At 63.1% G+C, this 114341-nt stretch carries 99 protein-coding genes and 7 pseudogenes (2 of these 106 cut by a window edge); 39 read left to right on the top strand and 67 right to left on the bottom strand.

Going from position 1 to position 114341, the window contains the following annotated elements:
- From JTE92_RS01710 to JTE92_RS01695, 5 genes and pseudogenes are all read right to left on the bottom strand, one after another.
- Positions 1–96: the beginning of a TOBE domain-containing protein gene (locus JTE92_RS01710; protein WP_063239462.1), read on the bottom strand. It extends 333 nt beyond the left edge of the window; 96 of the gene's 429 nt are visible here — the first part of the coding sequence; the start codon lies at positions 94–96; its stop codon lies off the left edge, out of view.
- Positions 97–231: 135 nt separating this feature from the next.
- On the bottom strand, positions 232–522 hold the full coding sequence (locus JTE92_RS01705) for a hypothetical protein (RefSeq protein WP_063239461.1): 291 nt from the start codon (positions 520–522) through the stop codon (positions 232–234).
- A 100-nt stretch (positions 523–622) separates the two neighbouring features.
- A pseudogene (locus JTE92_RS30750) lies at positions 623–712 on the bottom strand (type B chloramphenicol O-acetyltransferase); the annotation flags it as partial.
- Positions 713–730: 18 nt separating this feature from the next.
- Positions 731–1378: a TetR/AcrR family transcriptional regulator gene (locus JTE92_RS01700; protein ID WP_084254641.1), complete on the bottom strand. Its 648-nt coding sequence runs from the start codon at positions 1376–1378 to the stop codon at positions 731–733.
- A 12-nt stretch (positions 1379–1390) separates the two neighbouring features.
- Positions 1391–2524 (bottom strand): CaiB/BaiF CoA transferase family protein, encoded by a 1134-nt coding sequence (locus JTE92_RS01695; RefSeq protein ID WP_063239459.1) that lies wholly within the window; start codon positions 2522–2524, stop codon positions 1391–1393.
- 113 nt (positions 2525–2637) lie between these two features.
- Between JTE92_RS01695 and JTE92_RS01690 the strand changes: the two genes are divergently transcribed.
- The 10 genes from JTE92_RS01690 (at position 2638) to JTE92_RS01645 (ending at position 13479) form a co-directional block, all read left to right on the top strand.
- Entirely contained in the window at positions 2638–3048 is a 411-nt protein-coding gene (locus JTE92_RS01690) for a Zn-ribbon domain-containing OB-fold protein (protein WP_147318589.1), read from the top strand.
- On the top strand, positions 3045–4190 hold the full coding sequence (locus JTE92_RS01685; RefSeq protein ID WP_063239457.1) for a thiolase family protein: 1146 nt from the start codon (positions 3045–3047) through the stop codon (positions 4188–4190). The genes JTE92_RS01690 and JTE92_RS01685 overlap by 4 nt, the downstream gene beginning before the upstream one ends.
- Before the next feature lie 29 nt (positions 4191–4219).
- Positions 4220–5365, top strand: coding sequence for an acyl-CoA dehydrogenase family protein (locus tag JTE92_RS01680; RefSeq protein ID WP_063239456.1), 1146 nt, complete (start codon positions 4220–4222; stop codon positions 5363–5365).
- 15 nt (positions 5366–5380) lie between these two features.
- Complete coding sequence (locus JTE92_RS01675; RefSeq protein WP_169834825.1) at positions 5381–6916, top strand: class I adenylate-forming enzyme family protein; 1536 nt, start codon at positions 5381–5383, stop codon at positions 6914–6916.
- Entirely contained in the window at positions 6913–7710 is a 798-nt protein-coding gene (locus JTE92_RS01670; protein ID WP_063239454.1) for an SDR family NAD(P)-dependent oxidoreductase, read from the top strand. Before JTE92_RS01675 ends, JTE92_RS01670 begins: the two co-directional genes overlap by 4 nt.
- A 10-nt stretch (positions 7711–7720) precedes the next feature.
- Positions 7721–8491: a crotonase/enoyl-CoA hydratase family protein gene (locus tag JTE92_RS01665; RefSeq protein ID WP_063239453.1), complete on the top strand. Its 771-nt coding sequence runs from the start codon at positions 7721–7723 to the stop codon at positions 8489–8491.
- 25 nt (positions 8492–8516) lie between these two features.
- Positions 8517–9485, top strand: a complete 969-nt coding sequence (locus tag JTE92_RS01660) for a Bug family tripartite tricarboxylate transporter substrate binding protein (RefSeq protein WP_063239452.1) — start codon at positions 8517–8519, stop codon at positions 9483–9485.
- A gap of 81 nt (positions 9486–9566) precedes the next feature.
- Positions 9567–10532 carry an NAD(P)H-dependent flavin oxidoreductase gene (locus JTE92_RS01655; RefSeq protein WP_371136894.1) on the top strand — a complete coding sequence of 322 codons (966 nt, stop codon included), beginning with the start codon at positions 9567–9569 and terminating at the stop codon, positions 10530–10532.
- A 309-nt stretch (positions 10533–10841) separates the two neighbouring features.
- On the top strand, positions 10842–12434 hold the full coding sequence (locus tag JTE92_RS01650) for an aspartate:alanine exchanger family transporter (protein WP_063239450.1): 1593 nt from the start codon (positions 10842–10844) through the stop codon (positions 12432–12434).
- Positions 12435–12486: 52 nt separating this feature from the next.
- On the top strand, positions 12487–13479 hold the full coding sequence (locus JTE92_RS01645; RefSeq protein ID WP_063239449.1) for a 2-hydroxyacid dehydrogenase: 993 nt from the start codon (positions 12487–12489) through the stop codon (positions 13477–13479).
- Between the two features lie 43 nt (positions 13480–13522).
- Here the strand turns inward: JTE92_RS01645 and JTE92_RS01640 are convergent, their stop codons facing one another.
- The 7 genes from JTE92_RS01640 to JTE92_RS01610 all read right to left on the bottom strand — a co-directional run bounded on the left by JTE92_RS01640 (position 13523) and on the right by JTE92_RS01610 (position 20036).
- Positions 13523–14020 carry a 4-hydroxylaminobenzoate lyase gene (locus tag JTE92_RS01640; protein ID WP_063239448.1) on the bottom strand — a complete coding sequence of 166 codons (498 nt, stop codon included), beginning with the start codon at positions 14018–14020 and terminating at the stop codon, positions 13523–13525.
- Positions 14021–14215: 195 nt separating this feature from the next.
- A complete protein-coding gene (locus JTE92_RS01635) occupies positions 14216–14944 on the bottom strand; it encodes a GntR family transcriptional regulator (protein ID WP_063239645.1) in 729 nt (242 codons plus the stop codon).
- 129 nt (positions 14945–15073) lie between these two features.
- Entirely contained in the window at positions 15074–16318 is a 1245-nt protein-coding gene (locus JTE92_RS01630; protein WP_063239447.1) for an NAD(P)/FAD-dependent oxidoreductase, read from the bottom strand.
- A 3-nt stretch (positions 16319–16321) separates the two neighbouring features.
- Complete coding sequence (locus JTE92_RS01625) at positions 16322–16645, bottom strand: 2Fe-2S iron-sulfur cluster-binding protein (RefSeq protein WP_063239446.1); 324 nt, start codon at positions 16643–16645, stop codon at positions 16322–16324.
- 21 nt (positions 16646–16666) lie between these two features.
- Positions 16667–18103 carry a glutamine synthetase family protein gene (locus JTE92_RS01620; RefSeq protein WP_063239445.1) on the bottom strand — a complete coding sequence of 479 codons (1437 nt, stop codon included), beginning with the start codon at positions 18101–18103 and terminating at the stop codon, positions 16667–16669.
- A gap of 96 nt (positions 18104–18199) precedes the next feature.
- Positions 18200–19516 (bottom strand): Rieske 2Fe-2S domain-containing protein, encoded by a 1317-nt coding sequence (locus tag JTE92_RS01615; protein ID WP_063239444.1) that lies wholly within the window; start codon positions 19514–19516, stop codon positions 18200–18202.
- A 373-nt stretch (positions 19517–19889) separates the two neighbouring features.
- Positions 19890–20036 carry a hypothetical protein gene (locus JTE92_RS01610; RefSeq protein WP_169834824.1) on the bottom strand — a complete coding sequence of 49 codons (147 nt, stop codon included), beginning with the start codon at positions 20034–20036 and terminating at the stop codon, positions 19890–19892.
- A 95-nt stretch (positions 20037–20131) separates the two neighbouring features.
- On the opposite strand from JTE92_RS01610, the gene JTE92_RS01605 reads away from it, so the two are divergent.
- Positions 20132–20926: an AraC family transcriptional regulator gene (locus tag JTE92_RS01605; protein WP_204620452.1), complete on the top strand. Its 795-nt coding sequence runs from the start codon at positions 20132–20134 to the stop codon at positions 20924–20926.
- 190 nt (positions 20927–21116) lie between these two features.
- On the opposite strand, the gene JTE92_RS01600 is transcribed toward JTE92_RS01605, so the two are convergent.
- Positions 21117–21596, bottom strand: a complete 480-nt coding sequence (locus JTE92_RS01600; protein WP_063239442.1) for an FMN-dependent NADH-azoreductase — start codon at positions 21594–21596, stop codon at positions 21117–21119.
- Between the two features lie 329 nt (positions 21597–21925).
- On the opposite strand from JTE92_RS01600, the gene JTE92_RS01595 reads away from it, so the two are divergent.
- Together JTE92_RS01595 and JTE92_RS01590 are read left to right on the top strand one after the other, a co-directional pair.
- Complete coding sequence (locus JTE92_RS01595; protein ID WP_063239441.1) at positions 21926–22711, top strand: gamma-glutamyl-gamma-aminobutyrate hydrolase family protein; 786 nt, start codon at positions 21926–21928, stop codon at positions 22709–22711.
- A 75-nt stretch (positions 22712–22786) separates the two neighbouring features.
- A pseudogene (locus tag JTE92_RS01590) lies at positions 22787–24158 on the top strand (MFS transporter).
- 137 nt (positions 24159–24295) lie between these two features.
- Here the strand turns inward: JTE92_RS01590 and JTE92_RS01585 are convergent.
- Positions 24296–24424 (bottom strand): annotated as a pseudogene (locus JTE92_RS01585) (HU family DNA-binding protein); the annotation flags it as partial.
- Positions 24425–24600: 176 nt separating this feature from the next.
- Here JTE92_RS01585 and JTE92_RS01580 point away from each other — a divergent pair.
- From JTE92_RS01580 to JTE92_RS01560, 5 genes are all read left to right on the top strand, one after another.
- Positions 24601–25512, top strand: coding sequence for a LysR family transcriptional regulator (locus tag JTE92_RS01580; protein WP_063239439.1), 912 nt, complete (start codon positions 24601–24603; stop codon positions 25510–25512).
- A 213-nt stretch (positions 25513–25725) separates the two neighbouring features.
- Positions 25726–26958: a CaiB/BaiF CoA transferase family protein gene (locus JTE92_RS01575; RefSeq protein ID WP_063239438.1), complete on the top strand. Its 1233-nt coding sequence runs from the start codon at positions 25726–25728 to the stop codon at positions 26956–26958.
- A 144-nt stretch (positions 26959–27102) separates the two neighbouring features.
- Entirely contained in the window at positions 27103–28080 is a 978-nt protein-coding gene (locus JTE92_RS01570; protein ID WP_063239437.1) for a Bug family tripartite tricarboxylate transporter substrate binding protein, read from the top strand.
- A gap of 308 nt (positions 28081–28388) precedes the next feature.
- On the top strand, positions 28389–32135 hold the full coding sequence (locus JTE92_RS01565; RefSeq protein WP_063239436.1) for a hydantoinase B/oxoprolinase family protein: 3747 nt from the start codon (positions 28389–28391) through the stop codon (positions 32133–32135).
- Between the two features lie 14 nt (positions 32136–32149).
- Complete coding sequence (locus JTE92_RS01560) at positions 32150–33127, top strand: Bug family tripartite tricarboxylate transporter substrate binding protein (protein WP_232353387.1); 978 nt, start codon at positions 32150–32152, stop codon at positions 33125–33127.
- Positions 33128–33188: 61 nt separating this feature from the next.
- On the opposite strand, the gene JTE92_RS01555 is transcribed toward JTE92_RS01560, so the two are convergent.
- From JTE92_RS01555 to JTE92_RS01540, 4 genes are all read right to left on the bottom strand, one after another.
- Positions 33189–33914, bottom strand: coding sequence for an aspartate/glutamate racemase family protein (locus JTE92_RS01555; RefSeq protein WP_084254637.1), 726 nt, complete (start codon positions 33912–33914; stop codon positions 33189–33191).
- 2 nt (positions 33915–33916) lie between these two features.
- On the bottom strand, positions 33917–34936 hold the full coding sequence (locus JTE92_RS01550; protein ID WP_063239434.1) for an ABC transporter substrate-binding protein: 1020 nt from the start codon (positions 34934–34936) through the stop codon (positions 33917–33919).
- 88 nt (positions 34937–35024) lie between these two features.
- On the bottom strand, positions 35025–36449 hold the full coding sequence (locus tag JTE92_RS01545) for an aldehyde dehydrogenase family protein (RefSeq protein WP_063239433.1): 1425 nt from the start codon (positions 36447–36449) through the stop codon (positions 35025–35027).
- A gap of 145 nt (positions 36450–36594) precedes the next feature.
- Positions 36595–37716, bottom strand: coding sequence for a helix-turn-helix transcriptional regulator (locus JTE92_RS01540; protein WP_232353388.1), 1122 nt, complete (start codon positions 37714–37716; stop codon positions 36595–36597).
- A gap of 283 nt (positions 37717–37999) precedes the next feature.
- On the opposite strand from JTE92_RS01540, the gene JTE92_RS01535 reads away from it, so the two are divergent.
- Entirely contained in the window at positions 38000–39337 is a 1338-nt protein-coding gene (locus tag JTE92_RS01535) for a UbiD family decarboxylase (protein ID WP_063239432.1), read from the top strand.
- A 1-nt stretch (position 39338) separates the two neighbouring features.
- Positions 39339–39971, top strand: a complete 633-nt coding sequence (locus JTE92_RS01530) for a UbiX family flavin prenyltransferase (protein ID WP_063239431.1) — start codon at positions 39339–39341, stop codon at positions 39969–39971.
- 157 nt (positions 39972–40128) lie between these two features.
- On the opposite strand, the gene JTE92_RS01525 is transcribed toward JTE92_RS01530, so the two are convergent.
- Genes JTE92_RS01525 through JTE92_RS01515 form a run of 3 tightly spaced genes read right to left on the bottom strand, consistent with a single transcriptional unit; the run spans position 40129 to position 42865 of the window.
- Positions 40129–41046: an ABC transporter permease gene (locus JTE92_RS01525; RefSeq protein ID WP_063239430.1), complete on the bottom strand. Its 918-nt coding sequence runs from the start codon at positions 41044–41046 to the stop codon at positions 40129–40131.
- Entirely contained in the window at positions 41043–41825 is a 783-nt protein-coding gene (locus JTE92_RS01520) for an ABC transporter ATP-binding protein (RefSeq protein ID WP_063239429.1), read from the bottom strand. The genes JTE92_RS01525 and JTE92_RS01520 overlap by 4 nt, the downstream gene beginning before the upstream one ends.
- 50 nt (positions 41826–41875) lie before the next feature.
- Positions 41876–42865: an ABC transporter substrate-binding protein gene (locus JTE92_RS01515; protein ID WP_232353389.1), complete on the bottom strand. Its 990-nt coding sequence runs from the start codon at positions 42863–42865 to the stop codon at positions 41876–41878.
- Positions 42866–43284: 419 nt separating this feature from the next.
- On the opposite strand from JTE92_RS01515, the gene JTE92_RS01510 reads away from it, so the two are divergent.
- The 3 genes from JTE92_RS01510 (at position 43285) to JTE92_RS01500 (ending at position 47525) form a co-directional block, all read left to right on the top strand.
- Positions 43285–44460: a porin gene (locus tag JTE92_RS01510; RefSeq protein WP_063239428.1), complete on the top strand. Its 1176-nt coding sequence runs from the start codon at positions 43285–43287 to the stop codon at positions 44458–44460.
- Positions 44461–44538: 78 nt separating this feature from the next.
- Positions 44539–46203 carry a thiamine pyrophosphate-dependent enzyme gene (locus JTE92_RS01505; protein WP_063239427.1) on the top strand — a complete coding sequence of 555 codons (1665 nt, stop codon included), beginning with the start codon at positions 44539–44541 and terminating at the stop codon, positions 46201–46203.
- Positions 46200–47525, top strand: a complete 1326-nt coding sequence (locus tag JTE92_RS01500; RefSeq protein WP_063239426.1) for a protoporphyrinogen/coproporphyrinogen oxidase — start codon at positions 46200–46202, stop codon at positions 47523–47525. Before JTE92_RS01505 ends, JTE92_RS01500 begins: the two co-directional genes overlap by 4 nt.
- A 70-nt stretch (positions 47526–47595) precedes the next feature.
- Here JTE92_RS01500 and JTE92_RS01495 read toward each other — a convergent pair whose 3' ends face one another.
- The 3 genes from JTE92_RS01495 to JTE92_RS01485 all read right to left on the bottom strand — a co-directional run bounded on the left by JTE92_RS01495 (position 47596) and on the right by JTE92_RS01485 (position 50687).
- The gene (locus tag JTE92_RS01495; protein ID WP_232353390.1) at positions 47596–48588 is read right to left on the bottom strand and encodes a tripartite tricarboxylate transporter substrate binding protein; all 993 of its coding nucleotides are present in this window, start codon (positions 48586–48588) and stop codon (positions 47596–47598) included.
- Between the two features lie 179 nt (positions 48589–48767).
- Positions 48768–50075 carry a C4-dicarboxylate transporter DctA gene (gene dctA / locus JTE92_RS01490; protein ID WP_063239425.1) on the bottom strand — a complete coding sequence of 436 codons (1308 nt, stop codon included), beginning with the start codon at positions 50073–50075 and terminating at the stop codon, positions 48768–48770.
- A gap of 63 nt (positions 50076–50138) precedes the next feature.
- Positions 50139–50687, bottom strand: a complete 549-nt coding sequence (locus JTE92_RS01485) for an ureidoglycolate lyase (protein WP_063239424.1) — start codon at positions 50685–50687, stop codon at positions 50139–50141.
- Between the two features lie 263 nt (positions 50688–50950).
- On the opposite strand from JTE92_RS01485, the gene JTE92_RS01480 reads away from it, so the two are divergent.
- On the top strand, positions 50951–51613 hold the full coding sequence (locus JTE92_RS01480; protein ID WP_063239423.1) for a FadR/GntR family transcriptional regulator: 663 nt from the start codon (positions 50951–50953) through the stop codon (positions 51611–51613).
- 55 nt (positions 51614–51668) lie between these two features.
- Here the strand turns inward: JTE92_RS01480 and allE are convergent, their stop codons facing one another.
- Together allE and JTE92_RS01470 are read right to left on the bottom strand one after the other, a co-directional pair.
- Entirely contained in the window at positions 51669–52442 is a 774-nt protein-coding gene (gene allE / locus JTE92_RS01475; protein ID WP_063239422.1) for a (S)-ureidoglycine aminohydrolase, read from the bottom strand.
- A gap of 53 nt (positions 52443–52495) precedes the next feature.
- A complete protein-coding gene (locus JTE92_RS01470; protein WP_169834823.1) occupies positions 52496–53557 on the bottom strand; it encodes a porin in 1062 nt (353 codons plus the stop codon).
- Between the two features lie 167 nt (positions 53558–53724).
- On the opposite strand from JTE92_RS01470, the gene JTE92_RS01465 reads away from it, so the two are divergent.
- Positions 53725–54708: a formamidase gene (locus JTE92_RS01465; RefSeq protein WP_063239420.1), complete on the top strand. Its 984-nt coding sequence runs from the start codon at positions 53725–53727 to the stop codon at positions 54706–54708.
- 55 nt (positions 54709–54763) lie between these two features.
- On the opposite strand, the gene alc is transcribed toward JTE92_RS01465, so the two are convergent.
- The 7 genes from alc to JTE92_RS01430 form a co-directional block, all read right to left on the bottom strand.
- Positions 54764–55789, bottom strand: coding sequence for an allantoicase (gene alc, locus JTE92_RS01460; RefSeq protein ID WP_116386957.1), 1026 nt, complete (start codon positions 55787–55789; stop codon positions 54764–54766).
- A 115-nt stretch (positions 55790–55904) separates the two neighbouring features.
- Positions 55905–56330, bottom strand: coding sequence for a DUF3830 family protein (locus JTE92_RS01455; protein WP_084254632.1), 426 nt, complete (start codon positions 56328–56330; stop codon positions 55905–55907).
- Positions 56331–56409: 79 nt separating this feature from the next.
- Positions 56410–57612, bottom strand: a complete 1203-nt coding sequence (locus JTE92_RS01450; RefSeq protein WP_063239418.1) for an MFS transporter — start codon at positions 57610–57612, stop codon at positions 56410–56412.
- Positions 57609–59663, bottom strand: a complete 2055-nt coding sequence (locus tag JTE92_RS01445) for a dipeptide ABC transporter ATP-binding protein (RefSeq protein WP_084254631.1) — start codon at positions 59661–59663, stop codon at positions 57609–57611. The genes JTE92_RS01450 and JTE92_RS01445 overlap by 4 nt, the downstream gene beginning before the upstream one ends.
- Before the next feature lie 5 nt (positions 59664–59668).
- Positions 59669–60571: an ABC transporter permease gene (locus JTE92_RS01440; protein ID WP_063239417.1), complete on the bottom strand. Its 903-nt coding sequence runs from the start codon at positions 60569–60571 to the stop codon at positions 59669–59671.
- Position 60572: 1 nt separating this feature from the next.
- The gene (locus JTE92_RS01435) at positions 60573–61460 is read right to left on the bottom strand and encodes an ABC transporter permease (RefSeq protein WP_232353506.1); all 888 of its coding nucleotides are present in this window, start codon (positions 61458–61460) and stop codon (positions 60573–60575) included.
- 51 nt (positions 61461–61511) lie between these two features.
- The gene (locus tag JTE92_RS01430) at positions 61512–63071 is read right to left on the bottom strand and encodes an ABC transporter substrate-binding protein (protein ID WP_063239640.1); all 1560 of its coding nucleotides are present in this window, start codon (positions 63069–63071) and stop codon (positions 61512–61514) included.
- 436 nt (positions 63072–63507) lie between these two features.
- Here JTE92_RS01430 and JTE92_RS01425 point away from each other — a divergent pair, with 436 nt between their 5' ends.
- Both JTE92_RS01425 and JTE92_RS01420 read left to right on the top strand, forming a co-directional pair.
- The gene (locus JTE92_RS01425; RefSeq protein WP_084254629.1) at positions 63508–64395 is read left to right on the top strand and encodes a LysR substrate-binding domain-containing protein; all 888 of its coding nucleotides are present in this window, start codon (positions 63508–63510) and stop codon (positions 64393–64395) included.
- Between the two features lie 131 nt (positions 64396–64526).
- Positions 64527–65489 (top strand): Bug family tripartite tricarboxylate transporter substrate binding protein, encoded by a 963-nt coding sequence (locus JTE92_RS01420; RefSeq protein ID WP_063239415.1) that lies wholly within the window; start codon positions 64527–64529, stop codon positions 65487–65489.
- 147 nt (positions 65490–65636) lie between these two features.
- On the opposite strand, the gene JTE92_RS01415 is transcribed toward JTE92_RS01420, so the two are convergent.
- Complete coding sequence (locus JTE92_RS01415) at positions 65637–67016, bottom strand: NAD-dependent succinate-semialdehyde dehydrogenase (RefSeq protein WP_063239414.1); 1380 nt, start codon at positions 67014–67016, stop codon at positions 65637–65639.
- Between the two features lie 246 nt (positions 67017–67262).
- Between JTE92_RS01415 and JTE92_RS01410 the strand changes: the two are divergent.
- Positions 67263–67785, top strand: a pseudogene (locus tag JTE92_RS01410) (helix-turn-helix transcriptional regulator).
- A gap of 11 nt (positions 67786–67796) precedes the next feature.
- Here JTE92_RS01410 and JTE92_RS01405 read toward each other — a convergent pair.
- From JTE92_RS01405 to JTE92_RS01375, 7 genes are all read right to left on the bottom strand, one after another.
- The gene (locus JTE92_RS01405) at positions 67797–68621 is read right to left on the bottom strand and encodes an enoyl-CoA hydratase-related protein (protein WP_063239412.1); all 825 of its coding nucleotides are present in this window, start codon (positions 68619–68621) and stop codon (positions 67797–67799) included.
- A gap of 38 nt (positions 68622–68659) precedes the next feature.
- Positions 68660–69436, bottom strand: a complete 777-nt coding sequence (locus tag JTE92_RS01400) for an enoyl-CoA hydratase-related protein (protein WP_063239411.1) — start codon at positions 69434–69436, stop codon at positions 68660–68662.
- On the bottom strand, positions 69433–70794 hold the full coding sequence (locus JTE92_RS01395) for a CaiB/BaiF CoA transferase family protein (protein ID WP_306431065.1): 1362 nt from the start codon (positions 70792–70794) through the stop codon (positions 69433–69435). The genes JTE92_RS01400 and JTE92_RS01395 overlap by 4 nt, the downstream gene beginning before the upstream one ends.
- A gap of 1401 nt (positions 70795–72195) precedes the next feature.
- On the bottom strand, positions 72196–73833 hold the full coding sequence (locus tag JTE92_RS01390; protein ID WP_063239639.1) for a 3-(methylthio)propionyl-CoA ligase: 1638 nt from the start codon (positions 73831–73833) through the stop codon (positions 72196–72198).
- 46 nt (positions 73834–73879) lie between these two features.
- Entirely contained in the window at positions 73880–74869 is a 990-nt protein-coding gene (locus tag JTE92_RS01385; RefSeq protein WP_063239409.1) for a Bug family tripartite tricarboxylate transporter substrate binding protein, read from the bottom strand.
- Between the two features lie 7 nt (positions 74870–74876).
- Complete coding sequence (locus JTE92_RS01380; protein WP_063239408.1) at positions 74877–75611, bottom strand: Sua5/YciO/YrdC/YwlC family protein; 735 nt, start codon at positions 75609–75611, stop codon at positions 74877–74879.
- Positions 75612–76248: 637 nt separating this feature from the next.
- Positions 76249–76989, bottom strand: coding sequence for a GntR family transcriptional regulator (locus JTE92_RS01375; RefSeq protein ID WP_232353391.1), 741 nt, complete (start codon positions 76987–76989; stop codon positions 76249–76251).
- Between the two features lie 198 nt (positions 76990–77187).
- Between JTE92_RS01375 and JTE92_RS01370 the strand changes: the two genes are divergently transcribed.
- From JTE92_RS01370 to JTE92_RS01355, 4 genes are read left to right on the top strand one after another with little or no spacing between them, the layout of a single operon-like run.
- Positions 77188–78102, top strand: a complete 915-nt coding sequence (locus JTE92_RS01370) for an isocitrate lyase/PEP mutase family protein (protein ID WP_063239407.1) — start codon at positions 77188–77190, stop codon at positions 78100–78102.
- Between the two features lies 1 nt (position 78103).
- Entirely contained in the window at positions 78104–79507 is a 1404-nt protein-coding gene (leuC, locus tag JTE92_RS01365; RefSeq protein ID WP_063239406.1) for a 3-isopropylmalate dehydratase large subunit, read from the top strand.
- Positions 79504–80130, top strand: coding sequence for a 3-isopropylmalate dehydratase small subunit (leuD, locus tag JTE92_RS01360; RefSeq protein WP_063239405.1), 627 nt, complete (start codon positions 79504–79506; stop codon positions 80128–80130). The genes leuC and leuD overlap by 4 nt, the downstream gene beginning before the upstream one ends.
- A gap of 59 nt (positions 80131–80189) precedes the next feature.
- Entirely contained in the window at positions 80190–81179 is a 990-nt protein-coding gene (locus JTE92_RS01355) for a Bug family tripartite tricarboxylate transporter substrate binding protein (protein WP_063239404.1), read from the top strand.
- Between the two features lie 132 nt (positions 81180–81311).
- Here the strand turns inward: JTE92_RS01355 and JTE92_RS01350 are convergent.
- Positions 81312–81938 (bottom strand): annotated as a pseudogene (locus JTE92_RS01350) (group II intron maturase-specific domain-containing protein); the annotation flags it as partial.
- Positions 81899–82117, bottom strand: coding sequence for a hypothetical protein (locus JTE92_RS01345; RefSeq protein WP_157096926.1), 219 nt, complete (start codon positions 82115–82117; stop codon positions 81899–81901). The pseudogene JTE92_RS01350 and the gene JTE92_RS01345, both read right to left, overlap by 40 nt.
- A 165-nt stretch (positions 82118–82282) precedes the next feature.
- On the opposite strand from JTE92_RS01345, the gene JTE92_RS01340 reads away from it, so the two are divergent.
- Positions 82283–82828 (top strand): hypothetical protein, encoded by a 546-nt coding sequence (locus tag JTE92_RS01340; RefSeq protein WP_232353392.1) that lies wholly within the window; start codon positions 82283–82285, stop codon positions 82826–82828.
- Positions 82829–82963: 135 nt separating this feature from the next.
- Here the strand turns inward: JTE92_RS01340 and JTE92_RS01335 are convergent, their stop codons facing one another.
- From JTE92_RS01335 to JTE92_RS01280, 12 genes are all read right to left on the bottom strand, one after another.
- Complete coding sequence (locus JTE92_RS01335) at positions 82964–84064, bottom strand: IS5 family transposase (protein ID WP_063242167.1); 1101 nt, start codon at positions 84062–84064, stop codon at positions 82964–82966.
- A 1447-nt stretch (positions 84065–85511) separates the two neighbouring features.
- Positions 85512–86495: an MBL fold metallo-hydrolase gene (locus JTE92_RS01330; RefSeq protein ID WP_239477791.1), complete on the bottom strand. Its 984-nt coding sequence runs from the start codon at positions 86493–86495 to the stop codon at positions 85512–85514.
- A 214-nt stretch (positions 86496–86709) separates the two neighbouring features.
- Positions 86710–87678, bottom strand: coding sequence for a Bug family tripartite tricarboxylate transporter substrate binding protein (locus tag JTE92_RS01325; RefSeq protein ID WP_063240978.1), 969 nt, complete (start codon positions 87676–87678; stop codon positions 86710–86712).
- A 200-nt stretch (positions 87679–87878) separates the two neighbouring features.
- The gene (locus JTE92_RS01320) at positions 87879–88694 is read right to left on the bottom strand and encodes a TetR/AcrR family transcriptional regulator (RefSeq protein ID WP_063240979.1); all 816 of its coding nucleotides are present in this window, start codon (positions 88692–88694) and stop codon (positions 87879–87881) included.
- Between the two features lie 82 nt (positions 88695–88776).
- The gene (locus tag JTE92_RS01315) at positions 88777–90039 is read right to left on the bottom strand and encodes an MFS transporter (RefSeq protein WP_063240980.1); all 1263 of its coding nucleotides are present in this window, start codon (positions 90037–90039) and stop codon (positions 88777–88779) included.
- A 65-nt stretch (positions 90040–90104) separates the two neighbouring features.
- Positions 90105–90860, bottom strand: coding sequence for a maleate cis-trans isomerase family protein (locus JTE92_RS01310; protein ID WP_063240981.1), 756 nt, complete (start codon positions 90858–90860; stop codon positions 90105–90107).
- Positions 90861–90883: 23 nt separating this feature from the next.
- Entirely contained in the window at positions 90884–91333 is a 450-nt protein-coding gene (locus JTE92_RS01305) for an acyl-CoA thioesterase (protein WP_063240982.1), read from the bottom strand.
- Positions 91330–91995: an FAD-dependent monooxygenase gene (locus tag JTE92_RS30305; RefSeq protein WP_232353393.1), complete on the bottom strand. Its 666-nt coding sequence runs from the start codon at positions 91993–91995 to the stop codon at positions 91330–91332. Before JTE92_RS30305 ends, JTE92_RS01305 begins: the two co-directional genes overlap by 4 nt.
- A gap of 489 nt (positions 91996–92484) precedes the next feature.
- Complete coding sequence (locus tag JTE92_RS01295) at positions 92485–93357, bottom strand: VOC family protein (protein ID WP_063240983.1); 873 nt, start codon at positions 93355–93357, stop codon at positions 92485–92487.
- A gap of 1 nt (position 93358) precedes the next feature.
- Positions 93359–95059 carry an AMP-binding protein gene (locus tag JTE92_RS01290; RefSeq protein WP_063240984.1) on the bottom strand — a complete coding sequence of 567 codons (1701 nt, stop codon included), beginning with the start codon at positions 95057–95059 and terminating at the stop codon, positions 93359–93361.
- 87 nt (positions 95060–95146) lie between these two features.
- Positions 95147–96334 (bottom strand): alpha/beta fold hydrolase, encoded by a 1188-nt coding sequence (locus tag JTE92_RS01285; protein WP_063240985.1) that lies wholly within the window; start codon positions 96332–96334, stop codon positions 95147–95149.
- Positions 96335–96577: 243 nt separating this feature from the next.
- A complete protein-coding gene (locus JTE92_RS01280) occupies positions 96578–97642 on the bottom strand; it encodes a porin (RefSeq protein WP_063240986.1) in 1065 nt (354 codons plus the stop codon).
- 198 nt (positions 97643–97840) lie between these two features.
- Between JTE92_RS01280 and JTE92_RS30745 the strand changes: the two are divergent.
- Positions 97841–97938, top strand: a pseudogene (locus JTE92_RS30745) (integrase); the annotation flags it as partial.
- Positions 97939–98180: 242 nt separating this feature from the next.
- A pseudogene (locus JTE92_RS30300) lies at positions 98181–98539 on the top strand (type II toxin-antitoxin system VapC family toxin).
- A 190-nt stretch (positions 98540–98729) separates the two neighbouring features.
- Here the strand turns inward: JTE92_RS30300 and JTE92_RS01275 are convergent.
- The 12 genes from JTE92_RS01275 to flgB all read right to left on the bottom strand — a co-directional run bounded on the left by JTE92_RS01275 (position 98730) and on the right by flgB (position 111647).
- The gene (locus JTE92_RS01275; protein WP_116386882.1) at positions 98730–99014 is read right to left on the bottom strand and encodes a helix-turn-helix domain-containing protein; all 285 of its coding nucleotides are present in this window, start codon (positions 99012–99014) and stop codon (positions 98730–98732) included.
- 1680 nt (positions 99015–100694) lie between these two features.
- Positions 100695–101921 carry a flagellar hook-associated protein FlgL gene (gene flgL / locus JTE92_RS01270; RefSeq protein WP_063240988.1) on the bottom strand — a complete coding sequence of 409 codons (1227 nt, stop codon included), beginning with the start codon at positions 101919–101921 and terminating at the stop codon, positions 100695–100697.
- A 41-nt stretch (positions 101922–101962) separates the two neighbouring features.
- On the bottom strand, positions 101963–103873 hold the full coding sequence (gene flgK, locus JTE92_RS01265) for a flagellar hook-associated protein FlgK (protein ID WP_063240989.1): 1911 nt from the start codon (positions 103871–103873) through the stop codon (positions 101963–101965).
- A gap of 317 nt (positions 103874–104190) precedes the next feature.
- Complete coding sequence (gene flgJ / locus JTE92_RS01260) at positions 104191–105228, bottom strand: flagellar assembly peptidoglycan hydrolase FlgJ (protein ID WP_063240990.1); 1038 nt, start codon at positions 105226–105228, stop codon at positions 104191–104193.
- 2 nt (positions 105229–105230) lie between these two features.
- Positions 105231–106400 (bottom strand): flagellar basal body P-ring protein FlgI, encoded by a 1170-nt coding sequence (locus JTE92_RS01255; protein WP_063240991.1) that lies wholly within the window; start codon positions 106398–106400, stop codon positions 105231–105233.
- Positions 106384–107082: a flagellar basal body L-ring protein FlgH gene (gene flgH, locus JTE92_RS01250; RefSeq protein WP_063240992.1), complete on the bottom strand. Its 699-nt coding sequence runs from the start codon at positions 107080–107082 to the stop codon at positions 106384–106386. Before flgH ends, JTE92_RS01255 begins: the two co-directional genes overlap by 17 nt.
- An 11-nt stretch (positions 107083–107093) precedes the next feature.
- Positions 107094–107879 (bottom strand): flagellar basal-body rod protein FlgG, encoded by a 786-nt coding sequence (gene flgG, locus JTE92_RS01245; protein ID WP_063240993.1) that lies wholly within the window; start codon positions 107877–107879, stop codon positions 107094–107096.
- Positions 107880–107973: 94 nt separating this feature from the next.
- Positions 107974–108717: a flagellar basal-body rod protein FlgF gene (gene flgF, locus JTE92_RS01240; protein ID WP_063240994.1), complete on the bottom strand. Its 744-nt coding sequence runs from the start codon at positions 108715–108717 to the stop codon at positions 107974–107976.
- Between the two features lie 26 nt (positions 108718–108743).
- Positions 108744–110006 (bottom strand): flagellar hook protein FlgE, encoded by a 1263-nt coding sequence (gene flgE, locus JTE92_RS01235; protein ID WP_063240995.1) that lies wholly within the window; start codon positions 110004–110006, stop codon positions 108744–108746.
- A gap of 68 nt (positions 110007–110074) precedes the next feature.
- Positions 110075–110740, bottom strand: a complete 666-nt coding sequence (gene flgD, locus JTE92_RS01230; protein WP_063240996.1) for a flagellar hook assembly protein FlgD — start codon at positions 110738–110740, stop codon at positions 110075–110077.
- A 57-nt stretch (positions 110741–110797) separates the two neighbouring features.
- Positions 110798–111205 carry a flagellar basal body rod protein FlgC gene (flgC, locus tag JTE92_RS01225; RefSeq protein ID WP_029048751.1) on the bottom strand — a complete coding sequence of 136 codons (408 nt, stop codon included), beginning with the start codon at positions 111203–111205 and terminating at the stop codon, positions 110798–110800.
- Positions 111206–111239: 34 nt separating this feature from the next.
- Positions 111240–111647 carry a flagellar basal body rod protein FlgB gene (gene flgB, locus JTE92_RS01220; protein WP_063241086.1) on the bottom strand — a complete coding sequence of 136 codons (408 nt, stop codon included), beginning with the start codon at positions 111645–111647 and terminating at the stop codon, positions 111240–111242.
- A 230-nt stretch (positions 111648–111877) separates the two neighbouring features.
- Between flgB and flgA the strand changes: the two genes are divergently transcribed.
- The 4 genes from flgA to JTE92_RS01200 form a co-directional block, all read left to right on the top strand.
- Complete coding sequence (flgA, locus tag JTE92_RS01215; RefSeq protein WP_063240997.1) at positions 111878–112672, top strand: flagellar basal body P-ring formation chaperone FlgA; 795 nt, start codon at positions 111878–111880, stop codon at positions 112670–112672.
- A 172-nt stretch (positions 112673–112844) separates the two neighbouring features.
- Positions 112845–113153, top strand: coding sequence for a flagellar biosynthesis anti-sigma factor FlgM (flgM, locus tag JTE92_RS01210; protein WP_063240998.1), 309 nt, complete (start codon positions 112845–112847; stop codon positions 113151–113153).
- A 7-nt stretch (positions 113154–113160) separates the two neighbouring features.
- Complete coding sequence (locus JTE92_RS01205; protein ID WP_063240999.1) at positions 113161–113622, top strand: flagella synthesis protein FlgN; 462 nt, start codon at positions 113161–113163, stop codon at positions 113620–113622.
- Positions 113623–113767: 145 nt separating this feature from the next.
- A protein-coding gene (locus tag JTE92_RS01200) for a type IV toxin-antitoxin system AbiEi family antitoxin domain-containing protein (protein WP_063241087.1) crosses the window boundary here: on the top strand, positions 113768–114341 show its 5' portion. The gene runs 44 nt beyond the window's last position; the window shows 574 of its 618 coding nt (coding positions 1–574); it begins with the start codon at positions 113768–113770; its stop codon lies off the right edge, out of view.

The following is a 114341-nucleotide window of genomic DNA, read 5'->3' as shown; positions in this document are numbered from 1 at the left end:
CCCGCCGGCCAGGCGCAGCGTGACTTCGTCGTTGACGGCGCCGTGCTTCGCCTCCGCGACTTCGCCCGAGAATTGATTGCGTGCGCTAGTAATCACTTCACTCTCCTTTCTGGTTATTCGTGACGATCAGGGTGTCTTTCACTGCAGTGCATCATGCCGCGCCCTGATCGAAGGCAGTAGTGTGATCCCCATTCAAGCGATTCGGAAGCTGATCCATCGCGACGGGCGTCATCAGTCAGGCTGCGGATTGGCCCCGATCCGCTCGAAGATCACGCCCTGCGGCGCATGGGTCTGCGGCAGCGGCGCCGTGGCGAGCGCGGCCGCCTCGGCCTCGTTGAGGCCGAGCGCGCGCAGCACAGCCAGGATGACCTGCTCCGGATAGTCTGCCGGCGCACCGGGACGCAGCATGGTGCCGATGCCGTAGACGAGCGCACCGAGCGCCAGGTCGCGCGCGACCTCGACGTGCGGCACGACGAAGCGGCCCTGTGCGATGCCGACCTCCAGGTCACGGGTCTCCGACAAGTCGCTCGCGTGAGCAAACCCCAATGGCAGCCAGCCCGCCGGCCGCCAGAGGCCGCCAATGTTGGATGAGCACGGCAAAGACACGGCCTCTCCAATTCTTGTCCGGCCAATCCCACCATTGCGTTTCCGGAAGCAAGGCGATTTCCTCGTCGGCGAATCGCTTCCTGATCGGCCTGGCGGGGTTGCCGCCGGAGCCGCCAGTTCACCATCAAGCGGAAACCACCATGCGGTCCACCATCGCCTCGCACAGGTGCATCAGCTTTTTCGTATCAAGGGTCTTGCTCCTGGCAGTGGCGTTGATGGAAAAGACCTGCGCGATGCCGCGCATGTTGGCGACAATGAAGGTGGCCAGGCTGTCCAGGTCGGACTCGATGAAGCGGGTGCCCCGGGACTGTTCTGCCTCCAGGCACTCGCGCACGAAAGCGATCGTGGCGTCGTTCATGCTCGCGACGTCCGCGGCGAACTCCTGATCCTGAAAGATGGCCTCCGACAACAGCGCCGAGAACACCTGGGTGTTGGAGTCCGGCTTGCTGAGGCTGCCGAAGTGCGCGCGTATGAAGCTGCGCAGGCGCTCGAGGCCGACCGTGTGCCCTTCCGCCTGGTGGAAGCGCTTGGCGAACTCGGTGCGCAGCTCGGTCAGCACGGCCAGTTGCAGGGCCTGCTTGTTGCCGTACAGGTGAACGACGAGACCCTTGCTGACGCCCGCGGACTCGGCCACCTCGGCAATCGTCATGCCGCCCACGCCCTTGGCGCGCATGACCGTCATGGCGGCTTTGATCAAGGCCAGCTCCGACGTGGCGCGCCGCTCCTCCTGGGTGCGTCGGGTTCGGGCGGGACGGGGTGTTGTTGCGGTCATGGTCAGGCGAATTCAAGTATTTTGTGAACGAAGCAAATTTTCCAGATTATCGGGCGTGAGAGCCAGGGTGCTCAGAATTTCACGCGTGTGGGTACCGACGGGCGCGATGTCCCGCATCGCCAGCGGCGTGGCCGAGAACCGCGGCGCGGGCGCGGCCTGCAGCACGCCGCCACGCTCGACATAGCTCTGGCGCGCGGCCATGTGCGGGTGGCGGGCGGCCTCGTGCGGCGCCAGCACGGGCGCCCAGCAGGCGTCGCTGCCGCCCAGGCGGGCTTCCCATTCGGCGCGGGTGCGCGAGCGCATCAGTGCGGCCATGGCTTGCCTGAGCTCGGGCCACAGGCCGGGGTCGTTCTGGCCGCGGACAAAGCGCGCGTCGCCGTCCAGCCCCAGGCGCGCGAGCAGTTCGGCATAGAACTTCGGCTCCAGCGGCGCAAAGTTGATCCAGCCGCCGTCCCGGCACTGGTAGCTTTGCGCCGCCCAGTGCGAACTGTCAAAAGCCTGCGTGCCGCGCTCGAAGTTGCCGCCGCGCCGCTGGATGGCACCCAGCATCAGGTTCAGCATGTGGGCCGCGCCATCGACGATGGCGGCATCGACGACCTGTCCTTGCCCCGTGCTGCGCGCATGCTGCAGGGCGGCCAGCAGCCCCACTGCCAGATACAGCGCGCCGCCGGCCACGTCGCCCAGTACGGTGGACGGCGCCACCGGCGGCTCACCGGCCGGCCCGGCAAACCACAGGGCGCCGCTGAGGGCGGTGTAGTTGCTGTCGTGGCCGGCGCGCGGCGCCCACGGGCCATGCTGGCCCCAGCCCGTCATGCGGCCGTACACCAGCGCGGGCCGGCGCTGCAGACACACCTCTGGTCCGAGGCCCAGGCGCTCCATCACGCCGGGACGCATGCCCTCGATCAGCAGGTCGGCGTCCTCGCACAGCCGCAACACGGCCTCCACGGCGACGGGATCCTTGAGATTCAGCACCACCGATTGCTTGCCGCGGCTGGTGATGGCATGGGGCCGTTCCGGCGCGGCCAGGCGCTCCGGCGGCTCGACGGCGATGACGGTCGCCCCCAGGTCGGCCAGCAGCATGCCGCAGAACGGACCGGGTCCGATGCCGCTGATTTCGATCACTTTGACGCCTGCGAGTGGGCCCATGCTGGTGCTCCTTGTTGAGATGGATGGGATGGAAAGGCAGGACCTGCGGAAAACCCTATTTGCCAAATCATACAAACTTACCGACCATATGGTAAGTAAGTTGAGGAAAAAACATGACGACAGACGAGACAAGCTTCCAGATCGAAAAACCCACCCTCTGTGGTTGGGACGCCCATCAGACCCCTTTTCTCAAGGGAGTCCGCTGCACCGCGTGCAATGAAGTGGCGTTCCCACCCCAGCACTACGGCTGCGAGTGCTGCGGCAGCGCCGAACTGGCCGATATCGAACTGGCCGCGCAAGGCGTGGTGCTCGGCAGCAGCCAGGTCCACATCCATGCCCAGCCGGAGCCCGCGGTGCCATTCACGGTGGCCGAAGTCCGGCTCGATGCCGGCCCGGTGGTGCGCGCCCTGCTGGACGTGGGGCACGCGGCGGGCGACTGGCATGGCCGCCGCGTGCATGGCGTGCTGCGTCAGCGCGGGCAAGACCCCGCGGTGCTGGCATTCCGCTTCGGGGTGACGGCATGAAGCGGACACTGAAAGACCTGCGCCCGGTGTACGTCGTGGGCATTGGCTGGCACCGCTACCAGGATCCGTCGGATACGCCGTACGTAACCCTGGGCCTGACTGCCGCGCGCCAGGCGCTGGCAGACGCGGGGGTGCCGATCGCCGGCGTGGACACGGCCTATGTTGCCCGGGCGCTGCTGGGCATGGCCTGCGGCAGGCCCATCCTGCGCCACCTCGGGGCGACAGGACTGCCCATCGCCCATGTCGAAAACGCTTCGGCCTCCGGTTCCACGGCGTTCCGCAATGCCTGCATCGAAGTGGCCAGCGGCCTGGCCGATACCGCGCTGGTGCTGGGCGTGGACAAGCGCGCGCCGGTGGTGCGCGGCGAGACGCAGGCCGGCATCGAGCAACTGGCCAGCGAGTACATCGCGCCCTTCACCCACTTTGCGCTGCTGGCAGACAAATACGTGCATCGCTCCGGCGCCGACATGCGCGACATCGCGCTGGCGGCGGTGAAGAACCACAACAACGGCGCGCTCAACCCGAACGCCCAGCGCCAGAAGCCGCGCACGCTCGACGAGGTGCTGGGCGGGCGCAAGGTGTCGGGCGACCTCACGGTGCTGCAATGCACGCCGGTCGGCGAAGGCGCGGCGGCCGTGGTGCTGATGTCCGAAGACGCGATCCAGGCGCATGGCATCGATCCCGGCCGCGCGGTGCGGGTGCTGTCGTCGGCCGCCCGGAGCCAGGCCGTCTACAAGGACGCCACCGCGTTCGACGAACTGCTCACGCAGGCCACCTGCCTGCAGGCGCTGCAGGAGGCCGGCGTAGCGCCCACGGCGCTCGACGTGGTCGAGCTGCACGACGCCTTTGCGATCGAGGAAGTGCTGTACCTCGAGGCCATGGGCCTGTGCAAGCCGGGCCAGGCCATACCGGCCCTGAAGGCGGGCGACTTCCACATCGGCGGCAAGGTGGCGGTGAGCCCATCCGGCGGGCTCATTGCCATGGGGCACCCGATCGGTCCCACCGGCGTTGGCCAGATCGCCGAAATCACGCTGCAACTGCGCGGCGAGGCCGGGCAGCGGCAGCAGCCCCGGGCGCGCACCGGGCTCGCGCACATGGTGGGCGTGGGCGCCGTCTGCTACGCGCACGTGCTCAGCATCTGAATTACGACTGACAACAAGGAGACATGTCCATGATCGACTACATGGTCGAATTCGACGAGGACACGCGTGCCATCGTCGACCTCACCCGCAAGCTGGTGCACAAGCACCAGATGCCGCTGGAGGCCAGGAAGCTGCAGGGCGGCGAGATCACCCCGCAGGACCTGCTGCCCGGCACCCGGGCCGCCAGGGAGGTGGGCCTGTGGGGCCTGACGCTGCCCGAGCATCTGGGCGGCGCCAGGCTGACCGTGACGCAGCAACTGGCGGTCACCGAGGAGAGCTACCAATGCCTCGTGCCGCTGCAGTTCGGGGGGCGGGTGCCGCCGTTCCTCTTCAACGCCACGGGCGTGCAGAAGGCGCGCTACCTCGATCCCTGCCTGGAGGACCGGCTGCGGTATGCGTTTGCGCAGACCGAGCCCTCGGGCGGCGCCGACCCCGGCAATGCGATCCAGACCAAGGCCGTCAAGCGGGGCGACAAGTGGGTGATCAACGGCACCAAGGTCTTCATCTCCAGCGTCGGCCCCGCCGAGGTGATCTTCGTCGTGGCCGTGACTGACCAGGAAAAGCGCCAGCACGGCGGCATCTCCATGTTCGCGGTGGACAAGTCCAACCCGGGCCTGAAGGTGTCGCGCGACATCCAGACGCTGGACGGCATGATCACCAACGAGCTGATCTTCGACAACTGCGAAGTGACGGAGGACGCGTTGATCGGCGCCAGCGGCGAAGGCTTCCGCAACGCGCAGATCATCCTGTCGCAGGCGCGCTTCGGCGTCGGCGCGCGCGCGCTGGGCATCGCCATGCGCACGCTCGACATGATGACCGAGTATGCGAAGCAGCGCGTGGCCTTCGGCTCCGCCCTGTCGCAGAAGCAGGCGATCCAGGCCATGGTCGTGGACTCGTGGATCGACATCAACCAGTGCCGCCTGATGATGTACGCCGCCGCCAGGAAGGCCGACGCCGGCCACGACACGCGCGTCGAGGCCAGCCTGATCAAGATGCAGGCCACCGAGGTGGTCGGCCGCGTGCTCGACCGCGGCGTGCAGGTGTTTGGCGCGGCCGGGGTGTCGCTGGACAACCCCATCGCGCACTGGTACCGCTCGCAGCGCCCTGCCCGCATCTATGAAGGCCCGACCGAGGTGCACAAGTACCACGTGCTGGCCCGCCACCTGTTCCGCTGACGGATGGACACGCCGATGACAACCGCACCAAACTTGCCGGAACACTGGGCGCAGGTCCAGCCGGACCGGCCCGCCGTGGTCGCCGCAGACCAGACCCTGAGCTGGCGCGAACTCAACACGCTGGCCGACAACATCGCCAACCAGCTGGCCCGGCGCGGCATAAGCGCCGGCGACATCGTGGCGCTGCGCATGCAGACCACGTCGCAATGGGTCACCCTGATGCTGGCGCTGTCCAAGCTCAAGGCCCGGCTGCTGGGCATCAACTGGCGCCTGGTGGCCGACGAGGTCAATTATGTGCTGGAGAACGCCGGCGCCAGGATGCTGATCCTGGACGACGAGCCGCCCCAGGCGTTCATGGACAAGATCTCCGCGCTGCCGCGGGACGCCATCATTCCGGTGAACCGGACCGGCGCAGGGAGCCAGTGGAACGCGCTGATCCGGCCGGCCGGCGCACCGCTCGCCATGGATGAGCTGTGCGAGCAGATCATCTACACCTCGGGTACCACGGGCAGGCCCAAGGGCGTGGAGCGCCATCTGCGGCCCGAGCCCGGCAACGAGCGACTGAACCGCTACCTCGAAGCCCAGGGCGGGGCGTACAAGCGCTACCAGGCCTGCGACGTGGTGCTGGTGTCCATGCCGCTGCACCACGGTTCCGGCCCTTCGCAGGTGCGCGCGGCGATGGCGAGCGGCTCCATGCTGGTCTTGCAGAACCGCTTCGATGCCGCGCACTGGTTCGACCTGGCCGAGCAGCACGGCGTCACGCACTGGACGGGCGTGCCCACCATGTACAAGCGGCTCAAGAGCTACCAGGAGGCCTCGGGCCGCCAGGTGCCGCGCCTCAAGAGCATGGGCATCGGCGCCGCGCCTGTACCCATGGCGATCAAGCGGTGGGTGCACGAGCAGTTCGGGCCGGTGCTGCATGAGGGCTACGGCTCCACCGAGACCGGCATGGTCGCCGGCATGAAGCCGGACGACCACTTCCGCAAACCCGGCTCCAGCGGCCTGCCCTATGACGGCGTGGAAGTGGAAATCCGCGACGAGGACGGCAAGCCGTGCCCTTGCGGCACCGTCGGCGAAATCTGGGTCGACACGCCCGCCGTGATCAAGAGCTATCTCAACGCACCACCGCTGGATGAAGACACGCTCGATGCGCGCGGTTTCTTCCGCACGGGCGACATGGGGCATCTCGACGCGGACGGCTATCTCTACATCACCGACCGCGCCAAGGACATGATCATCTCCGGCGGGGTCAACATCTATCCCGCGGAAATCGAGGCCGCGTTCTACCAGCACCCCGGCCTGCTCGACATCGCGGTGGTCGGCCTGCCCGACGAAGAATTCGGCGAAAAGGTGGTGGCCTACTACGAATCCCGGGACGGCCAGCCCATCGCCGGCGACGAACTGGCTGCGCTGGGGCAAGCGCACCTGGCGTCGTACAAGCGGCCACGGGATTTCGTGCATGTCGCCGAACTGCCGCGCAATGCCGTCGGCAAGATCCTGAAGCGCGAGCTTCGCCAACCTCATTGGAAGACCCAGGAGCGCAACGTATGACTTTGAACCTGACAGATCTCAACGGACAAATCGCCGCCGTCACCGGCGCGGGCCAGGGCGTGGGCCGCGAGGTGGCGCTGCACTTCGCCAGGAGCGGCGCCCGGGCCGTCATCGTCAACGACTTCTATGCCGAGCGGGCGCAGGCGGTGGTGCGGGAAATCGAGGCGCTGGGCGTGAAGGGCGTGGCCGCCGTATGCGACGTGACCGACGAAGCGCAGGTCAAGGCGGTCTTTGCGCAGGCCGCGCGCGAGGCCGGCGGCAGCATCGACATTCTGGTCAACAACGCCGGCAACTCCGGCGTCAACCCCGACCCGGAAGCGCGCAAGCATTTCTGGGAAGTCGGCGAGGCGGCCTGGAACAGCTTCATCCGCGTCAATTTCTACGGCGTCATCAACTGCACCGCGGCGGTGGTGCCCGGCATGATCGAAAAGAAAGCGGGCCGGCTGATCACCATCATCTCCGATGCCGGCCGCGTGGGCGAGCCCAACCTGGAGATCTACTCGGGCGCCAAGGCCGGGGCCGCCGGCTTCATGCGCGGCGCTGCCAGGGCCCTGGGGCGCTACAACATCACGGCCAATTGCGTGGCCATCTCCGCCACGGCAACGCCGGCGATCGCGGCGCGGCTGGAGGCCGATCCCGACAGGACAAAGAAGATGCTGTCGAACTACGTGATCCGCCGTGTGGGGAAGCCCGAGGACGTCGCCAACATGGTGTTGTTCCTGGCCTCGGGATCCAGCTCGTGGGTCACGGGCCAGACCTATCCGGTCAACGGTGGTTTCTCGTTCAACCTGTGAGGAGTGCAGCATGACAACCGAGCAAGCCGCAGTGCTTGAGAAAAAGGACGGGGTGGCCGTCATCACCCTGAACCGGCCCGAGGTCAAGAACTGCTGCAACAACGCCATGGCGACCGCGTTGCAGGACATCATGGACGAGATCGATGAAGACAGGAACTGCTTCGTCGCCGTCATCCATGGCGCCGGCGGCAATTTCTCGACCGGCGCCGACCTGAAGGAAGCGGCCAGCGGCGTCAAGCGCACCAGGCTGCGCCGCGGCGGCTTCGGCTGCTTCGTGCATCCGCTGCGCAAGCCGCTGATCGCCGCCGTCGAGGGCTATGCGGTGGGCGGCGGCTTCGAGCTGTGCCTGACCGCCGACATGGTGGTGGCCGCCGCCAACGCCAAGTTCGGCCTGCCCGAGGTCAGGCACAACCTGGTGGCCGTGGGCGGCGGGCTGTTCCGCCTGCCCAAGAAGATTCCCTGCAACATCGCGTTCGAGATGGCCCTGACTGGCAAGATCTACGACGCCGATTTCCTGCGGCCCTATGGCATCCTGAACCGGGTGGTCGAGCCGGGCACGACGCTGGAAAGCGCCATGGAACTGGCCCGCTCGCTGCTGGTGAACGGCCCGACGGCGCTGGCCGCGTCCAAGCGCATCATGTCCAAGGCCTTCGAATGGCAGGAGCTGGAAGCGTGGGAGAACCAGATGCCGATTGCCCAGGTCGCGCTCAACTCAAAGGACCGGGTGGAAGGGCTCAAGGCTTTTGCGGCCAAGCGCGCGCCGGTCTGGTCCGGCGAATAGCACCAGGAACAAGGAGGAGACAACTATGCAAAGACGAAGCTTTCTGCTGGGCTCCGCAGCGGCGGCCACGGCATGGGCAGCGCATTCGCCACTGCTTGCGCAGGACAAGACCCCGATCAGCATCATCATGCCCCTGGGCGGCGGCACAGGCGCCGACACCAGCACGCGTATCCTTGCCGATGTGCTGTCCCGCGAACTGCAGCGCACCGTAATCGTGGAGAACAAGCCGGGCGCCGACACCATGATCGCCACGCAATACGTGCTGAACGGGCCGGCCGACGGCACGCGCGTGCTGATGCTTTCGCCCAGCAACATGGTGATCGTTCCGCTGGTCAACAAGAGCCTGCGCTTCAATCCGGAAACCCAGCTGCAGCCCGTCATCACCTCGGTGCGCGGCGGTGCCGCCCTGGTCGTGAAGGCGGGCAGGCACAAGTCGCTGGCCGAGTTCGTCGCCTACGCCAAGGCCAACCCGGGCAAGGCGTCGCTGGCCACCTACAGCGGCCACTACTACAAGCTGCTGGCGCTGATGATCCAGCGCGACCTCGGCATCCAGCTCAACAACGTGCAATACAAGGCCCCGGCGCCCGCGCTCAACGACGTGGTCGGCGGCAATGTCGACGCGATGATCATCGACGCCGGCGCCGCGCGCGAATTCTTCCGCGCCGGCAAGATCCACCTGCTGGCCCTGACGCACGAGCGCAGACCCCCTGCCTTCCCGGATGTGCCGACCTTCAGCGAGCTGGGCTACCCGGGTTCGACGGCTTACGTCTGGATCGGCTACGGGGTCAAGGCCGGCACGCCACCCGAGATGGTGCAACGCCTGTACAAGGGGTTTTCCGCCGCGCTGAAGTCCAAGGAGTATCTGGCCTACGTGGAGCAATCCAGCGCCGGCTCCGAGACGATCGACCTGGACCCGGAGAAGACCACGCTCTATGCGCAGGAGGAGCGCAAGCGCTTTGCCCGCCTGATCGAAAAGACCGGCTATGCAAACTGATCGAACTGATGGATTGACATGGCCTGGCGCACCGCATCGTGAGCGGATGCCCAGGCATCCGATGGAGAGGATCGCATGAGTTTGCCTTCATCGCTGGCGTCGCGCCTGCGACTGCCGCTGATTGCCGCGCCGATGCTGCGCGTGTCCGGCCCGGACCTGGTGGCGGCCGCGTGCCGCAGCGGCGTCATCGGCGCGTTTCCCACGGTCAACGCCCGCGGCGCCGAGCAGCTGGACGCCTGGCTTACCCGGATCAAGGCGCGGTGCGCCGAAGCGCCTGGGCCGGTTGCGCCGGTCTGCCCAAACATCATCATGCGCCGCCAGACCACGCTGGATGAGGACCTGCAGGTCCTCATCCGCCACCGGGTGGAGATGGTCATCGCCAGCGTAGGCTCGCCCGAGGCCGTCATCCAGCCGCTGCACGATATCGGCTGCCTGGTGTTCGCCGACGTGGCATCGATCCGCCATGCCGAGAAGGCGCTGGCCGCGGGGGCCGATGGTCTGATCCTTCTTACGGCCGGGGCTGGCGGGCAGACCGGCTGGGCCAATCCTTTTTCTTTTGTGCGCGCCGTGCGCAAGATGTTCGACGGCCCCATCGTGCTGTCGGGCGGCATGTCCGACGGCGCCGCGCTGTGGGCGGCCCGCACGCTGGGCTGCGATCTGGGCATGATGGGCACGCGCTTCATCGCCACGCCCGAAAGCCTGGGCGCGGATCGCTACAAGTCCATGCTGGTGGACAGCCGGCTCGACGACGTGCTGCTAACCCAGGCCTTCACGGGACTGGATACCAACATGCTGCGCCCCTCCATCGTGGCGGCGGGGCTGGACCCGCAGGCCCTGCAGGGCAAGGTGTCGCCCGAGCGCGCCCGCGAGTTGTTCAGCGAGCATGGCCGGGAGGCGCACGGCCCTAAACGCTGGGTCGACATCTGGAGCGCCGGGCACAGCGTTTCTGGGGTGGACCGGGTGCTTCCCGTGGATGAACTGGTTGATGTGCTGGCTGGAGAATATGCACGGGCGCGAACGCAGACTGCGAAGCTGATGCAGCATTGACGAGGGCTTCACCCAGGATCGAGTTCGTGGGAAACAGGGGCATGGCAATTCACCGTCGGATATGACTATCCGCTATTCGCCTGGATTCTTGAATTCATGCGGCGCATCGTATATTTTCGAGGGGCATTCCCGTGGTTGCCGCCGTGCCGGCCAGCCCCTGTCACGATGATCGGATTCACGGCAATCCACACCCGATAACGCATGTCCGGAACCGAAGGGCCTGGCAATCCCGTCCGCGCGGGGTGCGCGTGATCCTGCGCGACTGCTTGCCGCTGCGCCCTTGCTCCTGTCCATCGAAAAGGAGCTGCCATGGATGCAGTCAGGACATTGCTCGAAACCCAGCCGCTGCTCACGCTGTTTCTCACGGTTGCGCTGGGCTATGTCATCGGCGAGATCAATATCAAAGGCGTGTCGCTCGGGTCGGGCGCGGTACTCTTCGTCGGGCTGGCGATCGGCGGATTCGCGCCCAAGTCCGCGCCACCTGCCGTGCTCGGTACGCTCGGACTGCTGCTCTTTCTCTACGGTATCGGGATCCAGTACGGCGAGCAGTTCTTCAAGGGCCTGACCAGCCCCGACGGCCTCAAGGCCAACGCCGCCGCCGTGCTCGGCGTGGTCGGCTCGGGGCTGGTCGCCGTTGCACTGGTGCCACTGGTCGGCGTGAAGCTCGACGAGTCCCTGGGCATGTTCGCTGGCGCGGGCACCAGCACGGCAAGCCTGCAGGCTGCGATGGCGGCGATGAAGAGCGACGGCGCCGCGGTGGGCTACAGCGTCGCGTACCCGATCGGCGTTGCGGGGCCGATCCTGTTCCTGTATGTCCTCACCGCGTTGCTCAAGCCGAGTATCGCGCGGCCGCCGCCAAAGTTGATCGAGACCGCCGAGATCGCGCTGACAAACCAGGCGTTCATCGGCGCGCGGCTGTCGGAGCTGCTGGCGCGCCTGCCGGACGGCGTGGCGATCGCTGCCGTGCGCCGGGCACACCACAACCAGCCGCCTGCGGACGACCTGGTGCTGCAGGCGGACGACGTCCTGCTCGCGACCGCTACGGACCCTGCCGTGCTGCGTGAAATCACCTCGCTGTGCGGGGAATTGCAGCCGGGCCGCATGACCAGCCATCGCGAGGACCTGGACTATATGCGTGTGTTCGCGTCGAGCCGGTTCGTGGTCGGGCACGCGCTGCGCGATATCCGCTTTCCCGAGGGTACGGTTTGCTCGATCGCCCATGTTCGCCGGGGCGATGCCGACCTGATGCCCAACCAGGATCTCATCCTTGAGTTCGGTGACCGCGTCGGGCTGCTGGTCAATCGCGCCCACATGAAGCCAATTCGCGCGCTGTTTGGCGACTCCATCAAGGGCACCGCCGAGCTGAGCTTTATCTCGATCGGCATCGGCGCCGCCCTCGGGCTGCTTGTCGGACTGATTCCGGTGCCGATCCCCGGCGTGGGCACGCTGGCGCTGGGGCTCGCCGCGCTGCTGCTGGTCGCCCTCGTGCTCGGCCGGGTGCGCCGTTTCGGGCCGTTCGTCTGGACCATGCCGCTCTCGGCCAACCTGGTCCTGCGCAACTTCGGGCTGACCATCTTCCTCGCGCAAGTGGGCCTCGCCTCGGGGCCGAAGTTCTTCGCCACCATCGGCGTGACCGGCGTGTCCTTCCTGCTCTACGGCGTGGCGATCCTGCTTGCCCTGCTGCTGATCACGGCGATCTTCTGCCTCTGGGTGTTCAGGCTCCCATTCGACCTGGCGGTAGGCGTGATCTGCGGCGCGACCGGCAATCCCGCCATTCTTGCCTTTGCCAACCGCGTCGCACCCACCGACCGGCCCGACCTCGGCTACTCGATGATCTTCCCGTCGATGACCATCGTGAAAATCCTGTTCGTACAGGTCGCCGCCACGCTGGCCGGCGGATAGTGCAGCGCAACCTGGGCGAATCGCGGCCGGCGATTCGCCGCGGAGACACATCATGGAAATCGCCGTCTTCAGCGCAAAGTCCTACGATCGCCAGCATCTCGATGCCGCGAATGCGGCGGAAGGCCACCGGCTCAGGTACTTCGAGGTCCCGCTGGACAGTGACACGGTGGGCCTCGCCGCAGGCCACGGCGCGGTGTGCATTTTCGTCAATGACCGGGCCGATGCGAGCGTGCTGGAAGCGCTCGGGCGCGGCGGCACCAGGCTGGTTGCGCTGCGCTGCACCGGGTTCAACAACGTCGACCTGAAAGCCGCACGGGCACTCGGGATCAAGGTCGTGCGCGTGGTCGACTACTCGCCCAATTCCGTCGCCGAGCATGCGGTGGCACTGCTGATGGCGGTCAACCGCAAGATCCACCGGGCCTACAACCGCACGCGGGACTTCAATTTCTCGCTCGAAGGACTGATGGGCTTCGACCTGTGCGGCAAGACCGTGGCCGTGATCGGCACCGGCAAGATCGGGCGCGTGTTCGCCAAGATCATGGTCGGGTTCGGCTGTAACGTGATCGGCTACGACAAGTACCCGTCCCCGCAGTTCGAGGCCCTTGGCGGCCGCTACGCCGACGAGGGAGAAATCGGGGAGAGCGCGGACTGTATCTCGCTGCACTGCCCGCTCACCCCCGAGACCCATCACATCATCAACGCCGAGGCCTTGTCGCGCGCCAAGCGCGGGGCCTTGCTGATCAACACCAGCCGCGGCGGACTGATCGACACGGAAGCGGTCATCGACGCGCTCAGCAGCGGGCAACTCGGCGGGCTGGCGATCGACGTGTACGAGCAGGAGGCGGAACTGTTCTTCCGCGACCTGTCCGGCACCATCGTCGACGACGTGATGATGCAGCGGCTCATCACGTTCCCGAACGTGATCGTGACCGGGCACCAGGCCTTCCTCACGCGCGAAGCCGTAACGACCATCAGCGAGACCACGTTGCGCAGCGTGACCGAATTCGAGACCGGCAAGCCGCTCACCAACGAGGTCAGCGCGTAGTCGGGGACGCCGCAGAGGCAACCGAAGATGCTGAAGCCGCGCATCATTTGCCCGTGTAGGTAATTTCTCCGCGCGGCAAGAAGTACAGCATGATGGCGGTCCCGTCTGTGACTTCGGGAAAGTGTTCGCTGCCCGGCTCCGGCGCTGTCCAGCCAGCGAGGTGACCGCAGAACTTCGCGCCCGGCGTCAGCGGCACGATCATATTGATCTCGCCGTTGGGATGGGCGTGATACTGCCCAACGAGGTTGTCCATGTAGACGCTGTTGATGCTGAACCCCCGGGTATCGTCGCTGGCGTCGTAGATCGGACTGCGGCGATATTCGGGACCGGTGATTTCAACATTGCAGGCCCAGCCCTCCTTCTCCCCCGCGCGTATCAGCGTGGCCAGCGTTTCGTAGAGTTCGCTGCCGGGGGGAAAGGTCTCGTTCAGCCACCGCTCCGTATCGGGGCCTAGTGGCCTGTCGCCAACGGCGTTCAACAGGCGGATCGCGGCAGTCTTCAGTTGGGCGCGGGTAGTCGATGTGCTGGGGGGAATTGTCATGATCAGGTCTCCAGAGACGGCATGTCGTCGGTGTTCACGAGTATAGGTAGCCGTCCCTGCAAAGCCTTGAGCCAGGCAATCATTCATTTCACCTGCCTGTCGTCCCGTGGCGCGCTGGCAGTCCGGCATCGAAACCGAAAAGCACAAGGGCCGCATTGACGCGGCCCTTGTTACGCAGATCCGGCGCCAAGCGGCTCAGGCAGCCGTCACGAACAGCCGCATCGCGGGCATCACCTGCGATGCCTGCTCGGGCCGGTCCAGCGCGGTTTCCAGGTTCAGCCTTGCCACGTTGACGTGCTCCGTCGCCAGCGCCTGCGCGCGCGTCCCTTCGCCGCGCTGCATGGCATCGAACAGGCTGTGGTGCTGCCGGTGCGCATACACCAGCCACTGCGCACCCTCGGCCACCGCCGACTGCATCGGCAGCATGGCGCTGGCCGCGGCAAACGGCAGGCGGTTGTTCAGCTCGATGGCGCGCGCCAGGGCGCTGTTGCCGCTGCCGTCCACGATCAGCGCGTGAAAGCGGTCGTTCATGTTGCTGTACGCGACGTAGTCGTCGTAATCGAGCTGCGCTTTCGTCAGCACGCGGTCGCCTTCACGCAGGCAATCCTGAAGGTCCAGCGACAGCTGCCGCGACAACCCGTGTTCGGCCACCAGCCGCGCCGCCATGCCTTCCAGGTGTCCGCGCACGGCAATCGCGTCCTGGATCTCGCGCGGGGTGAAGCGCCGCATCATATAGCCGCTGCTCGGCGATGGCTCGATCAGGCCTTCCTGCTCCAGCGACGCGAGCGCAAGCCGCACCGGCGTGCGCGAGACGCCGAGCTTCTCGGCCAGCGGAATTTCCGCGAGCCGGGCCCCGGGCTCGAACTCGCCTTTCAGGATCAAGTCCCGAAGTTGTACCAATACACGTGTCTGGTGGGATTCCATCTCACTCGCGTCCAGCGGAAAGTCGGGCCGCATTGCATACCGGTTGGCACACAATTGCATGCAATGCGGCAATGGTACACCAACCCGAAGCGCAACCCGAAGCGCAACCCGGAGCGCAACCCGGAGCGTTCAGGCGGGCACCAGCGACTTCAACGCGACCGTGTCGTCCTGCAGCAAGCCCGGGTCCGGCCGTACGCGCGCCGCAATCAGGCGGCGCGCCGCCATATGGTCGACCGGCCGGTTGATCGAATCCGCACCAATGAGCGTGCCGGCGCGCAGATAGAGCGCCGTGAACTTCCCGGCCGTTATGTCTCCGCGCACCACGGCCTGGTCATGGGCGGCCGACGTCCCCGCCATTTGCAGCTTGTAGTGGTATTGATCCGACCAGAACCATGGCACGGCGTCGTAGGCCGTGGCGCACCCTGCCACGGTCGCCGCTGCGACCCGGGCCAGGTCATTGGCACTCTGGATCGACTCGACGCGCACGCATCGGCCGGCTTGATCAGGCAGTTCCGACGTGTTCAGCCAGGGATTCGGATACGAAGCGCAATCGCCGGCTGCCACGATGCGCGGATCGCTGGTGCGCGCGTGGCGGTCGACCACGATGCCGTTATCGACCAGCAGCCCGCATGCCTGCGCCAGCTCGACATTCGGGATCACGCCCAGGCCCGCCACCACCATATCGGCATCGATGGCCTCACCCGACTCCAGTTCGACCGCCTCGACCACCTGTGTACCGACCATCCGGCGCACGGATGAGGACAGGCAAAAGCGCACGCCATTGTCCCTGTGCGCCTGCATCAGGAATGAGGAAATCAGCGGTGGCACGGCCCGCTTGAGCAGGCGGTCCTGCATTTCGATCACTGTCACATCGAGTCCCAGCGAGCGCAACGCCGAGGCGACCTCAAGCCCGATGAAGCCGCCACCGATGACCACGACGCGACGCGCCCGGGCCGCGGCATCGCGGATCGCGCAGGCATCGGCAAGCCCGCGCAGATAGTGGATGTTGCCAAGGCCCGCGCCCTCGCAGCCCAGCGTTCGGCAGCGGGCGCCCGTAGTCAGCGCGAGATGGCCATAGACGATGCGGCTGCCGTCCGACAGCTCTACCCTGCGCGCATCACGGTCGACGCGAAGCGCAGTGACGCCCGTGCGCAGCAAGACGGTTTCCTCGGCGAAGCGCTCGGGCGACTGCAGCGCGAGGCTGGACGCGTCGGCCTCGTTGCGCAGGAAGCCTTTGGACAGCGGTGGACGCTGGTAAGGCGGATGCGGCTCGTCGCCAACCATGGTGATCGTTCCGGTGAAGCCGTTGGCGCGTGCCGCCAGGGCGAGCTGCGTGCCCGCGTAGGACGCGCCGATGATGACAAGGTCGGACATGGCCTACCCCTGCGTTTCAGGGATGCGCACCACCAGGCCGTCGAGCGCGTCGTTGACGATGATCTGGCAGCTCAGCCGGCTCGATCCGGTGCGCTCGGCAGCCACGCCGTCGAGCAGCTCGTTCTCCATGTCATCAAGCGCCGGCAGCTTGCCAAGCCAGGCTTCGTCGACATAGACGTGGCACGTGGCACACGAGCAACAGCCTCCGCACTCCGCATCGATGCCACGCACATTGTTGGCAATGGCCACCTCCATCAGCGTCTTGCCGTTGGCTGCCGCCACGGTCTTGCGGTTACCGTCCTTCAGGACGTAGATAATTGTCGGCATAACAACCTCGCTGCAATGGCATCAGAACGTATCGAAGTACTCGCGCTGTTCCCAGTCGCTGACTTCGAGGTTGAAGCGGTCGATCTCGGCCTGCTTGATGTGACAGAAGTAGTCCACGAATCCATTGCCCATGCCCTCGCGCAGCACCGTATCCTGATGCAGGCATTCCAGCGCTTCCTCCAGCGTCTTCGGCAGGCATGGCGCCGGCGTCTCGTAGGGAGAGTCAGCGGACGGTCCCGGATCCAGCCGGCGCTGGATGCCATCGAGCCCCGAAATGGCTTGCGATGCGAGGTACAGGTACGGATTGGCGGCGGGCTCGCCCACACGGTTTTCGATACGGGTGGCCGCATCGCCCATGCCGCCCAGTACGCGCAGCATCGCGCCCCGGTTGTCGCGCGCCCAGATGGCGCGGTCCGGCGCCAGCGAGTAGGCGCGGTAGCGCTTGTAGCCGTTGATCGTCGGGGTGGAGAATGCGGTGGCGCCGCACGCGTGCGCCAGCAGGCCGCCGAGGTAGTGACGGCCCACCGGCGACAGATCGTCGCCGGCAATCTCCGGCACCATCGCGTTGCTTCCATCGCCAACGCGCTGCAGCGACTGGTGCAGGTGCCAGCCACTGGACACCACGTTGCGGATCCTGGGCCGGCACATGAATGTGGCGTGATAGCCGTGCCGCTTGCATACCTGCTTGACCGCGCTGCGGAACAGCACCATGGCGTCGGCCGTTTCGCAGGGTGAAGCCGGCGCGAACGTGAACTCGAACTGGCTCGGACCGAACTCGATCTCGAGCGAACGCACGGGCAGTCCCAGTTGCTGCACGTTCTTGCGGATCAGTTCGATGACCGCTTCGCTCGCGTCATAGCGCAGTTCGGTCAGGAACTGGTACCCATGCGAAAGAAGGCCAACCTCGGGCGGCTCGCCGGGCTGGCCGGCATCGTCGGGCGTCATGTGCTCATGCAAGAGCTTGAACACATGGAATTCGACTTCAAGCCCGGTGACGAGCCGGTAGCCTTCGGCTTCCAGCCGCTGCTCGGCATTGCGCAGGACGCGCCGGGTGGCAAACGGCACCGCGCGGCCGTCCTGGAAATACGGATCACACAGCACCCATCCCGTATTTGGCGACCATGGCAGTACGCGGAAGGTGGTGGGGTCAGGGATCAGCGTCACGTCCGCGCCGCCTTGCATGCCGGGAATATCGAAGCCGCCGCCGGTACTGAATACCGGGAAGACGGTGCGATGCGACGTGTCCTTGGCGAACAGCGTCGTCGTGACGTTGAGCCCGCTGCGCAGCGCCTTGATGGCCTCCGATGCCACCAGCGCCTTGCCGCGCAATACCCCATGCTGGTCGGGGAAGGAGAAGCGCACGACCTCGATGTCACCCGCGCTCAGGCGCTTGGCCACCTCATCGGCTGCGTGCGCCTGTGCATCGGACCAGAGGCCGAATTTGTCTACAAATGCCATATGGGTCCGGCCTCCCGCGCCGCACATCGCGCGAGGCGATGCACGACGCGGCTGGGCCGCCTCGATCGTTGAAGGGTTGTGCTGCGGGTTGCCGGGTCAGGCGCGCGATGCCCATTGCGACTCGGCACGTCGCTTTGCATCGGCGCTGCTCCAGTAGTCGTCCGGCGCCATGCTGCCAACGCTTACGCCGTCGATCGACGGCGGGCCGGTCAAAGCGCCTGCCTGGGCCGCATCGACCATCATCAGCGCCTTCTCGCCACGTTCGTTGGCCTCGATGGCGGCCACCAGCTGCTTGCGGTACGCAATGATTCCCTTGTCGGTCGTGCCCAGGTGCTCGCGCGTGCGGTCCTGGATGGCGCCCTGCGATTCCACCGCCCATTGGTCGTGGACGTTGATGTCGTTGCCCATGCCCGTGTACGTCCTGGTGCGTTGCTCGTAGGGGTTGAAGCCATACCGGTTGTGCTTGTTCTGGCGCGGCCGGTAATCGGGCAGCTCGTACAACGCCAGGCGCTGGTCGCGCATCTGCTGCTTGTTTACCGGCTCGGTAAAGCTCGTGAAAATGGCGTACCAGTAGCAGCTGGTATCGTCGATCGGCACGTGCCATTGCGCGATCGTCATTTCCGCGCTCATCGGGATGATGAAGGCCTGCGGAAACACGACATTGGTCACGCGTACATGCTGCTGTCCCTCGCCCAGGTCGCGCAGCGCCGTCAGCCGCATGCCGTACCCGGTCGAGGCAAGGCTGATATCCGGGCAATCAAACTCCCGCAGCACCTTGGTGATCGGCATGGCGGAGTCGGCCGACGCACCGCGAAACTGCTTGCCATAGCTCTCCGCGGTGTCCTCATCCTCAAAAAAGCGGTGCAGGAACGAAGCATGCGCGGGATCGATACCAACCTCCAGCGCCTGGAGCCAGTTGCATTCGAGCAGCCCCTTGAAGGCAAAGGTGTATTCGCTCGGCGCGACAAAGCAGTCAAAGGCAGGGAATGCCGGCGGCTCGCCTTCGCCGATAAAGGCAAAGAGCATGCCGCTGCGCTCGACCACGGGGTAGGCATTTTGCCTGATACGCGAGCACAGCTTGCTGCCCGCCGGCTCTGCCGGGGTCTGCAGGCAGGTGCCATTGCGGTCGAACAGCCAGCCGTGGAACGGGCAGCGCAGCCCGCCATCTTCCAGGCGACCGAAACTCAGATCGGCACCCCGGTGCGGGCAGTCCCGGTCGAGCATGCCGTACTGGCCTCGCTCGTCGCGAAACACGACGAAGTCCTGACCCATCAGCCGCACTGCGCGCACAGGCCGGGCGCCCTCGAATTCATCAACAAGCGCGACGGGTTGCCAGTATTGGCGTAGCAGACGGCCCGCCGGCGCATCGGCGCCCACGCGGGTAATCAGGTCGTTCTGTTCCTTGGACATCATGGTCGGGGTCTCCTGCTTGGGGGTTTTGGATGGCCAACGGCCGCTGCGCATTGGTCGTTGTATGCAGCCATGCTAGTCGATGCATGCAATGAAAACAATCATCGCGCCAAACTTCTTAATGTCGTGACATCACGTCACAAGCCATCATGCCTGAAACACTCTTATAACTACATGTTTTATATAGATTTTCTTCGTCACCCTCACAACCGACAGGAATCTTAGGTGTTTACCCTTAACCACCGGAGAATTCGCTAGACTGCATGCATAACTGTATTTTCTGGACTCTTGTTAGTACACTCTGTATGCAACGCAGTAAAAGAGTTCGGCGAGCCTGGCGCTGTCGCCATGACGCCGAAGAGGGGGAACCACCGTGTCAGAAGCCCGAAAACGAAGCGAACCGAAACACCTCGATACGGGGCTGACGGACGGCGAGTTCACGGGCGTCGGGGTCGCGATAACCGAGCGCCATGCAGCCTTGCATGGCATCGAGAACGGCCTTGCGATCCCGGGATGTATTCATGGTCAGGGGTCAGGTCAGGTAGGAGACTGAACGTGGTACACATCGTCACCAACGCACATCAGAGCCGCACCGCCGGCATCTGGGCAAACACGGCAGTGGAAGTCATCGAGTACGGCGAATTGCAGGATGTCGCCCGCCCGATCGGTTCCAAAAGAGTCAGCCTGCGAGCTGCCCTGCGCGAGACGGGAGGCCGCATCGAGGCACGCCACAAGCCATCGAAACCGCTTGCCGATGGCTATCGCGGCAGCGATCACCTCAGCCTGATCGAACGTGGCGGCGAAGCGTACGGCCATACGCCATTCATTCGCAGCTTTCGCTGCGTGGCGATCCATTTCGACGACGCCCTGCTGGCCGAGGCCTGCGGCACCGCCAATGGCGCGGAGCTTTTCCACTCCCGCCTCATGTTCGAGAACAAGCCCATCTGGGCCATCACCGACCGGCTCGCGCTGGAATGCGTCACGCCCCGCATCGGCCAGCGGCTCTACTGCGAGAGCCTGATCGGCCTGCTCGCCGTGGAGCTTGCCAGGCTCGGGACGCCGGCACCGCGCCAGCCCTGCAAGGGCGGGCTCGCGCCTTTCCGGCTGCGCCGTATCCTCGACTACATCGAAGCCCATCTTGGCGACAATATCGCCATTACCGAGCTGGCCGCGTTGGCCGAGGTCAGCCTTCCGCATTTCATGCGCGCCTTCCGCACCTCCACCGGCGAGGCGCCGCTGCGCTTCATCATGCAGCGGCGCGTGACACGCGCCACGCGACTGCTGGTGGAAACGAGCACGCCGTTGAGCAAGATCGCACATGAGTGCGGCTTTGCCGACCAGGCGCATATGACCACCTGCTTTCGCCGCATCGCCGGCAACACGCCGGCACGCATCCGCCGGGAGCGCACCTGAGTGCATGCCGGGACATCGGGCATCGCATCAGGCCAGGTTCGGCCAACGGCCCATGCCGACATCGCGCTATCGGCCTGCACGCGCTGCAGCACGGCGCCGATCGTCGTCATCGGCGTGCGCAGGCTGAAGCCACCGCATGCAAACGCCACGATGACGACAAGCGGCAATCCATGCCTGGCATGCCCGCGCATCAGAGCGTACGCGCCAGCGCCTCGGCTTGCTTCAGCGCCTGCGCGCGGGCGGCGGGCATGGCCGGAGCGTCAGGATGGGTCGGACCGAACGCGATGGTGCGGATGTCGTCGATCCCGATCATGCGCAGCCAGTCCTCAAGGTAGCCCTTCTGATGGTCAAAGCGCGCCAGCGGAGAGCCATCGCCATAGTCAAAGGAGCTGGCGTAGGCCACGACTGCACGGCGGCCCAGCACCAACCCTTCGTAGCCGCGCTCGGGGGTCCACTTGAAGGTGAGGCCCGGCTGCGTGATGACGTCGATATAGTGCTTGAGCCGATACGGCAGGCCCCAGTTCCACATGGGCGTGCTGATCACGAAGACGTCATACCCGAACAGCCGGGCGGTCTCTCGCTGGACGGTTTCCCAGGCTATCGCCTGCGCGGGTGTGTGCTCGCGTTTGGCCAGGACGGCGTATTTCGCGTTCAGCACATCCTCACGCATTTCAGGAAGCTGCAATCCTGGTCACGCTTGATCCTTGGTGATTGGCCGAAAACTGGAAGGCAATGTAGCAACAGGCCTCAGCCGGGGTCTTTCATGTGAATGCGGCGCTTTTCTTGCGGCGATGCCGCTTGTCAGAGTTCGTTTCTTGAACCGACGTAACGTTAGCCGTACTTCGCCGCCTCGGCCTCCGGGCGGCCTTTTTTCTTCTCCAATCATGTTTTGCATGGGGGTGCCGCCAAATGGCGCCCAGGCGTTCAAGCCGGCGATGCCTTCGCCTACCATCGGCTGACAGCACACCATGCCACACCATGCATAAGCGACGCCCCGCCATGACATCCCCAGCCTGCTCTCCGCGCCACGCCAACCCGCCTCTCGTCGGCATTGTCTGCGACAGGTTTTTTGTCGGGGACCACGATCATCATGGCGTCAAGGAAAGCTATCGCCGTGCATTGAGCGACATAGCCGGCGTAGCACCGGTTTTCATTCCCGCGACCGACGCGATCTCCGATGTCACGCCCTATCTCAGGGTGCTGTCCGGCCTGCTGTTCCCCGGTGGCGCTTCCAACGTGGCGCCGGCCCTCTATGGAGGCGAAGAGCCGGCGGGCTTCCTGCTCGATCCCGCACGCGATCACGTCGCCATGCAACTGATTCGCGGCGCCGTGTCGCGGGGTCTTCCCATGCTCGCGATCTGCCGTGGTTTCCAGGAAATGAATGTCGCGTTCGGCGGCACGCTGCATCCCGATATCTACGCGGCCGGCCACGATGCGGATCACCGGGAGGAGCTTTCGGATCCGCTCGACACGCGCTACCGCTACAAGCACAGCGTCTTTCTTGCGCCGGACGGCCTGCTGCGTGACTGGACGCGTGCCGACGTGGCACTCGTGAATTCACTGCATATGCAGGGTATTCGTACGCTGGGCGAAGGACTGGCGGCGGAAGCCATGCATGCCGACGGACTGATCGAGGCAATCCGGGTCGTGGATGCGGATTTCGCCATCGGCGTCCAGTGGCACCCGGAAGTCAGCGCAAGCACAGATCGGCTCTCGCAATCGCTATTCACGCGTTTTGGCGACGCATGCCGCCGGTATATGCCGGCTCTTGCGCAAACCGCCTGACGACACTCGCATCACTGCTATTCCAACACCATGCCCGTGCAAACGGGCGTCAAGTCCGCCCCCCCGGAGAGAGACATGCAAACCACAAGCTCCCCATCCGCAGTTGCCGTCGATGTGCAGACATTGATCGACAACCGCCCCATTTCGCGCTACCAGTGGCTCATCCTGGTCCTGTGCTTCCTGATTGTCGCCATCGATGGCTTCGATACGGCGGCAATCGGCTACGTTGCTCCCGCGCTGGTGCAAGACTGGGGCATCGACAAAGCCACCCTGGGTCCCGTCATGAGCGCCGCCTTGTTCGGCCTCGCATTCGGCGCCATCTTTGCCGGACCGATGGCTGACCGCGTCGGGCGCAAGAAGGTCCTGGTCCTGTCCGTGTTCTTCTTTGGCGCCTGCAGCCTGGCCACCGCGTTCGCGCCTTCGCTGGCGTGGCTGACCGCCATGCGGTTTCTGACCGGTCTCGGCCTGGGCGCCGCCATGCCCAACGCGGTCACACTGATGTCCGAATACGCGCCGGCACGGCGCCGTGCGGTGCTGGTGAACACGATGTTCTGCGGATTTCCGCTTGGATCGGCAGCCGGGGGCTTTTTTTTCCGCGGCCATCATCCCGCATTTCGGCTGGCAAAGCGTGCTGATATTTGGCGGGGTCGTACCACTGGTGCTGGCGGTCATCCTGGTATTCGCGTTGCCCGAGTCAATTCGTTACCTTGTGGTACGCCAGGCGCCACCCGCTACGATCCGGGACATACTCAAGCGCGTGACGGGGGCTGATGTCTCGGGCGCTCAACACTTCAGCATCCATGAAGCAACACCCTCCGCCGATTCGGCGATCGGCACGGTGCTCGCTGCGCGATACCGTCTCGGATCGGCCATGTTGTGGCTGACATACTTCATGGGACTTGTCATCTTCTATCTGCTGACCAGCTGGATGCCCACGCTGATGAAGGACGCCGGCTTCACGCTGCAGCGGGCCTCGTTCCTGACCGCCCTGTTTCCGTTGGGAGGCGGCATCGGCACCGTTGCCGCAGGCTGGCTCATGGACCGCATGAACCCGAACAAGGTCATCGCAATAATGTACGCAGGGGCAGGCGTCCTGATCTACATGGTCGGCCACGGCAGCGCGGCGAACCAGGTATTGCTTGGACTGCTGATATTTATGGCCGGTACCGTCATGAACGGCGCCCAGGCGTCGATGCCAACGCTCGCCGCAGCTTTCTACCCGACGCAGGGACGCGCCACCGGCGTGGCATGGATGCTCGGCATTGGACGCTTCGGCGGAATCAGCGGTGCCTTGCTTGGTGCCGAACTGTTGCGCATGGCCTTGAGCTTCGAAGTCATCTTCACCCTGCTGACAATCCCTGCCTTTATCGCCGCCGCAGCGTTGGTGGTGAAATCCGTGAGCACGCGGGACGAGGGCGTCTCGAAGACTGTCGTGGTGACACACTGAACCCCACAGCCAGACAAAGCCACCGCACTGACTCTGAAATGCTGATTCTCGCCGCGCGCGGAAGGCCGCAAGCCGCCGTAGAATTTTGTAACGAGAAAGGGGGTTGGAGCCCTCCCTTCTTTCGGCTGATTTTCGCTTTACAGCGCAGCGTCCTTCAGATTCTTCAGCGGACGGATCTTGACCTTCACGGATGCCGGCTTAGCAGCAAACCATTGCTCTTGGCCAGTAAAAGGGTTGTCGCCAAAGCGCTTCTTCGTAGCCGGAACAGGTCACGGTCGCACTCGCCGAGGCACCCGCGAATATACTAGCCGGATCGTGGCAGACGCTCGCCCGCCCTTCCGTGAGGCCGTTAAGGTGCTACAGAGGGTAGCAGCTTTCTGCCAGCAGCCAGCGTGCCTTGGAGGCTGCTGCTTATTGGCCTGACCCTGGACATCCTTCAACAATGTGGCAACCGGACCCCATCTCCCTTCGGCTCTTCATCGCGGTCTGTGAGGAAGGCAGCATCGCCCGTGCCAGCGAGCGGGAGGGCATGGCCGCGGCAGCCGTGAGCAAGCGGGTGGCCGATATGGAGCGCGGGCTCGGCACGCAGCTACTGATCCGCAGTTCGCGGGGCGTGAATCCCACGCCGGCGGGAGATATCCTCCTTCGCCATGCCAGACACCTGATGCAGGGCGTTGAGCAAATGCAATCCGACCTGAGCGAGTTTTCCTCCGGGGTCCGAGGCCTGGTCCGGGTTCTTGCGAATATTTCGTCCATCGTCGAGTTCGTGCCTGAGGAGATCGCGTCCTTTTTGCAGACCCACGAGAATATTCACGTCGTTCTTGAGGAGCGCGCGAGTTCGGAAATCGTCAGGGGCATTGCCGAGGGTAGCGCCGACATCGGCATCTGTCGTGATTTCGTGGCGGAGCGAGAGGTGGAAATGCTGCCATTCCGCGCGGATCACTTCTGTGCCGTCGTGCATCGCAGCCACCCGCTGGCGGCTCGGAGCGAGGTATCTTTTGCGGACACCCTCGGCTACGAGCATGTCGGCTTCGCACCCAACGTCGCCCTGCATGCGCTGACCCGCAGGGTTGCGTACGAAAACAGGCGGACGATCCGGTATCGGGCCAATGTCACGACGTTCGACGCGGCATGCCGGCTGATACACCTGAACCTTGGCCTTGCGGTGCTGCCGGCGGAAGCCATACAAAAGTACCAGCCGCTCTACGATATCTGCGCGATCAGGTTGCTCGATCCGTGGGCAACACGGCAATTCGTCATCTGCGTTCGCCACGCCGACCAGCTCTCTTCCGCTGCGAGCAAGTTTCTTGCGCATTTGACGCGAGCCCTGCCGCCGAGGGATTCCTCGCAATAGTGCGGCAGCGGGCGCGCTGCCGGTCCGGGCCATCGCGCAGGACGATGGCAGCCATCGCCGGAATGGAATTGCCGCACGCCCGACGTGGAGGCAAGCTCTGATCCCAGATCGTCTATAGGAATTTGAGCGTGCACCGTCGTATGGCTACATTGCCCGCCCCGGCCTGCTGCCGGGCGCAGCTCCCCAACGCTCTGGCACAAACGGAGCACTTCAATGGGTAGCGAAAGCACTCCGGCAGCACAACGCCTGCCCCTAAGCGGAATCCGGGTCATAGAAATGACCCACATGGTCATGGGCCCGGCATGCGGACTGGTCCTTGCCGACCTGGGAGCAGAGGTCATCAAGGTCGAACCGCCGAAAGGGGACGGCACGCGTCGGTTGCTCGGCGCGGGCGCAGGGTTCTTTCGGGCATTCAACCGAAACAAGAAGAGCATCTCAGTCGAAGTGAGCGAAAGCAAGGACATGCAAGCCCTGCTGAAGCTGATCGACAGCGCCGATGTCTTTCTTGAAAACTTCAAGCCTGGCCGCATGAAAGACCTGGGCCTGGACTATGAAACGCTGCGCAAGCGCAACCCGAGGCTGATCTATGTCTCGCACAAGGGATTTCTCAGCGGGCCATACGAAAAGCGCCTTGCTCTCGACGAAGTCGTACAGATGATGGCGGGGCTCGCCTACATGACAGGCCCGGCCGGACGCCCCTTGCGTGCCGGCAGCTCAGTCAATGACATCATGGGGGGCATGTTCGGCGCCATTGGTGTGCTTGCGGCCTTGCACGAACGCAACGCCACCGGAACGGGCAAGGAGATCCAGTCCGGCCTTTTCGAGAACTGCGTCCTCTTGTCTGCGCAACACATGCAGCAGTACGCCGTGACCGGAAAGCCCGCAGCGCCGATGCCGGCACGGATCAGCGCCTGGGCTGTCTACGATGTGTTCGAGCTGGCAGACAGCCACCAGATGTTTATTGCCGCCACCGGTGACGCCCAGTGGCGGACGCTTTGCCACATCATCGACCGGAACGATCTCCTCGAGGACCGGCGCCTGGCGTCCAACAACGACAGGGTACTGGCAAGGGACTGGTTGTTGCCGACGCTGGCCGAAACCCTGAAGGCCTTCCGCCCCGAAATGCTGACGGCCGCTTTTGAAGCGGGCAACGTACCGTTTGCCGAGATCACCCGTCCCGAAGAGCTGTTCGACGATCCGCATCTCAAGGAAAGTGGCGGGCTGGCGAAGCTGCAGGTCGATGACGGCAGCATCACCGAAGTTCCCCTGCTGCCGCTCAGCCTGGATGGCGCACGCCTGCAGCCTCGCATGCCGATCGCACGCATTGGCGAGCACACCCGTGAGGTGCTGGAATCCGTCGGCTGTTCGGCAAGCGAGGTGGATGCCATCGTGGCCAGGCACTGTGGGCCCGATCCCGCCCAACCGGCCGCCGGCCACATGGATTGACCCTGCTGCCACCACCACCCTGCTGCCACCTGATACCCGGCTGATACCCGGCTGATACCCGGCTGGTAACGCAATGCATTGGTAATGCATAGAAGCCTGACGACGTTCAGGCTGCTTCAGAAATATCGAGAACAGGAGACAAGGATGAAAAAAAGACTGACCGCAGCGATTCTGCTCGTGTGTGGCGTGATGGCGGGAGGCACCCCGTCTCATGCCGAAACCACATGGCCGGCCAGGCCAATCCGGCTGGTGATCCCGTTTCCGCCCGGTGGCGGCACCGACATCCTGTCCCGCATCGTTGCGACCGAGGTGTCCCAAGGCACCAGGTGGACGTTTGTCCCGGACAACAAGCCCGGCGCCGGCGGGACCATCGGTATTGCCGATGTGGTCAGGGCCGCCCCGACCGGATACGACATCGTGATGGGGCAGAAGGACAATGTCGTGGTCGCGCCGTGGGTGAACAAGGCCGTGAGCTACGACCCGCGCAAGGATCTCGTGGCGATCGCCCACGTTGCGTACATCCCGCTGGTAATCGTCACGCCAAAGGATTCGCCTTACAAGTCCTTCCCGGACCTGGTGGCCGCCGCGCGGAAATCGCCTGGCACGATCACGTATGCGTCGCCGGGCAACGGCACCACGGCCCATCTTGCCGCCGAGATCATCGGCAAGGCCGCCGGCATCAGGCTCCTGCATGTCCCCTACAAGGGCTCCAACGCTGCGCTGGTCGATACCATGGCAGGGAATGTGAATGTGATGATCTCCTCGGTTCCATCGGCGCTGGCGCAGATCAAGGCGGGCAAGGTGCGCGCCATGGCTGTCACCTCGGCAACGCGTAGCTCCGCCTTGCCCGACGTGCCCACGGTTGCAGAAAGCGGCTACCAGCAGGTTGACGTCAGCTCCTGGTATGGGCTTTTCGCGCCGGCGAAGACGCCCAAGGACGTTGTAGAACGCATCGGCATGGAGGTGAACAAGGCAATGGCCAAGCCAGCCGTCATCCACCACATCAACGAACAGGGCGCGGAAGCGAAGTCCATGTCCGCAGCAGAGTTCTCAAAGCTTGTCCAGAGCGATTATCTGAAGTGGAAGGACATCGTCAAGGCGTCCGGGGCCACGGTCGAATGAGCAGGATGGGCCAGGCCGCGCACATGCGATAGAAGAGCCTGCCGGGAAACCGGCACGCTCAAGCCGTGACACCATGGTCTTCGGCCCGAGCAGTTTCTGGCCGCAGCAGGCGTGCCGGATACGACACTCCCGGCACGTTAGTTCCGCAATCCTCAAAGTTCCGCCGATTCGATACTCCCCCGGCAAACCCCGGTTCATACAATGCGCAGCAGTGCATCGTATTGATCCAGTAACGGTACGCCGAGGCTATATCTCCTCGTCCATCGAGAAATAACCTCCGTACATCACGGCGAGGAGTATTTCAGAAAATGGCAAGGCTCGGTATCGACATTGGCGGCACGTTCACCGATTTCGCACTCGAAGTTCTTCACGATGGTGCCTTGCGTCACCACTTCCAGAAGGTACTGACAACGCCCCACGCACCCGAAGTTGCGGTTGTGGAAGGTACCCGCCAGATACTGGCGGCAGCGGGCCTTCAACCGGCTGACGTCAAGACCCTCGTGCACGGCACGACCCTGGCGACCAACGCCGTCATCGAGCGCCGCGGCGCACGCATTGCGTTCCTGACGACAGAGGGATTTCGCGATACCCTGGAAATGGGCAACGAAAGCCGGTACGACCATTATGACCTCCATGTAGAAAAGCCCGAGCCGCTCGTGCCACGTTGCCTGCGGCTGACGGTGCGGGAGCGCCTGGCGGCAGACGGCAAGGTCCTCGTTCCGCTGGATGAGGAGGGCATGCGGGAACTGTTGCCGACGCTTGATGAAGCAGAGGTGGAAGCTGTTGCCATCGGCTTCCTGCATAGCTTTGCCAATCCGGAGCACGAACGCAAGGCCGCGGAACTGCTCCGCGCATGGCGTCCCCGGATACGCGTTTCCCTATCCTGCGAAGTCGCACCCGAAATCCGCGAATACGAACGCTTTGCCACCGTTTGCGCCAACGCCTACGTCCAGCCCGTCATGGCGGGATACCTGGAGCGCCTTGAGGGCGAAATGGCGAACCTGGGCATCCGCGCGCCACTGATGCTGATGCTCTCCAATGGCGGCTTGTGCGAGGCCGAAGTCGCGCGCCGCTTCCCGGTGCGCCTGCTCGAATCCGGGCCGGCGGGCGGGGCCATTCTCGCCGCCCATGTTGCGCGCACGCTCAAGCTGGAGCGCGCGCTGCTCGTCGACATTGGCGGGACCACCGCAAAACTTTGCTTCATCGATCATGGCGTGCCGCAGACTGCGCGCTCGATGGAAGTCGCGCGTATCGCGCGTTTCAAGGCGGGAAGCGGCATCCCGCTGCGCTTTCCGGTCATCGAACTGGCGGAGATTGGCGCCGGCGGCGGCTCCATTGCGCACCGGGACACGCTTGGACGACTGCAGGTGGGACCTGAAAGTGCCAGTTCGGTGCCCGGGCCCGCTTGCTATGGCCGAGGCGGCACGGCACCGACGGTCACGGACGCACACCTGCTGCTGGGCAGGATCGACCCCGACGAATTCGGCGGCGGCAAGATGAAGCTGGATCTGCGCGCGGCCGAACGTGCGTATCAGCAACTGGGCGACGCGCTCGGCCTGTCTGCCCAGGATGCCGCCTGGAGCGTATGCGAAATCGTCGATGAAAACATGGCCAGCGCGGTGCGCGAGCACGCCGTGGAAGTCGGCAAGGGACTCGATGGCCGGACGCTCATCGCTATTGGCGGCATGGCCCCGCTCCACGGCGCCCGCCTCGCCGCCAAACTCGGCCTGGACCACGTGATCGTCCCGGTGGGCGCGGGCGTGGGCTCCGCATTGGGCTTTCTCCGGGCGCCGGTCTCATTCGAAGCCACCCGCAGCGTGCTGCTTGGTACGGCGCAGTTTGACGCCGATGCGGCCAATGCCATCGCCGATGGCCTCATCGCGGACCTCCGGCAGCTGGTTTCCAGGGCTGCCTCGGCGCAACCCATGACTGAGCATCGCATGGCCTGGATGCGCTACAAGGGCCAGGGCCACGAGATTCGTGTCGAATTGCCGTCCCGCCGGTTCCAACCCAACGACGGCGAGGCCCTCAGGCGGACCTTCGAGGCAGCCTACCATGCATCCTATGGTCGTACGGTCGAGGCGGGGCAGGTTGAGATCCTGGGCTGGACCATTCGGGTGGAAGCCTCCGGGCCCCAGGCGACAAGCGCGCCGACGCCTGCACGCCCATCCTCCGCCAGCTCCACGGGAGCAGCCTCACCCCGGATCCGCGATGCGTTCGACCAGGGCGCCAGAACCTGGGGACGCTCCGCAGTGCATCGCATCGCGGACCTCGAGCGTGCCGACCCGCGCCCGGGTCCGGCCCTGCTTGTGACAGACGAGACAACCGTTGTGGTACCGCTGGGCTTTGGTTATGCCCTGGGGCAAGCCGGAGACCTCCAGCTTCTGCGCAATCAGGAACACAGTGCAACAGGCAGGACCGATGCTGCGGCTGCGATGCCTGCCAGCATTCGCCTGCAAGTGCTATGGGATCGCCTCAATGCCCTGGTTGAAGAACAGGCACGCACCATGATGCGGACCGCCTTCTCGCCGACCGTACGGGAAGCCGGTGACCTGGCAGCGGGGCTCTTCGATCTGGAGGGCCGCCTCATTGTGCAAGCGGTTACCGGAACGCCCGGCCATGTGAATTCCCTGGCGGCATGCACGGTGCATTTCCTGAAGAAGTACCCGATCGCGGAAATGCGTGAAGGAGACCATTTCATTACCAATGATCCATGGCTTGCCTCAGGGCATCTGCACGACATTACCGTGTTGTCGCCGGTATTCCAGGCTGGCCAGCCCATCGGCTTCTTTGCCTGCACCTGCCATCAGGTCGACATCGGCGGCCTTGGCATGGGACCCGACGCCAAGTCGGTCTACGAAGAAGGCCTCCAGATCCCGATGCTCAAGCTGGCACGAAACGGCCGGCTGAATGAAGACCTGCTGGACATGGTGCGAGCGAATGTGCGCCAGCCCGAGGCAGTGACCGGCGACATCCTGTCCTACATCACCGCAAATGAGAGCAGCGGCCGGCGACTGGTGGCAACGCTGGATGAACTGGGTGAGGCCGGGCTGGAGAGGATCGGCAACTTTGTTTGCGAACGCTCCGCCGCCGGCATGCGTGCGGCGATCGGGAAACTGCCGCGCGGTACGTTTCGCCACAGCATGGCGCTCGATGGCTACGATGCGCCAGTGCATATCGAATGCCAGGTCGAGATTGCCGAAGGCAAGATTTCGGTGACCTTTGACGGCACTTCCGCCGCCAGCCAGCGGGGGATCAACCTGGTCCTCAACTACACGCGGGCCTATGCCGCCTTCGGCGTCCGCGCGGCAGTCGCGCCTTCCGTTCCCAACAATGCGGGCTCGCTTGCCCTGGTTGAAGTCAATGCGCCGGTGGGCTCGATTCTCAATGTAGAGCGCCCTGCCCCGGTCTGCGCACGGCATATCATCGGGCAATTCCTGCCGGAGGTCGTCCTGGGCGCGCTTGCGGCGGCGATGCCCGACAGCGTGCCGGCGGAAGGTGCGGCGTGCAACTGGGGCCTGCAGTTGCGGGGCCATGGCGCCGGCGGGCAGCATCAGGGGTTCGAAATCCTGTTCTTCAACGCAGGCGGCTCGGGCGCGCGCGCCGACAGCGACGGCCTCTCCGCGACGTGTTTCCCCAGCGGCATCCGCTCCATCCCGGTGGAGATCTGCGAGAACTTTGCCCCCATCGTCATCTGGCAAAAAGAGCTCCTGCCCGGGTCGGGAGGCGCTGGACGGTGGCGAGGCGGCCTCGGACAGCGCGTCGAAGTGTCCACCCGCGACGGCTCGGCATTCCAGTTCTTCGGTCTCTTCGACCGCGTGCGCAACCCTGCAAGGGGCCGCAATGGCGGCATGGATGGCGCACCGGGATGGGTGGGCCTCGCCAGCGGCCAGCCGCTCAGGTCATTGGGATTGCAGACGGTTCCCGCGGGCGAGGTATTGCGCATCGACGTGCCTGGCGGGGCGGGGTATGGCCATGCCAAGGAACGCGACGACGACGCACGTCGACGCGACATCGAAATGGGTTATGTAGCACAGCCTGAAATCAACGCTTAACCACATCCATTCTCATGAAACCTTTCCTCGCATCGTTGGCACGCTGTCTTGTGGTACTACCCGTGGCGCTGGCCGCGCAGACCGGTTCGGCGCAGGAAGGCCCCGTCAGGGTCCTGGTGGGCTTCCCGCCGGGCGGCGTGACGGACGTCGTTGCCCGCCTGCTGGCCAAAGGCATGCAGACGGAGATCGCGCGGCCAGTCATTGTGGAAAACCGTCCAGGCGCCGGCGGCCAGATTGCGGCGCAAGTCCTCAAGGCCGCCCGCCCCGATGGCAGTACGCTGTTCCTGACCAACAGCCACACCACTGCCATGATTCCCCTTACCAGTCTCCATCCGGGATATGACCCGCAGAAGGACTTCACGCCGGTTGGCCTGGTCGGGACGATGCCGAATTTCTTTGTCGTGAATCCGGAATTAGTGGGACCCGGTGTGGACAGCCTGAAGGCATTTTCGCAATGGGCGAGAGAGAAACCCGGCCGGGGCAACATCGGCGTTCCCGCGCCGGCGAGCGCGCCGGAGTTCTCCATAGCGCTGTTGAACAAGGCCTTCAGCGCAGACCTCAAGGCCGTTGCCTACCGGGGCGATGCTCCGATGGTGCAGGACATGCTGGCGGGACAGATTCCCGCCGGCATCTGCGCGATGGCTGCCGCCCTGCCTCATGTGCGCGCCGGCAAGCTCAGGCTCCTGGCGGTCGACGGGCCCGAAAGGCTGCCTGGTTTCGATGTCCCCACCTACGCCGAGCGCGGCGTCAACGGCCTGAGCGACGCCATGACACTCGGCATCATCGCGCCGGCCGGCCTCTCGCCGGCGTTGGTGACCAAGTACAACGCGGCGATCAACAAGGTTGTCGCGTCCAAAGCCTTCCGGGAACGGGTCGCGGAATCCGGCATCATCGCCAGCGCCGGCACGCCGGATGACCTGGCACGCGTCACGGAAGCCAGCCGGAAAGCCAATGCCGAGCTGGTGAAAGCGGCCGGATACCAACCCCAGTAAGACATTGCGGCAGACTGACGATGCCAGTCTGCCGCAACCTCCTCGGCCGGGGGGCAGGATGTCAGGCGTGGAAGGCGGGGTTCACGCTCGCGTGCAGCCAGTTGACCAGTGTGACCGCATCGAAGACCGGCAACCCGGTCGCCTCGCGGATGGCGCGCGAATGCCGCGGGAAATTGGCGCACTCGCAGACGATCGCGCCCACCTCGGGGTGCCGTTGCAGCAGGCGCCGCGCCGCCGCAACGACTTCCTGGCGATGCGCCTGTCCATCCACCCGCAGCCTGTTCTCACGATGGTCGCGCAGGAACGCACTGCCTTCATCGAGCGCCTCGACCGGCAGGTCGGGCGGCACGCCGATCGCACGAAATACTTCGCCAGTCAGCCCCGCGCGCGTCGCCGCCAGGATCCCGACCCGGCGTCCCGCCGGAAGTAGCTGCTGCGCCAGCGGGATCTGCAGCAGGCTGGAGGTCGCGACCGGAACGGGACAGCTTGCCGCCAGCCGGGATTGCAGCGGCGCCAGGAAGCCGCAACTGGTGGCAATCGCATCGACCCCGGTTGCCACCAGTTCCGTTGCGCCCGCGACCAGGGCCGCGAGCATTCCCTCGGTGTCGCCGCGTGCAGCCGCCGCGGCATCGGCGCCGCGCACGACCCCATACTGGACCGGGAACGGCCAGGTCGCGGCATGGCCGACATCGCCGGGCAGCCGCTCAAAGCCTGTGTCGAGCATCAGGATGCCGATTGCAACGCCGTGCACGGTGCGTGACCGAAGTCCGGTGTCGTAGGCATCCATGGTCAGTCAACGAAGCAATTGCATGAAGCCATGCTCGCAGGCAGGGGCTTGCCCAGCTGGGCAAGCTTCTTGCGGCTGATCAGTGTCGTGTAGTCGTTCGGTCCCGGCTTGAGCGGTGCCAGCTCGGACGGCCGCTTGCCATCCAGGATCTTTGCCGCCAGTTGCGCTGCCTGCGCACCTTGCGCGGCATACGATGCCGAGTAAGCAACAGCCACCACCCCGCCCTTCTTGATGAGCTCTGTCTCCGCGCTCAGGATAGGAATCTTGTAGCGGTCGGTAACGGATGCCACGGCCGGCATGGACGACTGCACGAGATTGGAGCCGATGGCATAGACAAAATCGACGTCCGACAGCATCTGCGTGCGCTGCGGCACGTCCATGGAGGCATCGACGCTGATGCTGCGCAGGGTCAGGCCCTGCCGCGCCGACGCCGCCTCGATCGCCTTGACTGCCACCACATCGTTGGCCTCGCCCGGGGAGTACAGCACCCCAAACCGCCTGGCATCGGGGAACATGCGCTTGGCAAAGCTCAGCACGGCGTCATAGTCCATGGCACTGGCCGAGCCAACGAAGCGCGCGCTACCCTGGCGCCAGCTGGGCACGAGGCCGGCCGCCACCGGGTCGCTGATCAGGCAGAACACCATCGGCAGGGACTTGTTCGTAATGCTCGACAGCGCTGCCTGGGAAACCGGGGTTGTCACGGTCAGTATCACCGCCGGCTTCTTCGCCTCGATCTGGCCGAGGATCTGGGGGATCATCGCGGGCGTGAAATTCGCGTCGCTGTAGACGTACGTGGTGTTTTTTCCTTCCACGTAGCCATGCTTGCGCATCTCCTCCTTGAAGCCGGAAACACTCTGATCCAGCGCGGGATGCGGACCAAAGTTGGCAATGCCAATGACGGTATTGCCCTGGGGCGTGCCTTTGGCTGCCGGCTCCTGCGCCGCGGCGGCCGCCGCCAGCGCGCTCAGCGCGAGCGCCAGGCCCGCGGCCACGGCGCGTTTCGTCTTGTGTGCTTTCAACATGGGCGTTTCCTCTGGGGAGCAAAGACGTCCGGGTTTCGGGGCGCCCCCACCCGCCGCCGGGTGCGGCGGGCGGAAAGCGGGCCGCAGATCAGTCGATCTCGGACAGTTCGTCCAGCGGCTTGATGCCGCCCTCGTTCGCGATCAGCGCGCGCTTGCGCACATAGCGCAGGATGCTGGTGGCACCGTAGCGCGAACCGCCCATGCCCGAGAACTTGAAGGCGGTCTTTTCGCCGTCGAACATCATGCCGCGCTGCAGTTCCGTGTCGTTGATGCTGACTCCGCCGGCTTCCATGCGCGTGGCGAAGTCGCCCGCGGTATGCGTATCCGGGCCGAACACGGCACCGCTCAGGCCAAAGATGGTGTCGTTCGCCAGCCGCGCCGCCTCGTCTTCGCTGGCAAAGCGCATGACCGGGACCACCGGGCCGAAGGTCTCCTGCGTCATCAGGTCCATCGAGTGATCCACGTCGACCACGATCGTGGGGTCGAGCCATACCGCGCCGCCGGCGTTCTCCACCACGCCGCCCGTTACCACGCGCGCACCCCTGGCAACCGCGTCCTGCAATTGTGCGCGGACAATGTCGCCCTGGGCCGCGTGGATGAAGGGGCCATAGTGGCCGCCGTCACCGGCGGCCGCGCTGCGGCGCATGCCCTGGACCTGGCGGACCAGTTCCTCCATGAAGGCATCGTGGATCGACGCGTCGACGTACACGCGCTCGATTGCATAGCACACCTGCCCGGTGTTATAGAGCGCGCTGCGCAGGATGCTGGTGGCGGCGCGCGCGAGGTCGGAACCCGCCAGCACCACGGCCGGATCCTTGCCACCCAGTTCCAGGAACGCCGGGATGAAGCGCTCCGCGGCGGCCACGGCGATCTTTCGCCCGGTCGGCACGCTGCCGGTAAACACGATGGCATCGACTTCCGACAGCAGGGCGCGGCCGGTTTCCGCCGCGCCCTGCAGAAGGCTGATGACGCCGTCCAGGCCGGGCACGTCGCCGATCGATGCCTGCAGGGGCTCCACGAAGCGTGGCGTCACCTCGCTCGGCTTGATGACAACGGTTGCGCCCGCCAGCAATGCCGGAATGGCATCGATGAATGAGAGCACGAGCGGGAAGTTCCAGGGGCTGATGACGCCAACCACGGGATAGGGCACCAGGGTCGTCTTGAACACGACATCGCTGTTATGGCGGAACTTGCGGAATGGCTGCGCGAGGACTTCCGGTGCCGCCTCGCAATATCCATGAATGAAATGGATCACCGCGCCAAGCTCTTCGCGCGAGATCCTGGTGCGGGCAGTATCGTCTGCCAGCGCACTGGTAATGGCATCCGCGCGGGTTTCCAGGGCCGTGGCCCAGGCTGACAAGGCCTGGATACGGTGTTCCAGTCCCTTGCCGTACCACTCCCGCTGCGCGTCGCGTGCCCGCGCCACGGCCTTGCCTACCGCATCGGCATCGGCGGCGACAAATTCATAGTCGTGCGCGCCGGTGCGGGGGTTCCTCACTTTGATAACTGCCATGCGTTCCTCGTCGTTGATCGCACCCGCCTGTCGGGTATGGGGACGATGCTATGCGAGGAAACACGGCGCGCAGGGTGCGCCCGCGGAACGAATGCCGATCGACTAGGAATTGCTGCAGATTACCAATCTCCGCAGAGGCGGGGACTTACGAATCCTCTGCTGCGGTAACCCCCGCGGATGAAGAACGGGCCCGGACATTGCGCAAGTCTGCCATCCGCCTGGCATCCTTGGGAGCGAAGCCAAAATAATCGCGGAATGACGCCGTGAAACTGGTCTGGTGCTGGTAGCCGACTGCGAACGCCACCTCGTTGACACTCAGGCGCTCATTTCCCAGCAACTCCAGTGCCCTGTCCATGCGCGCACGGTGGCCGCATTCAAACACTGTCATGCCGTAGAGGAACTTGAAGCCGCGCTTGAGCTTGGATGTGTTGGTCCCCACGGCGCGCGCCAGTTCCGGAATCGTCATCATGTGCCGAAGATCGCCGACCAGAAGATCTCGCGCCTTCTCGATCAGCCGCAGGTCCCGCGAGGAGAACACCTCGGCGGTATGGTGGCTTTCGAGATAGGCCTGCCACAGATCCAATGACGCGCACATCACCTCGTATGCCTTGGCTTGAGCGAAGAGCAGGCGCCGATAGCCTTCATACGGATTCTCCAGCAGTTGCTTGACCGCTGTCAGCACCTGGGGATTGACCGGCATCTGGTGGCAAAACACCTGCTCGTTCCGCAGCTTCTGCAGCTGCTGCCAAAGGGGGCCGTCCACGCCCACGGAGGCCCTCAGGAAACTGTGGAAGTAGTCACGGCTGATATAGAGACCAACGGAGCGCCACAGGCCCGGACCGCACGACACCTGATAGTGCATGTCATCGCCCTGGTGCACCACCGTGAGGTTCGGCGAAGCGACTTCGATCCTTCCCGCCTCGGAGAACTCAACGCTAACCGGACCGGCGACCATGAAATGGAACTCGATATAACCCTCGGGCAGCACGCTCTCGCTATGCTGCCGGGTAAGGTGGCCATCCGAAACGACGAGGAGAATCTCGTCACGGATGCTGATCAACTCCCACTTCCCTTCCTCGGGATCGTCAGAGACCGGGACGGATCCACCATACAGGCCGGCCTCTCCGTGCGGAGCGGAAGACAAGTGTTCCGGCTGTTCGCGAAGCGCGCTGAATGCCTCGCTGGTACGAGCGTGACGGCCAGCCAGGCGGGTACGGAACAGGCCATCGTTTCCCGGCTCCGGCAACGTAAGATTCAGACCGGCCATTATGTCTACCTCGAGATAATTTTTCGATTGCACCGCATTGCGCCTTCAAGGGTGCGCCTGAATCAGGATGCGCAACAACGCGGAGCCAGCGATGTTTTCGCCGCCCGGGGCAAGAAGGCGCGATATTGCCGCGTGGCGGCTCATCGTAACGTCCTGCGCTGCCCCTTGCTCGACGCAAAGAGAATTGAGTTCGGATTTCCTATGTTCCCGGCGCTCCCGCACAGGCGGCAAAGGTGCCCGTTAAGGTAACGTCGGGCCACCTTCCGAACTATCCGAGAAAACCATGAGGCACTACCTGAGCCGCCTGCAAGCGCGTGGCGACCTTGCCATTGTCGAGCGCGAAGTCGATCCCCGTTTTGAAGCAGCCGCTATCGCAAGGCGGCTGCAACGTGTCTCGAACCAGGCCGTGCTTTTCAAGAACGTGCGGGGTTCCGCACTTCCGGTCGTCATGAATCTCTACAGCGACCATGAACGCCTGCGCGAAATGATCCGTTGTGGCACGCGCACCTTCTGCGAGCGGCTGGACGAGGAAATCGACGTCGCGGCAACCCTGCAGACCTATGCGGAAGAGGACTCACAGCCCGAGCGCCTCGAAAGCGGCAAGCTCAGCGACCTGCCGATCCTGACTTACCACGAGCGGGACGGCGCGCCTTACATCACCTCCGGCGTCTTTCTCGCACGTGACCCCGACACGGGCGTGCCTAACCTGTCGTTCCACCGCTCGATGGTGATTTCCGACCACGAGCTGCGCATCCGCCTCGGAAGCTCGCACGATCTCGCCCGCTATCAGGCCGCTGCCGAGCAGCAGGGAAAGGCGCTGGAAGCCGCCATCCTGATCGGCGCCCCGCCCGAGGTCTTCATGTCAGCCTGCGTCTCGCTGCCTCCGCAGGCAAACGAGCTGGCCCTGGCGGCCGCGATGCGGGGCGGCCCCTTGCGCACGCGCCGGTGCCAGACCATCGATCTCTGCGTTCCCGCCGCCACCGACATCGTGATTGAAGGCAGGATCCTTCCGAACGTGCGCCGCCCGGAAGGTCCCTTCGGCGAATTCATGGGCTATTACGTCGAGGTGGGCGACAACCACGTGTTCGAAGTCACGCATGTCTCGTGGCGCAAGGGTGCGATCTTCCACGGCCTGATCTGCGGCTCCGACGAAGACCTGCGTCCGCTCGAGGCTGCCACCGCTGCGCGCATCTATCGCGCCATCAAGGGACAGGTGCCGGGCATCATCGATGTGTCCTGCAAGCCCACGGTAATGAACACCGTCATCAAGCTCAGGAAGCAGTACGAGGGGCACGCGCAGCATGCGCTGCTCGCGGCAATGGGCGCGCATCTGGACTACAACAAGCTTTGCATGGTGGTGGACGAGGACGTCGACATCTATAACCTCGATGAAGTGATCTGGGCGTTCGTGACGCGGGGACGCGCGGACACCCGGACCATGGTGCTGAACAATGTACCAGGCTTCTACCGCGATCCGCACAAGGATCACTGGGGCCGCCTTGCCATTGATGCGACGAAACCCTGGGGCCGCGAAGCGGAGTTTGAACGAAAGCGCATTCCAGGCGAAGCGGAAATCGAACTCGGCAAGTATCTGCCCGCCTTTGCCTCGGAGGTGCGCTGACATGGCCAGGGACCGCACCCGCATCGTCGTTGGCATCAGCGGCGCCACCGGCGCCATCTACGGTGTCCGGCTGCTGGAGGCCTTGCGGCTGCTCGATGTCGAAACCCATCTGGTGGTGTCGGCATCGGGCTGGCTGACCTTGCAGCAGGAATGCAGCATAGACCGGCAAGCGGCGCGATCGCTCGCCGACGTGGCCCACGACATCCGCGATATCGGTGCCACGCTGGCAAGCGGCTCGTTCCGGCACCAGGGTATGGTCGTGGCGCCGTGCTCCATGCGAACGCTGGCCGCGGTCGCCCACGGCTTCAACGACAATCTGCTGACCCGCGCTGCGGACGTAACCCTGAAAGAACGGCGGACGCTGGTACTCCTCGCAAGGGAAACGCCACTGACTCTCGCCCACCTCCGCAATATGACGGCAGCAGCCGAGATGGGCGCCGTCATCATGCCCCCGGTGCCGGCCTTCTATGCGCTGCCCAGGACGCTCGACGACCTGGTTGGCCATACCGTGTGGCGGGTGCTGGATCAGCTGGGTCTCGCTTCGGAATCCGCCTACCAGCGCTGGGAAGGCATGCGGGCACACATGCGGTCAGTGCGTGCGCAATCGGACGACCTCACCGTGGTGCACGCCTGACCGCGCCCAATTCGACGTGGGCAGCGCACCAAGGGAGCGCCGCTCCGCTGTCCAAGACACCATGTTCCAAACACAAAAAGACGCCGTCCCGAAGGACGGCTGGCAAGTTGCGGACGGAGACACCCGCTTGTGGAACCGCTACATGATCCGCCCTGGATTAGGCTGCCCGTGCAACGCGTTCCTGCATCGCCTTGCGTGACTTCCCTGGTTTGCGCCTGGCAAGGATAAGCAGCGTGATCAGTACAAAAACGGCCGTTACCATCTTCAGGTCCGACGGCTGGAATCCGAAGGCGAGCACGACCGAAATGAGTTGAAAATACACAACCGAGCCGAGCACCGGCGCTGCCACCTGCCGCAGGATCGTCCGGTTCCCGATGATCGCCTCGCCGAGCAGCAGCGATGCCAGGCCGTTGATCAGCGTGCCGAAGCCCATATTGACGTCAGCAAAACCCTGGTTCTGCGCGAGTAAACCGCCTCCAAGCGCCGCGATAAGGTTTGCCAGCCCGAGCCCCACGAGCACATAGACCTTGATATTGATGCCCTGCGCCTTGGCCATCGCCACACTGGAGCCAAGCGAGCGCATGGCCATCCCGTGCTGTGTCCCCAGAAACCAGAAGATCAGGGCGATAAGCGCGATATCAACCACCGCCAGCAATGCAATCCGGCTTGTCAGGGTGCCGTCGTCGCCAGGCAGGTACTGGAAGAGATTCGGGAAGGTGAACAAGGCGGTGTTGGGCTGGCCCATGACCCGGATATCGATCGAATACAGCATCGACAGCACCAGGATGCCGCACAACAGGGTATTTACCTTCACCTTCTCGTGAATGTATGCGGTGGCGCTTCCTCCCAGGAAACCCGCTGCGGCACCGATGAGCAGTGACGACACGGGTTCCAGGCCGAGGCTCAGGCATTTCGCGGTCACGCATGCCCCAAAGGCAAGGGTTCCCTCACCGGTCATGTCTGCGAAATTCAGAATCCGGAACGGGATCATCACCGCAATGGCGATCAGGGCGTAGATCAGCCCCTGCATCAGGCCCATCGGCACCAGGTTGAGAAATGTATCGAACAGGTTCATGCGCTCACCATGCGAAGGGAGGGGTTTTCGTCGTCGAAAGCGGCAATCAGCTTTTCAACTGTCATGCGTCGTTTCTGCTCCAGGGACAGGTCGGCAACAATGGCGCCATGCCGCATCATGATCAGCCGGTTTCCGTACTGCAATGCATGGTTCATGTTGTGCGTGACCATCAGCGTCGTCAGCCCGGCCTGGTCGACCACTTGCGAGGTCACTCGCATCACGGCTTCGGCGGTGCGCGGGTCCAGCGCCGCGGTGTGTTCATCCAGCAGCAGCAACCGTGGCTCACGGAGCACCGCCATCAGCAGCGACAGCGCCTGGCGCTGGCCGCCGGAGAGCAGTCCCGCCTGCGCCTTCATCCGGTTCTCCAGGCCCAGGCCGAAGCTGCCGAGCCGCTCCTGAAACTCGCGTGCCTGTGCGGAGGTCAGGCCACGGCCGAAGGTTCTGCGCTGCCCGCGCAAGGCGGCAACGGCAAGGTTTTCTTCGATATTGAGCGCCGCGGCAGTACCGATCGACGGATCCTGAAACACTCTGGCGATGTACTTGGCACGCAAATGCGTGCCAAGCGAGGTCACGTCCACGCCATTGACCCGAATGCTGCCCGCCTCAGGCAGGACTTCGCCGGCGAGCATGCTGAGCAGCGTCGACTTGCCTGCCCCGTTGCCTCCCACCACGACGACGAAATCCCCGGGCTTCAACTCGAGTGACACGCCGTCGATCGCGATCCGTTCGTCAGGGGTGCCGGCGTGGAACGTCTTGCGCAGGCGTTCTACCTGCAACATGGAGGCCGAATGGGCAGATGACTGAGACATGTTGCTGGCGCGCCTGGCAGTTAGTTGATAAAGCATTGGCATGACTCCATCGAGGGCGGAACGGTCAGCCCGAGTTGCTTGAACTTGGTGGTGTTGATCGTGGAAACGTAGTCCGCCGGGGAGGGTGTCAGCACCGGAAGCGCGGCCGGCGCGGAGCCCTTGAGCACGCGCGCTGCCAGCGTCGCCGCATTGACGCCAATTGAGCGAAGGGAAACCGCATAGTTGGCCGCGGCGATGCCGCTCTTTACAAACTCGGTTTCCGAACTCAGGATCGGGACCTTCAGCCGGTTGGTCACGGACGCCACCGCCGGCATGGCTGACTGCACCAGGTTTGAGCCGGTCGCGTACATGAAGTCGGTGCCGCGCAGCATCTCCGCCCGCTGCGGGATATCGGCGGCCGTGTCGACACTGATCGGCTTGAATTTCAGCCCGGCCCGCCTGGCCGCCTCCTCGAGCTTGCGGGTGGTGGTCACGTCGTTCGCTTCGCCGGGGTTGTACAGCGTGCCGAACGACCTGGCATTCGGAAACAGCTTCTTGGCGAAGACCAGCACCGCATCGAAATCCTGCATGTCCGAGGCGCCCACAAAGCGGCTGCTGCCGTGGTCCCAGCCTTCGACCAGTCCCGCGGCGACCGGGTCGGTGACCATGGCGAAGACCATGGGCAGCTTGCGGTCGGCCACCGCGGACAGTGCCGTCTGCGATACCGACGTCGTCAGCGTCAGGATCACGGCCGGCTTCCTCGATGCGATCTGCGTGAGCATCTGGGGCATCAAGGCTTGCGTGAAGTTCGCGTCTCCGTAGACATAGGTGGTGTTCTTGCCCTCCACGTAGCCGGTGCGCGCCATTTCCTCCTTGAATCCGGCGATGGTTTGCGAGATGGACGGGTGCGGGCCAAGGTTGGCAATCCCGATCACGGTTTGCGCATGGACAGCGGGCGCGATACCCAGCACGGCACCCGCAACGGCGGCGCAGGATAAGGTATGCAGCAGGAATTTGTTGTGACGTGGCATGGGTATCCCAGGGCATGGAAAGGACCATCGGAGCTGTATGAACAAGGCGAGCAACGCCGTGCCGGCCAGGAACTTTTTTAGCACCGATTCCGCGCGGTTTTTCCCGCCCCGGTGGACAACTTCCGATCACCTTAATGTTTCAGCCGTTTCGCCTCAATTTGCCTGGACCAGCCGCCCGCGGTGCCGGACCGGCTAAGGGAAAATGCTGACCCCAACCGCGTCCACGCACGCTGTCAATGCTCCCGATTGTGGCAATCGAATACCGATTGCTAGGAATTCCGCTCAGAGCCGCCCGGCCTGCTTGTACACACAATGGCTCTGGCCTAGGCTGCGCTAGCCTCGTGCTGCCCGTGTTGTCAAGCCCGGCTCCATTGCGCCGGCACCGGACCGCGACGTGGCACGGAAAAAGGGGAGAGTCGATGCAGTCGAAGCGGGGAGAAAGCACTGGCAAAGTGCGTAAGGTAGGGCAGGCCACGTTGGCTGCCGCCGTGCTGAGCGGATGCGCGGGGAGCGCGCTCGCCCAGAGCAGCGTCACGCTTTATGGGTTCATCTACAGCGGGTTGCGTTACGTGAACAACAGCGGTGGCAATCACGTGACCGGCCTGGCAACCGGCCCATCGCGATGGGGCTTGAGAGGTCAGGAAGACCTCGGCTCCGGATTGCGCGGTGTGTTCACGCTGGAGAGCGGCTTCGACATGAGCACCGGAAATTCACGGCAGGGCGGCAGGCTCTTTGGCCGCCAGGCGTATGTCGGGCTGTCTGACAGTTCCGCAGGCACGCTGACACTGGGGCGCCAGTATGACCTGGTGGCGGAGTGGATCGCGCCGTTCACGCCGCCTGGCAAGTGGAATGGCTACATGGCGCACGTCGGCGACAATGACAACACCAACTGGCAGTTCCGCATCAATAACGCGGTCAAGTATGTGACACCGAGCTTCGGCGGCTTCCAGGCCGGCGCCATGTATGGTTTCGGCGAAGTTGCCGGCGACAGTCACCGCAACTCGACCATGAGTTTTGGCGTCACGTACGCCGGCGGACGTTTTCGCGCCGCCGCGGCTTACCTGCACATCGACAATCCCGCAAGCGCAGTCCCGGAAGGCAACTGGAACACCATCCTGTTCCCAGCCGTTTCACCCACCTCTCCACTGCAGCCCAATCGCATCAGCCCGTCCAGCATGTCGGTTGCCGCGCTTGCCGGCCAGTACGACCTGGACAAGCTCAAGCTCGCCGTGTCATTTACCCAGAGCCGCTACAAGGACCTGGGCGACGCCGCGGACGGGCTGACCGACGGCGATGTGCGCTTCAACAATATCGACGTCAATGGCACCTACAGCGTGACGCCTGCCCTGCAATTCGGCCTGGGGTACACATACACGGCCGGAAAGGTGCATCCCACCGGATTCACGCCGAAATACCACCAGGTCAATGCCGTGGGCAATTATTTTCTCTCCAAGCGAACCATTCTCCAGGCCGCCGTTGCGTACCAACGCGCGGCGGGGGACGCACAGAATGCCTACCTGCTGTTCGGCAGCAGCGGCGCGTCCAGCACAAGCGGGCAGCTCATGTTGCTGGCGGGTATTTTCCACGTCTTCTAACCGGGGCCAGGCATGACGGCAAGGCGGGTGGATGACCCCGCCTTGCGGCAGCCCCGCCCACCTGTTGCACCCAATGTGATGAATCATGAAACCAAGTCGGCCCGCTCCGGGGCCGCCATTCTTGCCGACCTGATCCAGGAATACGGGCACCGGCACGTCTTCCAGATCCCTGGCGAGGGCATCCTCGAGCCACTGGATGCCCTTGCCACCCGCCATCCCGGAATCAGCCTCGTCACCTTCCGCAACGAGGCGGGCATGACCTACGCCGCGCAGGCCTATGCGCGGCTCGGCGCCCGCCCTTCCCTTTGCATGGCTGGCCGCGCCCCGGGCGCGCTGAACACGGCCCTGGCACTGCATACCGCCGATACGGACAGCGCGGCGATGATCCTGGTCGTCGGGCAGCCGGCGGCCGCAGAGGCTGAGCGGGACCCGATGTCGGGCTTTGATCTGCAGCAGGCGTTGCGCCCGCTCGTAAAGGACGTCATCACCGTGACCACCGCCACGCGGCTGCAGGAAGGGATGATGCGCGCATGGTGCAAGGCAGGCAGCGGCCGGCCCGGGCCGGTGGTCTTGGTTGTCACCGAGAATGTGTGGCGCGAGCATACCACCTGCGCTCCCCTGCCCGCGCCATCCTTGCCAGAGCCGGCTCCGGCACCAGAGCAGGTCGCAGCGGCTGCAGCCCTGCTGCGCGAAGCCCGTCGCCCGCTGGTGCTGGCAGGCGGCAGCGGTTGGAACGACGCGGCGCGGCTACGCCTGCATGCATTGGCACAGGCCCACAACTGGCCAGTTGTCGCTGGCTACAGGCGTGCAGATCTTTTCGACAACGCCGACCCGCACTATGCAGGCGAACTCGGTATCGGTCTCGATCCGATGCTGGCAGAGCGGATAGCGCAAGCCGACCTGATACTCGCCATCAACATTCGCCTCGGCGAGATCAATACGTTCGGCACCGGCGGCTTTGGCGGATTCCGTCTGCTCGATGCCCCGCGGCCGGCCCAACGCCTGGTGCACGTGCATGCCGGCGCCGACGAACTCAACCGGGTTTATCGCGCCGATGTCGCGATCCAGGCCGCGCCTGCGCCCTTTCTTGATGCCCTCTCAGGCGCCCTTGCTGCGACGCCTGCGCCTTCGTCCGATGCCGAATGGCCAGAAGGCTTTCGCCTGGCGCGCGAGGCGTTCATCGGCAAGGGTGGCTGTCCAGGACCGGTCGACCTGCGAAAAGTCTTTACGGCGCTGCGAGAACGGCTTCCCGACGACACAATCTTTACCGTTGGCGCCGGTGCCTACGCTGTCTGGCTGCATCGCTACCTCGCATTCCGTCAGGCCGGCACCATGCTTGGACCCGAAAGCGGTGCCATGGGGTATGGATTGCCGGCCGCCATTGGCGCAGCGATGGTGCGGCCGGATCGCCTGGTCGTAGCCGTAGCCGGCGACGGCTGCCTGCTCATGCATGGCGAAGAGCTGGCGACGGCAGTCCAGCAGAACCTGCGCATCATCGTCATCGTTATCAATAACCAGGGATACGGCGCTATCCGGAGTGCCCAGCTCCGGCAGTTCGGACGCCCTGTCGGCACCGCCTTGCGCAACCCGGATTTCGTCGCCTATGCCACGGCCTTCGGCGCCCTCGCGGAGCGAGTTCAGACCACCGCGGATTTCCTGCCGGCGCTGAAGCGAGCCCTGAATGGGACCGGCCCGGCCATGATAGAGATTTCCGTACCCGACACCGTAGCGAAGCCCGAATGAACAAACCCATTTCCATCGTCGTCGTTGGTGCCGGCATTGCCGGACTCACTGCAGCGTACCGGCTCTCGGCCGCCGGCTTCACCGTTCAGGTCCTGGAAAGCCAATCGGCTGTGGGTGGGCGAATGGCACAACGGCGCGAGGGTCCCATTTCATACAATACCGGTGCCCGCCTGATTTACCCGTTTGGCCAGGCATTCCATTCCTTGCTCGCCGAACTGGACCTGACGCGTGCGCTTGTACCGCTACGCAAGCTCGGCGCGAACACCTCCGTCGGCGGCAATCGTTACCGCGTCGAGCTGATGCCTGGTCCGCGCACCCTCATGACGCCCGGCCTGGATTGGCGTAGCCGGCTGCGCATGATCGCGGCTGGCGTCAGCCTCGCGCGCCTGCGCTCGCGCACCGACCCGGACGCCGCGGCCTCATACCTGGCGGGCGACACCGAAACGCTGGCGGACTACATCAGCCGAACCACCACACCTGCCGTACTGAAGCAACTCATCGAACCCATCTTCCGCGGAACGCGCAGCTGGAATCCCGAGGAAATTTCGGCAGCATTCTACGTGAGTACCATGCCGCATCTGCTCGGCAAAGACACCGTCTACACGCTGGCAAATGGCATGGGCCAGGTGACGCAGGAATTGGCCCGGCGGGTGCCGGTTCTTTGCGACGCAACGGTCTATGCCATCGAACGGCGCGCCGACGGTGAATGCGTCGTACGTTATCAGCGCCTCGGAAAAGCGCATGCGTTGCGGGCGAACGTCGTCGTCTGCGCCACGGAGGGCGCCCACGCGGGCAAGCTGATTGTCGATCCCCTGGACGCGGAGCGCTCAATGCTCGATGCAGTACGATATAACAAGCTGGGGGTCGTCCACTACGCGCTGGACGGCGATATTCCCGCCGAGGTGGAGTTCTCGGGCCGCCAGTCAACGACTCGCATTGCGACCTGGCAACAGTTGCCGGCAGCCCCCGAAGCGGGACGTTCGCACGCGCAACTCTACTGTCAGCTGACACCCGAGGCGGCCGAGGAAGCGCAGCGCCTCGGCCTCTCCGATTCGCTCGACACCCTTATCCGGCCGGAAATCAGGCAGCGCATTCCCCGCTTCGATGGCCGGGTGCACACTGTTGTCAACCAGTGGATTCCATACAAACTGCCGGTTTTCTACCCGGGGTATTGTCGGAAGGTGGTCGAGTTTCTCGCTTGGCAAGCTAAGGAGAGTAGATCCGTCTACTACTGTGGCGACTACCTGTCCCAGGCACTCCTGACCGGCGCTTGTGCGAGCGGCAACGCAATCGCCCAAGCAATCCTGGCGCATCATGGTTAAAGCCGGGTAACAGTTACCGCATGGGTTACCGCATGCGCGAGCATTCAGGCCAACCCCGACTTTGACTCTGTCAATCCAAGGATGCCCCCGATTCCTTGACGACCTTCGCCCATTGAACCAGTTCCCGGTTGACCAGCTCGGCAAGCTGTTCTGGTGTACCGCCTGCCGCTTCAGCACCCTGCAACGCAAGCTTTTCCTGGACTGCTTTCGACCTCAGCACATTGTTTGTCTCCACCTGCAGCTTTGCGACAACATCCTTCGGGGTTCCTGCTGGTGCAAACAGGGCATACCAGGACGTTGCAGCATAACCGGGCACTGTCTCGCCAATTGCCGGCACGCCTGGCAAGAGCGGTGATCGCTTCTCCGTTGCGACCCCCAAGGCTTTCAGCTTCCCGGCCTTAACAAAGGGCATCACGCCAGGCAAACTTCCGAACGTTACAGGGACGCGGCCACTGACCACGTCGGTGGCGGCCGCCGCCGCGCCCTTGTAGGGGACGTGGTTCAGTTTGACCCCCGCCTTGAGGTTGAACATCTCCGCGAACAGGTGGTTGGGTGTGCCATTCCCCCCAGACGCATAATCGATCTGGGAAGGCTTTTGCTTCGCCATCGCAATTAGGTCCTTGACGGACGATACCGGCAACGATGGGTTCACCACCAAGACATAAGGCGCTGTGGCAACCAGCGCGATCGGTTCGAAGTCTTTCCTGGGGTCGAATGGAATATTCTTGTAGATGGCCGGATTGATGGTGAGCGAACTTCCCACCGTCAGGAGTAGCGTATACCCGTCTGCGGGGCTTTTCGCAGCGGCCTGGATGCCGATATTGCCACCCGCGCCAGGCCGGTTTTCAACAATGATCGACTGTCCGATCCGCTCCGAGAGATTCTGCAGAACCAGCCTCGCCACCGCATCGTTTGCCCCTCCGGGGGCCTGCGGCACGATGACGGTGATTGCCTTTGTTGGATACGCAAATGCAGGAAGCGAAACTATTGCGGCGGCCACAGCGACGGCAACCTTGCGCAAGCATGCGAGGGCGGTGGCAGGCAGGGAACCAAGGTTCTTCAAGATCGCTACTCCTTTATGTCTGCTTCACGCGGTCGTGATTTCGCATTACGTCAGATACTTTAAATTAAATATCATGCAGGGCGCAGCCTTGCTTGCCTTCCCTGGCTTACCACTTGGAGGGATAGGAAATGTGATCGGCACAGGTACATGCCGCTAACATTTCCCACCGTTTTCTCCCTTCAGGAGATATTCCTCAAGACTGGCATCTCTTCGTTGTTCTCGCTTACGAATGCGTCATCGCCTTCCAATACCTTGCGTGCTTTCGCAAGGTCGAGGTGGCCTTCCCATGCAGCAATGGCTACAGCCCCTACGCAGTTGCCGATCAGGTTAAGTGCCACCCGGAAGAAGCCCATCAGCTTGTCCACCGACAAGATCAGCGCCACGCCCAGTACGGGGATTGCAGGAATGGCAGTCAACGTTGCTGCGAGCACGACGGTCGCTGACCCGGGGATTCCATGCGCGCCCTTGGACGTCAACAGCGAGACAAGAAGAATCAGAGCCAGGGTTCCGCCTTCCAACGGCGTGTTGGTCGCCTGCGCAATGAAAATAACGGCGCACGTCAGCCAAATCGAAAAGCCGTCGAGGTTGAACGAATATCCTGTCGGAATCACAAGCCCGACCGTAGTTTCCTTCACGCCGAGGTGGCGAAGCTTTGCCATCACGAGCGGCATCACAGCATCCGACGAACTGGAGCCCAGGGCAATGAGCACTTCGCTCTTCAGGTATGCGATGAACTTGAACAGGCTGAGCCCGGAAAGGCGCATCACCACCCCCAGGACCAGGAAGAGGAAGATTGCGCACGCTACGTAGTACGTCAGGACCAGCTGACCGAGCTGTTGAATCGTCGCGAAGCCGAATTTTCCTACCGTGAACGCCATCGCCCCTGCAACGCCGAGCGGCGACAGACGGACGATGAAGCCAACGACACGGAAAAGGACTTCGGAGAGGCTGTCCATCAGTTGACCAACCATCTTTCCTTTTTCACCGGCAACCTGAAGCGCGCAGCCGAACAGGACTGCAATCAAAAGCACCTGCAGAATGTCGCCCTTCGCAAAAGCCGACAGGAAAGTGGATGGAATGATGTTCAGCAAGAAGCTCTTTACGTCCGAAACGTGAGAGGCATTCTCAACGAAGGTTTGTATCGACTTCGGATCCAAGGTGGACACATCGATATTCATACCCACGCCAGGCTTCAAGACGTACGTGATGAAGACCCCGATCAGTAGCGCAATTGTTGTGACAATTTCAAAATAGATAATTGTCTTGAGCGCTACACGTCCCGCGGTCTTCAGATCCCCGGCATGCAGAATCCCGGTTACGACAAAGCAGAACACAATAGGCGCAAGCATCATCTTGATGAGCTTGATGAACCCTTCTGCCAGCGGCAGCAGTTGTACCCCGAAGGACGGGTACACGAAGCCAATAAGCGCGCCAACTGCAAACCCCAGGAGAACCTGGATATGTAACTTCTTTAGTTGCTTAAACACAATTTATCTCCACCATCCACCCCGAAGCCATCATTGACTCCGACGAGTCTTCGCTGCTGTTCCTTATTTCTCTGCGGCGCTGCAATCGAAGATTGCATGATCCATTCCCTGCCCGAACGCGGGAATGACGGGTCGCACGTCCTCTGAAAGCACAAACTTGTCGCAGTTCGGACCGGAGCCGATCCGGTCAACCACAACGAAGTCACACGCTTCGGTGGGCAGCAGCACGTGATGCCATACCCCTGGGGCGTAGTTGATTCCTTGTCCGGGCTTGGCGATGAATGCGCGAATCTCGCCTGCCTCCACCGAAGCGCCGCGGGGAGCGACCACTACGATAAAGCTGGTCGGCTTCATGGGAATGAAGGCCTGGCTCGACAACGGGTGACGCTCAAGAAACACCACTTCCAACGGCAACACATACGGTTTTGCACGCATGATGCTGATGCCGGCCTTCCCGCCAAGCGCCAGTGCATCGACCACGGCGAGGTCATGGTAGCGTTCGACCATCCCTTCGTTGATATGGTGGAAAGCGCCCGCACAGGCCTCAATGACCTCTCCGAACGGCGTAAAGGCCGCCTTGGTCAAAGGTTCTAGCTTAAGGGTGATGCGCATAGGTCTCCTTTATGCTTATTAGCGTTGCGCTATCGTTCGCGGCCATACTGGTATGACCAGTCATAACTGTAGGCTTGCAAGAATGCGGGGTCAAGTGTTAAATGTGAAAATTATCAGACCAGTATGAAGTGTCACCTGCACAGACTATGAAAGCGACTTCCGCTGCCTTGGCATCCAAAGCGACGCTGACTTCTCCTACCCCGCCTGGACGGCGGCCACCTGTCGCATTGCGCACGCCAGTCACCCAGCACGCCTTGGAGCGAATGCAGACATTGATCTACAGCGGCGAATGGGCGGCGGACAGCCAGATCCCTTCGCAGCGCGAGTTGGCGGAGCTGCTCGGCGTAAGCCGCTCTTCATTGCGCGAGGCGATCTCGTCCCTGGAGGGGATGGGACTGGTGCGTGTAGAGCCCGGCAGAGGCGTGTTTGTTGCATCGCTCGAGCAGCAAGCTGCGGTCGGCAGAAACTCTGAAGTTCATCAAATCGACCATACGCCGAGCGAGCTTTACGAAGCACGTCTCTTGATGGAGGGTTGGGCCGCCGCGCTGGCAGCCATCCATATCACAGATGACGATATTGCAACGCTACGAAAGCTGCTGGGGCAAATGGAGATAACTGTAAAGAATCATGACGTCACTCATTTGAATCAGCTGGATTTTGAATTTCACTCGCTGATAGCAGCTTGCTGCGGCAACCGACTGATTCGCGCACTGCTCGCCCCGATTTTCTCGGAGGAAGAAATGGGCGCCCCCCGTCTCTCCGACACGGCGTTCCTCAGCAGCCGGGTCAAGGAACACAGAGAAATCGTGGAAGCCCTGGCAACGCGCAATCCGAGCCTGGCCCAAATGGCCATGCGCAACCACGTCCTGCGCAGCGCAAAGCGTGTCCAGGTAGAGCTGCCTGATCACGTGCATCAGCTGCCTTGATGCACAACCGCATGCCGTAGGCGGGACGTTACCCGCCCAACGGCCGCGGTATGCGTTAGAAGGTGAAATCGCGATTCACGTTCTTGTAAAGCAGGTACGTCGCCTTGGACCAACCCGTCGCATAGAAGAACTGCGGACAGAACGGTGCCATGTAGATGAAGTCCTCGGCCCAGCACTCGTGCCAGTCATTCTGCAGCAGGTACATCCCCTGCCCTTCGAGCATATAGAGACCATGTTCCATGACATGCGTTTCCACCATGGGAAAGTAGTTGCCAGGCTCGAAACTCAGGATGTTGATGGCGAAGTCGAACGCCGGATTCTCGTCGGGCAACAGATGCTGCCAGGTGCGGCCCTTGGTGTGCTTGTTCACCTTCTCGACATCTTGCTCGTGTGAGACCAGGGCGGCCGGGGCTTCCACACCGTCAAGGCGCTCGTACGGTTTCTTGATCCATACGACGCGCGCTTCGTCCGCGCCGGGGTTGTACACGCGCACGCCAGTTCCTGCAGGCGCATAGGCAAAGCTGCCCGCCTTCAGTTCGTGCGTCTTGCCTTCCAGTTCCAGGGACACATTGCCGGAGACAACGTAGAAGAAGGCCTGCATACCGTCGTTACGCACGGCCGTCATTCCGCCGCCACCCTGGATTTGCAGCAGTAACTGAGCAAACTTCGCGCCCAGCCCAGGCGTAGCCTGGACGCTGATGGTGGTCTTCTCGATGCCAGGAATGCGGCTTTCCAGAATGCCCTCGGGCGGCATCACCGCATAGTGGGTGGTTACGGCCGCACGATGGTGAGCGAATACACCGGGGGGCTGAATTTGTCGCTTCGTCATTTTTCGAACTCCTTGGTAGATGAGGGAAGCACCAATGGCGCGGTGCTTGAGGGTTAGAAGCGATGGCGCAGTCCAACCGAAACGCCGAATGGGTCGGCACCAGCAGCCGCTCCGGTACGGCCGTTGGAAAAGTCGTACTTGGCCGCCGCCTGATTGAAGATCTTCGAAATCGTTGTGCGAATCATTGTTCGCTTGCTCAGGTTGTAGTTGTAGCCGAAGGTCCACAGCTGTGCGCCTGTCTGGCTACTGGAACCACAATTGACTCCGTTGCCTGCAGTGGCCCCCTGGCAACTGATGTCGCTTGCACGTGCATACATGGCATAGATTTCGTGGACACCCCAGTCATATTCGGTAACAAGAGCCCATGCATCCCGGCGCAGGCGGCCATCACCATTTGAGAACTGGCCATTGCTGGCCGACCGGTCATACAGTGCGCCGATGAGCCACTGCTCAGTCACCTGGTACTTCACGCCGACGCGATGCTTTTCGTCGTGGCCATTGGCCTGTGCCAGCCCGGTCTTGTTCTTGTCGTGCCGGTCTTCGTATGCGTAAGCGATGTAGAGGGGACCGCTTGAGTAAGCAAGCCCAGCACCAATGACGTAGTCGTTACGGCCAGTCCCCTCGGCGCGTGCCTCGCCAAAGCCATACTGCGCGCCTATCTCGACCCCATAGAAGGAGGCGGATCGGTAGCGCACCGAGTTTTGCAGCCGTGAGTCGTGGTCGGTTGAAATTCCGTTCATGCTCGAGACCAACGACTGCAACGCCCCGATGCCTGTATTTGCACCCGGCGTAAGATCAAGGGCGTTGCCCAGTGCACGAACGCTGGTGGTGTTCACACCCAGTGTGAGAGTCCCCACCGGTCGATGCCGCAATCCTACGAACGTATCCCGATTAAAAAAGGGCGTGCTGGACGCGCCAGAATCAATCGAAAAGTTGCCTTCCAGCTGGAAGACGGCATCCAGGCCGCCGCCCAGGTCTTCCGAACCACGGATACCCCAGTACGATCCCTGCGAACTCAGCCGGGTGAGCCCCGGCTTGTCAGCCGCCGAGCCCGCGGCCGCGCCCTTGGCACTTACGTAATCGACCGCGGCGTCCGCCACGCCGTAGAGTGTCACGCTGCCCTGCGCTGCGGCGCTTGCGGTCAGTGCCCACAGGACACCGCCTATTAGTCCACGTCTCACGTCTCCTCCGTTGGTGTTATCATACTGGTCATACCAGTATGATACGATACTCACACGGGCTGACAGAGTCAAGCACACTTGCGACTGACGAGGAGAGGTTGATGAACGGACTGGGCGGGCTGAATCAGACGGAGAACGGGGTCATCGTGGGCCTGCTGCAGCTTCGAAAAGCCGACATCGCAACGCCGGAGGACCTGCGCCTCTCTGCTGACAGGCTCGCGTCTTTCGTGCACCAGGTAAAGAAAGGGCGTCCAAACGTCGACATCATTGTCTTTCCGGAGTACTCGCTCAATGGGGCATCGAAGGCATTGAGCGCTGAACTCCAGTGCACCGTGGACGGGCCGCATGTTGGCGCGCTTCGGGATGCGTGCCGCCGGGCCAATGTATGGGCATGCTTCTCCTTCATGGAACTCAACCCGGACGGCAATCCATACAACTCGGCAGTTCTGGTCAACAATGAAGGCCAGATCTGCCTGCACTACCGCAAACTTCACCCGTGGGTTCCCGCAGAGCCGTGGGAGCCGGGCAACCTGGGCATACCGGTGTGTGAAGGACCCAAGGGGTCCAGGATTGCCGTGGCCATCTGCCACGACGCGATGTTTCCCGAGGTCGCTCGGGAGTGCGCCTACAAGGGGGCGGAGTTGATGATTCGCATCGCCGGGTATTCCTCGTCACTGCGTCATCAATGGCATCTGACTGCACAGGCCGACGCCTTCTGCAACCTGATGTACACGGCAAGCGTTTGCGGATGCTCGGCGACAGGCCCGTTTGGCGGGATGGGCGAAGCCATCGTCGTGGGGTTCGATGGGGTGCCCATCCGCTATGGCAGCAACAAGGAAGATGAATTGATTACCGCCGAAATCCGACCGGACCTGGTGCGCGAGGCACGCCGGACATGGGGTGCTGAAAACAATATCTACCAGCTGGGCCACAGAGGCTTCGTAGCGGTTCGTGGCGGCGCGAACGACTGCCCGTATACGTATATGCAAGACCTGGTCACGGGGCAGTACAGCCTGCCCTGGGAAGATGAAGTCCTCATAAAGGATGGCACGATGGCCGGACACCCGCCTCCGCGGCAAGCATAATGACGGGTGCCCACTTCGCCAGGCCTGGCGAAGTGGGGTTCCGAAATGGCTGCGGTTAGCGCGCCATCAGTCCAGGCGCTCCCAGGATCCGGAGTCTTGTCACGCCGCCGTCGGGGTAGATATTCAGTCGGACATGGGTGACGAGCGTATCCCGATGCGCCGCGCCGAGCTCGACGGTGTTCTGGCAGCCACCCTTCAGATCGCTGCGCCCGACCAGTTCCGGCCAGTGCATCGCCTGGTTCAGGACAACCTCATCGGGAGCATGCTCAAGGCATGCGCCTTGCAACGAAAAGGCGGCTGGAAAGTTGCCCGTGTAGTAGGTCGTATCGACCAGGACGCGCTCCAGCGTCCCCGGTGCCGCCAAGGCAATCACAGCCCAGTCATGACCCGGCTTCCTCAGACGCCTGGTTTCCCAGCCCTTGCCCCACTCCACTGAGGGACCGGGGGCAATCATGGCCCGTACTGCGCCGAAGTGCGTATCGCTGCAGCCGACAACGCGGGCGCCGTTCTCCAGTGCCGCCAGGTCGCGCTGGCCAGCGGCGCTGAACGACTGCGGCAACTGGACCAGCCCGAAGACACGAAAGCGAGCCATCCCGCCGTCCGGAAAAATGTTCAGCCGAACATGTGTGAAGACCCGGTTCGCGTTGACTGGAACCAGTCGCTGGCTGTCGCCTGCAAGCTCGGTAGCGGGCACTAGCTCGGTCCATTCGGCATCAGCGATATCGTTATCCGCCGAAACGGCGCAGGCTTGCACCGACGCGGCCAGCGGATAGTTGCCGGTATAGAAGCTGGTGTCGAAGCCTACCGCAGTGATCTGGCCCGGCCGGCCAAGCTTGATGACACACCATTCGTTGCCAGCCTTGCGTCGGCGAGAAGTCTCCCACCCGTCTACCCAGCGCATTCCTTCGTCATCATGGTAGTAGTAGTTCGCCGCTTTCGGGTTAAGCATGCGCGATGCCGGCGCATACCACTCGTCAGACGCCGCTACGACGATCGCACCCAAACGCTCGTCCGCCAGGTCCACGTACGCCCGTTCACTGCGAAGAAACGCTTCCGAAGGTTCCGAACGCTGTCGAATCATGGTTCTGTCATTACTGCCGCCTGCCATCATCTGCCTCCGTGGAAATGTCTGCAATACAGACTGGTTGAATCTGCCGCACCCGCTCAGAGCGGGCATGCAGCGATACCTGACGGCGCTAGCGCCAGGGCGTAGAACAGCGCCGGTACGAAATGGAAAGGCTTCCCCGCTCATGAATGAGTGTGCCGAGATCGGCAAGCCGCTCTTGCCCCGTCGTCACCGTAAGCACGTGGTGGCCAAACAGTTCGCCGCTGGGGCAGGCAAAGCGCGTGGGCCCGTAAGGAATCAAAAGCTCTCCGCCTTCACGGTCATCCCCTGCGCAAAGCAGAATCTGGCCAGCGTCTGGCCGTGATATGCCACCCTGGCCGATATGCCTTGCGGTTCCGTTCAGCCTGGCGAAAACGGCATGGCCGCTCCAGCGCCCTTGCAGGAACTCCCAATGAGCCGGCAGCCTTTCCATCAGCCAGCCACATGCTGCTGGCGAGATGTCCTGCTCAAGCCTTGCCAGAAATGAAAAGGGACCCGCCTTCAATTCGATTTCCATACTGTCTCCGGATACGCGATACGCGATACGCAAACTTGCATGCAGAGGCACTGACCTGAACCCGGCCAGTGGAAGAACATCAACCGCGGAATCGCATGGCACTCCCAATGGCACATGCGAACACGACGCAAAGGCAGGCTGCAATGGCTATCATGACGTTCGCCAGGCCCATCAGCCCTGCCACATATCCGACGAGCAAGCCGCCCACGGCAGCGCCGGCGCGGAACGTCATGACATGGAGCGCGACCACCCTCCCCTTGTGCGTCTCAACGGCCTGCATCTGAGCGAAGGCACTTGAGCAGATGTTCACAGCCGCCTGGCCGAGCGCAAAAATGCCGATGGCGAAATAACCGCCCAGCTCCGAGGACGACAGCGAAAGCATTGCCGTGCCAGCGGCAAGGAAGACAAGCGAAGCCACCAGAACCTTCAGCAAGGCCCGAGCATGACTGACAAGCGAAAGCAAGAGGCCAGCCGCAATAGCAAGAACGCCGAACAATGCGTTGATATTGCCGAGCACCCTTGCATCCTGTCGCAGAATACTGTCGACGATTGCCGGCAGCATGTCGATAACGGGACGACCGAGCAGCGCGTAGGCGAGGTAGACCAGAAAAACCAAACGCATGGACGGGTCGTCAAGGACCACGGTGAATGCCCCCTTCAGCGTAACGATGAGAGATTCCCGCCGCAAAGGCGCTATCGGCACCGTTCCCGCGCCCTTGCGGAAGAAGGCTCGCACAAACATGGCATCCGCAAGTGCGGCGACGCCACTCAACGCAAACGCAAAATAGGAGAGGTCGTTCGTTATCAAATATGCCGCGCCAAGCGGTCCAACCGATCGCGCGATATTCATCGACACGGAGTTCACCGATACAGCACTGGCGATTTCGCTCTTCTCGACGAGCCTGGTGAGCAGTACCTGGCGGGCCGGTTGCGAAAAGCTCCCGCATATCCCCACGAGCAGCGCGCACCCAATCAACGCAAGGGTCGTCAGGTTTCCCGTAAAAGCCAGCGCTGCCATGCCCAGGGACGTCAGGCCACAGATCGCGTCAGAGATGACGACAACCTGCATCACCTTCCCCCGGTCGGCCAGTATTCCCGCGAGCGGAGATATGACGAACGACGGCGCGAACTGAACAAAGATCAGGAAGCCGAGCAGCACTTCCGAATGGGTCTGCTCCCAAGCGAACCATCCCACGACCACCTGTTGGACCCATGTCCCGATCTGCGCCCAGGTATGCACCAGGTAATATGCAGCGACCCGCGGCTGGCGAAGAACTCTCATGCCCGCATGGCCATGGTCTCCGTCTTCATGCCATTGCGTGAACCGATCTCCCTCTTCGCAGTGGCACCGGCCTCCGCCAGTGAGTTCGCAACATGGCACCGAACCGAACGCCCGCCCTCATACTCGCTCAACGCCGGTCGTTCACCGCAAACATCCGACCGGTATGGGCACCGGGAGGAGAAGCAGCAGCCTTGCGGCCTTTGCATCGGGTTCGCGACGCCCGGCAAGATCCGATTCGCTTCATCGGGTTCCCGCCGCTCCAGGGTCGGCGTGCTTGCGAGCAGCGCTTTGGTATACGGATGGACCGGATTCCTGAGGATCTGCTCAGCGGGACCGTATTCGACGACCTCGCCCAGGTACATCACCGCAATCTCGTCCGCCATGTGGCCCACCACAGCGAGATCATGGCTGATGAACACCAGCGTCAGCAAAAACTCCTTTCGGAGTTGCAGCAGAAGGTTCAGGATCTGCGCTTGAACCGAGACATCCAGGGCCGATGTCGGCTCGTCGCAGACAATCAGAGCCGGGTTGGTTGCCAGGGCACGTGCAATTGCCACGCGTTGGCGCTGGCCGCCGGAAAGCTGGCCGGGTGAAGCATGGTGTAGCCGTGTTGGCAGGCCGACTTTCTCGAGCAAGCTGGCCACATGCGCGTCACGTTGCGCTGCGGGCATGGCCGCAGACAGGTCAAGCGGCCGCCTTACAATCTCGCTGACCCTGCGACTCGGATTGAGCGATGAGTACGGGTCCTGAAATACGGTCTGCACAAGCGCCGCCCGCTGCGCCGGTTCATACGCTCCAATATCACGTCCATCGAGAAACACCTCGCCTGAAACCGGCTGTTCCAACCCAAGAAGCATTCGAGCAAGTGTGGACTTACCGCATCCCGACTCTCCCACGATGGCCAGTGTCCGGCCCTTCTTGAGAAGCAAGGACACGTCAACCACCGCCTTGAGCGGAAGACGCGGCTTGAACAGGCCACCGCGGACCGAGTACGTCATGGAGATGCCCTTCGCCTCCAGCAGGACATCTCCCGCAGGCCGTCGCAGCATGGCCTTGGGTGTTTCAACCATTTCGGGTTGCGGCGCACTGGCAAGATGACAGGCGCCAGCATGCTTCCTGTCGTAGGCGCGGAATTTTGGCGCTTCGAGGCCGCATCTGGCAAACGCGTACTTGCACCGCCGCTCGAAAACACAGCTACCTGGCTGCGAATAGAAAGACTGGACGGTGCCAGGCAGCGTAGGAAGCAGGGTGCCAGCCTCATGCTTCCCCAGATCCGGAATCGATTGCAGCAGGCCCTGCGTATAGGGATGCCGCGAAGCGCCGAAGAGTGTGCCTGTCGGTGCGGACTCTACAATCTCTCCGGCGTACATGACCGCGACATTGTCGGCGACGGATGCGACCGCCCCCAAATTATGGGAGATCAACAGCAATCCCATGCCGAGCTCCCGGCGCAGGTCATCCAGCAAGTCCAGAATCTGCTTCTGGACCGTGACATCGAGTGCCGTGGTGGGCTCGTCGGCAATGAGCAGCTGGGGGCGATTCATCAGCGCCATGGCGATCATGATGCGCTGGCGCTGCCCCCCGGAGAACTCGTGCGGAAACGACGCCATGCGCTTGGCCGGCGAGGCAATGCCGACTCTTTCCAGAAGCTCGATCGCGCGCCTGTGGGCCTGGTCGCCGGTCACTGCCTGATGGCACCGCATTGTCTCCGTCAACTGTCGGCCGATGCTATAGACGGGATTCAACGCTGTCATTGGCTCCTGGAAGATGTATCCCACTTGAGTCCCTCGCACCGTGCTCGCCAGGTCGCACTCGGACATGCTGGTCAGGTCCAGGCCATTGACGCGCAGCGTGTCGGCCGAGCACTGTGCGCGCCGTGGCAGCAGTCGCGGGATCGAAAGTGCGGTGAGGGACTTGCCGGAACCTGACTCACCGACTACCCCGAGGCATTCTCCCTTGTCGATTTCGAAGTTGACGTTACGAACAGCATGCAGTGTGAGACCGTTCTCAAGCGGCAGCTTGATGCTGAGGTTCTTTACTTCAAGGAGCATGGTGTTCAATCCCGAGTCTGTGGCTGGATAACATCGCGCAAGCCGTCGCCGAGCAGGTTCACGCCTATCACGAGCAGGAAGAGAGATACGCCTGGCAGCAGGACAATCCATGGGTTCAGGAACATCACGGCCTTGCCTTCCGAAATCATCAGCCCCCAGGAAGGGATGGGCGAGGGCACACCGACGCCGAGGAACGACAGTGATGCTTCCGCCAGGATGGAAACCGCCACCTCCGCGGTAAATACGACCAGCAGCGAGCCAGCCAGGTTAGGCAGGATGTCCCAGACGATGATCTGGCGCGCACTGGCGCCGGCCAGCTTCGACGCCTTGACATAGTCCAGCTCCCGAATCCGCTGTGTTGCGCTACGTGTTACGACCAGGTAGAGCGTCCAGTGCATCAGCCCGATGACACAGACGACAGTCGTAAGCGACGGCTGGATGAAATAAATCAGGGTCATCGCCAGCAGCAAGCTGGGCAGCGCAAGCTTGCATGTCAGGCCAAACATGACGGCGTGATCAACCAGGCGGCCGAAGTATCCGGCAATCGATCCCAACGTGATGCCAATGACGGCGCCGATGGATGCCGCGCAGAAGCCAATGGTGAGCGACACCCGCGCCCCCTCGAGAAGGCGTGCCAGAACGTCCCTGCCCAACTGGTCCGTGCCGAGTGGATGCTGGAGCGTGCCCCTGGCATCCCACGCCGGCGGGCGCAGGCGCATCATCAGGTCCTGTGCATAGGGGTCCGTCGTCCAGATGAGCGGCCCGAAAAGCGCAACCATGATGTAGGCAAGTACAACGCCACCGCCAATGCGCACGCTTCGGTTACGAAAGATCCGTGTTGGCAGGCTCTCGCGATTCTCTGGATCCGCTGGAGCATTCGCTGTCGTAGTCAGAGCAATTTCGGTCATCTCATGCAAGCCTAATTCGTGGGTCAAGCCAGGCGTTGAGGACGTCTGAGAGAAAGGTCATCAGCACAAACATCACCGCAAAGACAAGCACCAGCATCTGTAATGTGGGGATGTCGCCGGTGAGCACCGAGTTCAGCGCCAACCGGCCCAATCCATTCATGGCGAAGACAACCTCGGTAACGACCGACCCGCCCAGCTTGTTTCCGAGTTCGATGGCCAGCACGCTCACTACCGGCAGGATCGCATTACGCAATGCGTGGCGACGCAGGAGGCTCCAGCCGAAGAACCCTTTTGCTCTTGCGGTCCGGATAAAGTCGGCCGAAAGCACTTCCATCAGCCCCGACCTGGTCAGCCGCATGACATTCGGCACCGCACCTTTACCGAGAATCACCGCCGGCATGATGTAGCTCTGCCACGAGTCGTCGCCGGAGACCGGAAGCAATCCGAGGTGAACGGCAAAGAACAGGATGAACAGCAGTCCCACCCAGAAATTCGGGGCGGCCTGGATCGCGGCTGCGACGGAAAGCGCGGTGCGGTCAATCCAGCTGCCTGGCCGCAGCGCGGCAGCGATGCCGAGAGGCAGGCCAATCAGCAGGGTAACCAGCATTCCGCTCAGCGCCAGCCGGATGGTGACCGGTGCATGCTCGAGGATGATCTCCATGACCGGCTGCTTCATCACGTAGCTGACGCCCAGGTCGCCTTTCAGTAGCCCGCCCACCCATGTCACATACCGCTCCGATGCCGGCCTGTCCAACCCGAGGTCTGAGCGAACTTGCGCGATCAGGGCTGGATCATCGGTATCCCCAACAATGGCCGCCGCCGGATCCACGGCGAAGTTGAGCAGCGCAAAGGTGACAATGGACGCCGTCAGGGCCACGGCGATTGCCAACAGGATCTTCTGCGTAACGAATCTAAGCACGATGTCGTTTCCCTGGTTCGTTCACTTCGCGGCCTTCCACTTGGCCAGATAGAGCCGTGGCATGCCATCGGCGGCCTGCGGAAAGTTCAGATCCGGCGCCAGAACGAAGTTCTGGGTAAATTCAAAGAGAGGCACCCAGTACGCCTGGTCCAGAATGCGGCTCACCGCCTCCCGTCCGAGCGCCTTGCGCGCGGGGACATCCGTGGTGGACAGGAACTGTTCGAGAGTCGAGTACAGTCGTTGGTCGTGATGGAAGTCACTGGGCGAGCCCTTCCCGAACAAATTGGGCAAGAGCGCCCCGGCGTCCGCCACGCCCAAGGAGCCGTTGTTCTCGAAGTACGCTGAAATCTGGTTTTCGTCGCGCGCCTTGACCACGGCGGGCGATTTGGCAACGCGCAGATTGGCATGGATCCCAGCCTTTCGCCACATCGCGACGACGGCTTCCAGCGTTTCCTTCTCACGCGATGCCCAAAGATCGAACTGGACGCCGTTCGGATAGCCCGCCTCGGCGAGAAGCTGTTTAGCCTTCTCGATGTTGTAGTTGTACCTGGTGACATCCTGGGCGCAGCCAAACTGTATCGGCAGGCATGGGGTATAGGCGGGTGCCGAACGTCCGCGAATGAGTTGCTTGGTAAGCGCATCCCGATCCACGGCGTAGTTCAGAGCCTGTCGTACCTTCAGCTTGGTAAAAGGGTTGTCCTTGCCGGTGCGCCCCGCCGCGTCCATCACGATGAACCCGATGCGCATGGACGGCGATGCCACAAAGACGGCTTGCCTGGTACTTGCCACCTCATTGGCAATGTCCGTGGGAATGTTGTATGTCCAATGCACACCACCGGAAAGCACCTCGGCTACCTGGGTTGCATAGTCCGGAATGACCTTGATGCGAATGCGAGGGATTTCCGGCGTGCCTTTCGGGGAATCCTTCCGGTAACCGGCGAATCTTTCCAGCACGACTTCCCGGCCCGGCAGGAACGACATGACCTTGTAGGGGCCGGTCCCTACCATTTTTCGGGACTGCGCCTCGACGTCCAGGCCGCTCGGCGTGCCCGCCTTGTCGTAAGTGCCACGCTTAACCACCCGACCTGTCGTTGCCAGGAAATGCAGTGCCAAAGGATTGGCGCCCTTCATCCGGAACACCACAGTGCCAGGCGCTTCGCCCTTCTCTACTTTCGCAAGCCATCGCGTGAACTGATCCCCCTTCTTGGCCGTGCTTTTGGGGTTGATGATGGACTGGAACGTGTAGACCACATCGTCGGCTGTCACGTTACTGCCGTCATGGAACTGGACGTCGTCACGCAGCGTGACTTCAAGCACCGTCGGCTCGAGATATCTGAAGCTCTTTGCCAGCAAGGGCGTCGGTTGCTGCGTGGCGGGGTCGATGTAGAAGAGCGAATCGTCAATCAGCAGGCTGAGGATTTCGTTCTCGCGCGAGGTGGCGTTGAAGTTGTCCAGGACGAGGATTTCTCGCGCCACCGCCGCAACAAGCGTTCCGTCCGCGGGCTTGGCCTCTGCGGCAATCGGTGAGATACAGCTCCAAAGGATGGAGAGGCCTGCCAGACTGCCGCGAAGTCGTTTCATGCTCTGTATTCCCTTTGGAATGTCTTGAATTGTCATGCCGGCCATACTGGTATGACCAGTTGAGGGAACTATAGTCGGATGGCTTGGATGCTGTCAAAGGAGGGTTTTCCCGCACTGACCAGCGCGGCGAAAGGTTGAGGAGTCCTTACGAGGATTGGGCTTCGGGGCGATTCATCCGCTCTTCTCAACCGTTAGGGTGCGAGCTTCTCTGGCTTTGAATCTCACTGCGTCTTTGCATTAAACCCGTCACAGCAAGCCGATGCTCTTGGCGTTGCCATCCCCAGTAGCAATGTGGAGGGAACTGATACCTCACATTACTGTACACAGGTTCCGCTTCAACAGCGGGCCTTGCTTCGATCACGCTGGCACAATCGAAAGTGCTCGCTAAGCTGCGCTAAACTGCGAGGCCTAAACATCGTCCACGCCTTTCACGCTTATGGCCCGGCGTAACTTACTTCCACCATTGAATCCAGCCCGAGCTTTCGAAGCTACTGGCAGACTTCTGAGTGTCTCCAAAGCAGCTGAGGAACTCAGCGTTACGCCGGCAGCTGTCAGCCGCCAGGTGCGGACTTTGGAGGCCTATCTGGGAACGACTCTCCTGGAGAGGGCACCCGGTGGTCGCATGCAGCTGACCCCTGCCGGCGCCCGTTATCTGTCCGAGCTTATGCCGCTCTTCGTTAGCTTGCGAGAAGCAACCCTGGCAGTAACAGGGAGCCGATATGGCGGTAATACCCTGCGTATCCGTTCTCCGGCGACCTTTGCGGTCCGTTGGCTGATACCGCGTTTGGCGAGCTTTCACCAGCGGCATAAGGATATCGATGTCCAGCTCACCACGTCGTTTCAGCCGTTAGATTTTCAACGAGAAGACATTGATGCCGGGATTCAGCTCGGCACGGGTCGTTGGCCCGGACTTAGCACGCTCCAACTGATACCGAACGTCCTGGTCCCAGTCGCAGCACCCTCATTGCAGATTCGATCCAAGCGAGATCTTGGGAAGCACAGCTTGCTTCATTCACTCGCGCGCCCTGACGATTGGGTACTTTGGTTGGAAGCGGCTGGGCTGCGCAACATCGATCCATCTCGCGGGATGAAATATGAAACATCACTGTTGGCATACCAGGCGGCTGCGGAGGGTCACGGCGTGGCAATGGCCCAAAAAGAACTTGTCGCCAAAGATTTGTCGGAAGGAACCCTCGTGACGCCATTCGACCTCGAACTGGATAGAGGCGACCATACCTACTATTTCGCCTGGGCAACAGATCGGCCTGAATCCGGCGCACTGAAGGCGTTTCGACAGTGGTTGTCCTCGACGGTCAAAGACTGAACAGACACCTTTACAAAAAATCAAAGGTCTAGGCATACAAAGTCGATTGTCCAGGCGTGAACCGGTTCGTATCCTCGCATCATGAAAAACGGTAGGGAAGCCAATTCCCAGGCCACATTGGAGACGAAACGATGATCAAGCGCCCGATTGCGGCTGCAATTACTTGTGCTTTATTCGCCGCAACAGCGGTCCGTGCAGCCGAGTACCCTTCGAAACCCGTCAGCTTTGTGGTGCCCTTTGCGGCGGGAAGTGCCACCGACCAACTGGCCCGTGCACTAGGTGTTTCCATCACGGCAAAGACTGGACAGGCAATCGTCGTTGAAAACAGGCCCGGCGCCTCGGGCATTATTGCCGCCCAGCATGTTGCCCGTGCTGCCCCCGACGGATACACAGTCCTCATCACGACCAACACGACGCAGGCTGCGAATCCCCACCTGTTCAAGAGGCTGCCGTATAACCCCGTGACAGATTTTCAACCTGTCACCGCGCTGGGACGCGGCGGTCAGGTCCTCGTTGTACGTTCGGATTCCAAATACAAGGATATCGGTGAGTTGCTCACGCAAGCGCGAAAAGCCCCCGGAAAACTTACCTTTGGCAGCGGAAACTCCTCCAGCCGAGTTGCAGGCGAGATGCTCAAGCAGTTGGCAAAGGTAGACATTACTTGGGTCGGCTACAACAGCAACCCCAATGCGATGAACGATCTCTTAGGCGGCCACATCGAGACGATGCTTGTCGACACTGTCGTTGGACTCCCGCATATCGCATCGGGAAAGCTGAGGCCGTTGGCTGCGACAACCGCAACGCGTCTTCCACAGTTGCCCAATGTACCGACAATGCAGGAAGCGGGTATCAAGGGATATGAAATCGGCTACTGGTTCGCCGCATATCTACCGGCGGGCACCCCCACTCCCATCGCTCAGAAGCTCAGAGACCTGCTTGTCCATGCTGTTGGCGACAAGCAGGCGGCATCGTTCTTCCAGATGACGGCGACCCAGTCGTGGACTACGACTCCCGCCGAACTTGCTGCATTTCAGAAGACTGAGTCGGAAAAATGGGGACGCGTGATTAAGGCCGCCGGGATCGAGCCAGAATAAGACCGTCGGAAGGGACGATGCAGCTATCGCGTTTCGCTTCCCTTCGTCCGAATCCTTTCGGCTACCAAACGCGGCGCTTGCCGAAACTGCGTGGACTTCCCCGCACAGTGCATCTCGCTAGTTGCACTGTGCGGGCGCAAACCGTTCCTAGTCGTCGAGTCCCGCCATCAGCGCGTACTTCACTTCAACGTACTCCTCAATTCCATAGTAGCTGCCTTCCCGGCCATACCCGGAATGCTTGATGCCACCGAACGGGACGGATGCGGTACCCACAGAGCCCGAATTCAGTATAACCATACCCGCCTCGATAGCGCGACTCAGGCGTTGAGCTCGACCATGGGAACGTGTAAAGGCGTAGGCCACAAGACCGTATTCCGTGCTGTTGGCCCGATTCACGACCTCCTCTTCCGTGCTGAAACGGTAGATCGGAAACACTGGACCGAAGATTTCGGTGCGGGCGATTCGCATCTCATCACGAAGATCGGCGAGAATCGTCGGTTCGAAAAACAACCCACCCTTTGAATGTGCCTTGCCACCAAGCACGACCCGTGCACCATGTGACTTGGCCTCGTCAACCAGTTCAACCACCTTGTCGAATCCAACCTTGTTGACAAGCGGACCGACAACAAATTCCTCTTGAAATCCTTGATCGACACGGATTTCCGATACCTTCGCAGCAATAGCTTCCAAGAAGTGTTCATAGATGCTGTCTTGAACGTAGATGCGATTAGGCGAAATGCATACCTGGCCGGAATTGCGCAACTTCGCCGCAACCAAGGCAGCAACCGCCTGCTCGAAGTTGGCATCGTCGAAAACGATGAACGGTGCATTACCGCCAAGTTCTAGCGTCATCTTCTTGAGGGACTGTCCGCTCGCAGCGGCCAACAGCTTGCCTACTGCGGTAGATCCGGTAAACGAAATCTTTCGGATACGGTCATCTCCTGTGAAGACTTTCCCGATCTCCGCTGGATTGCCAGTGACCATTTCCAGTACGCCATCGGGAATGCCCGCCAGGCGTGCGTACTCCAGGAGCTTGTAGGCAGTGAGAGGCGTTTCTTCGGAGGGCTTAATGATCATCGTACATCCGGCGGCAAGCGCAGTGGCCACCTTGCGCGCGATCATCATGAAGGGAAAGTTCCAGGGGGTGATGGCTGCTGTAGGACCTGCTGGCTCCTTCGTCACGACAACCGCTGCGTTGCTTGCGTGGGACGGTATCGTGTCGCCGTAGACACGCTTGGCTTCCTCCGCGTACCACTCAATGAACCCGAGGCCGTAATCGATTTCGCCTAGCGCCTCAGAAAGACATTTTCCGTTTTCTCTCACCATAATTTCTGCAAACACCTGCTTGTCATCTCTGACAAGCTCGAACCAGCGACGAAGGATGTCGCTACGTTCTTTCGCGAGCTTGCGCGACCATGCAGGAAATGCGGCACATATCCGCTCCACTGCCTGTTTGACCTGGTCAAGAGACATTTCGGGGGCTTCACCGACGATGGATCCATCGGCGGGGTTGAATACCTGAATCATGATATGGAAGTCCGAGAAAGGGGCTGGCGTGTTGGGTTTTTGACATCGGGTTTTCCAGCCGGGATTCCGATGCCATTGAAGCTAGAATTCAAATCCGCGTCGAGTGGGTCGGCTTGTATAATAGTTCGCAAGTTTCATCGAATCGATGGCGCAGCGTCTCGCGTTCTTGCCTATTTCTATGACGGAACATCATCCGTGAGCAAAGCCAAAAATTACGACGCCGGCAGGAAGACTCTCCAGCAACGCATGGTTGCCCTTCTCTCTCGGCTAGCCCCAAGCGAGGGATATAACCTGTGCGCAATGCCGGATGTTCGCTTCCTCCGCTCTAACCGCCCTCTCGCGGCCACCCCTGTCTTGTACGATCCAGGCATCGTTATCGTCTGTCAGGCAAGGCCAATTCGGGAAGATCGCTCGTGTGCTACGACGCATTCATGCCACGTTTAGCACTGATTTGGATGTTACACGGATGGCAAACGAAGCTGGTATGAGTATCGCGACGTTCCACTCGCATTTCAAGGCTGTCACAAACACATCCCCGATGCAGTACCTGAAGTCGACGCGCCTGCATCACGCGCGGCTGCTCATGCTTCGTAATGAGATGTCCGCAGCCCGCGCCAGCAGCGAGGTCGGCTATGAAAGCCCGTCCCAATTCAGCAGAGAGTTCAAGCGCCTGTTCGGCAGAAGCCCGGTCGATGAAGTGAGACGCATGAAGGAGTCCTTCGCCATTCCCGCGGCCCATCCCGGTTCGATGTACGTCTCATCCCACTAGCCACCCACGCGCTACAGCGCAGCTTCTTGCTTCGCTCGAGCTTGCTTCTCCAGAAAATCCTGCACAACTTGTTTGTGCTCGCTGCCACAAAGCAGAATGGCCTGCATCGAGGCGGCCATCTCAAGCGCCGCCGGCAAAGACGAACCGGCAGACTCTCGTACGAGTCGCTTCGCCATCCGCAGCGCGTGTGGAGGCTTACGCGCAATTTCCGAGGCCAACGCAAATGAACTCGAAGTCAGATCCGCATCGGCCACCACTCGCGTCACGATCCCAAGTCGCTGGGCTTCCTCCGCGTTGATGAATTCACTGGTCAACGTCAACTCAAGTGCCTTTGAAGGCCCGACCATCCGCGTGAGAAACCATGCCCCACCGATGCCGGACACCAGACCGAGACGTAGAAAACTCTCAGCAAAAGTAGCACCCTCCCCCGCAACTCGAATGTCACACATCAACGCGAGATCACAGCCCGCGCCAACGGCTGCACCATTGACCGCGCATATGGAGGGCACCTCCAGATTGTCCAGGACCCGCGTAATACGATGAAGTTCGTTACGAAGCCGCTCCCGGACCTCCGTCACGCTTCCGGCCATCAAATCACTGCCCTGCTGCATGTCCTTGACGTTCCCGCCTGTACAGAAGTGGCGCCCGGACGAGCGGATCAATAGACAATGGACGTCCGCCATTCCATTTACGCTCTCGAGTGCATCGGACAGGCTCTCCGTCATCGCGATGTTGAGGGCATTTCCGTCGGACGGGCTGTTCAACGTTAAGGTGAGGACGCCGGATTCGAGCGCGCATAGAACGCGCCCATCTCCTGATTCATTGATGGAGGTCATTTCGTTCTTTCCCAGTTCTGTATAGGTGTTGCGCAAAATCAGCGCCCAGTAAAAGTAGCCGCCCGCCGTTCGAGGAATGCTGACATGCCTTCCTTCTGGTCGGCCAAGGCAAAGCCAGCCTGAAACGTTCGTCGCTCAAATAGAAGTCCCTCGGACAAGGAGCTCTCAAACGACCTGTTCACAGCTTCCTTGATTGCCATCACAACGGGTAGAGAGTGCCTCGCAATCGCTTTCGCGACTTCAATGGCCTCCGGCACCAACGCCTCCCGTAGCGTCACCTTGGAGACGAGGCCCATGCTCATCGCATCGTGGGCGGAAATTGGGTCGCCGGATAAGCACATGAGCATCGCTGAGGACTTTCCCACGGCTCGCGGGAGTCGTTGGGTACCGCCAGCCCCAGGTACAATTCCGAGCTTGACTTCAGGCTGCCCGAATGTGGCACCTTCCGAAGCAATGACGATGTCGCAGATCATTGCCAACTCGCACCCGCCTCCGAATGCATAGCCGTCAACCGCAGCAATCAAGGGCTTTCTTAGCGTCCGCAGGATGTCCCAGTTGCGGCCGATGTAGTCCAATTGGAACGCCGTGGGATAGTCCAGTTGCGACATCGCAGCGATATCGGCACCGGCTGCAAAGGCCCGCTCCGTTCCCGTTATGATGGTGACGGACACATCCGGATCTGCTTCATTCTTGAGCAACTCACCCACCAACGCATCGACCAACTCATCCGTTAGCGGGTTAAGTGAGTTGCTGGAGGCGAGGCGAAGCAGCACGATTCGGTCATGCGGCGGCAGTCTGATGATGGAAGTAGTCATGGGTATTCCGTTTGATTCTCATTGAGCGTTGCGACGTTCACCGATGCGTCACGAACGACTCCACATCGGATTAGCTTCTCGATTTCATCATCCGTCATGCCGTATAGACTCAGCGCTTCAGATGTGTGCTGCCCCACGACCGGAGCAGGCATTGGTGGATCCTCCGACCCATCTGTGGCTTCCAACGCGAAACGATGCGTACGCATTCGTCCCGCTACTGGATGATCAACTACGCATGTCAGGCCACTAGACGAATACTCCGGCGACGTCATGACCTGGTCGTAGCTCAAAACCGGCGCGCAGATGACGTCTTGAGAGGAAAGAAGTTCAAGCCACTCGGATGTGTCTCGCGTTAAGAACTTTTCTGAAAGAATTTGGTGCAAGACTTCCCGGTTCGCCACACGACTGTCATTCGTCGAAAACCGATCATCTGAAGCAAGACTGGCAAAGTCGAGAAGGTTGCAAAGTGTTTCCCACCTGGACTGATGGTAAGCCACGACCATCATCCAACCATCTCTCGTGGGATAGGCTTCGTTCGGACACGCGTAGGGGGCGGCGCTTCCGGACTTCTCGGGCTCTTTGCCAGACGCGAAATACGCCGCAAAGCTGACCTGCTGCAACATGACGGTCGCGTTATAGAGGCTAACGTCCAGATGTTGCCCCCCACGGCCAATCCGGACGCGATGTAGAGCACCAAGAACCGCAATTGCAGCCAGATATCCCGTCAACATGTCGGCGATTGGAACCGGGACTTTGGCCGGCGGAGATGAATGCTGACCAAGGGTGCTCATCAGCCCACTCACTGCCTGGATGATGCCGTCAACACCAGGCCGCGAACTTAGTGGACCTTTCTGGCCAAAAGCCGAGATCGAACAATAGACGAGACGGGGATTCTTCTGAGCTAACGACCCATATCCCAGTCCCAGCTTCTCCATGACTCCAGGGCGGAAATTCTCGATGACCACGTCGGCGCCGAGGGCCATCCGATGGATGGCCTCACGTCCTTCGCGAGATTTGAGGTCAACGGCAAGACTATGCTTGTTGCGATTGACACTCATGAACGTCGGGCTTTGCCCATTGATCCACGGCGGACCGATATGGCGGCCGATTTCTCCCTCGATCGGCTCTACCTTGACGATATGTGCGCCAAGGTCCGCGAGCGTCATCGAAGCCACAGGCCCTGCAAGTACGTGTGAAAAATCAAGGACTTTCAGTCCCTCCAAGCTCTCTCCAAGCATTCCGTTTCTCCGCACACAGATTTGTGCATGTGCCTGGAAGCTTAAAGACTCGCCCTTGTACATCCCATCGAATTTTTGGAACAGCCCTGTTGACTTTTTGTGCGAGAAAAGCGGCTTCACACCGCTTCCAGGGACGTCTTCGGCGCTCCAACGGCAGGGCCCCGACTAGCCCTCCGGGGGAGACTGCTCTGGTTGTGGCGCGGAGAAGATACTCCCACCTTTAGATGGCCGCAAATGGGGGCGGTCCTATGAATATGAGATGTACAGCGATGGGGTTCATGTCGGTGCAAGAATCCGTTTTGTGACGGTTCCCATGTCACCAACAAGCGAAACCCCTTCACCGATAGCGCCCATGGAACGCGCACTCCGGACCCTTTCACTGACGGAGCGCACGGTACTGCAGCTCGGCTGAACTTCGCAGGCGTGGATCTCAGCGGTGTGTGGTGTCACCTACCCCGACCATCGCAACCGAGATCGGCGCATAAATCACTGGATCGTGCTGCCGGCTCGCCGGCACCACCACATATGCCAATTCAGCATCAACTCCCGAGAGGGAGTCATGAATAAGACTGCCACACTGCTAACCGGCGTGGCGATTCTGGCCACTGCTGTGAACGCGTGAGCGGGTCCGGATTGGAATGTCATTGAACGTGGACGAGGCTCAGCAAGAGAGAACAAGGCATGCCCTTGCCATAGAAGCAACGAATCAACGTCTTCCCGTACACCTACAGCGACTAACGAGAAGCGCCCGCGATAGCTAACCAGGTGACCAGCGCCAATTACTCTTGGCTCGTGGATTACAGGCATTCACACGTATTGAATCAGCCCTCCCCAAGTAAATCGTTACTATATATTCTTCGCCGAAACGTTCCACACCAGCTATAACAAATCATTCTAAATCATCACATCCACGCCGCGATATATTCTATTGTCACACGTCGGCCGACCACAAGGCGCCCGACGGGAGGGCCGCCCTTTCCATTGAAAGGCTTCGGTGGTGACCGCCTCGCTGGTCGGTTGAATACGGCAGCGGCGAGGGGAAACTGGTCGCTGTGGGGGAAGAGTTGAGACGGCCAGCATGCGGGCGAAGATAGCGCATGACTCGAAAAGACTGTCGGAGTCAGCCACCCTTGGTTGATTGAAGGGTCCCTGCTCTAACAGAGTCAGGGGCCTTCGGCTTGTCCTTTCTACCCTAAAGGAATGATATGCTCACCGGAACAATGTAAGAAGATCCTCAATTGAGGGTAGTAGGTTATTCCAGTTCATGTACATAGGTTTGCATCAAAATCTGGGAATAACCAGATGCATGCGTGCGCTTTCGCGAGCATGGGAAGCGAGTATATCAATACGTCTGGAGGAGCTGACCGCTTCGCGGTCGGGCAGCCAGGGCGGACAGGTACAGAGGCGAACTTTCCTTGATTCCCAGTTCCTCGAACAGTTCGCCCATGGCCACACAGTGGTGATCAGTGAACCCTGCGCACGCTATTTCGGTATACAAGCCGTTGACCGCGCCCGCAGCCGTCAGGCCGAGGTGTCCGCCAGCCGATAGTCCTTAAGCTGCTCGCGCAGACGGGTCTTAAGCATCTTGCCCGTTGCGCCCAGTGGAATCGCGTCGAGAAAGACGACATCGTCGGGCCGCTGCCACTTAGCCACGTTCTTGCCAGCGTAGAACTGGAGCAACTCGTCGCGCGAGACCTCGACACCTGGCTTGCAGACCACCACGACGACGGGGCGTTCGTCCCACTTGGGATGCTTCACGCCGATGCAGGCTGCCATGGCAACCGCAGGGTGCGCCATCGCGATGTTCTCGATGTCGATTGAGCTGATCCACTCACCGCCGGACTTAATCACGTCCTTGCTGCGGTCGGTGATCTGGAGGTAACCGTCGGGGTCGATGGTGGCAACGTCGCCGGTGGGAAACCATCCGTCGACGAGCGGGTCACCTCCTTCACCCTTGAAGTAGGCGCGGACGATCCAGGGACCGCGGACTAGAAGCTCGCCGGCTGACCGGCCGTCCCACGGCAACGCCTGGCCATCGCCGCCGACGATCTTCATCTCGACGCCGTAGACCGCGCGGCCCTGCTTCTCCAGTACGCGCCAACGCGCTTCATCTGGCAGTGCCGCGTGCTGCTTCTTGAGCGAACAGACCGAGCCCAGCGGGCTCATCTCGGTCATGCCCCAACCGTGCAGCACGCGCACGCCATACTGTTGCTCGAAGGCGCGCAGCATGGCAGGCGGGCAGGCCGCGCCTCCTATCACCGTGCGCTCCAGGGTCGAGAACTTCAGGCCGCCGGTCTGCAGATGAGTCAGGAGCATTTTCCACACCGTCGGCACACCAGCTGCGAAGCTGACCTGTTCCGCCTCGATCAACTCGTAGACGGATTTGCCGTCCAACGCCGGGCCGGGGAACACCAGTTTGCAGCCCACCATAGCCGCCGAGTAAGGCAGGCCCCAGGCATTGACGTGGAACATCGGTACCACGGGCAGGATTGAGTCGCGCGCGGACAGCCCCATCATGTCGGGCTGCACCGAGCCGTAAGCATGCAGCACGGTGGAGCGGTGGCTATAAAGCGCCCCCTTGGGGTTACCGGTCGTCCCGCTTGTATAGCAGAGACTCGAGGCGGTGTTTTCGTCGAACGTCGGCCATTCGTAAGTCGACGACCGACCGCCGATCCAGTCCTCGTAGCTCACGAGGTTCGGGATGCCACTGTCAGCTGGCAGCCTATCGACGTCGCACAACGCCACCCACTTCTCAACGGTGCTGCATCGGGAGTGGATTGCCTGCACCAGCGGCAGGAAGCTCAGGTCGAAGCACAGGATGCGGTCTTCGGCGTGGTTGACGATCCATGCGATCTGATCGAGGTGCAGGCGCGGGTTCAGCGTGTGCAGCACCCGGCCGGAACCGCTCACGCCGTAGTAGAGCTCCAAGTGGCGGTAGCCGTTCCACGCCAGGGTGGCCACACGGTCCGCGCGCTGCAGCCGCTCTGCGTCGAGTGCGTGTGCGACGCGGCGGGCTCGCTTCGCGCACTCTGCCCAGGTGCTGCGGTGGATGTCGCCTTCCACACGGCGCGAGACGATCTCGGTGCTGCCGTTGTGTCGTTCCGCGAAGTCTATCAGGTGGGAAATGAGCAGGGGACGGTCCTGCATTAAGCCGTTCATCAAATGTGCCTCGGTGGGGGGTACTCTAGAGAGGATGGCTGGCCGGTCAGCCATCGACGACGATCTTGCGTTCCGTTATCAACCGTTTCCACTGCTCCAGCTCAGTCGGGATGGTCTGCTTCGGATCCACTTTGCCCGTGGCAATGATTTGCCCGAGCTCCTCCATCCGCGACACGATTGCCGGCATTTTCATCGTGTCAGCGAGCGCCTTGTTGAGGATAGCGACGATACCCGCTGGCAGGCCGGCCGGGGCCAACAGCGCGAACCAACCCGGGGCGTCGAAGCCGGGCAGGACGTTCTCGGCGATCGTTGGCACCTGGGGCAAGGTCGGCAAGCGTGTCGTCGAACTCACGGCAAGCGCCTTGAGGTTGCCAGACTTGAGGAACGCTGCCGTTCCGGTGTAGGTCAGGAAGGCGAACTGGATTTCACCGGCCATCAGTGCGGTCACCACCGGAGCAGCACCGCGGTAGGGCACGTGCACCGCGACCGTCTGGCTACGCGACTTCAGAAGTTCGGCGCAAAGATGCCCCACGCTGCCTGACCCACCGGATCCGTAGTTCAGCTTGCCCGGTTGCTTCTTCATCAACTCGATAAGCTCGCGCACGCTGTTCGCGGGCAGCGTCGGCGCCGCGACCAGTACTTGCGGCATCTGCGTCACCATCGAGATCGACGTGAAGCCGGTTAGCGGGTCATAGCCTGGGTTACGCAGGGACGGCACGATCGTCATCGGGGCATTGTCGAGCAGGCCGAGCGTGTAGCCGTCGGGAGCGGCACGCGCGACCTCGGCGGCCGCCAACGCGCTGCTCGCGCCGGGCTTATTGTCGACGACGATTGGCTGGCCGAGCAGCCGCGCAAGCGGCGCGCTGATCGCACGCGCCGTGATGTCGGACGAACCGCCCGGCGCATAGCCGGTCAGCAGACGAATCGGCCGGGCGGGCCAGGTCTGTGCCGCACCGTGAACCACGAGCGACGACAGGGCCAGGCCGGCGCCGCCTTGGAGCAAGGCCCGCCGACGAAGGTTCACGTTCTCGGTCATGGCCGGCTCACTGAACGTTCTTCAGCGCGTACTCGTTCAGATGGCCTGACGGCAGCACGTCCAAACCGGGGTCGGCCGGCAGTTCAACACCGAACCACCGCTTGAGCACGCCGGAGATTAACTCGTAGCACGCGCCAATGCGAACCACCTGCATTGTCGAAAAGTTGATCAGCGTGCCAGCCCGCCGGTAAGTGTGATAGCGGCACAGCCCGTAGTCGATCGTGATGTCCGCAATGGCGAGCAGCTCGGGCTGGATGTCCTCGACGGCGAACTTCGTTCCGGTGCCCGACAGGTTGGCCGACGATCCGAACAGCGGGACTACCTCTTCGCGCGAGAGCCGCGTCAGTTCCTTATGGAACGGGCCGGCGTTGAGCAAGTTGCCGATGGTGCCGCCGGCCGTCGAGGCCTTCAAGGCTTCGCTGCCCAGCTTGACGAGCAGCGGATGGTCCGCGCGAAAGGTGCCGATTACGCCGAGCGGCAAGTCGTGATCGACGGTGATGGCCTCGACCATCTCCTGCTCGCGCTTGCCGAGCGTCATCAGCTCGCGCTGTGTCTCCAGGTCAGCTGCCATCGCGTTGCGCTTGTGGCTACCGCGGCGCTTGGTGTCGTAGATCTTCTGCAGCGGGTCCAGCATCGCGCCGGTCATCGCGTAGCCGGTCTGGTTCGGCACCAGGGCGATGCCACCTTGCTTGATGACGTCAATGGTGCGCCGAGCGTCGCCGGCGATGTCGAGAGTGGGCATTGCGTGTCTCCTTCGTGTTGACGGTTGTTGAATTCTTTGGATCTTCGACGACCTGAAGTTGAGGCCGGCTAGTCATCATGTCGTTATATTATGATTACAACTAGACGAATGTAAAGCTTGTGAGGTGCTAGTGCAAACCCTCGGTTGGAACTTGAGTCTTCGAGGTACCTTGCCGAGCACGCGCTAGGCATGTCGGAGGAACCCTACGTGCGCGAGCGGGCGCTGGCGTCGGCTCGAAAGCTGCGCGATGAGGTCGCGAGAGGTAGCTTGTGCGGCAAATCAGTCAATGCTTTGCCCTCCGACGGCATGACTTTGGCCCGTCGAACTTTGAATAGCCCGAGGGATAGTGCCCCTCTATCGCCACGTGGGCTTGACGTGTTGCGCACAGTTTCACGAGGAGCAGCCAATAAGGAGGCCGCGCGGGAATTGCGCTTAGCACAAATACCTTAGCCACCCACCTCGAGATTGTGTTCCGAAAGCTTGAATGCTAGCGCGCCGCAGCGACGCTGAAGGCGTCAGCAAGGGGATTGCTTTGACCAGGCCTAATCGAGGCTTGGACGGGAATTGCGGTGGATCGGCACCGCAATCAGCGGAGCGGTTGGTCGCTCATCGCTCGAACACGCTACGGGACAAGCCCCTACTCCGAAATTCGCTTCGTGATGTCGTGTACGAACTGCCCTGCACTCAGGGTGTTCACCGCGTCGCCCGGAATGTCCATCAGGATGCGGCTTCGCTCTGGTGTCATGGTGACGGCAATGTACTGCACCGGCCGCGACTCCTGGTCGTGGATTACGCGTACAACTCTAAGCAGCGGCATGCCCACCTCAGTTTTCATGAGGCGCGCATTCAGTGGGTCACACACCTGCGTTGTGATTTCCTGGATAACCCGGCCAAACTTCACTCCTTGAGCCAGCAAGATCTCGTAGAGCGCGTGCTTGCGGAGCGAAGCAGCCGTCACCTGCTTCCCAAAGCGGGTGGGTACCCACGCATCAGTGAGCATCACCGGCGTGTCGTCAATGCTACGCAGACGCAATGCATGCACCGCCTTCTCGCCGGGCACGAGTTGCAGCATCGAAGCCACGTCTAGCGGTGCTTCGACCTGCTCCACTTGCAGCACCTGAACATTGGTGTCAATTGCGGCCTGACGCAGGCTGTCAATCAGGCTCAAGCTCGGACGCTCGCGCGCCATCGGTAGCCTGTCCTCGCGCACGAACGTGCCGCGGCCATGGCGGCTCTCCACCAGCCCCTCGGCAGCGAGATCGGCCAGCGCACGCCGTACCGTGATGCGCGAAACATCGAAGCGCTCACACAACGCCTCCTCCTTCGGCAACAGGCCCGAAGGGTAGGAGCCGCGCAAGATTTCGTCGCGCAGGACCATGAAGAGTTGCCGGTGCAGTGAGGTGCCTCGTGCACGCGGCACCCGTGCATCGACGCTAAGCATGTCGTTCGAAGGCTTCATCCGAAATTGTGAGGGGGGATAAACAACCACTAGCATACTCGTTGACATGTGTTTATGTTGTGATACTCTTATAACAACATAAACACTGTCGATTGCAGCCTTCCACGGATACACACCATGAATAGCTCTGTTTCTTCGCCAAAGAGCGCCGGCGCTCGCTTGCGTCAACAGCTTGCCGCGCCTGGCATGTTGATTGTCCCCGGTGCCTACGACGGCATTGGCGCACGCTTGATCGAGCAGGCGGGTTTCGGCGCCTGCTACATGACCGGCGCAGGCACCTCGGCCGCACGCGGCTTTCCCGACTTCGGTTTGCTAACGATGAGCGAGATGGTTGAGAACGCGGCTGTTATGGCGCGCTCCATCGCCATCCCGCTGATTGCCGATGCTGACACAGGCTATGGCAATGAACTGAACGTCGTCCGCACTGTTCGCGAGTACGAAGCCCGCGGCGTAGCGGCGATTCACATTGAGGATCAGGTCTCACCGAAACGCTGCGGCCATTTGGACGGCAAGGAAGTAGTCTCGCGCGAGGAGTTCGTCTCCAAGATCCGCGCCGCCGTCGAGTCTCGCCGCTCCCCGGACTTCCTGCTCATCGCCCGGACCGACGCCCGAGCCATGTTGGGCCTAGAGGAGGCAATCTGGCGCGCTGAGGCCGCCCTTGACGCCGGCGCCGACATGGTCTTCGTCGAAGCCACGCAGTCCGTCGAGGAGGCCGCGTTGGTGCCGCGGCGCGTGAAAGGCGCCTGCCTGCTAAACGTGGTACCCGGTGGCCGCACCCCGATAGACGACCTGCGGCAGGCCGAGGAGATGGGTTACAAGCTGGCGATCCTGCCAGGCCTGATGCTCAAGGCAGCGATCCAGGCTGGCGACGCTGCGCTGGCAGAGGTCCAGGCCACAATGAAGGCGCCGACTACCAGCACCACTGTAGCGCAGACCTTCCGCCGCTTCGGCGCCGACGAATGGGATGCTCTACGCTCGCGCTTCAATGCTGGCGCGACGATGGAAGCGCTATTGTCAGAAAAGGTTGTGTGACATGCCGGGCCGCACACTCTTCGACAAGCTATGGGATGCCCACGTCATTCGGGAACTTGGTGACGGCTGGGCGCTGCTGCACATCGACCGCCACCTGTTGCATGACCTCTCGGGGCCACCCGCACTCGACGCTGTCCGCATGCAAGGCCGATCCCTGCACAACCCCGAACTGGTATTTGCCACCCCCGATCATGCTGTCTCGAGCCAACCGGGCCGCGTAGCCACCACGTTCCCGCTGGGTGGCAGACTGCATGCCGGTCTGAAGAAACTTACCGGCACCATGGGCATAGAACTGTTTGACCTTGGGGAGCCCGGCCAGGGCATTGTCCACGTGATGGGACCGGAGCAGGGAATTGTGCTCCCCGGCCTCAGCGTGATCTGTGGCGACAGCCACACGTGTACCAATGGCGGCCTTGGGGCGATGGCGTTTGGCGTCGGCTCTTCAGAAAGTGCTCACGCGCTTGTCACTCAGACGCTGCGGCAGAAAAAGCCTAAGCGCATGCGCATTCGATGCGACGGCCAATTGGCGCGGGGCGTGACGGCCAAGGACTTGGCACTGCACCTCATCGGAAGGCTAGGCGCTGCTGCAGGTGTAGGGAACGCCATCGAGTTTGCTGGCGCCGCGGTGGAGGCATTAGATGTCGAGGACCGGCTTACTCTCTGTAACCTCAGCGTGGAGTTGGGTGCCCGTTTTGGACTTGTCGCCCCTGACGAGAAGACGATCGACTGGGTGCGCGGCCGGACTCGGGCACCCGACGGCGAGGCATTCGAGGTTGCAGCGGAGTACTGGCGGAGCCTCGCCACCGATTCAGATGCCACCTTCGACCATGAGGTGTACGTCGACGTCCGCACTGTCGCTCCCACCATCACGTGGGGCACCAGCCCCGAGCACGCCATTGCCATCGATGGCGCCATCCCCGACCCACTGACAGCAGCCACTACCGCCGACCGCGAGGCCTGGGGCATCGCCCTCAACTACATGGGCTTGGCGGCCAACGAACCAATTGCTGGCACGCCGGTGAACTGGGTGTTTATTGGCTCCTGCGCAAACTCACGCCTCACGGACCTCCGCGCAGCTGCCGAGATCGCGCGCGGCCGCCACGTCGCCGATGGCGTGCGCGCCTGGGTTGTGCCGGGCTCAGAAGCCGTAAAGCGCGCCGCTGAGGCCGAGGGCCTGCATGAGCTGTTCGTCGCGGCCGGCTTCGAGTGGCGCGAACCGGGCTGCAGCATGTGTGTAGCTGCAAACGGCGAACAGATCCCGTCGCAGCAGCGATGCGTTTCAACCTCCAACCGTAATTTCGTTGGCCGCCAGGGACCAGGCTCGCGCACCCATCTGGCCAGTCCTGCTATGGCTGCTGCGGCGGCGATTACTGGCCGCATCACTGATGCGAGGATCCTGGCATGAATACTCCTTTCACCACCATTACCGGCCCCGCCGTGCCGCTGATGCGGCCGAACGTGGACACCGACGTCATCATCCGCATCGAGCGCCTGACCACGCTAGACAAAACCGAGCTCGGCCCTTATGCCTTCGAAGCACTGCGCCGCCGGCCCGACGGCAGCGAGGATCCGGACTGCGTGCTGAATGCTCCTTGCTTTCGCGACGCGCCCGTGCTGCTCGCGGCCGAGAACTTCGGCTGCGGCTCCTCGCGCGAAGGCGCGGTGTGGGCCCTGCAGGGCATCGGCGTGTGCTGCGTGATCGCGCCAAGCTATGGCGACATCTTCTGGAACAACTGCTTCCAGAATGGCGTGCTGCCCATCACCTTGCCCATTTCGCAGGTGCAGGCGCTAGCCACACGGTGCGCGAACGGTGCGGCAATCACGGTGGACCTCAAGGCCCGCACTGTCGCCGCGCCCGACGGCAACATCACGCCGTTCACCATCGACCCGCTGCGCCGCGAGGCGCTGCTGTACGGGCTGGACGACATCGGCCTCACCCTTAAGGACGACGAACTGATTCGCGAATGGCAAGCCAGCGACCGGCAGCGTCGGCCATGGGCCTGGCCCTCGGGGCGTCCGCGGCCCTGAGCCACTAACCACCGTCGACAACGACGAGAACAACAAGGGCATCGCCCACGGAGACAGACATGCCTCAGCTTTTCAAGTCAAATCGGACTGCAGTACCCGCCCTGCTTGCGGGAGCTGCGATTTTTTTCATAGCGAATACCGCATTGGCGCAGACCGCCCCCTGGCAGCCAGACCGGCCTGTGAGCCTGATCGTCCCCTACGCCGCCGGCGGCGGCACGGACGCGACGGCGCGCGCCGTGGCCAAGCAGCTCGGCGTACTGTGGAAGCAGCCGGTGGTGGTCGAGAACCTGCCCGGCGCCGATGGCCTCATCGGCACGCGCCGCGTGATGGAGGCCAAGCCTGACGGCTACACGCTGCTGCTCCAGGTGCCGGCAATTGTGCTCACGAAGTACACACCGGGGCTCAAGGGCATCGACCCCCTCTCGCAGCTGACCCCCGTAACGGCCGTGTCGCAATCGCCGGCGGCTATTGTCGCTAGCGCAAAGCTGCCGGTGAAGACGCTGTCCGAGCTGTTCCAGTACTGCCAGAAGGCACCGAAGCCCTGCGCCATTGGCAGCGGCGAGACGCTTGCCAAGGTGAGTGCCAAGCAGATCGCGGCCGAGGTGCCGCTGCCCGGTCTCATCACAGTCAACTACCGCGGCACGGGCGCAATCGTCACAGACATGATTGCGAACAACGTGAACTTCGCCTTCACCGGAATCACCGCCGCGTTGCCGCACCACAAGGCCGGCACCCTGCGCATCCTGGCGACTCAGGGCCGCCAGCGTGCCGCCGCGCTCCCCGACGTGCCCACAACTGCGGAGGCAGGATACCCGCAGTTCCAATCGGTGACCTGGTTTGGCCTCTTCGCGCCCAAGGGCACGCCCGTACGGATCCAGCAGGGCATCGTGGCCGCACTGCGCGAGGCCGTAAAGGATCCCGACGTACGCCAGACCATCGCCAGCTCGGGTGCGGAGCCGGTGGTGAACGACCCAGCCGCCTTCGCGGCCCAAGTACGCGAGGACAGCGATCGTCTCGGTGCACTTATTAGGCGCTACCCGCTGGAATGAACGACCGACCACCGAGGCCATAAGCCTATGACACAGAACTGCTGGAGAGTACAACACGAAGACCGATTTCACGCCCATTACGCCGGTGGCCAAGCCAGTGTCCGTGCTAGTGGGCTCTCCGAGTCTCCCGGCGAGCGACCTCAAGTCATTCATCGAACTCGCGAAGGGTCGCCAGTGCTTGAGCTGGATGGCCCGCAGCCGGTGCCGCATCCACTCGTCTAGCTTTCGCAAGACCTTGGGTGTTTGCGCCAAGCGGGAGTAGGCCTTCCAGCCCATAACGTAGGGTCGCAGCCGGTCCACCACTTCCTGCAGACTCCGCCCGCCTGAGCGGCGGGTCAGTTCGCGGATGCGTTGTTTGAATGTCAGCAGCGGCTTAACTTCCACTTTCCGCTTGACCACACCTGCGGCCACCCAGAAGCTGTAGTCGCGGAATTTGCGGCCAAACGCGCTCTTTGCCTCGTTGACCTTCAAACGCAGGTTGCCGTACAGCCGCCGCAACAACGCCATCACTCGCTCGCCTGCCCGCTGACTGCGTACGTACACGTTCGCGTCATCGGCATAGCGCACGAAGCAATGGCCTCGGCGCTCCAACTCCTTGTCCACCTCATCAAGCAGCACGTTGGCCAGCAACGGCGACAGGGGACCGCCCTGCGGTGTGTCCTCGTACCGTTGCAGCACCACCCCACCATCCATCAGCCCGCTGTTCAGATACGCCCGGATCAGACGGATGATGCCGTCGTCTCCGAAGCGCTTCTGTAGATGACGTTCCCGAGGACTGCCCTCGAATCAAGATCCCCGCCGTAGTTACGGGTGCTCAGCCCAAGATATGTGCTCGCGAGGTAGACGGGCGATATGTCGTCGGCCAGACCGAGGAAGAGCGGTTTGAGCGCTGGGACATCTGCGAAGACCTGGCGCAACAACTCCTTCTTGTCGCGCAAAAGGACGCCAGGAAGCATCCTGAGCATTCACGCGAACAGACGCTCAGGCGGGTGCGCATCTCCGTGTCTCAGGAGGGCTAGTGTTCAGAGGAAGAGTTGGATTGGCTTATCCGGCGGCTCGGCGTGCTGCTGCAGGCCTGAGCGGGCAACCAAGGAGGGCGTCGCGTGCCGCTTCAACTGAAGGATGCCATCGACAAGCTGTACCGCCCGCCGAAGGACGGAACACGCCAGGTGTTGGCTGTGTCGAGGGGCGTGGCCGAGAGGCTGCCGCGATTGGAGTCGGTGGCTGTCATCTCGGTGACTGCGCCTGAACGTCCGTTGGCTAGCCTAGATGGATTCGAGCGGGCTTTGCGGCTCTGTTTCGCGGATGTCGACTTCATGAGCCCGGAGCTTTCGGCTAGGAGGATGGAGAAACTCGCATATGCCTTCCGGCCGGAGCATACCGAAGCGATTCGGGAGTTCGTGCGGGAGTTACCGGCACAGGTGACAACTATCGTGGTGCACTGTGAAGGCGGGTATTCGAGGTCGTGCGCAATCGCGCTGACGCTGCACCAACTCTACGGGTACGTTACAGAAGTGGAGTACCTTACAGGTGCAAATGCTTCAGTATTGCGTCTGATGACGCTTGCTTCTACGCAGCTCAGGTCTCGTTCAGCCTCATCGTTCCATAAGAGGATGCAATGGCACGTCACGTCTTTAACAGGCTGCTGAAGTACTCGCCGCGCAAGCGGCGAAGCTTCCCCTGCAAGGCTGATTGGTTTGTGATTTTTCACAATCCGGAAGCCGAACGTCACTGCATCGACTTTATCAGCGATTTGGTACCTGATTCCGGCCTCATTACCGCGATTACGGCAACTGCGGACGGATTTGTCCCAGCGAGCGCATGCGCACGAGGTTGTAGGCGGCCATGCTCAGCACAAACATCTGGTCAACCTTCTTCAGGCCGCGCACCATCACATGGCGCATGCGCCCCACGGTCTTGGCCCAGCCAAAGCCTTGTTCGATCAACTTGCGCTTCTGCTGCGAGATCGCATAACCGGTGCTGTTGGCGATCTCGTCCGGAACGGCCGAGCGCCGCCCCGAGGTGTTCTGTGCCACGTGGGGCGTCACCTTCATCTCCAGGCATGCCTGAATGAATTCTTCGGCGTCGTAGCCCTTATCCGCGCCCACGGTGACTTCCACATCCAGGTCCTCAGCCACCTGCCTGGCATCATTTAGCATGACTTTGGCGGCCTCGCGCTCGGCATGTCCGTCCGCATTGGTGACCATCGCGCTCACCACCAGGCCGTGGCGGTTGTCGCTCAGGGTATGACCCATGTAGCGCAGTGCACTGGCGGTCTTGCCCTTGCGGTAGAGCCTGGCATCGGGATCGGTCTTGGACTCGTGCGTGTCGTTGCCGCGCTTGCGACCCTTGAAGTTGGCGCCGTCGTTGTCGTCTTCGTCGCCGCCATCCTTGCGCACGAAGCTCTTGTGGCCCGCCCACGCTTGAATCAGCGTGCCGTCGACGCTGAAGTGCTCGCCCGACAGCCAGTCCTTCTTCTGCGCGATGGCCAGCACTTCGTTGAAGAACTCGATCACCGCATCATGCTTGATCAGCCGTTCGCGGTTCTTGGTAAAGACCGTGGGCACCCAAACTGTATCGTCCATCGACAGCCCGATGAACCAGCGAAACAGCAGGTTGTATTGCGTCTGCTCCATGAGCTGGCGTTCGGAGCGAATGCTGTAGAGCACCTGCAGCAGCATGGCCCGCAGCAACTTCTCCGGCGCGATGCTGGGCCGGCCGCCCTTAATGTCGGCCTCGTACATCTGCGCGAACAACCGGTTCATCTTCACCAGCGCCAGGTTGGCCATAGTGCGGATCGAGCGCAGCGGGTGGGACTTTGGCACGAAATCATCCAGCCTCCGCATGGTGAACAGGCTTTCGGAGAAGGTGTCTGCGCCGCGCATAAATGTGAGGTTGGATGGGATCCTCAAATCAACGCTTCACCCGGCTGTCGCGCTGACTTCCGCTGGAGGTATTTCAGCAGCCTGTTAAGCGTCAGCAGTATTTGGAGATTCTCAACGAAGCCCTGCGGCATCATCCCGTCGGCGGCCCGGGATGACGTTCGTCTTCTACCCAAGCGGTGCTAGGGCTCGCGACGCGAAACGCATCACTTGTACAGGTCCGGAAGACTGCTATTCTGTCTACCAAGACATCGAGCGGTAGCCGCGCAGCTCTGCGAGGTTCGCGATTGATTGCGAGGTCGAAGCAAGCGCGCGATAGCGACGATCCTTGCGATTGAGGGTGCGAATCTCCGCCGTGCCAAGATGACAAATTCGAGCGGTCTAATTTTATCGGAGAACGCTCGGATGGCGGCAGTATGCGTGGACAATATAGTCGGCCAAACCGTTGCCCCGCAAGGGTTTCAGGTGAGTCGGAACAGTGATTTTACTAACTATGTTGTACGCGTTTAGGCAACTATATTGTCCGTCGGCATCTCACTGATGCGTAACAATAAAGCTTGGGAAATCCGTACAAAAAAAGCGAAGACTCAACAATACCCTTATAAATCCATGGCTTATCTCGCATCCCGCACCACGTGCGATACAACAAGCGGCTCAAATACCACATTCCGCTTTGCGACAATAAATTCAGAGAATTCAATGGTCTGGGAAAGTCAGTCGTTCGAGGCAAGGTAGTCTCCGAATCAACGGCCCTAGAGCGGGACGAGCCTCGTGCCCTTGGATGGAGCATGGCGCATTGGAAATTCCGATACGCCTGCAGCCCGGCAGCGGCTGCCGTGAGTTCGCTCTGCTCCTCCTTCTCGCCCGTCTGCAGCGCCTAAGCCAACAACTCTCTCATATCGGCGACTGGCCTCTAGTCAATTCGAAGTTTTGGATGTCGGAAGGCGCCCTCTTCGCCGCCACCCCTTCTCGATTCTGCGTTAGCCTTCCGCCGATTCAGGCTCGTGCGTCCGCAATTCGTCAGACAACAGTCTCTCGAGAGAAAGTCCTTCCTGAGGTAGCCAAAGTCCTTCGGCGAAGAGCTTTGCGACACGACTGCCTAGATCTTCTCCCAACCATGTGCGACTGGCGTCGGAGCCTGCCTTGGCACCCTCAGCGTCCGTTCCTGCGCAGCAAGAACGGCTGATTTTCTATACAAATCAGTGGGTTGTCGGACATGTGGCGGATTTTTGCGAATAGCGGTCAACCCTAAAGATCGGCTGAAACACTACAACAAGATCCTGGAGGAGCAAATTTGCGAACTGGATCAAGAGATCCTGCATGTCGAAACCGCGTTTCGGCATAGCTATGGAATCGAGCCTTTCGAGGGCAACAGCTGCCGCGCCTCGCCGCCGCGTCGACGCCAATCTTCTGCGTCAGCGCCGGCAGCGCTGACGCCCGGTGGATTCCCCTATTGTTCCGCGTTGGTTCGTGATTTCGCGCGCAAGGGAATCCACTGCAGATCCTTCCCTACCAGGACGTCTCCGCTGAATCCCTCCTTCGCCCTCGCCCAGCGTCCCTCCGCGTTGTCGGCCGGCGCCAGGTGCGACAGGACCAGTACCTTCACATTGGCAGCCTGCGCGACCGCGCCTACATCCTCCACCGCGGTATGGGAATGCACCAGGTGGTGCGCCTTGGCCTCCTGCGCCGCATTGCGCGGCTTCGGATACAAGGCGTCGACCCACGCGGTGTCGATCACCTCGTGCACCAGCACATCCGCGCCCTGAGCCAGCCGGATCAGGTTGCGGCTGGGGCTGGTGTCGCCGGAGAAGACGACCGATCCTTCTGCGGTATCAAAGCGAAAGGCAAATGACGGATACACTGGAGGATGGCTGACCAGCGTCGCGGTGACTTTGACGTTCTCGTCCTGGTAGACCGGGAACGGTGCCATGTCCGGCGCCGGGTTGGTGTTGGGATCGATGTCGGCCTGCGCGGGAATGGCAATGTCCTGCACCTCGACCCGCGTATGCGGGTTGGGCTTGCGGCTTTCCAGGATGTTGTCGTTGATGTCAGTTGCAAACGCCCGGTACATCGACTCGGTCATGGCGAGGGTACCGGGAGTCGGGCTTTCCGGTGAGACGATCGCCGAGACACCGGACGTGCTGCCGCTGACAGGCGGGAGCTTTCCGCGAGCGCCAGGCCCGAACACGCGCACGGGCGTCTTGCGCTCGCTCAGCCCGTCCGAGGCGCCAAACAGTACCAGCGACGGGTAGTCCACCACGTGGTCCGCATGCAGGTGGGTAATGAAGGCAGCCCGCAGCGATTCCAGGCCGCGCGCGGGCGGCGGCGCACCCAGCCCTGCCTGGAAATAGCGCCGGAGCCAGCCCGCGCCGAAGTCCACCAGGTAAACCTGGCCATTCACCACCACGGCCGACGAGATGCCGGCAGCCTGCACGCCGCGCCAGGAAGTTCTCCCCCCAGACGTGCCCAGCAGGACAAGGTGGGCCCCGGCCCTGGCACCGGCCGGTGCGCTGGCTTGCTGCGCGGCTGCAGTAGGGGAAAAGACGCAGATCGTCGCACAGGCGGCGAGCAGCGCCGCAGATGACGCCCGTCGCCAGGAGACACGCATTCCGTTTCGATTCATTGTTAGCACGTCCTCGTTGGTTAAATTACTCAGGCTTGACGCCCGCCTCCTGGATCACCCGCTCCCATCGCATCTTCTCCGCCTGCACAAACCGTGCGCTCGGCTCGCGGCCCTGCGCCATCGGATAGGTGCCAAGCTCCTTCAGCCGTTCGACAAAGGCGGGCTGCGCCAGGGTGCGGCTGACCGCAGCGTTGACCTCATCAAGCACCGCGGCGGGCGTGCCCTTGGGCGCAAACAGCGCGAACCAGCCCTTGACGACCAGGCCAGGCGCCATGTCTTTCGCCAGCGGGATGCCGTCCAGCCCCGGCAGCGCGGTGTCCGAGGTGACCGCCAGCGCCTTGAGCCGGCCGCTGCGCACCAGCGGCACCAGCGGTGCGATGCCGTCGACATAGACCGGCACATCGCCCTTCACCACGGCCTGTATCGCCTGCGTGGTGCCGCTGAAGCCGATCTGGCGGAATTTTGTCTTCTGCAACTGGCCCATCATCTCGGCGGTCAGGTGGGGCACCGAGCCGCGCGTCGGGCTGCCGATGGCGATGTCGTCGGGACTGGCCTTGCCGGCCTTGAGCACATCGGCAAGGCTCTGGTAGCCGGCCTTGGGGTCGGCAACGAACATCATTGGGGTGTAGGCCAGCGTCGAGGCGACTTCCGTGTCGCGCTGGATATCGAATTTCGCCTCCTTGTACATCATCGGCGTGATCACGGCAGCGGCGGCGTGGAACAGGCCCAGGGTGTAGCCATCCGGCGCCGATTGCCGCAGCGCGCTCATGGCGACGATGCCGTTGCCGCCGGGCTTGTTCTCGACGATGACCTGTTGCTTCCAGGCGGCGGTCAGGCGCTCGGCGACCTGCCGCGCAATGATGTCGGGCGCGCTGCCCGCGATCGATGGCACGACGATGCGCACCATCTTGTCCGGATATGCAGCAGCGTTGGCAGAAGCCGTGGCAGTCAGCCCGGCCAGAAGAAGCAGCCCGAGGCAGGCGCGACGTTTCATGTTGTCTCCCGTATGTAGTGCATGGCCTGCCGGGGGCGGCGTGGCGATTTTTATTTGATATAGCGACAATTAATTTTAGATTAATTGCCTACATATCAAATAAGGACTTACCACTACGGGTTGTTGGCGCAGAACGGACGCCTCAGGCGCGCGTCATGCGGCGCACCGCCTGATCGGTCGGAGGGATATGGGGATTGGCCTCAGGCAGCCTTGCTGCGCGGCTTGCGTGCGGGCTGGCGCTTGTCCTGCTTCCACGCCTCGATGCCATCCAGCGTGATGCGCAGGCCCTCTTCGAACGCGGTATCGGAAGACAGCCGGGAGAAGGCCTTGCTGACAAAGCGCGCGCCGGGATACTGGAGTTCAGAGGCGGAATCCAGCTTCTTTTCGATAAAGCTCTGGTGATAGGCCGGCAGCTGGCGCGAGGCTTCCGCCATGCTGGCGGAAACCAGGTACTGCGCAATCAGGTGGTAGCCCAGCGCCACCTGCTCTGCCGTGAAGGCGCCCTGCATGATGGCCGACGTCATGCGATTGAAGAACTCCATGCCGTAGTCCGTCTCGCCCGGCTCGACATCCTGGAACAGGCGGAACCGGTTGTGTGACGCGACATAGATGCTGACGCCGGGGTTCTCCATCGCCACTTCGAAGCTCAGCCGGGCGATGCCCTCCACATCGGCACGCCAGTCGCCCGTCAGCGAAGGCAGGCGCCCGACGCGCTGGCGGTAGTAGTCGTTGAGCACACCGGAGACGAGCTGGTCGCGGCCGCCCAGGTAATAGTGGATCAAGCCAGGCGCGACACCGAAATCCTTGGCCAGCTGCACCATGGAAATCTGGTCCAGCGGTACGCTCTTGGTCAGCCTGATCGCGTGCTGGAGGATGGCCACGCGGCTGAGCATGGGCTCGGCGCCGATCGGCGAATCCGTCTTGGGCGGCCGGCCACGGCGGCGTGGCGCATTCGGCGCAGTCAGCGATGAGGGCGTCTTGCTGGCAGCGGCTGGGGATTTGCGGGCGGCAGGCATTTTGGGTTGACCGTTCGAAGGCATGGCCGCAAGGAAATTGCGGCCATGGGAATTCTACCCCGCCACGCCCGCGTTCGGAAAATCACGCCCCCGCCGGCTCTGGCAGGCTGGCGGCGCTTGCGCCGTGGCGCCGGTAGCGGCCCAGCGACAAAGTCAGCGCACCGGCCAGCAGCAGCATGCACGGCAGCACCAGCAGTGGCACCCCATAGCTGCCATGGCGGTCGAACCACAGGCCCAGCCCCACCGGCCCGATCACCGCGCCAAAGCCGTAGCCCGAGAACGCAATGCCGAACAGCGCGCCGAACGAGCGCAGCCCGAAGTACGAGCGGACCAGAAAGGAGATCAGGTCCCCTTCCGCGCCGATGGTCAGGCCAATCAGCGTGGTGGCCACCAGCAGCATCTGGTAGTCATTGGTCACGCCAAGCAAATAGATCCCCACTGCGCCGCCGAAGAAGAACACACAGGCGACGAACGGCGCATGGATGCGGTCGATCAGCACGCCGGTCAGGAGGCGGCCGATCAGCAGGCCGACACCGACCATCGAAGCGCTGCGGGCCGCATCGGCGGGGCTGAAGCCCTTGTCGGCGAACATCGCCGGCAAGTGCGGGCCCAGCGACAGCGTAGCCGAGGACCCCAGCACGAATACCGCCCAGATCGCCCACAGGCGATAGCTGCGCATAGCCTGCCTGAGCGGAACGCCGTCCGCGGCCGTCGCCTGCGCCCTGGTCCGGGCCGCACCAGCCCCGCCCCGCTCCCGCAACAGCGCGCAGGCCAGCAGCGACAGCACGATCGATCCGATCCCCAGCGCCACATAGGCGGTGCGCCAGCCGTAGCCGGTCACCAGATACTGCGCGGTCGCCGGCATCAGCACCGTGCCGGCACCCAGCCCGCACATGGCGATGCCGAGCGCCAGGCCCAGCCGGCGGTCAAACCATTGCGGCAGCACCGCCAGGTAGCCCAGCACGGACGTCGCCGCGCCGAATACGCCGACCACCACCGACAGACTGACCCAGAGCGCCTTGCTGCCGTTCTGCAGCGCCATGCACGCCGTGGCCAGCCCGAACACCAGCGCGGACACGGAAATCACCCGGCGGATGCCGAAGCGGTCCATCATGGTACCGACCAGCGGGCTGACGATCGCCAGCCCGAACATCGAAGCCGCATAGGACAGCGACGCTTCCGAGCGCCCCCACCCGAACTCCGCGGCCAGCGGCTGTACGAACACGCCCGCGGTGGCGTTGAACAGCGGGGCATAGCCCGCCAGCATTCCCAGCGCCGCGCCGAGAATGACGGCGGCATAGGTCCATCTGCCGGCGGGGGGCGCCGGTTGGAGGGCTTGTTGCATGGGTTGTCTCCGTTCCAGGATACGAGCCGCCTCTGCGGGCGGCGGTCATGGCGCCAGCGCTACGTTCAGGCCAGTCCGGCCTTGCTGCCGAGCAACGCGCCGGCATTGGGCGCCTCGGCGCGGATGCCGAGGCGGCGCATCATCTGGCGCGCGGTGCAGACCGCGGTCGATGTCACGGGTAGACCCAGTGCCAGCTGGGCCTGCTCGATCGCCGGCAGCGACGGCATCTGCACGCAGGCGGACAGCACCACCACGTCAACGCCGGCGGTATCCAGCCGCTTGACGTCTTCCAGCAGTTGCATCGGGTCGCGCGCGCCGACGTCGAGGTTGTCGAGGATCGAGAAGTTGATGGCATCCTTGACCGCAATGCCTTCGCTTTCGATGTACTCGACCACAGTCTTCGTCAGTGCGTCGCTGTACGGCGCGAGCAGTACGATGCGCTTTGCGCCAAAGTCCTTGAGTTCCTCCACCAGCGCGCCGGCCGAGGTCATGATCGCCGGCTGGTAAGGCACCCCGTCGATGGCCGCGTTCAGGTCCTCGATCACCTGGCGGTGGTAGCCCTTGCCCATGCACATGGTGGCCACCAGGCACGCCGTGCTCATGATGTCGACGCGCGCATCGGCCAGCTCCTGCGCGCAGCGGCCCATGTCGCGGTTCATCTTCTCAAGCTCCTCGGCCACCACCCGGTGCATGCGCACGCGGCTGGAGTGGAAGGAAAAGCGTTCAGGCAGCACCTGCATGCGGCCGGCGAAGATGGCCGGCACCTCGCGCTCCATGGTGATGTTGGAGCTGGGAACAATCTGTCCGATTCTGTATTGCATGATGATTTGCGGGAAGAACCGCGCTATGCGGCGGGTCGCAGGAAGGCCGACAGCGCCGTGCGCAGCGAGTCCGGGATGGGGGTGCCGACGCGCTCGTCGAGCCGCACGCAGATGGGTGAGAAGGTCGCCTCGAACACCGGCGAGCCGTCCGGGCGCCGGGCCGTGCAGCGGATGTCGTAGGACCGCGTGCGGATGGACTCCACCCAGCACTCGATGTCGATCACGTCATCCGGCCACAGCGTGCCGATAAACTCGAAGCGCATGGCCTTGCATGGCGTGCCCACGCCGTGCAATGCGCCAAGGCGGCCGGCGCCGCCGGCGATATGGTCAGAGAACAGGCCGACCGCGCCCAGCAGGTAGTCGGTGAACCGGCCCGTGTAGACCACGCCGGCCGGGTCGCAGTCGCCCCAGCGCACCGTGCGGCGCACCACGAAGGGTTCGTCGCTCAGCACATACTCGGTCGCGCGGATCATGGCTGCTGCCCCGCCGCCAGCGGCACGCCGGCCGCCGCCAGCTCGGCCAGCAGGTTCGGGTACTGTTCCTTGAGCCGGTTCAGGTCGACGCGGCCGGTGCGGGTCATGAAGCGGAACACAAACTCATGCGGCGTGGCCAGGTCCATCCATTCACGGATGCGCTCATACCAGTTGTAAGAGGCCTCCGAGGCGCGGATCAGCTTTGCCTTCTCGGGACGGCGCACGGTGTCGTAGCGGCGCAGTGCCGCCTGCACGTCGTCCGGGAAGGCAACGATGGCATCGGCCAGCGCGATCGCATCCTCCATGGCGATGCGCGTGCCGGAGCCGATCGAGAAGTGCGCACTGGTTAGCGCATCGCCGATCAGCACCTGGTTGCCGACATGCCAGGTATCGTTGACCACCACCGGGAACTGGCGCCACGCCGAGTTGTTCGACACCAGCCGGTAGCCGCCCAGCTCGGCGGCAAAGACCCGCTCGAACAGCGCCTGGCGCTGTTCCTGCGTCATCGACTCCATGCCGAAATCGACCCAGGTCTGGTGGTCGCATTCCGCAACGAAGGTGCTCATCGAGTCCGAATACGGGTAATAGTGCGCGACGAAGTAACCGCCCTCGTGCTTGCGGAACACCAGCGCCGGGTTCGGGAAGGCTTTTCTCCACGCCATACCAGGCGAAGTGGTTGGTCAGGCTGTGGCGCCGGGTGCCGAAGCCCGCTTCGTTAGCACCGCGCAGCAGCGAGTTGACCCCATCCGCACCCACCACCAGGTCTGCCTCGATCGCCGAGAAATCGCTGATGCGCTGGTTGTAGGTGACGCGCACGCCCAGTTCACGCGCACGCGCCTGCAGGATTTGCAGCAGGCGGATGCGCGGGATGGCGCCGCCGCCGGCGCCGGGCCGCTTCATCGTGATCGGGAACTCGTGGCTGACGATGGAGTGGCGGTCGCTGAAGCGCATCGCCCTGGCGAGCTCGTCAACCACCGTCGGCGATGCGGCGCGCAGGCTGGACAGGCCGGTATCGGCTAGCACCACGCCAAAGCCGAAGGTGGCGTCTTCCGGGTTTTGCTCGTAGATGTCGATGTCGACCTCAGCCAGCCGCTCCTTGAGCAGGATCGACAGGAACAGGCCCGACGGCCCGCCCCCGATGATGGCGATCTTCATTTTGTGTCCCCGGGAGAAATGACCAGTGCGTCCATGTCGAACTGCTCGATGCGTCCGGCCAGGCCACCGGTGAGCGCGCCGTACCAGACCGCCGGCTTGAAGCCCAGCGCCTTGCGCCGGAAGCTGATGCACGGGTTGCCGTCGATGCGCACGTAGCCGTTGCCCAGTGCGGTGGTGGTGTAGCCCTCGGTCTTGCCCGCCACGTCGATCAGCGCGCCAAACTCCGGCACGTCCAGCACGAACACCGACGCCTTGCCGGCGGCCTGCGCGGCCGTGCCGATCGTGGCAGCCTTGCGCTGCCACACCGGCTCGATCGAGCCGAACGGCTTGCCGTCCCCAGACTCGTTCTCCAGCGCGATGGCGGCGTCGACGGTCAGCTTCGCGTCGAGGGCGTCGGCTTCGCTGAACGGACGCACCTGCCATGTGATCTCGATCGGGTAGCCGTTGGGGTCGTTGAAGTAGATCGACTCGATCACCTCGTGGCGGATCTGGTAGCGCAGCGGAATGCCCACTGCCTCCACGCGCTGGCGCCACAGCAGCAGCTCGGCCTCGTCGCGCACGCGCCAGGCGGTATGGGTGGCGCGGTCCTGGTAGTGCTCGCGCACGGTCAGCCAGTCAGGCCGCTCGGTGCCGATATAGTAGAAGAAGGCGATGGTGCTGCCGTTGCCGCTGTCGAAGAAGAAGTGCAGGAAATCGGCATGGTTGTCCGGGCCCCAGCCCTTGGCCGAGATCGCGTGCACCAGCGGCAGGCCCAGCAGGTCGCGGTAGAAATGCACGGTTTCGGCCAGCTTCCAGGTCGGCCGCGCGGTATGGTGGACACCATGCAGCTGCACGGACGGCACTGCGCCCGGGTTCGTCGCTTCGGTCATATCACTTCCCTTCAGTGGTGGTGCTGCGAGCCGCTTCGGTCTCGAGCAGCTGGATGATCTGCTGGCGCAACAGCGCCTTGCTGAGCTTGCCGGAAGCGGTCAGCGGAAATTCGCTGATGACTTCCAGCCGCTCCGGCCACTTGAACTTGGCCAGGCCGGCTTGCTGCAGGTATTCGGTGAGCTGCGGCAGCGTCAGGCCGGTGGCGGGCGGCTTGGGCACGATAAAGGCGCAAACGCGCTCGCCGTATACGCGGTCCGGCATCCCCACGACGGCCGAGGCCAGCACCGCGGGATGCAGGTTGATGACGTTTTCCAGCTCTTCGGCGTTGATCTTCTCGCCGCCGCGGTCGACCACGTCCTTGATGCGCCCGCAGAAGAAGTAGTAGCGCTTGCCATCGACCACGCGCGACGACATCAGATCGCCGGAGCGGTAGAAGCCGTCGGCGGTAAAGCGCGTGACGTCTTCCTGCTCGGACTTGTAGTAGCCGCGGATGGTGTAGGGGCCGCGGAACAGCGCCTCGCCCGCCTCGCCGTCGGCAACCGGATCTTCCGTACCTGGATGGACGATCTTGACCTCATCCCAGGCCGATACCGGGCTGCCGATCGAGGTATCGCGGATTTCCTGCGGGTCGTCGCGGCGCGCAAACATGATCACCCCTTCGGTCATGCCGAAGATATGGTGCGTGGGCGAGCCGGTCAGCCGGGTCAACCCGGCCGCGTTCTTGGGTGCAACGAAGTTGCGGCGGGCGCGCCCGGCGGCATCGGCCCTGGCCAGCTCCGGCGCAATGCGCGTGAGGATGGGGCCGGCCACACCGAACCACGTCGGGCGATAGTCCCGCACCAGCCGCTGCAGGTTTTCCTCGCCGATATCCGGCGTCACGGTCACGGCGGCGCCATTGAGCAGGAACGGGCCGAAGAAGCAGCCCATGTTCAGGTTGTGCATGCACGGCGTGGGGAAGAACAGCACGTCGTCCTGCGTGTAACCGTTGCATGCCGCAACCGCGCGCATGTTGTACAGGTACTCGTTCTGGAAGCGCGGGATGATCTTGGGCACGCCGGTGGAGCCGCCGGAGAGCTGGAACACCGCCACCTGGAAGGGATCGTGGCTGACCTCGGCCAGCAGCGCGCGCGCCTGGTCCAGCGGCATGTCGCGGATCAGGTCGGCCAGCAAGACCGCGTTGCCGCGTCGCTCGCCGCGGGCCTGCAGGATATAGGCAAGGCTTGGCACCTCTGCCTGCATCTCCTGTGCGAACGCCACGTCGTCAAACTTGGGGTCGTCGCCCTGCACCAGATGCAGCCGCGCCTCGCACAGGTTGCCCAGGTAGCCGATCTCCAGCTTGCGGAACGCCTGCAGCGAGCACAGCGGGATGATGCCGGCCTTCAAACAGGCAAAGAAGGTCAGCAACAACTCATTGCAGTTGCCGCACTGGAACACCGCGCGGTCCAGCGGCTTCATGCCCAGTGCCAGCAGCGCGGCGCCCAGGCGGTCGGTCTGCTCGTCGAGGTCGCTGTAGGTCAGCTCGCCTTCCGGCCCGGCCAGCGCCAGACGGTCGGCATGGCGGCGGAACGACGCCTGGAACGCGCCGGCCAGCGACTCGCCGGTCAGCACGCCTTCGGCGACATACTGGCGCAGGCGGTCTTCATCGGGATATCGGACCCCGGCCAGCAACTGCGGGGGGCGTACGGTGTGGTTCTGCAACATGTGTGTCTACCCTTCTCTGTCATGGAGCAGCGCGCGGCAATGTCGGGGGGGACGGCGCCCCGCTCTGTTGCTTTGTATTCGACGCGCTTACACCATGTTTGCGCGCAGCCATTCGATGATGTGGCGGCCGGCGATGCGCTGGCCGGGCTCTTCGTCCCGGCTCAGTGCCATGCCGTGGTGATTGCCGCGCACGCGGATATGCTGTTTCCGCTCGCTCGGGATCTGGCGGTAGATCGCATCGATATCCGCCGGGAACGTGCATTGGTCGCCGGTGTATTCCAACAACAGAGTGGGCTGGTGCAGCGCGCCGAGGGTCTTGTCGAGCGCCGCGTTGGACGAGAGCCCTGACCAGGTCGACAGCCACGATTCCGGCGTCACCACGCGTCCGAAGCCCACGCTGCCCCAGTTCGACACGAACGGGTCCTTGCCCCACAGCGATCCGGTCTTGCGGTCCGATGGATCGAGCGAAATATCCCACGAGCGCAGGTCCGCATCGGTGCGCCAGACCTGGAAGATCGGCGCATGGGCGGCAACGCGGCGGTCCGCATCGGAGCCCGTACCCGTCTTGATGCGCTGCCGCGCTTCATGCTTTGCCTTGAGCATCTGCTTCGCCCGCGCATCGATGCGCGCCACGCGCTCGACCTGCGCCGCACGGTAGCGCTCGATGAACGCCGGCGCGTACTGGCCGCGTCCGCTGGCGGCATCAAAGCCATTGGCCGCGGAGAACGGGTCCAGCGACGCATCGGTCTGCATGGGGTCGTCTTCGTCGGTCACGGAAGGATCGACGCCGCTCATCAGCAGCTTGCCCTGGCCGGGATGCGGCGAGACCAGGATCATGCCGTCCACCTCCGGCATCTGCGCCTCGGCAAGGTTGGTCGGGCGGCCGCCCGGGGTCCGCGCGATCCGCTGTTCGGGCGGCATCTGGGCCTGCTGGTTATAGAAGGTATAGAGCCCCGCGCCACCGGAATTGCCCAGCAATACGATACGCTCGTAGCCCAGCTCGCGCAGGTGCGTCATGCCGGCGGCCACGTCGAGCAGCGCCAGCTCATGCTCCAGGCGCAGGTCGTTGCCGATCGAGCGCGGGCCCTGCACCCAGCAGGCGCAGCCGGCATCGAGCACGAACGGCACCAGGTAGTGCGTGATCGCCATCTCGCGCGGATGCATCAGCGAGACCACGGTCTTTTCCTTGCCTGTCAACGTGAACAGGAAGCCAAGCGTGCGCTGCCCGTCTGCCGTGCCGAGTGCATAAGGCACCATCTGGTAAGGGCGGGACATCAGGCGCGCGTCCCATGATGCGCCTCGCATCCCTGCTGTTACCTGCCCCTTGTCTTGGTCTGTCACGATGTCTCCTGTGGTAAATGCTACCATCTCAATAATTTAGGTTTTATTTGATAGCTAGTCAAATAAGGTAAACCTTGCATGGTCCCGGCGCCGCCGGAAAAGAAGGGGCACGCGCCGCCCGGCGCGTGCCGCCAAAGTACGGTTACGCCGCACAGAAGACAACGAGAGGATTCTGGTTCAGAAGCTGTGGCGCATGCCGATCACGGCGCCGATCTGGTTTGCACCGGGCAGCACCGAACCGTCATACCCGTTCGCCCCAAGCGCTGATCCACCCTTGTTCTTGGTATACGAAGCCGTCACGTACGCATCGGTACGCTTCGACAGCCGGTAGTCGGCCGACAACACGAACGACACCGGGTCCTTGGCCGAGGTACGGTCGTTGGTCTTGTACACCGCCCCGGTCAACGCCAGGCTGGGCGAGATATTCCAGTTCGCACCGGTCCAGATCAGGTCGGTGCGCGTCATCGACGCGAGCAACTGGCTCACCAGGCGCCGGTAGCCCAGGTAGGCCGTCACCGGGCCGATATCCACCGCTGCCGCACCGACATAGCGGCGCTCGGTCAGCCCCGCCTTGGCCGCCGAATTGCCATTGAGCTGGTCATAGACACCGCCAACGCGGAACTTGCCCGCCTGATAGCTGAAGCCCGCGCTCATGTCGCGGCCGACGCGGCTGTTGCCGGGCACCTCCGAGCCGTTGGCGACGGTCGAATCGACCCCGAAACTGTACAGCCCGGCCACCGTCAGGCCGCCGAACTTGCCCGTGTACTTGGCCGCATTGTCGACCCGCCCCGCCAGCCACGGGTCATGGCTGAAGGACGAGTACTTGGGCGCGAAATACATCGGGTCGAACGTGATGATCAGGTCGAACATCAGGTTGTGATGCCGGCCCATGGTGAACTGGCCAAAGGTGCTGCTGTCCACCCCGACATAGGCCTTGCGCCCGAAGATCCGCCCGCCTTGCGATGCCATGCCGGAGTCCAGCACCATGCCGCCTTCCAGCACGAACACGCCCTTCAGTCCGCCACCAAGGTCCTCGACGCCACGCATGCCCCAGCGGCTGCCGGCGATATTGCCCGAGGTCATGCGGAACAGGTTCTCGCCCTGCCCAGCCGCATTGGGGACGTGGTTGAGATATTCGATGCCGGCATCGGCCACGCCATACAGCGTGACCGACGACTGCGCATGGGCGTGCGTTGCCGCCGCCGCGAGCATGGCGCCCGCGATGGACAGGATTCTTTTCATGGCTCCTCCGGTGTTGGGAATGGCGCCGCCGGAGCAGTCTCGACGTCTCCCCGGGGCGTGCGGTCTCATGATTTGCAGCCGCGCCCCCCCTGTTGACCAGGAAAAGGATCCGCCTCTACTGAATTTATTTGAGACCATGCCAATAATGTATTTATTTTTGACATGCTATCAAATAGTGGTTTTCCCCGAGATCCCTACAACCTTCGTCACGCTTCAGTGGCCACACCTCGATCTATCTGCAAAGCGACGAGGTCAAGCGGGCACGCCAGATGAATCAGGCCTTCGCGGCCCGGTAACCGGCGCCTGGCCTAGGGTTCCCATGGCTGAGCGTGCAATATTTTCTGACGCGCCCCCTATGTTCTAGCGCCGGCGCTGCCACTGCTCGGGCTTTCGCTGTCGGTGGCAACGCTTGCTTCGCAGGGCCTGTCTTCGCGCTCACAGCGCCCGTTCCCGCGCATCACGAACGGCTGATTTTTTATCAAAATCAGTTGGTTAGCGGAGATGTGGCGGATTTTTCACGAATTGCGGCCAACCCTCCATGAGGAACCAGCCTGAACAGTTCGCAAAGCGCTTTGCGCAAAGTTATGTGGGCGATATGGTCATGTCTGCGATCACGTATGCCGAGCAGACGTACGGCGTTGCCGTGTCCGCAAACCGCGCTCGCGAACGCCGGAACCTGGCTGCGCTGACCGAGTACAGGCCGGTGGCGCCGCTCGACGCTTCGGCGGCAGAAGCCCACGGCCCCATCCGTGATGGCTACGCGCGAGCGAATGAAAAATCACTTGGACAAGCCGATTGCTGCGCACGCGGTCACCCTCGACGCGGTGCTGGTCACCAACAACGCGGGGATTTGCCAGTTATCCCGGCTTGGAGCTTGAGAACTGGCTTTACAACTAGGAAAAGCATGCACAGTGCCAAACTCATTGCACGTGTAGCTGCCCCCTCTGTTCACTTCTGGCTAGGATTGGACGCGATCACGCGAGCTCCGCGCAGGCGTTGGGCCGGCGCCGCGCCCGTAGGGCGTTGGACGGGACTCGATTGTCGAAGGAGTAGCAGTCGACCGTCGCCTCGTCTAGCCTGATATCAATCAAGACCTGCCCACAAGTTGGAGCAACTCGTCCCTCATCTGACCCAAGATTCCATCAATCTCGTCGCTATCTCTCGACCCAAGATAGCTGTAGGCCAAGAGAGTAAGCGGGTGGATTGCCAACGCCGTTGCTATCTGATCCACCTTGTCCAAGGTGGGGCTTTTCAAACCTCTCTCAAGCGAGCTGATATAGGTGCGGCTGCTTCGATTCGTCCAAGCGCTAGCCCGCCCCGCTGTCGCGTGGGAATGCTTTTCCTTCGCGAGTGCGAGGCCAAGCCTGCTCATCGAACTAATTCACGTTTGCGACGACTCAGTACGCAGTGAGTGGATTATGTCGGCTAATTTTGAACGCCTCCATGGCGTTCTTTCATCATCACCAAACAGAGTAGGCTCTGTTTCCATACTAATCTCGCCGTATCACAACGGTACACCGTCTTGGCAATTGGAGCGCGTAATAGCGCTTCGAGAATGGCGATGTGGCGACATTACTGGCCTGGAGTGCCAAGTAGACAGCGGCGACTGGTTCTCGAATCATGTGCGCCCACCCAATGCGCAGGCGGAACAAGTATGGCATCTCCTTGTTGACGTAAATTCCAGACAATTTACGGAATGATCCGTTCTAATATTCAATCCCCTTGGTTTCGAGTCGTGAAACGAGGATTCTGTCCAATGGTACTGGTAACTCGCCACCGAAATAACGCGAAAATCGCGATCGCTCTTCGAACCAACCCGTGGGTGTTCCCCGCCCATCGCAATCTTAGCCGGACATTTATGTCTCCCGAGTGACGTTTGGTTTCGCTACATCTTTTTGCTCGGGAGAGCCATTCACCTTGGAGCGGTCATGGTTGATATAGGAACCCTAGACGACGCCTCACCGGATGAGGAGGAACAATTTTTTGCTGCATTTGAGATGATGATTTCCAACGATGATGGCGGAGAGGCCGCGCGCCATCTGAGGGAAGGTCGTGCTATCTACATAGCTGATCCGCGCTATCCTGGCCGCGCAGTACGCGAGCATCCAGATGGTAAGCGCGAACTAATGCGACTAGATATGGCATGTGGCCAGCTCGTAGTAGAACGATCTATCTAGCACTTCGCCCGCATTGACAGTGTTGACATGGGAAAGCGAAACAAATCTCAACCGAACAAAAAGCGGCCATCTGCGAAGCTATCGCCATTTGCCCAGGCGTGCGAGGAGGCCAACTTCCTATTGGAGATGGCATTTTCGGAGGGATCGTCATCTCTCGAGACGGTCCGCATCAGCCGCCGGAAGAAGCGTCTGGACGACATTAGGGCCGAGTTGGACGCTGCACGAGCCCGCGTCGAGGCACATTTTGCTCAGGCGACCATGAGGCCAGACGCGATTCGCCAGCGCATTGACTTGTCCTCGCAGCAAAACATCGAGCAGCCTTTCAACGTTATGGCGGGGAAGCGTCGGTAGACTCCAATGCTAAGTTCGACAACCCATCAGACGGTTGGCGCTCGGATAGCGATTGCTCACTTATTGTCTCGAGCAGTCACTTGAGTGGACTGTGACAGCCGTGCATCAATCGGCCGCGAGTCAATGAACCAGCGAGGTCCAGATGCGCACCCCTTCAACCTGGGCGGACTAAGCCTTCGCAAGAAGGGCTGGGCAAGGAGTAAACTGCCGCATTAGATGGCAGCTTGCAATGCGACTAGCCGGGAGCTGGTGTTCGGATTTCGAAGCGGCACTTGTGCACTCGTCCGCCTGAATGGAGCGCAACGGATTCAATGTACCCATGCTGCTGATGCAGCCGAGCTTCGGGTCTCACTGAAGTCCCTCAAATGGCGGGATCGCGGCTGCGCAAGTTTACCATTAAAGGCGGCATAGCTAGGCCCGACAAGGCTTCCAAGCGATTGGCGGGCCGTTGTGCCAGGTTTATTGGCGCATCTGTGCTGACTTTATTGTGAGTGCACACACCGACAGCTACAGCCCCTGCCCCATCACAAATACTTAAACAAATTCATCCCCTGAATCTGCATAAACGATTGCTGCGCCCCCTGCAGCGCAGTCTGCCGCTGGTAATACTCGGTAATCGCCGCCGCATAATCCAGGTCCTGCAGCCCCGACAGCGTCTGCGAATACGTCAGGTCGCGGTTGGTGCCGACATCGTTCAGCGCATCCAGTTCCTGCATGCGCGAGCCTACCGAGGCACGCACCGTCAGCACGTTGTCCAGCGAATTGGAGAACTGCCGCGTCGCGGTGGCCAGCACGTTGCCCAGATGGGCCGTGTCGCTGGGGGTGGTGGTGGGCTGGCGCAGCGTGTCGATCACCGTCTGCAGGTTGCCGAACATGTCGGTGCCCGCTTCCCGGGCCGGCTCCATGGTCAGCGTGTCGCCGTTGCCGGGTTCGCCGGTGACGTTGAAGGTGACGCCGCCGAGTTCGATGCGCGTCGGGGAGTTGTAGGCGGTCGGGCCGGCCAGCGCCGGGGCGGGCGCCGGGGCGTCCATGTCGGTGATGCTGTATTCCATCTGGCCGCTGGCGTTGGCCTGGAACGTGACCTTCAGGGACTTGCCGTGCAGCGGGTCGCTGGGATCGGTGATCGAGACCGCGCCGAAGGTGGCGCTGCCGGTGTTGGCGCTGTTGCCCTTGATCACATAGCCGGCGCCGCCGGTGACGCTCATGAACACGTCGCGGCCGTTGTCGCCCGCGGGCATCTGGCGTGCGACGTCGACCTGCAGCAGTTGCTGGCCGGTGTCGCCGATGTACATACCGGCGCCGCGGGCTTGCGTGAACGGCGCCGTGCCGGAGCGGGTGCCGCCGAACAGGTACTGGCCGTTGCCGTCATCGGAGTTGGCCAGGCCGACCAGCTGGTTGTACAGCCCTTCCAGCGCGGTGGCGAGCGAGCCGCGGTCGGCGTCGCTCATGGTGCCGTTGCCGGCCTGCACCAGCAAGGTCTGGATGTTCTGCGTGACAGTGGTCACGGACTGCAGCGCGTTTTCTTCCGCCGCCAGCGCGATGTTGGCCTGGCTGCGCGACGTGGCGTACTGGCCGTTGACCGCCTGGGCCTGGCTGACGCCGAGGGCGCGGGTGGCGGCGACCGGGTCGTCGGACGGCGTGAGGACGCGGCGGCCGGTGCCGAGCTGTTGCTGGATGTGCAGCAGCGAGCCCTGCTGCAGGTTCATCGACGCCAGGCCTTGCTGGTACAGGGTGGAGCTTGCAACGCGCATGATGGATAGCCTATTCGGATTCGTTGACGTGCCGGCGGCGCTTACCTGCCGATGCCGATGATGGTGTCGAACAGCGAGCTGGCCGTCTGGATCACGCGGGCGTTGGCCTGGTACAGCTGCTGGAAGCGCAGCATCGACACGGTTTCCTCGTCCATGTTGACGCCTGACACCGACTGCTGGGCGGTCTTGATCTGCGTGGTGATGCTGTCCTGCGACGCCGAGGCGATCTTGACGGACTTGGCACGCGTGCCGACATCGTTGACCAGCTGTGCGTAGGCATCGCTGAAGCTGGACACGCCGCCGATGGTCTTGGCGTTCTGTAGCTTGGCCAGGCTCAGCATGTTGCCGTTGTCCTTGACGCCGCCGGCGTTGCCGCCAAGTTCGAACTTGTCACCCGCCTTGGGCGTCCCGCTGAAGGTGAAGGTGAGGCCGTTGATGGTGAAGTCGATATCGGTGCCAGGGGGCGTACCCGCGAGGACCGTGCCGTCGGCATCCGTGAAGACGTAGTTGGTGCCGTCGAAGGTGGCGGTGATCTTGCCAGTCGGAATCGCGAAGGGCGCCGTCACATTGGTCAAGCTGGCCGTGGCGCCGCCTGTATTGCCAGCCGCCGCGTCGGCGCGCGCCGGCGAGGCCGCGGCGATTTTGGCGGGATCGCTGATCGCCATGTCGAAGCCGGTGGCGGCATTGCGCGTCGGCTGGATCGTGAACGAGTCGTTGGCGCCCATCGCGGCGTTGATCGAGACGCTGAAGCCTTCGGCGGAGAAGGTCAGCGGATAGCTGGCGGATGCCGCCGGCACCGGTGCGATGACCTGCTGGTTGTCGGACAGGCGCGTCAGCGTGTAGTTGGTGCCATCAAACTGCAGCTTGTAGTCGCTGGTGGTGAGCGCCGACGCGTCGTCGATGGTGGCAGTGGCAACCGTGGTCTTGACGGCATTGTTGGCGTTGGGCAGCACGGTAGCGGTGCCCAGCTCGAACATGTCGGTGCCGATGGCGCCGTTCAGGTCCATGCCCAGCTTGTGCTGCGCATTGAAGCTCTGGCCGATCGCCAGCGACAGGCGGCCGATCGCGCTTTGCGCGGCGTCGAGGGTCTCGGTGCGGAACTGCAGCAGGCCACCCAGCGAGCCGCCGGTGATCGCACCGGCCTCGCTCTCGTACACGCTGCCGTTGGGCAGGGTGTAGGCAACCACGGTGCGGTTGGGATCAGCGGCGGAGGCGACTGCCTTGAGGTCGTAGGAATCGTTGCCCATCACCAGCGGCTGGCCGTTGCCGACGAAGACGTTGTAGGTGCCGCCATCCTGCACCACCACCTTGGCGCCGACCAGTCTGGTCAGCTCGGCAACGGCCTGGTCGCGCTGGTCGAGCAGGTCGTTGGGCGGCTGGCCGCCGGAGGCGGCCTTCAGGCGCGTGATTTCCCCGTTCAGGTTGGCGATCTGCCTGGTGTAGGCGTTGACTTGCGTGACTGCCGTGCCGACCTGCTCGTTGACGCCCGACTGCAGTTGCTTGAAGTAGTTGCTGGCGGATCGGACCTGGCCGACCAGGGCCTGGCCGGCGGACAGCATGCCCTGGCGCGCGGCGGGGTCGGCCGGCGTATCGGCCACTGCCTGCACGGCGGCGAAGAATTTCTGCATCAGCGGCGCCAGGCCGCCCTTCTGGTCGGCGAGCAGGTTGTCGATCTGGGCGATCTGGTCGGAGTAGGCCGCCAGCGAGGCGCTGGCGGAGGTGGCGCCACGCAGTTGGCCGGTCAGGAACTCGTCATAGACGCGGATCACCGTGGTGGTGTTGGAGCCATAGCCGTAGAAGCCCTGGCTGGTGTACTGGCCGCCGGCCGATGCCACGATGGTGTTCTGGCGCGAATAGCCTTCAGTCGCCGAGTTGGCGAAGTTGTGGCTGGTCGTCGTCAGCGCGTTCTGCGCGGTGTTCAGGCCGGAAAGACCAATACTGAAGAGAGACATCGTGCTCTGATCCCGGATTCGTTGGACTGCCCGCGGCTTGGGGCGGCGGTGGTGGATGTGGGAGTTATCGGCCGGTTTGAGGTAGGACTTTAGGCTGGAGTGCGGGGGATGGCGCACGACAGTGGTAACCACATACAGCCCGCCTGCGACGGTTTGCTCCCCTCTCCCGCGCGCGGGAGAGGGGCCGGGGGTGAGGGCAGGCGCTGGCAGTACTGAAGCGCTTCACTTCGTGGCAGCTCCGGCCCTCACCCCCACCCCTCTCCCACTTCGCGGGAGAGGGGAGCCTGGTTCCGGCGGTGTCAGCTACAGCCTGCGCGTTAAACCGCCACCTTCTTCATGATCTTCACCAGCTTGTGCCCATACGCAGGATCCGTCGCATACCCCGCCCGCTGCAACCCATGCGCCGCCTCCTCCGCCGACCCCGCGCTCACCACGCCCGCATAGCGCGGGTTGTTGGTCAGCAGCCGCGCATAGTCCGCGCAGGCTTCGTCATACGATCCATACGCACGGAACTTGGCCTTCACCTTCTGCGGCTGGCCGTCGACGTACTCGGTGGTGGTAATCTCCGCCACGCGGCCCTTCCAGCTCGATCCGGCCTTGATGCCGAACACGTTGAACGTGGTCGAGCCATCGGCATGCAGGATCTCGCGCTGGCCCCAGCCGGATTCAAGCGCCGCCTGGCCGACGATCAGCCGTGCCGGCACGCCCGATGCACGGGACGCGGCTTCGGCCGGCGCCGCCATGCGCGCGACGAAAGCGCTGACGTGAGCCGGCGCATCGGCAGGCAGCGGACCGAGCGCCTCGCCGCCCTGGCCTCGGTCGCCATGGAACTGCGATTGGTACTGGCGCAAGCCCGCGGTGGGATTCCAGTTCTGTCCCGGCACCACCGTGCCGACAGCAGGCAGGTCCGCCGCTTCACTGCCGTCGGCGGAAACGGCGCCGCGGCTGTCGAGCAATCGTGCCATCTCGGCATCGGCGGCACGGCCGGATTCGGCCGGCGTCATCGCATTCATGCCCGCCGGCATCGGCGTGCCCGCGGCACGCGCCAGCTGGCGCACCATCACCTCGGCCAGCCCGATGCCGCGCGACGACATCTGCTGCGCGAGCTGCTGGTCCATCATCGACATGTAGAGCTTGCTCTGCTCGTTGTCGAAGAGCCCGTCCTGCGGCGTGGCATTGCGCATGCTCTTGAGCACCATCTGCGTGAACACCGCCTCGAACTGCCTGGCGGCCGCCTGCAAGGTCGCCGTGTCGGCACCGTTGCGCGCGCTGTGCTTGAGCGCCTCGAAGCCCTGCGTGTCGAGCGCGAAGCGCTGCGTCAGGTCCGCGGCGTGCGGTGGCATGGACGCGCTCATGGTCAGATCACTTCCAGTTCCGCACGCAGCGCACCGGCGGCGCGCATGGCTTCCAGGATGGTCTGCAGGTCGGCCGGAGTCGCGCCCAGCGCGTTCAGCCCCTTGACCACGGCGGCCAGCGAGGCGCCCGCCTTGACCACCTGCAGCGAGCCGCCCTGCTGCCTCATGTCGATCTGCGATACCGGCGCGACCACGGTCCGCCCCTCGCTGAACGGCGCGGGCTGGCTGATCACCGGCTGCGTATTGATCACCACCGACAGGCTGCCATGCGCGACCGCGCAGTCTTCCACCGTCACCGCCTGGTTCATCACGATCGAGCCGGTGCGCGCGTTCAGGATCACCTTGGCCGCGGCCTTGGCCGGGGTCACGTCGATATTCTCGATGCGGGCCAGGAAGCCCACGCGCGCGTTCGGCGCGGCAGGAGCGCGCACCTGCACCGTGCGGCCGTCCAGCGCCGCGGCGACGCCCCCGCCCATCGAGCGGTTGATGGCTTCGACCACGCGCTCGGCGGTGCCGAAATCGGTTTCCTTCAGCTCCAGGTTGAGCACGCCGCCGTCCGGCTGGAACGGCGCGACCGCGCGCTCGACGATGGCGCCGTTGGCAATGCGGCCCACCGCGAGCTGGTTGATCTGCACCTTGCTGCCGTTGGCCGACGCGCCCGCGCCGCCCACCAGCATGTTCCCCTGTGCGATGGCGTAGACCTGCCCGTCGGCGCCCTTGAGCGGCGTCATCAGCAGCGTGCCGCCGCGCAGGCTCTTGGCGTTGCCCATCGACGACACCACCACGTCGAGCTGGCTGCCGGGCTGCGCAAACGCGGGCAGCGTGGCCGTGACCATCACCGCGGCCACGTTCTTGAGCTGCATGTTCTTGCCCGCCGGCAGCGTGATCCCCAGCTGCGAGAGCATGTTGGTCAGGCTCTGCGTGGTGAACGGCGTCTGCATGGTCTGGTCGCCGGTGTTGTCCAGCCCGACCACCAGGCCGTAGCCGACCAGCGGGTTGTCGCGCACGCCCTGGAAAGTGGCCAGGTTCTTCAGGCGCTCGGCCTTGGCGACGGTGGCGAAGGCGCCGAAGGCCACGCCCAGCGCCAGGCTGATCACGCTCACGCGCAGCAGGCGTGACAGGAAATAGGCGAGCATGGAAGCGGACATGGCGCGCTCAGAACGGTAAGACATTGAGGAAGAAGCGCTGCAGCCAGCCCATGTTCTGCGCTTCGTCGATCACGCCCTTGGCGGTGTATTCGATGCGCGCGTCGGCCACCTGCGTCGACAGCACGGCGTTGTCGCCGGTGACGGTGCGCGGATTGACCACGCCCGAGAAGCGGATGAACTCGGCGCCCTGGTTGATGGCCATCTGCTTTTCGCCGGAGACCACCAGGTTGCCGTTCTGCAGCACCTCGAGCACGGTGACGGTGATGGTGCCGTTGAAGGTGTTGGCCGCGCTCGCGCCGCCGCTGGCCTTCATGGTGTTGGCGCCGTTGATGTCGGCATTCTGGCTGGTGCCGAACAGCCCGCCCAGCGCGCGCGGCACGGCGTCGAATGCCAGCGTGGTGCTGCCGGTACGGCTGGTATTGGTGCCTGAGTTCTTGCTGGCGTTGACGTTTTCGGTGATGACGATGGTCAGGATATCGCCCACGTTGCGCGGGCGGCGGTCCTCGAACAGCGGGTTGCCGGCATACGATGACTGGTAGATCGATCCGGAGGCCGGACCGACCGGGCGCGGCTCGGCGCGCGCGGTGGTGGGCAGTTGCACCAGCGGCTCGCGCGGCACCAGCGCGCAGCCGCTCGCGGCCAGCATTGCCACGCCGGCCAGGCAGTACAGCGCACGCGCGCCCAGGCGGGACAGCAAGGTGGCCATGTCCACAACCCTCAACCCATCTGCGCCAGGCGCTGCAGCATCTGGTCGGACGTCTGCACTGCCTTGCTGTTGATCTCGTACGCGCGCTGGGTCTGGATCATGCTGACCAGCTCTTCCACCACGTTGACGTTGGACGCTTCCACGTAGTTCTGCTGCAGCACGCCGGCGCCGTTCAGGCCCGGCACGGTGGTGTTCGGCGCGCCCGACGCATCGGTCTGCACATAGAGGTTCTCGCCCATGCTTTCCAGCCCGGCCGGGTTCATGAAGGTGGCAAGCTGCAGTTGGCCGACCTGCACGTTGGCGCTCGAGCCCGGCTGCGTCACCGACACCGTGCCGTCGCGCGCGACCGTCAGCGACAGCGTGTTGGCCGGGATGGTGATGGCGGGCTGGATCACGAAGCCGCTGGAGGTCACCAGCTGGCCGTTCTGGTCCACCTGGAACGAGCCGTCGCGGGTGTAGGCGGTGGTGCCGTCCGGCAGCGCCACCTGGAAGAAGCCCTGGCCGATGATGGCCACGTCCTTGTTGTTGCCGGTCTGCTGCGGATTGCCCTGGGTGTGGATGCGCTCGGTCGCGACCGGGCGCACGCCGGTGCCCAGCTGCATGCCCGAGGGCAGCGTGGTCTGGTCCGACGACAGCGCGCCGGGCTGGCGGATGGTCTGGTACATCAGTTCCTCGAACACCGCGCGGCCGCGCTTGAAGCCGTTGGTCGACACGTTGGCCAGGTTGTTCGAGATCACGTCCATCTGCGTCTGCTGCGCATCGAGGCCGGTCTTGGCAATCCAGAGAGAGCGGATCATGGTGGTCCTTGCTGGGAATCTTTCTTGTAGCTGGTAGCTGGAGCGAGGGGCGCGCAATCGGCGCGCCGCGCTCCGGTCCTGTTTTGCCGCCGCGTCAGTTGGTCGACAGCAGCTGGTTGGCGCGCTGCTCGTTGCCGTCCGCGCCCTGGATCATCTTCATCTGCATCTCGAAGCGGCGCGCGTTGGCGATCATCTCGACCATGGCTTCGGTCGGATTGACGTTGCTGCCTTCGAGCGCGCCCGAGATCACGCGCACGGTGGGATCGGCCTCCAGCGGCTGCGCACCGGGGCGCAGGCGGAACAGGCCGTCGTCGCCGCGCGCGATGGCATCGTTGGGCGGGTTGACCACGCGCAGCCGGCCCACCTGGGCCAGCCCGGCCGACGCTTCGCCCGGCCCGCGCGCGGTGATGGTGCCGTCCGTGCCGATGGTGACCTGCGAGCCCGGCGGCACCGCCAGCGGGCCGCCGTCCCCCATCACCGGCAGGCCGGACAGGGTCTGCACCTGGCCGTCCTGCGCCACCTGCAGCGCGCCGGCACGGGTATAGGCCTCGGTGCCGTCAGGCGCCTGCACCACCAGCCAGCCGTTGCCCTGCAGCGCCACGTCGAGCGCGCGGCCGGTATAGGTGAGCGGCCCGGCGCGCATGTCGGCGCCCGGCGTGGACGCCAGCGTGAAGGCACGCGTGCCCGCCTCCGGCCCGACCACCGGCACCGCGCGATACAGGTTGACCTGCGCGCGGAAGCCCGGCGTCGACACGTTGGCCAGGTTGTTCGATACCGCCGCTTGCTGGTCGAGTATCTGCTTGGCGCCCGACAGGGCGGTGTAGATCATGCGGTCCATGGCGGCGGCTCAGTTCAGCTCGGCAATCACAGGTTGACCAGGGTCTGCATGACCGTGTCCTGCGCCTTGATGGTCTGCGCGTTGGCCTGGTAGTTGCGCTGCGCGACGATCAGGTTGACCAGCTGGCCCGACAGGTCGACGTTGGACGCTTCCACCGCGTTCGAGCGCAGCGTGCCCATGCTGCCGCCGGCCGCGCCCAGCAGTGCCTCGCCGGAAGCGCCGGTGGCCGACCACACGTTGTCGCCTTCCGGCTTCAGGCCCTCGACGTTGCCGAACGCGGCCATCACGATCTGGCCCAGCGGCTTGGACTGTTCGTTGGAGTAGCTGCCGGTGATGGTGCCGTCGGCGTTCACCGTGTAGCCCAGCAGGCTGCCCGAGGTATAGCCGTTCTGGCTCAGCTGCTTGACGTCGTTGTCGGCGCCGAACTGGGTGGTGCCGCTCAGGTCCAGCGCCATGTTCAATGCCTGCGCGCCGTTGGCCGCGGGCTGCGTCAGCGAGATCGCGCCGGCTGCCGGCGACTGCATGGCGCCGGCGTTGTCGAACGCCAGCGTGACCGGCGCGCCGCCGACCATGTTGCCGTTGACGTCGGTCACGAACATCTGCCAGTCCGTGCCGCCGGCCACCGTGGGCGGCGCCACCGGGGGCGCGGGAGGCGCCGGCTGGACCGCGTCCTCGACCTTGGCGAAGTACGCCATCAGCTGCTGCTTGTTGCCCAGCGAGTCATAGACATTGATCGCCGTGCTGTAGTTGAACATGTCGCTGGTCGGCGGGTTGCCGGCCGAGCTGGCAAAGGCGGTGCCGGGCACCGTGGCGCGCGAGTCCAGCTGGAACTTGGCGGTGATGCGGCTGGTCGCCTGCGGCTCCATCTGCGCATTGCTAATCGTCAGCGGCTGCGGCTGCACGCCCGCGCCGCCTGCCACGCCCGGTGGATATCCCGTGACCTGCAAGCCCTGCATGTTGGTGAGGCGGCCGTCTTCCTGGCGCTGGAACTGGCCGTTGCGAGAGTAGTAGACCGCGCCATCCGGGCTGGTCATCCGGAAGAAGCCGTTGCCGTTGGTGATGGCCACGTCAAGCGCACGCCCCGAGGCCTCGATATTGCCCTGGTTGAACGACTGCACCACCGAGTTCACGCGCACGCCCAGGCCGATCTTGGTACCGGCGTAGATGTCGGCGAACTGCGCCGCGGACTGCTTGTAGCCAACGGTATTGGCGTTGGCGATGTTGTTGCCAATCACATCGAGATTGGACGCGGCGGCATTCAGGCCGCTTACCCCTTGACCGAAACCCATGGTTATCTTCCTTTGCTTTAGCTGTCGTTGAAGCCCGCTGGCATATGGCGCGCGGCGGGCGCCTGCGATTAGAGGATGCGCCGCACGTCGTCGACGTTGGCGGTCTGGCCGTTGCCCAGGTTGACCAGTACCCCGGTCGAGTCGCCGCTGATGCTCTGGACCTTGCCGTAGGTCAGTGCCACCGGCTGCACCGAGGTACCGTTGGCGGTAGCAGTGACCTTGAACGTGTAGTCGCCGTTCGGCACCAGGTTGCCGGCATCGTTCTTGCCGTCCCAGGTGATGTCGTGCACGCCCGCGGTCTGGCCCTTCATGTCAATGGTGCGGACCACGTTGCCGTCCTTGTCGAGCACGTCGACGGTCACCGCGTCGGCGGTCGACGGCAGGTCCACGCCGATCTTGCCCGCCACGCCGTCCGTCACCGACACCAGCGTGCCCGGCACCATCACGGTGTGGCCGATCAGCGCGGCCGAATCCATCGCGCGGCTGGCGCTGACCTGCGCCAGCAGCTGCGACAGCGTTGCGTTCATGGTCTGCATGCTGCTGACCGTGCTGATCTGCGCCAGCTGCGAAGTCAGCTGCGAGTTGTCCATCGGGTTGAGCGGATCCTGGTTGTTCATCTGCGTGACGAGCATCGTCAGGAAGTTGCTCTGGAGCTCGGAAGCGCTGGCGCTGCCGCTCTTGAGGGCATCGTTGATGCCCTGGGTGTTGCTGTTGACCGAGGAGGTGGTTGTCATGTCGGCTTACGGCGTTGCGTTCAGTTTGCGATCGGTGACGGTGCTCGCAGGCCGGCCTTACTGGCCGATCGTCAGCGTCTTGAGCATCATGTTCTTGGCGGAGTTGAGCACCTCGACATTGGCCTGGTACGAGCGCGACGCCGAGATCATGTTGACCATCTCTTCCACCGGGTTCACGTTGGGCATGACCACGTAGCCCTGCGCGTTCGCCATCGGATGCGTGGGGTTGTGGACCATGCGCGGCGGCGACGGATCTTCGCTGATGCCGGCCACCTGCACGCCGCCGACGTCGCTCTGGCCGGGCGTGGGCGCCATGCCGAAGACGACCTGCTTGGCACGGTAGGCCTGCCCGTCGGGGCTGACCACGCTGTCGGCGTTGGCCAGGTTGGACGCGGTCACGTTCATGCGTTGCGACTGCGCGGCCATGGCCGAGCCCGCGACGTCGAAGATGTTCATTGCCGGCATGCGCTCTCTCCTTGCTGCTGGATCTGTTGCTCGCTTACTGCTGGATCGCCGCCAGCATGGTCTTGATCTTCGAGTTCATCACCGTCAGGCCCGACTCGAAATGCACCGCGTTGTCGGCGAAGGCCACGCGCTCGGCATCCATTTCCACGGTGTTGCCGTCGGCGCTGGACTGCAGCGGGACGCGGTAGGCCAGGTCGAACGCCTCGCGGGTGGGCGCCTGCGCGGGCAGGTGGCGCACCTGGGTGGTCGACAGCGACATGCCTTCGTTGCGATGGCCGCGTTCCACGGACCGCGCCAGCGTGCTGGCGAAATCGAAGTCGCGGGCCTTGTAGCCGGGGGTGTCGGCGTGCGCGATGTTGGAGGCAATCACCGATTGCCGCTGGTTGCGCAGGCTCAGCGCTTCCTGCTGGAAGCGTAGCGACGCGTCGAGTCTGTCGATCATGCTGGCATCTCCCTGGACGACCTTCTTCAGGGGTGCCATCTTAGGCGGGGGCCCGTCGCGCCAATCGGATGAATAAGGACAGGAAATCCTTGCATTTCGGCACGCCCTCGCGCGAGGCGCTGCCTACAATCGGAACCCGATGACTGATGTAGACGGGGCGCGCCGCCGGTCACGAGGCAGCGCGCCGGGCATGCCAGCGCAGGCCCAGCCGTCCTTGCCGGGAAGTACTGATGAACCCCAATCGCCGCACCCTCCGCCGCTATTCCCGCCGCAACGGCCCGCGCAAGGCGCAGGCCCTGCTGGCGGCGTGCCTGCTGTGCCTTGCCGGAGCCACCGGCGCCGCGCCGGCGCAGGTCACGCCGGTCGCCATGCATGCACCGGCCGGCCAGCACGCCGCCACCGCGAGCCCCTTTACCGAAGATCCCGCACGCGTTGCCGTGGAGCGCTTCCTGCTGCAGCAGACCGCCGGCCTGCCGGGCAAGGTCAGCGTGCAGGTGGCGCCGCCGTCGGGTGGCCGCGCGCCGGAGTGCCTGTCGCCCGACCCGTTCCTGCCCGCCGGCGCATCGCCGTGGGGCCGGGTCTCGGTCGGCGTGCGCTGCGGCGGCGAGCGGCCGTGGGTGCGCTATATGCAGGCGCGCGTGTCGGTGCTGACCGACTACTATGTTGCGTCGCGCGCCCTGGGTCCGGGCGAACCGGTCAGCCAGGCCGACATCGAAGTGCGCCAGGGCGACCTGGCCACGCTGCCGCGCGCGGTCATCACCGACCCGGCCCAGCTCGCCGGCGCCGTCGCCGCCAACCGCATCGCCGCCGGCTCGCCCATGCGCAGCGACCTGCTGCGCAAGGCCATCGCCGTGCGCCAGGGGCAGACCGTCACCGTGTCGGTCGAGGGTGAAGCGTTCCAGATCTCCAGCGAGGGCAAGGTGCTGGCCGACGCCGCCACTGGCAACACCGTGCAGGTTCGCCTGCGCAACGGCCAGGTGGTCAACGGCCTGGTGCGCAGCGGCGATACGGTCGTGCTGCAATAAGCACTTTTAGTCCATGCATCGTGGCTGACAGCCGGATTCAGATGGCACCGCGGCATGCGAAAATGCCGCCGGTCCTGCCGTGCGGGCGATATGGGGCGCACCCCTGGGGCACGTTCCCTAAAGATTTCCCCGCCGCGGCCGTAATGCCATAGGAAACCAGCAAGGAACGCCCGTGAAGATCAACCATTCCACCTCGTCCCGGCCCGCCGACGCGCCCGCAGGCGACGCCGCCGCCCGGCCCCAGGCCGCGCCGGCCAGCGCCGCCACGCCGTCCTCCGGGCTGAGCGTCAGCCCGCTGGCCGCGCAGGTGCGCGAGATCAGCAGCCGCCTGACGCAGGAAGCCGACAACGATATCGATACCGCCAAGGTCGAAGAAATCCGCCAGGCCATTGCCGAAGGCCGGATCAAGATCGACCCGGGCAAGATTGCCGATGGCCTGCTCGCCAGCTTGCGCGAGCTCGGCCAGGCCGACTCTCAATAGCGAAATCATGCGCCAAAGCCTGATCCAGTCCCTGCAGCGTGAAACCGAAGGTGTTGAAGCTTTCGGGCAACTTCTTGCGCAAGAGCGCGATGCCATCAAGCGCGGGGATTTCACTGCGCTCAGCGAGTTGCTGACGCGCAAGGTGGAAGTGGGTCAGGGGCTGTCGCGGCAGGTCCGGGCGCGGGAGGCGCAGATGCAGGCGCTTGGCCTGCGGGCTGGCGCGGATGGGCAGTTGCTTGGCCGGGAGATCGATGCCGGCGTGGCGCAGGCCTGGCGCAAGCTGATCTTTGCTGCGCGGGTGACGCGGGATGGCAATGCGCTGAATGGCGCGGTCATCAAGGCGCATCTCGATTTCACGCAGCAGGCGATTCAGGCGCTGCGGCAGCATAGTGGGGGGGATGTGGGGTTGTATGGGAGGGATGGGAAGGCGGCGGCTGGGGTTGGCGGGGTGAGCCTGGCGGCTGGCTGAACTGCGTGTGTGGCCCGGCAGATGCATGCTGGGTGTGTAGAGCAAGCCCCCTGAAGATGCAGGCAAGCACAAAAACTTGTACGCAAATGTTACATTTTTTCGTCATATGTTTTACATCGACGAAATATTGGAACATACTGCGACCATGACCACGTTCGATCAGCCCAGCACCCAGACCCAACGCGTCCTCGGCCTGTTTGCCGGCAAGGTATTCCTGCGCGCGACGGAACTGGACGCGATCGGCATTCCCCGGATCGTGCTGACGCGCATGGTGGACGCCGGCCTGATTGAGAAGGCAGCCCGCGGCCTTTACCGGTTGCCGGGCAGCTCAGGATCGGAACATGAAAGTCTCACTGCCATTGCAACGAAGGTGCCGCAAGCAGTCGTTTGCCTGCTCTCAGCGCTGCAGTTTCACGGCCTCACTACCCAGCTGCCCCGTCACGTCTGGATCACCATGCCACGCGGCAGCCATGTGCCGAGGATCGAGTATCCACCCGTGAAGATGATCCAGGTTGCAGAGAATGCTTATTCTCCTGGCATCGAGGAGGTCGAACTCGACAACGTCCGGGTGCGCATCTATAGCGCCGCCAGAACCGTGGCAGATTGCTTCAAGCATCGCAACAAGATAGGTCTCGACGTGGCACTGGAAGCCTTGAGGGATGCCAGGAGTCAAAAGAAGGCCTCGGCGGATGATCTCTGGCGCTATGCCAAGCTCTGCC

Origin of the sequence: Cupriavidus oxalaticus (assembly GCF_016894385.1) — a bacterium.
Lineage (GTDB): Bacteria > Pseudomonadota > Gammaproteobacteria > Burkholderiales > Burkholderiaceae > Cupriavidus > Cupriavidus oxalaticus.
Note: the sequence above shows the minus strand (reverse complement) of the source record. Positions and strands in the feature narration are given on the sequence as shown.

What these genes read in the sequence shown, in the direction of transcription:
- JTE92_RS01700 (WP_084254641.1), bottom strand. Translation starts at nt 1,378, where the DNA reads ATGACCGCAACAACACCCCGTCCCGCCCGAACCCGACGCACCCAGGAG.
- JTE92_RS01695 (WP_063239459.1), bottom strand. Translation starts at nt 2,524, where the DNA reads ATGGGCCCACTCGCAGGCGTCAAAGTGATCGAAATCAGCGGCATCGGA.
- JTE92_RS01690 (WP_147318589.1), top strand. Translation starts at nt 2,638, where the DNA reads ATGACGACAGACGAGACAAGCTTCCAGATCGAAAAACCCACCCTCTGT.
- JTE92_RS01685 (WP_063239457.1), top strand. Translation starts at nt 3,045, where the DNA reads ATGAAGCGGACACTGAAAGACCTGCGCCCGGTGTACGTCGTGGGCATT.
- JTE92_RS01680 (WP_063239456.1), top strand. Translation starts at nt 4,220, where the DNA reads ATGATCGACTACATGGTCGAATTCGACGAGGACACGCGTGCCATCGTC.
- JTE92_RS01675 (WP_169834825.1), top strand. Translation starts at nt 5,381, where the DNA reads ATGACAACCGCACCAAACTTGCCGGAACACTGGGCGCAGGTCCAGCCG.
- JTE92_RS01670 (WP_063239454.1), top strand. Translation starts at nt 6,913, where the DNA reads ATGACTTTGAACCTGACAGATCTCAACGGACAAATCGCCGCCGTCACC.
- JTE92_RS01665 (WP_063239453.1), top strand. Translation starts at nt 7,721, where the DNA reads ATGACAACCGAGCAAGCCGCAGTGCTTGAGAAAAAGGACGGGGTGGCC.
- JTE92_RS01660 (WP_063239452.1), top strand. Translation starts at nt 8,517, where the DNA reads ATGCAAAGACGAAGCTTTCTGCTGGGCTCCGCAGCGGCGGCCACGGCA.
- JTE92_RS01650 (WP_063239450.1), top strand. Translation starts at nt 10,842, where the DNA reads ATGGATGCAGTCAGGACATTGCTCGAAACCCAGCCGCTGCTCACGCTG.
- JTE92_RS01645 (WP_063239449.1), top strand. Translation starts at nt 12,487, where the DNA reads ATGGAAATCGCCGTCTTCAGCGCAAAGTCCTACGATCGCCAGCATCTC.
- JTE92_RS01640 (WP_063239448.1), bottom strand. Translation starts at nt 14,020, where the DNA reads ATGACAATTCCCCCCAGCACATCGACTACCCGCGCCCAACTGAAGACT.
- JTE92_RS01635 (WP_063239645.1), bottom strand. Translation starts at nt 14,944, where the DNA reads ATGGAATCCCACCAGACACGTGTATTGGTACAACTTCGGGACTTGATC.
- JTE92_RS01630 (WP_063239447.1), bottom strand. Translation starts at nt 16,318, where the DNA reads ATGTCCGACCTTGTCATCATCGGCGCGTCCTACGCGGGCACGCAGCTC.
- JTE92_RS01625 (WP_063239446.1), bottom strand. Translation starts at nt 16,645, where the DNA reads ATGCCGACAATTATCTACGTCCTGAAGGACGGTAACCGCAAGACCGTG.
- JTE92_RS01620 (WP_063239445.1), bottom strand. Translation starts at nt 18,103, where the DNA reads ATGGCATTTGTAGACAAATTCGGCCTCTGGTCCGATGCACAGGCGCAC.
- JTE92_RS01615 (WP_063239444.1), bottom strand. Translation starts at nt 19,516, where the DNA reads ATGATGTCCAAGGAACAGAACGACCTGATTACCCGCGTGGGCGCCGAT.
- JTE92_RS01610 (WP_169834824.1), bottom strand. Translation starts at nt 20,036, where the DNA reads ATGAATACATCCCGGGATCGCAAGGCCGTTCTCGATGCCATGCAAGGC.
- JTE92_RS01600 (WP_063239442.1), bottom strand. Translation starts at nt 21,596, where the DNA reads ATGCGTGAGGATGTGCTGAACGCGAAATACGCCGTCCTGGCCAAACGC.
- JTE92_RS01595 (WP_063239441.1), top strand. Translation starts at nt 21,926, where the DNA reads ATGACATCCCCAGCCTGCTCTCCGCGCCACGCCAACCCGCCTCTCGTC.
- JTE92_RS01580 (WP_063239439.1), top strand. Translation starts at nt 24,601, where the DNA reads ATGTGGCAACCGGACCCCATCTCCCTTCGGCTCTTCATCGCGGTCTGT.
- JTE92_RS01575 (WP_063239438.1), top strand. Translation starts at nt 25,726, where the DNA reads ATGGGTAGCGAAAGCACTCCGGCAGCACAACGCCTGCCCCTAAGCGGA.
- JTE92_RS01570 (WP_063239437.1), top strand. Translation starts at nt 27,103, where the DNA reads ATGAAAAAAAGACTGACCGCAGCGATTCTGCTCGTGTGTGGCGTGATG.
- JTE92_RS01565 (WP_063239436.1), top strand. Translation starts at nt 28,389, where the DNA reads ATGGCAAGGCTCGGTATCGACATTGGCGGCACGTTCACCGATTTCGCA.
- JTE92_RS01560 (WP_232353387.1), top strand. Translation starts at nt 32,150, where the DNA reads ATGAAACCTTTCCTCGCATCGTTGGCACGCTGTCTTGTGGTACTACCC.
- JTE92_RS01555 (WP_084254637.1), bottom strand. Translation starts at nt 33,914, where the DNA reads ATGGATGCCTACGACACCGGACTTCGGTCACGCACCGTGCACGGCGTT.
- JTE92_RS01550 (WP_063239434.1), bottom strand. Translation starts at nt 34,936, where the DNA reads ATGTTGAAAGCACACAAGACGAAACGCGCCGTGGCCGCGGGCCTGGCG.
- JTE92_RS01545 (WP_063239433.1), bottom strand. Translation starts at nt 36,449, where the DNA reads ATGGCAGTTATCAAAGTGAGGAACCCCCGCACCGGCGCGCACGACTAT.
- JTE92_RS01540 (WP_232353388.1), bottom strand. Translation starts at nt 37,716, where the DNA reads ATGGCCGGTCTGAATCTTACGTTGCCGGAGCCGGGAAACGATGGCCTG.
- JTE92_RS01535 (WP_063239432.1), top strand. Translation starts at nt 38,000, where the DNA reads ATGAGGCACTACCTGAGCCGCCTGCAAGCGCGTGGCGACCTTGCCATT.
- JTE92_RS01530 (WP_063239431.1), top strand. Translation starts at nt 39,339, where the DNA reads ATGGCCAGGGACCGCACCCGCATCGTCGTTGGCATCAGCGGCGCCACC.
- JTE92_RS01525 (WP_063239430.1), bottom strand. Translation starts at nt 41,046, where the DNA reads ATGAACCTGTTCGATACATTTCTCAACCTGGTGCCGATGGGCCTGATG.
- JTE92_RS01520 (WP_063239429.1), bottom strand. Translation starts at nt 41,825, where the DNA reads ATGTTGCAGGTAGAACGCCTGCGCAAGACGTTCCACGCCGGCACCCCT.
- JTE92_RS01515 (WP_232353389.1), bottom strand. Translation starts at nt 42,865, where the DNA reads ATGCCACGTCACAACAAATTCCTGCTGCATACCTTATCCTGCGCCGCC.
- JTE92_RS01510 (WP_063239428.1), top strand. Translation starts at nt 43,285, where the DNA reads ATGCAGTCGAAGCGGGGAGAAAGCACTGGCAAAGTGCGTAAGGTAGGG.
- JTE92_RS01505 (WP_063239427.1), top strand. Translation starts at nt 44,539, where the DNA reads ATGAATCATGAAACCAAGTCGGCCCGCTCCGGGGCCGCCATTCTTGCC.
- JTE92_RS01500 (WP_063239426.1), top strand. Translation starts at nt 46,200, where the DNA reads ATGAACAAACCCATTTCCATCGTCGTCGTTGGTGCCGGCATTGCCGGA.
- JTE92_RS01485 (WP_063239424.1), bottom strand. Translation starts at nt 50,687, where the DNA reads ATGCGCATCACCCTTAAGCTAGAACCTTTGACCAAGGCGGCCTTTACG.
- JTE92_RS01480 (WP_063239423.1), top strand. Translation starts at nt 50,951, where the DNA reads ATGCAGACATTGATCTACAGCGGCGAATGGGCGGCGGACAGCCAGATC.
- allE (WP_063239422.1), bottom strand. Translation starts at nt 52,442, where the DNA reads ATGACGAAGCGACAAATTCAGCCCCCCGGTGTATTCGCTCACCATCGT.
- JTE92_RS01465 (WP_063239420.1), top strand. Translation starts at nt 53,725, where the DNA reads ATGAACGGACTGGGCGGGCTGAATCAGACGGAGAACGGGGTCATCGTG.
- alc (WP_116386957.1), bottom strand. Translation starts at nt 55,789, where the DNA reads ATGATTCGACAGCGTTCGGAACCTTCGGAAGCGTTTCTTCGCAGTGAA.
- JTE92_RS01455 (WP_084254632.1), bottom strand. Translation starts at nt 56,330, where the DNA reads ATGGAAATCGAATTGAAGGCGGGTCCCTTTTCATTTCTGGCAAGGCTT.
- JTE92_RS01450 (WP_063239418.1), bottom strand. Translation starts at nt 57,612, where the DNA reads ATGAGAGTTCTTCGCCAGCCGCGGGTCGCTGCATATTACCTGGTGCAT.
- JTE92_RS01445 (WP_084254631.1), bottom strand. Translation starts at nt 59,663, where the DNA reads ATGCTCCTTGAAGTAAAGAACCTCAGCATCAAGCTGCCGCTTGAGAAC.
- JTE92_RS01440 (WP_063239417.1), bottom strand. Translation starts at nt 60,571, where the DNA reads ATGACCGAAATTGCTCTGACTACGACAGCGAATGCTCCAGCGGATCCA.
- JTE92_RS01430 (WP_063239640.1), bottom strand. Translation starts at nt 63,071, where the DNA reads ATGAAACGACTTCGCGGCAGTCTGGCAGGCCTCTCCATCCTTTGGAGC.
- JTE92_RS01425 (WP_084254629.1), top strand. Translation starts at nt 63,508, where the DNA reads ATGGCCCGGCGTAACTTACTTCCACCATTGAATCCAGCCCGAGCTTTC.
- JTE92_RS01420 (WP_063239415.1), top strand. Translation starts at nt 64,527, where the DNA reads ATGATCAAGCGCCCGATTGCGGCTGCAATTACTTGTGCTTTATTCGCC.
- JTE92_RS01415 (WP_063239414.1), bottom strand. Translation starts at nt 67,016, where the DNA reads ATGATTCAGGTATTCAACCCCGCCGATGGATCCATCGTCGGTGAAGCC.
- JTE92_RS01405 (WP_063239412.1), bottom strand. Translation starts at nt 68,621, where the DNA reads ATGACCTCCATCAATGAATCAGGAGATGGGCGCGTTCTATGCGCGCTC.
- JTE92_RS01400 (WP_063239411.1), bottom strand. Translation starts at nt 69,436, where the DNA reads ATGACTACTTCCATCATCAGACTGCCGCCGCATGACCGAATCGTGCTG.
- JTE92_RS01390 (WP_063239639.1), bottom strand. Translation starts at nt 73,833, where the DNA reads ATGAACGGCTTAATGCAGGACCGTCCCCTGCTCATTTCCCACCTGATA.
- JTE92_RS01385 (WP_063239409.1), bottom strand. Translation starts at nt 74,869, where the DNA reads ATGACCGAGAACGTGAACCTTCGTCGGCGGGCCTTGCTCCAAGGCGGC.
- JTE92_RS01380 (WP_063239408.1), bottom strand. Translation starts at nt 75,611, where the DNA reads ATGCCCACTCTCGACATCGCCGGCGACGCTCGGCGCACCATTGACGTC.
- JTE92_RS01375 (WP_232353391.1), bottom strand. Translation starts at nt 76,989, where the DNA reads ATGGTCCTGCGCGACGAAATCTTGCGCGGCTCCTACCCTTCGGGCCTG.
- JTE92_RS01370 (WP_063239407.1), top strand. Translation starts at nt 77,188, where the DNA reads ATGAATAGCTCTGTTTCTTCGCCAAAGAGCGCCGGCGCTCGCTTGCGT.
- leuC (WP_063239406.1), top strand. Translation starts at nt 78,104, where the DNA reads ATGCCGGGCCGCACACTCTTCGACAAGCTATGGGATGCCCACGTCATT.
- leuD (WP_063239405.1), top strand. Translation starts at nt 79,504, where the DNA reads ATGAATACTCCTTTCACCACCATTACCGGCCCCGCCGTGCCGCTGATG.
- JTE92_RS01355 (WP_063239404.1), top strand. Translation starts at nt 80,190, where the DNA reads ATGCCTCAGCTTTTCAAGTCAAATCGGACTGCAGTACCCGCCCTGCTT.
- JTE92_RS01335 (WP_063242167.1), bottom strand. Translation starts at nt 84,064, where the DNA reads ATGCGCGGCGCAGACACCTTCTCCGAAAGCCTGTTCACCATGCGGAGG.
- JTE92_RS01325 (WP_063240978.1), bottom strand. Translation starts at nt 87,678, where the DNA reads ATGAAACGTCGCGCCTGCCTCGGGCTGCTTCTTCTGGCCGGGCTGACT.
- JTE92_RS01320 (WP_063240979.1), bottom strand. Translation starts at nt 88,694, where the DNA reads ATGCCTGCCGCCCGCAAATCCCCAGCCGCTGCCAGCAAGACGCCCTCA.
- JTE92_RS01315 (WP_063240980.1), bottom strand. Translation starts at nt 90,039, where the DNA reads ATGCAACAAGCCCTCCAACCGGCGCCCCCCGCCGGCAGATGGACCTAT.
- JTE92_RS01310 (WP_063240981.1), bottom strand. Translation starts at nt 90,860, where the DNA reads ATGCAATACAGAATCGGACAGATTGTTCCCAGCTCCAACATCACCATG.
- JTE92_RS01305 (WP_063240982.1), bottom strand. Translation starts at nt 91,333, where the DNA reads ATGATCCGCGCGACCGAGTATGTGCTGAGCGACGAACCCTTCGTGGTG.
- JTE92_RS30305 (WP_232353393.1), bottom strand. Translation starts at nt 91,995, where the DNA reads ATGGCGTGGAGAAAAGCCTTCCCGAACCCGGCGCTGGTGTTCCGCAAG.
- JTE92_RS01295 (WP_063240983.1), bottom strand. Translation starts at nt 93,357, where the DNA reads ATGACCGAAGCGACGAACCCGGGCGCAGTGCCGTCCGTGCAGCTGCAT.
- JTE92_RS01290 (WP_063240984.1), bottom strand. Translation starts at nt 95,059, where the DNA reads ATGTTGCAGAACCACACCGTACGCCCCCCGCAGTTGCTGGCCGGGGTC.
- JTE92_RS01285 (WP_063240985.1), bottom strand. Translation starts at nt 96,334, where the DNA reads ATGTCCCGCCCTTACCAGATGGTGCCTTATGCACTCGGCACGGCAGAC.
- JTE92_RS01280 (WP_063240986.1), bottom strand. Translation starts at nt 97,642, where the DNA reads ATGAAAAGAATCCTGTCCATCGCGGGCGCCATGCTCGCGGCGGCGGCA.
- JTE92_RS01275 (WP_116386882.1), bottom strand. Translation starts at nt 99,014, where the DNA reads ATGAGCAGGCTTGGCCTCGCACTCGCGAAGGAAAAGCATTCCCACGCG.
- flgL (WP_063240988.1), bottom strand. Translation starts at nt 101,921, where the DNA reads ATGCGCGTTGCAAGCTCCACCCTGTACCAGCAAGGCCTGGCGTCGATG.
- flgK (WP_063240989.1), bottom strand. Translation starts at nt 103,873, where the DNA reads ATGTCTCTCTTCAGTATTGGTCTTTCCGGCCTGAACACCGCGCAGAAC.
- flgJ (WP_063240990.1), bottom strand. Translation starts at nt 105,228, where the DNA reads ATGAGCGCGTCCATGCCACCGCACGCCGCGGACCTGACGCAGCGCTTC.
- JTE92_RS01255 (WP_063240991.1), bottom strand. Translation starts at nt 106,400, where the DNA reads ATGTCTTACCGTTCTGAGCGCGCCATGTCCGCTTCCATGCTCGCCTAT.
- flgH (WP_063240992.1), bottom strand. Translation starts at nt 107,082, where the DNA reads ATGGCCACCTTGCTGTCCCGCCTGGGCGCGCGTGCGCTGTACTGCCTG.
- flgG (WP_063240993.1), bottom strand. Translation starts at nt 107,879, where the DNA reads ATGATCCGCTCTCTCTGGATTGCCAAGACCGGCCTCGATGCGCAGCAG.
- flgF (WP_063240994.1), bottom strand. Translation starts at nt 108,717, where the DNA reads ATGGACCGCATGATCTACACCGCCCTGTCGGGCGCCAAGCAGATACTC.
- flgE (WP_063240995.1), bottom strand. Translation starts at nt 110,006, where the DNA reads ATGGGTTTCGGTCAAGGGGTAAGCGGCCTGAATGCCGCCGCGTCCAAT.
- flgD (WP_063240996.1), bottom strand. Translation starts at nt 110,740, where the DNA reads ATGACAACCACCTCCTCGGTCAACAGCAACACCCAGGGCATCAACGAT.
- flgC (WP_029048751.1), bottom strand. Translation starts at nt 111,205, where the DNA reads ATGCCGGCAATGAACATCTTCGACGTCGCGGGCTCGGCCATGGCCGCG.
- flgB (WP_063241086.1), bottom strand. Translation starts at nt 111,647, where the DNA reads ATGATCGACAGACTCGACGCGTCGCTACGCTTCCAGCAGGAAGCGCTG.
- flgA (WP_063240997.1), top strand. Translation starts at nt 111,878, where the DNA reads ATGAACCCCAATCGCCGCACCCTCCGCCGCTATTCCCGCCGCAACGGC.
- JTE92_RS01205 (WP_063240999.1), top strand. Translation starts at nt 113,161, where the DNA reads ATGCGCCAAAGCCTGATCCAGTCCCTGCAGCGTGAAACCGAAGGTGTT.